This window comes from Bradyrhizobium sp. 1 (assembly GCF_023073315.1).
In the GTDB taxonomy this organism is placed as follows: Bacteria; Pseudomonadota; Alphaproteobacteria; order Rhizobiales; family Xanthobacteraceae; genus Bradyrhizobium.
In genome coordinates this window covers 1-115,343 of record NZ_JADPJH010000039.1, presented here as the reverse complement: position 1 = coordinate 115,343, position 115,343 = coordinate 1, and the positions used below count along the sequence as shown (strand labels likewise).

At 63.5% G+C, this 115,343-nt stretch carries 100 protein-coding genes, 2 tRNA genes and 2 pseudogenes; 54 read left to right on the top strand and 50 right to left on the bottom strand.

The window, feature by feature from the left end; genetic code table 11:
- Positions 1–20: 20 nt before the first annotated feature.
- A complete protein-coding gene (locus IVB29_RS37615; protein ID WP_247508478.1) occupies positions 21–2,267 on the bottom strand; it encodes a TOMM precursor leader peptide-binding protein in 2,247 nt (748 codons plus the stop codon).
- A gap of 894 nt (positions 2,268–3,161) precedes the next feature.
- On the opposite strand from IVB29_RS37615, the gene IVB29_RS37610 reads away from it, so the two are divergent.
- From IVB29_RS37610 to IVB29_RS37570, 9 genes are all read left to right on the top strand, one after another.
- Positions 3,162–4,031: a VOC family protein gene (locus IVB29_RS37610; protein ID WP_247508477.1), complete on the top strand. Its 870-nt coding sequence runs from the start codon at positions 3,162–3,164 to the stop codon at positions 4,029–4,031.
- Between the two features lie 199 nt (positions 4,032–4,230).
- Positions 4,231–6,081, top strand: a complete 1,851-nt coding sequence (ilvD, locus tag IVB29_RS37605) for a dihydroxy-acid dehydratase (protein WP_247508476.1) — start codon at positions 4,231–4,233, stop codon at positions 6,079–6,081.
- A 220-nt stretch (positions 6,082–6,301) separates the two neighbouring features.
- Positions 6,302–6,625: a hypothetical protein gene (locus IVB29_RS37600; RefSeq protein WP_247508475.1), complete on the top strand. Its 324-nt coding sequence runs from the start codon at positions 6,302–6,304 to the stop codon at positions 6,623–6,625.
- 278 nt (positions 6,626–6,903) lie between these two features.
- Positions 6,904–6,993 (top strand) — tRNA-Ser (locus tag IVB29_RS37595).
- Positions 6,994–7,154: 161 nt separating this feature from the next.
- Entirely contained in the window at positions 7,155–7,895 is a 741-nt protein-coding gene (locus IVB29_RS37590; protein WP_247508474.1) for a DUF4102 domain-containing protein, read from the top strand.
- Positions 7,896–8,232: 337 nt separating this feature from the next.
- The gene (locus IVB29_RS37585) at positions 8,233–9,927 is read left to right on the top strand and encodes an outer membrane beta-barrel protein (RefSeq protein WP_247508473.1); all 1,695 of its coding nucleotides are present in this window, start codon (positions 8,233–8,235) and stop codon (positions 9,925–9,927) included.
- A 73-nt stretch (positions 9,928–10,000) separates the two neighbouring features.
- On the top strand, positions 10,001–10,921 hold the full coding sequence (locus IVB29_RS37580) for a hypothetical protein (RefSeq protein WP_247508472.1): 921 nt from the start codon (positions 10,001–10,003) through the stop codon (positions 10,919–10,921).
- Positions 10,922–10,945: 24 nt separating this feature from the next.
- Positions 10,946–12,319 (top strand): hypothetical protein, encoded by a 1,374-nt coding sequence (locus IVB29_RS37575; protein ID WP_247508471.1) that lies wholly within the window; start codon positions 10,946–10,948, stop codon positions 12,317–12,319.
- A 309-nt stretch (positions 12,320–12,628) separates the two neighbouring features.
- Positions 12,629–13,042, top strand: a complete 414-nt coding sequence (locus IVB29_RS37570; RefSeq protein ID WP_247508470.1) for a hypothetical protein — start codon at positions 12,629–12,631, stop codon at positions 13,040–13,042.
- 392 nt (positions 13,043–13,434) lie between these two features.
- Here IVB29_RS37570 and IVB29_RS37565 read toward each other — a convergent pair whose 3' ends face one another.
- Positions 13,435–15,330, bottom strand: a complete 1,896-nt coding sequence (locus tag IVB29_RS37565) for an acyltransferase family protein (protein WP_247508469.1) — start codon at positions 15,328–15,330, stop codon at positions 13,435–13,437.
- A gap of 74 nt (positions 15,331–15,404) precedes the next feature.
- Positions 15,405–15,584: pseudogene (locus tag IVB29_RS37560) on the bottom strand (DUF2786 domain-containing protein); the annotation flags it as partial.
- A gap of 295 nt (positions 15,585–15,879) precedes the next feature.
- Between IVB29_RS37560 and IVB29_RS37555 the strand changes: the two are divergent.
- On the top strand, positions 15,880–16,077 hold the full coding sequence (locus IVB29_RS37555; RefSeq protein WP_247508468.1) for a hypothetical protein: 198 nt from the start codon (positions 15,880–15,882) through the stop codon (positions 16,075–16,077).
- A 119-nt stretch (positions 16,078–16,196) separates the two neighbouring features.
- Here IVB29_RS37555 and IVB29_RS37550 read toward each other — a convergent pair whose 3' ends face one another.
- Entirely contained in the window at positions 16,197–17,711 is a 1,515-nt protein-coding gene (locus IVB29_RS37550; protein WP_247508467.1) for an alpha/beta hydrolase, read from the bottom strand.
- A gap of 232 nt (positions 17,712–17,943) precedes the next feature.
- Positions 17,944–19,242 carry an alpha/beta hydrolase gene (locus tag IVB29_RS37545; protein WP_247508466.1) on the bottom strand — a complete coding sequence of 433 codons (1,299 nt, stop codon included), beginning with the start codon at positions 19,240–19,242 and terminating at the stop codon, positions 17,944–17,946.
- Between the two features lie 80 nt (positions 19,243–19,322).
- On the opposite strand from IVB29_RS37545, the gene IVB29_RS37540 reads away from it, so the two are divergent.
- From IVB29_RS37540 to IVB29_RS37505, 8 genes are all read left to right on the top strand, one after another.
- On the top strand, positions 19,323–19,904 hold the full coding sequence (locus IVB29_RS37540; protein ID WP_247508465.1) for a TetR/AcrR family transcriptional regulator: 582 nt from the start codon (positions 19,323–19,325) through the stop codon (positions 19,902–19,904).
- A 440-nt stretch (positions 19,905–20,344) separates the two neighbouring features.
- Complete coding sequence (locus IVB29_RS37535) at positions 20,345–22,447, top strand: tyrosinase family protein (protein WP_247508464.1); 2,103 nt, start codon at positions 20,345–20,347, stop codon at positions 22,445–22,447.
- A 34-nt stretch (positions 22,448–22,481) separates the two neighbouring features.
- Positions 22,482–24,746, top strand: a complete 2,265-nt coding sequence (locus IVB29_RS37530) for a LodA/GoxA family CTQ-dependent oxidase (RefSeq protein WP_247508463.1) — start codon at positions 22,482–22,484, stop codon at positions 24,744–24,746.
- A complete protein-coding gene (locus tag IVB29_RS37525; RefSeq protein WP_247508462.1) occupies positions 24,743–25,159 on the top strand; it encodes a hypothetical protein in 417 nt (138 codons plus the stop codon). Before IVB29_RS37530 ends, IVB29_RS37525 begins: the two co-directional genes overlap by 4 nt.
- Position 25,160: 1 nt before the next feature.
- A complete protein-coding gene (locus IVB29_RS37520) occupies positions 25,161–26,276 on the top strand; it encodes a tryptophan 7-halogenase (protein WP_247508461.1) in 1,116 nt (371 codons plus the stop codon).
- A 10-nt stretch (positions 26,277–26,286) separates the two neighbouring features.
- On the top strand, positions 26,287–28,488 hold the full coding sequence (locus tag IVB29_RS37515) for a multicopper oxidase domain-containing protein (protein ID WP_247508460.1): 2,202 nt from the start codon (positions 26,287–26,289) through the stop codon (positions 28,486–28,488).
- Between the two features lie 29 nt (positions 28,489–28,517).
- The gene (locus IVB29_RS37510; RefSeq protein ID WP_247508459.1) at positions 28,518–29,159 is read left to right on the top strand and encodes a DJ-1/PfpI family protein; all 642 of its coding nucleotides are present in this window, start codon (positions 28,518–28,520) and stop codon (positions 29,157–29,159) included.
- Between the two features lie 84 nt (positions 29,160–29,243).
- The gene (locus IVB29_RS37505) at positions 29,244–29,435 is read left to right on the top strand and encodes a hypothetical protein (protein ID WP_247508458.1); all 192 of its coding nucleotides are present in this window, start codon (positions 29,244–29,246) and stop codon (positions 29,433–29,435) included.
- Positions 29,436–29,485: 50 nt separating this feature from the next.
- On the opposite strand, the gene IVB29_RS37500 is transcribed toward IVB29_RS37505, so the two are convergent.
- Positions 29,486–29,710 carry a hypothetical protein gene (locus IVB29_RS37500; RefSeq protein WP_247508457.1) on the bottom strand — a complete coding sequence of 75 codons (225 nt, stop codon included), beginning with the start codon at positions 29,708–29,710 and terminating at the stop codon, positions 29,486–29,488.
- 256 nt (positions 29,711–29,966) lie between these two features.
- Between IVB29_RS37500 and IVB29_RS37495 the strand changes: the two genes are divergently transcribed.
- A complete protein-coding gene (locus IVB29_RS37495) occupies positions 29,967–30,287 on the top strand; it encodes a DUF1476 domain-containing protein (RefSeq protein WP_247508456.1) in 321 nt (106 codons plus the stop codon).
- A gap of 19 nt (positions 30,288–30,306) precedes the next feature.
- Here IVB29_RS37495 and IVB29_RS37490 read toward each other — a convergent pair.
- Positions 30,307–30,884: pseudogene (locus IVB29_RS37490) on the bottom strand (TIGR00645 family protein).
- A gap of 214 nt (positions 30,885–31,098) precedes the next feature.
- Between IVB29_RS37490 and IVB29_RS37485 the strand changes: the two are divergent.
- The gene (locus IVB29_RS37485; RefSeq protein WP_247508612.1) at positions 31,099–31,329 is read left to right on the top strand and encodes a hypothetical protein; all 231 of its coding nucleotides are present in this window, start codon (positions 31,099–31,101) and stop codon (positions 31,327–31,329) included.
- 33 nt (positions 31,330–31,362) lie between these two features.
- Here IVB29_RS37485 and IVB29_RS38475 read toward each other — a convergent pair whose 3' ends face one another.
- Positions 31,363–31,491 (bottom strand): hypothetical protein, encoded by a 129-nt coding sequence (locus tag IVB29_RS38475; RefSeq protein ID WP_256466943.1) that lies wholly within the window; start codon positions 31,489–31,491, stop codon positions 31,363–31,365.
- Between the two features lie 803 nt (positions 31,492–32,294).
- On the opposite strand from IVB29_RS38475, the gene IVB29_RS37480 reads away from it, so the two are divergent.
- Complete coding sequence (locus IVB29_RS37480) at positions 32,295–33,233, top strand: septal ring lytic transglycosylase RlpA family protein (RefSeq protein ID WP_247508455.1); 939 nt, start codon at positions 32,295–32,297, stop codon at positions 33,231–33,233.
- A gap of 65 nt (positions 33,234–33,298) precedes the next feature.
- Here the strand turns inward: IVB29_RS37480 and IVB29_RS37475 are convergent, their stop codons facing one another.
- On the bottom strand, positions 33,299–37,684 hold the full coding sequence (locus IVB29_RS37475; protein ID WP_247508454.1) for an IPT/TIG domain-containing protein: 4,386 nt from the start codon (positions 37,682–37,684) through the stop codon (positions 33,299–33,301).
- Between the two features lie 658 nt (positions 37,685–38,342).
- Here IVB29_RS37475 and IVB29_RS37470 point away from each other — a divergent pair.
- From IVB29_RS37470 to IVB29_RS37455, 4 genes are all read left to right on the top strand, one after another.
- The gene (locus tag IVB29_RS37470) at positions 38,343–38,888 is read left to right on the top strand and encodes a tail fiber protein (RefSeq protein WP_247508611.1); all 546 of its coding nucleotides are present in this window, start codon (positions 38,343–38,345) and stop codon (positions 38,886–38,888) included.
- A gap of 114 nt (positions 38,889–39,002) precedes the next feature.
- Positions 39,003–39,530, top strand: a complete 528-nt coding sequence (locus IVB29_RS37465) for a tail fiber protein (protein ID WP_247508453.1) — start codon at positions 39,003–39,005, stop codon at positions 39,528–39,530.
- A 41-nt stretch (positions 39,531–39,571) separates the two neighbouring features.
- Complete coding sequence (locus tag IVB29_RS37460) at positions 39,572–40,114, top strand: tail fiber protein (protein WP_247508452.1); 543 nt, start codon at positions 39,572–39,574, stop codon at positions 40,112–40,114.
- Between the two features lie 10 nt (positions 40,115–40,124).
- Entirely contained in the window at positions 40,125–40,652 is a 528-nt protein-coding gene (locus tag IVB29_RS37455) for a GNAT family N-acetyltransferase (protein ID WP_247508451.1), read from the top strand.
- Here IVB29_RS37455 and IVB29_RS37450 read toward each other — a convergent pair.
- Positions 40,649–41,605, bottom strand: a complete 957-nt coding sequence (locus IVB29_RS37450) for an alpha/beta hydrolase (protein ID WP_247508450.1) — start codon at positions 41,603–41,605, stop codon at positions 40,649–40,651. The two genes, IVB29_RS37455 and IVB29_RS37450, sit on opposite strands and share 4 nt — an antisense overlap.
- Before the next feature lie 152 nt (positions 41,606–41,757).
- Between IVB29_RS37450 and IVB29_RS37445 the strand changes: the two genes are divergently transcribed.
- The 9 genes from IVB29_RS37445 to IVB29_RS37405 all read left to right on the top strand — a co-directional run bounded on the left by IVB29_RS37445 (position 41,758) and on the right by IVB29_RS37405 (position 51,475).
- Complete coding sequence (locus tag IVB29_RS37445; RefSeq protein WP_247508449.1) at positions 41,758–43,020, top strand: D-alanyl-D-alanine carboxypeptidase family protein; 1,263 nt, start codon at positions 41,758–41,760, stop codon at positions 43,018–43,020.
- Positions 43,021–43,022: 2 nt separating this feature from the next.
- Positions 43,023–43,709, top strand: coding sequence for a dTMP kinase (tmk, locus tag IVB29_RS37440; RefSeq protein ID WP_247508448.1), 687 nt, complete (start codon positions 43,023–43,025; stop codon positions 43,707–43,709).
- Positions 43,706–44,752: a DNA polymerase III subunit delta' gene (locus tag IVB29_RS37435; protein ID WP_247508447.1), complete on the top strand. Its 1,047-nt coding sequence runs from the start codon at positions 43,706–43,708 to the stop codon at positions 44,750–44,752. Before tmk ends, IVB29_RS37435 begins: the two co-directional genes overlap by 4 nt.
- A 44-nt stretch (positions 44,753–44,796) precedes the next feature.
- The gene (metG, locus tag IVB29_RS37430; RefSeq protein ID WP_247508446.1) at positions 44,797–46,791 is read left to right on the top strand and encodes a methionine--tRNA ligase; all 1,995 of its coding nucleotides are present in this window, start codon (positions 44,797–44,799) and stop codon (positions 46,789–46,791) included.
- 12 nt (positions 46,792–46,803) lie between these two features.
- Positions 46,804–47,580 carry a TatD family hydrolase gene (locus IVB29_RS37425; protein WP_247508445.1) on the top strand — a complete coding sequence of 259 codons (777 nt, stop codon included), beginning with the start codon at positions 46,804–46,806 and terminating at the stop codon, positions 47,578–47,580.
- Between the two features lie 13 nt (positions 47,581–47,593).
- The gene (locus tag IVB29_RS37420) at positions 47,594–48,391 is read left to right on the top strand and encodes an MBL fold metallo-hydrolase (RefSeq protein ID WP_247508444.1); all 798 of its coding nucleotides are present in this window, start codon (positions 47,594–47,596) and stop codon (positions 48,389–48,391) included.
- Between the two features lie 150 nt (positions 48,392–48,541).
- Positions 48,542–49,141 carry a TRAP transporter small permease gene (locus IVB29_RS37415; protein WP_247508610.1) on the top strand — a complete coding sequence of 200 codons (600 nt, stop codon included), beginning with the start codon at positions 48,542–48,544 and terminating at the stop codon, positions 49,139–49,141.
- A 2-nt stretch (positions 49,142–49,143) separates the two neighbouring features.
- On the top strand, positions 49,144–50,457 hold the full coding sequence (locus IVB29_RS37410) for a TRAP transporter large permease subunit (protein ID WP_247508443.1): 1,314 nt from the start codon (positions 49,144–49,146) through the stop codon (positions 50,455–50,457).
- A 40-nt stretch (positions 50,458–50,497) separates the two neighbouring features.
- Positions 50,498–51,475: a TRAP transporter substrate-binding protein gene (locus IVB29_RS37405; RefSeq protein WP_247508442.1), complete on the top strand. Its 978-nt coding sequence runs from the start codon at positions 50,498–50,500 to the stop codon at positions 51,473–51,475.
- An 81-nt stretch (positions 51,476–51,556) separates the two neighbouring features.
- Here the strand turns inward: IVB29_RS37405 and IVB29_RS37400 are convergent, their stop codons facing one another.
- From IVB29_RS37400 to IVB29_RS37385, 4 genes are all read right to left on the bottom strand, one after another.
- Complete coding sequence (locus tag IVB29_RS37400) at positions 51,557–52,930, bottom strand: autotransporter outer membrane beta-barrel domain-containing protein (RefSeq protein ID WP_247508441.1); 1,374 nt, start codon at positions 52,928–52,930, stop codon at positions 51,557–51,559.
- A gap of 236 nt (positions 52,931–53,166) precedes the next feature.
- Positions 53,167–54,816, bottom strand: a complete 1,650-nt coding sequence (locus IVB29_RS37395; protein ID WP_247508440.1) for an acyl-CoA synthetase — start codon at positions 54,814–54,816, stop codon at positions 53,167–53,169.
- A 21-nt stretch (positions 54,817–54,837) separates the two neighbouring features.
- A complete protein-coding gene (locus tag IVB29_RS37390; RefSeq protein WP_247508439.1) occupies positions 54,838–56,727 on the bottom strand; it encodes a TRAP transporter large permease subunit in 1,890 nt (629 codons plus the stop codon).
- Between the two features lie 15 nt (positions 56,728–56,742).
- Positions 56,743–57,774, bottom strand: a complete 1,032-nt coding sequence (locus tag IVB29_RS37385) for a TRAP transporter substrate-binding protein (protein ID WP_247508438.1) — start codon at positions 57,772–57,774, stop codon at positions 56,743–56,745.
- Positions 57,775–58,178: 404 nt separating this feature from the next.
- Here IVB29_RS37385 and IVB29_RS37380 point away from each other — a divergent pair, with 404 nt between their 5' ends.
- Complete coding sequence (locus tag IVB29_RS37380; protein ID WP_247508609.1) at positions 58,179–59,375, top strand: Xaa-Pro peptidase family protein; 1,197 nt, start codon at positions 58,179–58,181, stop codon at positions 59,373–59,375.
- Here the strand turns inward: IVB29_RS37380 and IVB29_RS37375 are convergent.
- The 7 genes from IVB29_RS37375 to IVB29_RS37345 form a co-directional block, all read right to left on the bottom strand.
- Positions 59,372–61,102, bottom strand: a complete 1,731-nt coding sequence (locus IVB29_RS37375) for an FAD-dependent oxidoreductase (protein WP_247508437.1) — start codon at positions 61,100–61,102, stop codon at positions 59,372–59,374. The two genes, IVB29_RS37380 and IVB29_RS37375, sit on opposite strands and share 4 nt — an antisense overlap.
- Positions 61,103–61,121: 19 nt before the next feature.
- Entirely contained in the window at positions 61,122–61,940 is an 819-nt protein-coding gene (locus IVB29_RS37370) for a TIM barrel protein (protein ID WP_247508436.1), read from the bottom strand.
- Positions 61,940–62,596 (bottom strand): hypothetical protein, encoded by a 657-nt coding sequence (locus IVB29_RS37365; protein ID WP_247508435.1) that lies wholly within the window; start codon positions 62,594–62,596, stop codon positions 61,940–61,942. Before IVB29_RS37365 ends, IVB29_RS37370 begins: the two co-directional genes overlap by 1 nt.
- Before the next feature lie 17 nt (positions 62,597–62,613).
- The gene (locus tag IVB29_RS37360) at positions 62,614–63,096 is read right to left on the bottom strand and encodes a type II 3-dehydroquinate dehydratase (protein WP_247508434.1); all 483 of its coding nucleotides are present in this window, start codon (positions 63,094–63,096) and stop codon (positions 62,614–62,616) included.
- Between the two features lie 32 nt (positions 63,097–63,128).
- Positions 63,129–64,409: a TRAP transporter large permease subunit gene (locus IVB29_RS37355; protein WP_247508433.1), complete on the bottom strand. Its 1,281-nt coding sequence runs from the start codon at positions 64,407–64,409 to the stop codon at positions 63,129–63,131.
- A 55-nt stretch (positions 64,410–64,464) separates the two neighbouring features.
- Positions 64,465–64,974, bottom strand: a complete 510-nt coding sequence (locus tag IVB29_RS37350; protein ID WP_247508432.1) for a TRAP transporter small permease — start codon at positions 64,972–64,974, stop codon at positions 64,465–64,467.
- Positions 64,975–65,049: 75 nt separating this feature from the next.
- Positions 65,050–66,069 (bottom strand): TRAP transporter substrate-binding protein, encoded by a 1,020-nt coding sequence (locus tag IVB29_RS37345; protein WP_247508431.1) that lies wholly within the window; start codon positions 66,067–66,069, stop codon positions 65,050–65,052.
- 227 nt (positions 66,070–66,296) lie between these two features.
- On the opposite strand from IVB29_RS37345, the gene IVB29_RS37340 reads away from it, so the two are divergent.
- On the top strand, positions 66,297–66,956 hold the full coding sequence (locus IVB29_RS37340) for an FCD domain-containing protein (protein WP_247508430.1): 660 nt from the start codon (positions 66,297–66,299) through the stop codon (positions 66,954–66,956).
- A gap of 246 nt (positions 66,957–67,202) precedes the next feature.
- The gene (locus tag IVB29_RS37335) at positions 67,203–68,105 is read left to right on the top strand and encodes an SMP-30/gluconolactonase/LRE family protein (RefSeq protein WP_247508429.1); all 903 of its coding nucleotides are present in this window, start codon (positions 67,203–67,205) and stop codon (positions 68,103–68,105) included.
- 13 nt (positions 68,106–68,118) lie between these two features.
- Here IVB29_RS37335 and IVB29_RS37330 read toward each other — a convergent pair whose 3' ends face one another.
- The 3 genes from IVB29_RS37330 to IVB29_RS37320 all read right to left on the bottom strand — a co-directional run bounded on the left by IVB29_RS37330 (position 68,119) and on the right by IVB29_RS37320 (position 72,249).
- The gene (locus IVB29_RS37330) at positions 68,119–68,934 is read right to left on the bottom strand and encodes a hypothetical protein (protein ID WP_247508428.1); all 816 of its coding nucleotides are present in this window, start codon (positions 68,932–68,934) and stop codon (positions 68,119–68,121) included.
- A 111-nt stretch (positions 68,935–69,045) separates the two neighbouring features.
- Complete coding sequence (locus IVB29_RS37325) at positions 69,046–71,037, bottom strand: primary-amine oxidase (RefSeq protein ID WP_247508427.1); 1,992 nt, start codon at positions 71,035–71,037, stop codon at positions 69,046–69,048.
- A gap of 21 nt (positions 71,038–71,058) precedes the next feature.
- Positions 71,059–72,249 (bottom strand): serine hydrolase, encoded by a 1,191-nt coding sequence (locus IVB29_RS37320; protein WP_247508426.1) that lies wholly within the window; start codon positions 72,247–72,249, stop codon positions 71,059–71,061.
- Between the two features lie 185 nt (positions 72,250–72,434).
- Here IVB29_RS37320 and IVB29_RS37315 point away from each other — a divergent pair, with 185 nt between their 5' ends.
- Positions 72,435–73,424: a helix-turn-helix domain-containing protein gene (locus IVB29_RS37315; RefSeq protein ID WP_247508425.1), complete on the top strand. Its 990-nt coding sequence runs from the start codon at positions 72,435–72,437 to the stop codon at positions 73,422–73,424.
- Positions 73,425–73,430: 6 nt separating this feature from the next.
- On the opposite strand, the gene IVB29_RS37310 is transcribed toward IVB29_RS37315, so the two are convergent.
- The 5 genes from IVB29_RS37310 to IVB29_RS37290 all read right to left on the bottom strand — a co-directional run bounded on the left by IVB29_RS37310 (position 73,431) and on the right by IVB29_RS37290 (position 78,663).
- Positions 73,431–74,096, bottom strand: a complete 666-nt coding sequence (locus IVB29_RS37310) for a methionine ABC transporter permease (RefSeq protein ID WP_247508424.1) — start codon at positions 74,094–74,096, stop codon at positions 73,431–73,433.
- Entirely contained in the window at positions 74,086–75,237 is a 1,152-nt protein-coding gene (locus IVB29_RS37305) for a methionine ABC transporter ATP-binding protein (RefSeq protein ID WP_247508423.1), read from the bottom strand. Before IVB29_RS37305 ends, IVB29_RS37310 begins: the two co-directional genes overlap by 11 nt.
- A 239-nt stretch (positions 75,238–75,476) precedes the next feature.
- A complete protein-coding gene (locus IVB29_RS37300; RefSeq protein WP_247508422.1) occupies positions 75,477–76,952 on the bottom strand; it encodes a DASS family sodium-coupled anion symporter in 1,476 nt (491 codons plus the stop codon).
- A 114-nt stretch (positions 76,953–77,066) separates the two neighbouring features.
- The gene (locus tag IVB29_RS37295) at positions 77,067–77,873 is read right to left on the bottom strand and encodes an enoyl-CoA hydratase/isomerase family protein (RefSeq protein WP_247508421.1); all 807 of its coding nucleotides are present in this window, start codon (positions 77,871–77,873) and stop codon (positions 77,067–77,069) included.
- Positions 77,874–77,904: 31 nt separating this feature from the next.
- On the bottom strand, positions 77,905–78,663 hold the full coding sequence (locus IVB29_RS37290) for a hypothetical protein (RefSeq protein ID WP_247508420.1): 759 nt from the start codon (positions 78,661–78,663) through the stop codon (positions 77,905–77,907).
- Positions 78,664–78,725: 62 nt separating this feature from the next.
- Here IVB29_RS37290 and nthA point away from each other — a divergent pair, with 62 nt between their 5' ends.
- The 3 genes from nthA to IVB29_RS37275 are packed head-to-tail and all read left to right on the top strand — an operon-like array spanning position 78,726 to position 80,385.
- Positions 78,726–79,352, top strand: coding sequence for a nitrile hydratase subunit alpha (gene nthA / locus IVB29_RS37285; RefSeq protein WP_247508419.1), 627 nt, complete (start codon positions 78,726–78,728; stop codon positions 79,350–79,352).
- Complete coding sequence (gene nthB, locus IVB29_RS37280; RefSeq protein ID WP_247508418.1) at positions 79,349–80,008, top strand: nitrile hydratase subunit beta; 660 nt, start codon at positions 79,349–79,351, stop codon at positions 80,006–80,008. The genes nthA and nthB overlap by 4 nt, the downstream gene beginning before the upstream one ends.
- Positions 80,008–80,385 carry a nitrile hydratase accessory protein gene (locus IVB29_RS37275; protein ID WP_247508417.1) on the top strand — a complete coding sequence of 126 codons (378 nt, stop codon included), beginning with the start codon at positions 80,008–80,010 and terminating at the stop codon, positions 80,383–80,385. The genes nthB and IVB29_RS37275 overlap by 1 nt, the downstream gene beginning before the upstream one ends.
- Before the next feature lie 204 nt (positions 80,386–80,589).
- Here IVB29_RS37275 and queC read toward each other — a convergent pair whose 3' ends face one another.
- A complete protein-coding gene (gene queC / locus IVB29_RS37270; protein WP_247508416.1) occupies positions 80,590–81,303 on the bottom strand; it encodes a 7-cyano-7-deazaguanine synthase QueC in 714 nt (237 codons plus the stop codon).
- A 126-nt stretch (positions 81,304–81,429) separates the two neighbouring features.
- Here queC and mazG point away from each other — a divergent pair, with 126 nt between their 5' ends.
- Positions 81,430–82,248, top strand: coding sequence for a nucleoside triphosphate pyrophosphohydrolase (gene mazG / locus IVB29_RS37265; RefSeq protein WP_247508415.1), 819 nt, complete (start codon positions 81,430–81,432; stop codon positions 82,246–82,248).
- A 15-nt stretch (positions 82,249–82,263) separates the two neighbouring features.
- Complete coding sequence (locus IVB29_RS37260) at positions 82,264–82,722, top strand: GNAT family N-acetyltransferase (RefSeq protein ID WP_247508414.1); 459 nt, start codon at positions 82,264–82,266, stop codon at positions 82,720–82,722.
- 24 nt (positions 82,723–82,746) lie between these two features.
- Here the strand turns inward: IVB29_RS37260 and hflX are convergent, their stop codons facing one another.
- The 4 genes from hflX to IVB29_RS37240 all read right to left on the bottom strand — a co-directional run bounded on the left by hflX (position 82,747) and on the right by IVB29_RS37240 (position 88,437).
- Positions 82,747–84,126: a GTPase HflX gene (gene hflX / locus IVB29_RS37255; protein ID WP_247508413.1), complete on the bottom strand. Its 1,380-nt coding sequence runs from the start codon at positions 84,124–84,126 to the stop codon at positions 82,747–82,749.
- Positions 84,127–84,137: 11 nt separating this feature from the next.
- Positions 84,138–84,386 (bottom strand): RNA chaperone Hfq, encoded by a 249-nt coding sequence (hfq, locus tag IVB29_RS37250; protein ID WP_007591126.1) that lies wholly within the window; start codon positions 84,384–84,386, stop codon positions 84,138–84,140.
- 248 nt (positions 84,387–84,634) lie between these two features.
- The gene (locus IVB29_RS37245; RefSeq protein WP_247508412.1) at positions 84,635–86,005 is read right to left on the bottom strand and encodes a sigma-54 dependent transcriptional regulator; all 1,371 of its coding nucleotides are present in this window, start codon (positions 86,003–86,005) and stop codon (positions 84,635–84,637) included.
- 17 nt (positions 86,006–86,022) lie between these two features.
- On the bottom strand, positions 86,023–88,437 hold the full coding sequence (locus IVB29_RS37240; protein WP_247508411.1) for a PAS domain-containing sensor histidine kinase: 2,415 nt from the start codon (positions 88,435–88,437) through the stop codon (positions 86,023–86,025).
- A 173-nt stretch (positions 88,438–88,610) separates the two neighbouring features.
- Here IVB29_RS37240 and IVB29_RS37235 point away from each other — a divergent pair, with 173 nt between their 5' ends.
- Positions 88,611–88,751 carry a hypothetical protein gene (locus IVB29_RS37235; RefSeq protein ID WP_247508410.1) on the top strand — a complete coding sequence of 47 codons (141 nt, stop codon included), beginning with the start codon at positions 88,611–88,613 and terminating at the stop codon, positions 88,749–88,751.
- A gap of 164 nt (positions 88,752–88,915) precedes the next feature.
- On the opposite strand, the gene ntrC is transcribed toward IVB29_RS37235, so the two are convergent.
- From ntrC to dusB, 3 genes are read right to left on the bottom strand one after another with little or no spacing between them, the layout of a single operon-like run.
- On the bottom strand, positions 88,916–90,358 hold the full coding sequence (gene ntrC / locus IVB29_RS37230) for a nitrogen regulation protein NR(I) (protein WP_247508409.1): 1,443 nt from the start codon (positions 90,356–90,358) through the stop codon (positions 88,916–88,918).
- A 9-nt stretch (positions 90,359–90,367) separates the two neighbouring features.
- Entirely contained in the window at positions 90,368–91,543 is a 1,176-nt protein-coding gene (locus tag IVB29_RS37225) for a nitrogen regulation protein NR(II) (RefSeq protein ID WP_247508408.1), read from the bottom strand.
- On the bottom strand, positions 91,540–92,541 hold the full coding sequence (gene dusB / locus IVB29_RS37220) for a tRNA dihydrouridine synthase DusB (RefSeq protein ID WP_247508608.1): 1,002 nt from the start codon (positions 92,539–92,541) through the stop codon (positions 91,540–91,542). The genes IVB29_RS37225 and dusB overlap by 4 nt, the downstream gene beginning before the upstream one ends.
- Here dusB and IVB29_RS37215 point away from each other — a divergent pair.
- From IVB29_RS37215 to IVB29_RS37205, 3 genes are all read left to right on the top strand, one after another.
- Entirely contained in the window at positions 92,513–92,761 is a 249-nt protein-coding gene (locus IVB29_RS37215; RefSeq protein WP_247508619.1) for a hypothetical protein, read from the top strand. The genes dusB and IVB29_RS37215 overlap by 29 nt on opposite strands.
- Positions 92,762–92,823: 62 nt before the next feature.
- Complete coding sequence (locus tag IVB29_RS37210; RefSeq protein ID WP_247508407.1) at positions 92,824–94,005, top strand: bifunctional 2-C-methyl-D-erythritol 4-phosphate cytidylyltransferase/2-C-methyl-D-erythritol 2,4-cyclodiphosphate synthase; 1,182 nt, start codon at positions 92,824–92,826, stop codon at positions 94,003–94,005.
- Between the two features lie 4 nt (positions 94,006–94,009).
- On the top strand, positions 94,010–94,618 hold the full coding sequence (locus IVB29_RS37205; protein ID WP_247508406.1) for a CinA family protein: 609 nt from the start codon (positions 94,010–94,012) through the stop codon (positions 94,616–94,618).
- Between the two features lie 33 nt (positions 94,619–94,651).
- Here IVB29_RS37205 and IVB29_RS37200 read toward each other — a convergent pair whose 3' ends face one another.
- Positions 94,652–94,831, bottom strand: a complete 180-nt coding sequence (locus IVB29_RS37200; RefSeq protein ID WP_247508405.1) for a hypothetical protein — start codon at positions 94,829–94,831, stop codon at positions 94,652–94,654.
- A gap of 978 nt (positions 94,832–95,809) precedes the next feature.
- Between IVB29_RS37200 and IVB29_RS37195 the strand changes: the two genes are divergently transcribed.
- From IVB29_RS37195 to IVB29_RS37170, 6 genes are read left to right on the top strand one after another with little or no spacing between them, the layout of a single operon-like run.
- Positions 95,810–96,517, top strand: coding sequence for a c-type cytochrome (locus IVB29_RS37195; protein WP_247508404.1), 708 nt, complete (start codon positions 95,810–95,812; stop codon positions 96,515–96,517).
- An 11-nt stretch (positions 96,518–96,528) separates the two neighbouring features.
- Positions 96,529–97,767 (top strand): cytochrome c, encoded by a 1,239-nt coding sequence (locus tag IVB29_RS37190; protein ID WP_247508607.1) that lies wholly within the window; start codon positions 96,529–96,531, stop codon positions 97,765–97,767.
- Between the two features lie 8 nt (positions 97,768–97,775).
- Positions 97,776–97,952: a hypothetical protein gene (locus tag IVB29_RS37185; protein ID WP_007610286.1), complete on the top strand. Its 177-nt coding sequence runs from the start codon at positions 97,776–97,778 to the stop codon at positions 97,950–97,952.
- On the top strand, positions 97,949–98,512 hold the full coding sequence (locus tag IVB29_RS37180) for a cytochrome C oxidase subunit II (RefSeq protein WP_247508403.1): 564 nt from the start codon (positions 97,949–97,951) through the stop codon (positions 98,510–98,512). Before IVB29_RS37185 ends, IVB29_RS37180 begins: the two co-directional genes overlap by 4 nt.
- A complete protein-coding gene (locus tag IVB29_RS37175; RefSeq protein ID WP_247508402.1) occupies positions 98,499–100,121 on the top strand; it encodes a b(o/a)3-type cytochrome-c oxidase subunit 1 in 1,623 nt (540 codons plus the stop codon). Before IVB29_RS37180 ends, IVB29_RS37175 begins: the two co-directional genes overlap by 14 nt.
- The gene (locus IVB29_RS37170; protein ID WP_247508401.1) at positions 100,121–100,936 is read left to right on the top strand and encodes a c-type cytochrome; all 816 of its coding nucleotides are present in this window, start codon (positions 100,121–100,123) and stop codon (positions 100,934–100,936) included. Before IVB29_RS37175 ends, IVB29_RS37170 begins: the two co-directional genes overlap by 1 nt.
- A 52-nt stretch (positions 100,937–100,988) precedes the next feature.
- Here IVB29_RS37170 and IVB29_RS37165 read toward each other — a convergent pair whose 3' ends face one another.
- Both IVB29_RS37165 and lipA read right to left on the bottom strand, forming a co-directional pair.
- Positions 100,989–101,459, bottom strand: coding sequence for an SRPBCC family protein (locus IVB29_RS37165; protein WP_247508400.1), 471 nt, complete (start codon positions 101,457–101,459; stop codon positions 100,989–100,991).
- A 6-nt stretch (positions 101,460–101,465) separates the two neighbouring features.
- Positions 101,466–102,422: a lipoyl synthase gene (gene lipA, locus IVB29_RS37160; protein ID WP_247508399.1), complete on the bottom strand. Its 957-nt coding sequence runs from the start codon at positions 102,420–102,422 to the stop codon at positions 101,466–101,468.
- Positions 102,423–102,552: 130 nt separating this feature from the next.
- Between lipA and IVB29_RS37155 the strand changes: the two genes are divergently transcribed.
- Positions 102,553–103,155, top strand: coding sequence for a DNA-3-methyladenine glycosylase (locus IVB29_RS37155; protein ID WP_247508398.1), 603 nt, complete (start codon positions 102,553–102,555; stop codon positions 103,153–103,155).
- A gap of 11 nt (positions 103,156–103,166) precedes the next feature.
- On the opposite strand, the gene IVB29_RS37150 is transcribed toward IVB29_RS37155, so the two are convergent.
- The 10 genes from IVB29_RS37150 to IVB29_RS37105 form a co-directional block, all read right to left on the bottom strand.
- On the bottom strand, positions 103,167–105,935 hold the full coding sequence (locus IVB29_RS37150) for a valine--tRNA ligase (RefSeq protein WP_247508397.1): 2,769 nt from the start codon (positions 105,933–105,935) through the stop codon (positions 103,167–103,169).
- A 128-nt stretch (positions 105,936–106,063) separates the two neighbouring features.
- A complete protein-coding gene (locus tag IVB29_RS37145; protein WP_247508396.1) occupies positions 106,064–106,843 on the bottom strand; it encodes a DUF2497 domain-containing protein in 780 nt (259 codons plus the stop codon).
- A 306-nt stretch (positions 106,844–107,149) separates the two neighbouring features.
- Positions 107,150–108,559 (bottom strand): TolC family outer membrane protein, encoded by a 1,410-nt coding sequence (locus tag IVB29_RS37140; RefSeq protein WP_247508606.1) that lies wholly within the window; start codon positions 108,557–108,559, stop codon positions 107,150–107,152.
- A 216-nt stretch (positions 108,560–108,775) separates the two neighbouring features.
- Positions 108,776–109,438 carry a protein-L-isoaspartate O-methyltransferase gene (locus tag IVB29_RS37135; protein WP_247508395.1) on the bottom strand — a complete coding sequence of 221 codons (663 nt, stop codon included), beginning with the start codon at positions 109,436–109,438 and terminating at the stop codon, positions 108,776–108,778.
- Positions 109,439–109,579: 141 nt separating this feature from the next.
- Positions 109,580–109,759: a hypothetical protein gene (locus IVB29_RS37130; RefSeq protein ID WP_247508394.1), complete on the bottom strand. Its 180-nt coding sequence runs from the start codon at positions 109,757–109,759 to the stop codon at positions 109,580–109,582.
- Between the two features lie 214 nt (positions 109,760–109,973).
- Positions 109,974–110,048, bottom strand: a tRNA-Asn gene (locus tag IVB29_RS37125).
- A 146-nt stretch (positions 110,049–110,194) separates the two neighbouring features.
- Positions 110,195–110,563: a hypothetical protein gene (locus tag IVB29_RS37120; protein WP_247508393.1), complete on the bottom strand. Its 369-nt coding sequence runs from the start codon at positions 110,561–110,563 to the stop codon at positions 110,195–110,197.
- Between the two features lie 213 nt (positions 110,564–110,776).
- Positions 110,777–112,471, bottom strand: coding sequence for a flotillin domain-containing protein (locus IVB29_RS37115; protein ID WP_247508392.1), 1,695 nt, complete (start codon positions 112,469–112,471; stop codon positions 110,777–110,779).
- A gap of 20 nt (positions 112,472–112,491) precedes the next feature.
- On the bottom strand, positions 112,492–113,154 hold the full coding sequence (locus tag IVB29_RS37110; protein ID WP_247508391.1) for an OB-fold-containig protein: 663 nt from the start codon (positions 113,152–113,154) through the stop codon (positions 112,492–112,494).
- Between the two features lie 10 nt (positions 113,155–113,164).
- Complete coding sequence (locus IVB29_RS37105) at positions 113,165–114,328, bottom strand: PspA/IM30 family protein (protein ID WP_247508390.1); 1,164 nt, start codon at positions 114,326–114,328, stop codon at positions 113,165–113,167.
- Positions 114,329–115,343 lie beyond the last annotated feature (1,015 nt).

The following is a 115,343-nucleotide window of genomic DNA, read 5'->3' as shown; positions in this document are numbered from 1 at the left end:
GCGCACGAAAGGGCAGCCCTTCAGGTGTGTGGAAGGAATGAAGTCAGATCGCTTTCCAGTCGCGGCCTGTCCAACAATCCGAGCTTCACCGGCACATCGAAAAGGCGTCCCGGTGCAAAGCGGCGATAAAAATGACGCAAGCCAGGAACGAGCACTCTGACGACCGGAACCTCGACGTCGGGACGTGTCTGGTCGAGGACGAGGAAATCGTAGCCCGCCCGGGCGGCGATCTCAACGCAGGCAATGACCTGGTCACGCGTATTGTCGTGAAGCTTGAGGCTCGGCGCTGGCGGGACGATCGGGCGATCGCTCGGTGTCAGGAACGGGTGGTCTTGCAGGCGCAGCGGTGTGACACCGTCGAGGGTTGGTTTCTCGCCGCTCGCACCGCTCATCATGCCGACGGACATGAATTGGGTCAGCTCGGTGAGGGAGCGCAGCAGGGCTATACGGCGGTCGAAATGCGCGCCGGAACCGAACTCGATATTCTCGTGTCCATTCTGCATCCAGTGCATGATCGCCACGTAAGTCGGAATGCCGAGTTCGGTGGTGACGTCGAGCACCCACAGCTTGCGCCCGGCTTCCGCAAATTGAGACTGGAGATCCCGGACATAGAAATCGTCAAACTGCTCGAGGTCGACCGCTGCGCGCTGCACCCGGTTGTACCACCAGATCGCGTACGCATCGCGCTCGATCAGTTCGAGGAAGCCCTGAACGATCGCTTCGTCGCGGGTGTTGCCGGCCGCGCAGCCGTTGGAATCCGTATGAAAGCCGCCATAGAAGAAGTAGAGGAGGCCGGTCGGCAGATATTTGAAGCGTTTGTCGCGCAACGACGAGACCGGCGACCACTCGGTCCTCACCGAGGGATCGAACGGCTCGGGAACTGGATGGGGGTCGTCCGGTTGCTGGAGAAACCTGTTCTTGAACTGCGTTTCGCTGAAGAGCTGGACATCGTTGGGAAGAAGCGCGTCGTCAGGCGCGAAATCGGCAAATCGACGCGTCCTCCTGATCTCATCGCCCTGGAAAATGCCCGAATAGCGCTCGATCGATTCCATCAGCGCGCTGGCTTCGCCCTGCTCGGCGGTCGAGCCCTTGCCAAAACTGCCGCCGCTCAATCCGGACCTGAGCTGGTCGATGCTTCGCGCCGGCGCGGAGAAATTGTGCTGGGCGAAGTAGTTGGTATTCATCGGCAGATCGACGTCGATTCGTTCGAGCCGGGTCACCACCCCTGTCAGTGGGCTCACATGCTTGCGGAAGCGCGACACCGTCGATCGCGACGTCACGGTGCGATATCCACCGCTGGTCATGACGAGCTTCTTGCCCTCGGCGATCTCGACCAGGGCCGGAGATCGGCGCGGGTTGTTCAGCTTCTTGCTGCCGCAGGTCGGACATTGCGGACGTCGCGTCACGTAGTGCTTGGCGATGGCGGCGCCGGTCAGGTCGAAGCTTGCGATGTGATCGCACAAATCGGTACGAAAATCCGAGGCAATTGCCTTGGCGATCTCGACGGCGGCAAAATGGATTCCAGTCTGGCCGACGCTTTCTGTGACGAGTGGCGATACGGCAACCGCACGCGCCGGTCCCCGGTCAAGAAACCCCCTGATCTCCCGGTTGCGGATCATGCGATCGAACAGGCAGGTCCAGCAGGCGCTCTCGCCCGGTTTGAACACGGGCCCGACCAGCGGAAACGGGCCGGATGGCTGTACCAGCAACCAGGGGGTCTTGCCGGCTACACGCTCGTGGTTCAGTTCGGCGAGCCGCCGGTCAAGATAATCGTTCACCAGCGTGATCGTGAGCTTCGGCGAGCGCTTGGCGATTTGAACGCCGAGCTTACTCAAGGCCGCGGTCAGCTCCCTGGCGCCTTTGACGTCAATCGACTCGACCTGAATGGCGCAACTGCGAAGATTTTGTTCCGCGACCTCCGGAGACAAGCCGAGGCTTGCCCAAAAGCCGCCGACGGCCTCGTCGAATGCTGGCGAGGTCCGCGCAACGACATATCGGCGATCGAGGAGCCGCTTGATCGCTTCCTCGATTTTGTCAGTGGGGAAGCGCTTCGAAAGCTGGCGAATGATGTCCGGCCTGGCGTTGCCATGTTTTCCGAGCGCGGTCGCCAAGGCGCAGTAGAGTTCGCCGTGCAGGAAGAACTTGCGGTCCTCGGAATAGAGGCAAACCGCATCGGGAGGCAGTACGTAGGCGGTGAAGTTCGGTGCAAATCGGAGGAGGTCTTTGCGGGTCTGCCGCGCAACGCGGGGCTTGCGATTGGCATTCATTGAGTCAGCACGCTGATCCTGTTGCCGTTACGTCAGATCGCCGGCGCAAGACGGATCGTCGTGCCCGCGCGCTGGTATTTTCCCGGAGAGTTGGGACGAATTCGCCCGTCGCCGGCAAGCCATCGATGCACGTGCCGTAGCGAAACCAATCAACTGGCCGGCCCCTTTCTCAGGGCCGGTCAATGATATATCGGCTGATGGACACGCCATTCGGAACGCTAGCACCAGCGGCAGCGGCCCCACGATGCGCAGCAACCCGCGCATGATACGGCGCATCCCACCACACCAACGCCACAGCCAACGGCACAACCGGCACATCGGCAACCGACGCCACATCGGCAGCTACGGCAACCCCGACAGCCTCTGCAGCCACGGCAACCGCCGCATCCGCGCCATGCCAGCTGCACGCGGCTCCCGGCGTTTTCCTTGTCGAAGAGATGGAAGGTGGCGAGGCTGACGTCAGCCATTTCCTCGTCATCGAGCGTGATGGCCTGCCCCGTTCCAAAGTGCTGCAATTGTTGTACGTCGGGTGTCGGCACGGCGGAGGCCGATGCGCCTCCCGCCAGCGAGAACGTCAGCCCTGCCGCTCCTAACGCCGGCACGGCGACCTTGGTTACTCGCTTCTTCCCTTTAGAAGTCTTCTTCGCCTGCCGCATGGTCGAACCTCCGAGCATTGCAAGAAGCGTCCCAGCCGCGGTAAGTCTACGCCGAGGAAATAATGCGAGCAACAATTACGCGCACAAAAGTGCGGCGCCGCACGTTCAGGATGTATTCATCTTCATGAACGATGCCGGCGGGGCCAGTTGACAAACGCATCAACGATCCGCGCTCTTGGTGCGCGTGCAGCTTGGTGCAGTGCCGCAATCGTATCCAGGTTTGAACGGAGAGATCGGCGTGGCGGATCAACTCGGACGTTTCGCTTGGTACGAACTGCTGACCACGGACGTCGCGGCGGCAGGCGCATTCTATCGCAAGGTCATCGGCTGGGGCGTGAAGGATGAATCGACACCGGAACTGCCCTACACGGTGCTTCGTAGCGGCGGCACCCCGCTGGGCGGGCTGATGGATATCCCGGAAGAGGGGCGAAGATTGGGGGCGACGCCGAGATGGATGGGATACGTCGCCGTCGACGACCTGGACGCCACCGCCGCGCAGGTCAGACGTCTTGGAGGCACGATCCTTGTACCACCGACCGACACCAATATCGGCCGCATAGCAGTCGTTGCCGATCCGCAGGAGGCGACGTTCGGGCTGATCAAAGAACCGACCTATGGCCGACGGAAATCCGTCCGGGTGGACGAGCCGGGCCGCGTAGGCTGGCATGAGTTGCTGGCCGCCGACCGGACCTTGATCTTCGATTTCTACCGAGACCTGTTCGGTTGGCAGAAGGCCGACGCTCAAAGCGAACCGGCGGCCTGGTATCAATTGTTTTCGGCGGGTGGGCAGACTGTCGGCGGCATGCTCACGAAACTTCCGAGCGTAGCGCAGCCGAGCTGGCTGCATTACTTCAATGTTGACGACATCGGTGCTGCCACGAAGCATGTGAATGCCGGCGGAGGCCGAATCCTGCAGGGGCCGATTGAATTGCCTGATGGCTGCTGGATCGCACGATGTGTCGACCCCCAAGGCGCCCTGTTTGCATTGCAGGGCGCCCGAGGTCAGACAAGCATTGAGCCATCCTCGGCCTCGGAAATCGGCTGGTCCGCCAAGTGGGGTGGCATTGCCTCCCAGGGGAGAATTATTCTGCCCAAGCCGAAGCGCTAGCAACAGCGTCTGTCCGGCTCGACCCGACCCTGCAAGAGCCCGCGCCGGGAGCAGGGGAGGCCTGCGATAGGCCGATCCGGGGCTATCAGGGGCAAGTTCCCGTTGCGCCTGATCACCCCGTGCGGTATCCGGCCACAAAGGCCTGAGGCGGCTTCCAATTTTCCCGCCCGGCCGACCAAACCCGAGGACGGAAACCGCCATGCCAGCCTATCGCTCCCGCACCACCACCCACGGCCGCAACATGGCGGGCGCCCGCGGCCTCTGGCGCGCGACGGGCATGAAGGACGGCGATTTCGGCAAGCCGATCATCGCGGTCGTCAACTCTTTCACTCAGTTCGTGCCCGGCCACGTCCACCTCAAGGACCTCGGTCAGCTCGTGGCCCGCGAGATCGAGCAGGCCGGCGGCGTCGCCAAGGAATTCAACACCATCGCGGTCGATGACGGCATCGCCATGGGCCATGACGGCATGCTCTACAGCCTGCCGTCGCGCGAACTGATCGCCGACAGCGTCGAGTACATGGTCAACGCGCACTGCGCCGACGGCATGGTCTGCATCTCCAATTGCGACAAGATCACGCCCGGCATGCTGATGGCCGCGCTGCGCCTCAACATCCCCGCCGTGTTCGTCTCGGGCGGACCGATGGAGGCCGGCAAGGTTACGCTGCAGGGCAAGACCAAGGCCGTCGACCTGATCGACGCCATGGTCGCCGCCGCCGACTCCAAGGTCAGCGACGAGGACGTCAAGGTGATCGAGCGCTCGGCGTGCCCGACCTGCGGCTCGTGCTCGGGCATGTTCACGGCCAATTCGATGAACTGCCTGACCGAGGCGCTCGGCCTGGCGCTGCCCGGCAACGGCACGGTGGTGGCAACCCATGCCGACCGCAAGCGCCTGTTCGTCGAGGCCGGCCACACCATCGTCGATATCGTGCGGCGCTACTACGAGCAGGACGATGCAAGCGTGCTACCGCGCAACGTCGCCAACTTCAAGGCGTTCGAGAACGCGATGACGCTCGACATCGCGATGGGCGGCTCGACCAACACCGTGCTGCATCTGCTTGCAGCTGCCCATGAAGGCGAGGTGAAGTTCACCATGCAGGACATCGACCGTCTGTCGCGCCGCGTGCCCGTGCTCTGCAAAGTCGCGCCGTCCGTCGCCGACGTCCATGTCGAGGACGTGCACCGTGCCGGCGGCATCATGGGCATTCTGGGCGAGCTCGACCGCGCCGGCCTGATCGACACCTCGGTCTCGACCGTGCATGCGCCGACCATGAACGATGCGCTGGAGCGCTGGGACATCAAGCGCTCCAAGAGCGAGTCGGTCCGCACCTTCTTCCGTGCCTCGCCCGGCGGCATCCCGACTCAGGTCGCGTTCAGCCAGGAGCGTCGCTACGACGAGCTCGATGCCGACCGCGAGAAGGGCGTCGTGCGCAATCTCGAGCACGCCTTCAGCAAGGACGGCGGCCTCGCCGTGCTCTACGGCAATCTTGCGCAGGACGGCTGCATCGTGAAGACCGCCGGCGTCGACGCCTCGATCCTGAAGTTCTCCGGCCCGGCGCGCGTGTTCGAAAGCCAGGACGCATCCGTCGAAGCCATCCTGGGCGGCAAGGTCGTGGCTGGCGAGATCGTGGTCATCATCTATGAAGGCCCGCGCGGCGGCCCCGGCATGCAGGAGATGCTGTATCCGACCAGCTATCTGAAATCGATGGGGCTCGGAAAGGCTTGCGCGCTCGTCACCGACGGACGCTTCTCGGGCGGCTCCTCAGGCTTGTCGATCGGCCATCTGTCTCCGGAAGCCGCCGAAGGCGGCAACATCGGTCTCGTCCGCACCGGCGACCGCATCGCGATCGACATTCCGAACCGCAGCATCAGCCTCGAAGTCTCCGACGAGGAGCTCGCCAAGCGCCGCGCGGCGGAGGAGGCCAAGGGCGATGCCGCCTGGCAGCCCGCTGCGCGCAAGCGCAACGTCTCGACCGCGCTGCAGGCTTACGCCGCGCTCACCACCAGTGCCGCACGCGGCGCGGTGCGCGAGGTGAAGCGTCGCACCAAGTAAGCGCTGCTTGCGTTCGCGCATCGTGCATGGTCAACAAGTTCTGAACGGCCGGCGAAAGCCGGCCGTTCGCATTAAGGATGCCTCAACGAACTTCAGCGGCTCAGAAATTTGCGGCGTATACTGCCAGCGACCTTCGCAAATCCATTTTGGGCAACTGGGGCGCCACATAATGTCTCGTACTCTCGCTGTTGTTTTCTCCACGGCCGTCGCTGCGATTTCGATGACGAGCGCTGCTTCCGCCGGCTGCTACAATTGCTACGCGCCGCCGCCGTGCCAGACCTGCTACCAGCAGCAATATGTGCAGCCGCAATACCGCACCGTCGACGAGACCGTGATGGTGTCGCCCGGCGCCACCGTCGCGCATCGCTCGCCGGCGCAGTACCGCACCGTGATGGTGCCGCAGACCGTGATGGTCGCACCGCCGAGCGTTCAGTACGAGCGCATCCCCCCGCAATACGCCACGCGCCAGCGCGTCGAGATGGTCCAGCCGGGCTATTCCTATTACGCCCCGGTGCAGACGGGCTGCGCGTCCTGCGGCTACTGAGCCAACGCAGCACAGAAGAAGTTCATGCGGCGCTCCTCACGGGGCGCCGTTTTTCTTTTGGGAGCAGCAAACGAGGCCCGGAAACGGAGGCGACTCCAAGCCGGGCCTCGCAACCGGCGACGCCCTGGGAGATGTCGCCAGTGTCCGGGATTGCTGAGGGGATAGGCTAAGGGAACAGCCTGACGCTCGCCTGACAGATCGGGTTCAGAGGAGGGTTCGCGCCAACTTCGCGTTGCCTTGCGCCGTCGACTGCGTTAAGCGACAGCAATTCTGAGCTTGGAAGGGTGGCCGAGTGGTTTAAGGCACCGGTCTTGAAAACCGGCGTACCCGAAAGGGTACCGTGGGTTCGAATCCCACCCCTTCCGCCAGTATATTGTTCTCCACTGTTCACAGTCGTTCGCACTCCACAGCAAAATCAGTGACTTGTGCCGGAAAGCTGTACTTCGCAGTTCGCCGGTGTTCTTCCTAATCAAGTCAATGACCGTAGATTTTGCCCGTGGGTTCGGAGGACGGTTTACCCGGAGGAACAATGGCTGGAAGACTCAAACCACTCGACATTGAGCGTCAAACCAAGCCTGGCAAGTACGCCGATGGTGATGGGCTCTACTGGATTGTCACCGGACCAACATCGAAAAGCTGGTCATACAGATATTGGAAAGATCGCAAAGAGCGTTGGCACGGCCTCGGCTCCTTGAAGGACGTGTCGCTTAAGGACGCACGGCTCGCGCGCGATGCGGCCCGCCTGCGCGTGAAAGGCGATCGTAGCACCGCGGGCGTGGACATCGTGCGCGAGAGGCGAAAAGCGCGGGAAGAGGCGAAAGCCGTCGAGGCGAAGTTTGCATTGCCGACGTTCGAGGAGTGCGCAGAAGCCTACATCCGGGCGAACTGGTCGAGTTGGAGCGAGAAGCATCGCGACCAGTGGCCGTCTTCTCTCAAGCGTTACGCCTACGATAGCATTGGTAAGCTGACCATCCCGGAGATCAAGCCGAGCCACATCCACGATTTGCTCGAACCGATCTGGGTGGAGAAGCGCGAGACTGCGAGCCGGGTCCGCGGCCGGATTGAAACGATTATCGCGAAGAACGTTGATATCGACGATCCGCACTTTCGTAATCCGGCCGAGCTTACGAGGCAGTTGCGTGAAAAGCTGCCAAAGCGTCCCAAGCGGGTTGTCCGCCATCATCCGGCATTGCCGTATACCGAGGCGCCAGCTTTCATGAAACTTCTTGCCGGCGCGTCCGGGACTGTTTTTACACGACCAAAACTCTAAGCGAACAGCCCAAATGGCTCCAGGTCCGTGGATTGCAAAATGGTATCCTAAGTCTCGGGCGCCAATGGGAGGGTATGGGAGTGGAGACATTCTAATCGTTGAAGTTCGGCTACCTGTTGCGTTTCTCCTACCAACTCCCGCGGTGGTCAACGCAGGCACGCGCCAGCCCAGTACAGCCGCCGTATCCTGTGGTAAAATCCGGACAGGCACGGCGCGAACCCGATGCCTAAGAACAGCAGGATCGGATAGGTAGGTTCAGACCCGCAGGTACGACGATCCAGTCTGTAGTAGAATCGGTCGCAGATGTCCTTGGGATAGCCCTCGTCGAGCCGCGACAGTGCGGCTGGTGTTATTTTGCAACATCTCGCCAAATCCCGTTTGTTGTCCAGAGATTATCATTGAGCAAGCCAAACGCTTAAGTCATAAAGTTGGTTTGATCTCACGCAGCCAATTGTGTGGGGAAAGAACAGGGTCGCTGGGCTTTGGCTACAATGGGGCGATCGTGAAAAAAACAAATCGTTCAGTCGCCGTTGCGGTCAGCACGCTCCTGGGTGTTGGCTCAGCCTGCGCCGGTGAATTGCCGTCCGGCGTGTACAACTGGACCGGCGTCTACGGCGGCGTCGCAGGGGGTTATGGCTGGGGCCATTCCGACCAGACCGATCCTGGCATCGTACCGCCGCCTGCGGTGGATACCGAGGGGGCCGGTGATGGCCACTTTTCGCTGAATGGCGGACTGCTTGGCGGCACCTTGGGATATAACAGGCAATTCGGTCCGTGGGTTCTCGGATTGGAGGGTGATTTGTCGTGGGCTAATATCAAAGGCCAATCCAACGTCTGTGGCCCCACGACCGTTGCGCCACATCCCTGCGGAACGAAGCTCGATGCCCTCGGTACGTTTCGCGGTCGAGTAGGATATGCAACAGGCGCGAACGGCAACTGGCTGCTCTATGCGACGGGCGGTCTCGCCATTGGCGACGTCGTCGGCTGGGATTCGCTTACGCCCGCGTACGGTAGCGACTGGCGCGCGGGCTGGACCGCCGGCGTCGGCATAGAAACGTCTTTCGCGCCGAATTGGACGGCAAAACTGGAATATCTGCACGTCGATCTCGGCAATGCGCAGCTGTTCAACATCGTTCCGGGCGTTCCGGAAAGTGTCGGCTTCAGCGCCAACATCCTTCGCGCGGGCATCAACTACAAGCTCGGCGGCCCGGCTGCGCCGCAGCAATTTTATACCAAGGCGCCGTATACGAAGGCGCCCCCGATCGCCGGCAATGGTTGGTCGGGTTGGTATGCGGGTCTCAACGCGGGCTATCTTGATGGCTCCAACAAGGTGAACAGTGACGCGTCGGTCACCTCGAACAGTACAACCCCGGTCACTGCCCCCGCGATGGCTAGCGGGGCGACAAGCCAGCTTTCGACCGGCCAGGGTGGATTTATCGGCGGCGCCCAGGCGGGCTACAATCACATGATTTCACCGATGGTCCTTGCGGGTTTCGAGGCGGATATTCAGGGTTCGTCGTTGCGGGGCAATGCAAGCGCTTCGAGTCAAGTACTGACCGATACTGTATCCGGCCCCAACACCGGATCCTGGCTGACCAACATCGCAGCTTCACGCAGCCTCGACTACATCGGCACGATTCGCGGCCGCCTGGGTGCAACCGTAACACCCAGCCTTTTGCTGTATGTGACGGGCGGTTTGGCTTACGGCGGCGCGAAATCAAGCACCACGATCAACCAGACCACCGCCATTAGCGGCGTGCCGGCGAACGCGACATTGGGATCGTTTTCCGCCCCTCGCGCGGGCTACACGGTCGGCGGCGGCGCAGAGTGGATGTTTCTGTCCAACTGGAGCGCCAAGGCCGAATACCTGTACTACGATCTAGGATCGGCCAACTATGGGACGGGTGGCTTTGCCGTCGATGAAGGGCCGACCTCATTGCCCGGGTTTGGTATCGCTGCCATCGCAACTTCCACGCGCGTGCACTTCAACGGCAACATCGTGCGGGTTGGCGTCAACTATCACTTCAATTGACGATTGAGCTTCGCCGCTTGCAGCGATCGGCCCGGCGGCGCGCTGGGCTTTCGTTTTAGGCCGGGATCCTGAGATGTGGGCCATCACGTCTTATTTCAATCCTGCGGGTTTCAAATCCCGCGCGCCGAATTATCGCATTTTTCGCGAGAATCTCGCAATCCCGCTCGTTACCGTCGAGCTTTCGTTCGATGGCCGGTTTGAACTGTCCAAAAAAGATGCCGACGTTCTAATTCAACTCTCCCGTGGAGCAGTCTTGTGGCAAAAGGAGAGACTGCTCAATATCGCGCTCAAGTCGGTGCCTGCCGATGTGGACGACATTGCCTGGATCGATGGCGATGTGGTTTTCGAACGGTCGGATTGGGTTGCAGAGGCAAAGAAGCAACTGCGCGAGTACAACGTTGTTCAGCTTCTCTCGGATCAGGTCGATCTCGAACCGGATAGCCATCAGGCGAATTTCGACTACTTCGATAAGCCTGCGTCCGGACATGGTGTCGTCAGCATGGTGCACGCGGGAAAATTCAACCAGGCCAAGGTTACGCCTCCATCGGCCCAAAACCGCCGATCGTTCGTGTGGGGGCTGGCGTGGGCAGGGCGGCGCCATATTCTCGAAGAGCATGGCCTCTATGATGCGATGATCGTGGGCGGCGCGACTCGTGCGGTCGTGAGCGCGATGTATGGTGATTTCGACAAAGTAATCGAAGGATGTCTTTTCACCCCCGCATGCGAACGGCATTATCTGAATTGGGCGCTTCCGTTTCATCAGGCCGTCGGCGGGCGTATCGGCTTTATCCCCGGCCGCCTGTATCACCTCTGGCACGGCGACATTGAAAATCGTAATTATGCCGGCCGCTATCGGGGGCTTGCCGATCGCAATTTTGATCCCGATGCCGATCTCGTGGTCGGAGCCAACGGTGCTTGGCAATGGGCAAGATCGAGACCCGATCTGGAGAGCTTCCTGAAAAACCATTTCATTAGCAGGGCCGAGGACGGTTAGTGGATCACCAATGACGGAATCTCCATGTTTGACCTAACGGGCAGGCCGCTCAACGCGAAGGCCTACGACGATCGTCCGTTCACTTTTATGGATCAGGCTGCGCAGAACGACCTTGCCAATATCAATGCAATTGATCTCATCGAGAATGGCGATCGGGCGGCGCGGGAGAACTGGCAGAACCGCCGGCTGACCTATTTGCTCAAGCATGCACAGGCGCGCTCTGCGTTCTGGCGCAACAGATTGCCGTCCCGCGCGCTCAATCACGGCATGATTAAATATGTGCCGGTGCAAAGCCGACAAGACATAGCTGCTCAGGTGAACCTCGAGGGTTCGTTGATAGCCGGCCCCGGCCATGCCCAGGTGTCGAGTTACGCCTCGACAGGATCGACGGGAGTGCCGGTCAAGGTCTATCTCTGTCCGGAAAACGGCTACTACACGTCCATTCGAAGCTTGGCTCAATACTTCATCAACAATTTAAGTCTGGCGGAAGACCGGGTTCAGATCATCCCAGCTGTCAGCTTGGCCAAGCTGAAGAACAAGTCGCTCGCTGTCGAGGTGACTGAATCATGGGCCGGTCCGTTGAGCAAGGTTTTCCGCAATGGCTCGGCCAGGAAGATCATTCATCAGTACAATGATGATGCCCTGATCGAAGAATTGACCAAAGGCCGGTTCGGCTACCTGGTGTGCGCAAATCGGTTCCTTGATATCCTGATCGAGAAGGGTGGCGTTGACCTCCTCGAAAGGCTCGGCATCAAAGTGTGGCTGCACCTCAACGATTATCGCGATCCGAAAATTGTCGAGGCAATGACGGCTATCGGTATCCGCTCGCTGTCAAATTATTCGGCTGGAGAAATCGGGCCGATCGCGTTCGAATGCGCGAAATACCAGGGCAATTTTCACGTCGCGCACACCAACGTCGTGGTGGAGACTGATCATCAGGTGACCGCATCCTTCAATGGAGCGACATTGGGGCGATTGCTGATTACACATCTGCATTCCTACGCGACGCCGATTATTCGCTATGACATCGGTGATTTCGGTCAGCTGCATCAGCAATGCCCGTGCGGTCACGATGGACCGACGATTTCCAACGTGTTTGGCAGAGGGAAGCATTTTCTTCGGTACCCAAGCGGCAAACTGATGCCGTTTTACATTTCGACCCGCACATTGCTGGAAACGCTTCCGTTCAAGGAAGTGCGCTTCAGGCAAGACACAATCGATACAATTTCCGTCGAAGTCGGCGGGCGCGAACATATCACGCAGGATGAAGTAGAAAATCTCAGGCGGCTGATTATTGCCGCGACCGACGCGTCGTTCAATATCGACATCAGGGCTGTCAAGGACATCGATTGGTCGGGCAATCCTAAACGCCTGTTCTTCACGAGCACTGTTGCGTAGCGTGGGCCTTTGAGTGAATTACCCGATTGATGGCTCACTTACCATCGCGTCCAGCCGCAATATCGCGCATACGTTCCGAAGCTCGCTTAACTTCGGCAAGATGTCTGGGCTTGCTACGGCGGCAAGCTACACATATGGATGTGATAAAAAATTCGCAGCGATGTGGCAGGACAGGGTACTCGAATAAAATACGTCCGGCTAGGTCGGAATTCGCATGAAGCCAGAGTCGGACTGGCAGCAAGAGAGCTACGCTCCACAAGGGAGACGCAGAAGACCAAGAGCATCCTGCTACTGAAGGTATAAAGGGCTATGGCTGAACCTACCTTTATTGACTGGTTGAACAGTTTGCAGGGTGGTGCCGCGACCTTCATTGGTGCAGCAACAGGCTCAGTCATCGGATTTGGTGCGCTCGTAGCGGGCGCTCTGTTCAATGCGAAGCTAAATCGGGACAGGGACGATCGGCTAAGGAAGGTGGAAAGACGATCGGTTGCGGCCGCCCTTCGCGCTGAGCTTGAGAGTGTCCGGAACACACTCATGAGCAATGCCGAGAGGCTTCGGAATGAGCCGCCGAAAAATGCTGAAAGCTTTTTCGTGCCGGACCTCTCTCATTCGGTACGGATGTTCCCCGATCTGTCCGATAAGTTGGGCCTGCTGGAAGATCCCTCAATCATCATGGAAATCATTCAGACTGCGGCTACGTGTTCGCAGGCTGCTGCTTCTTAAAAGAGCGGACTTCGTTTAACTGGCCTTATATTTGCCCGTCATTGAGGGGACGCAGCTACGGTCTTACGATACTGCAATGTGGCCGTAGGGAGGACCGTAGAATGCTCCCAGCACGTCCGAGAAAAGTGAAGCCATATCAACGAAGTTGACCGGACACCCCTTCCGCCAGTCTAGTGTTCTCCTCTGTTCACAGTCGTTCGACTCCACAGCGAAATCAGCTACTTGCATCGAAGATCTGTACACCATCGGCAAGCTCACGATCCCGGAGATCAAGCCGAGCCACATCCACGATCTGCTTAGTTGACCAGGCAGCTGCGCAAGAAGCTGCCAAAGCGACCCAAACGGGTCGTCCGTCATCATCCCGCTCTGCCGTACGGAAGCTGAGGCAGCGCTTAGAGCTTACCAAGCAACAGGTCTTTCGCGTAGAGGACAGAACCTGCTTCGGTCAGGTGTGAATAATCAAAGTAGATAGGAACCGCATCCTTCGTTAGCAACAGACACTGCTTGTCGAGGCAGAATGCGCGATACGGAGAAACATAGGTCAGCCCCGCGACGTCCCGGAATGCCGCGGCAAGCATTCCGTCCATCATCTCCATGCTTTCAATTTTCACATCCGGTTCAGATGCTAAGACCGGCTCGTTGGATTGCAGCCGCGCTGCAGCAATATTTGGCGCTCGCGTGTTAAACGCAGGGCTCTCGCCGACAATCTCAACCTTGATGCCACTCTGCAAGAGACGCTCGACAGTCAACTTCAACTTGGCAAGCGTGGCTTCGTTCATTCGCCATGCCGCGGACAAAATAACAGTTCGAGGTTTCAGTTGGAGCAATAGCGGCAGAATCCGATCGTTTACTTCTTTGCATCTCGGCCGCTCAACTACGTCAAGATTTAAAATCGGAGGGCATCCTGAGCCTGCCAACATTCCGACGCTGACGCCTCTTTTCTCGAGTTCCGATCGTAAACCAAAATAGAGATGAGCGGCATGGCTATCGCCCCACAATATCACGGCATCTCCAGCGGCGGATGGAATGCATTTGCTGAGCATGAAATCGTCAAACCGCTGCTCGGGATCGAGGAAACATTCTCTCGCAAGGAAGCGCGTTCGGGGATTGTAGAAATTGTACTTGAGAATGGAGGCTATTTTCGGATCTGCCGACGCAGGCAGCTTGAATTTGAGCAACGTCCATCCCGGAAGCAGACCGATTGCGAGCATCGCTGCGACCGCGATCGGAAGAGCACGCCGATGAGTAATTCGTCCGTACCGTAGCGGGGTTTCAATATACTTGAAGCTCGAATGGGCAAGTGCAAACGCAGCGACCGCCGCCGATGCAACGAACTGCCAAGTGTAGAGGTTTGGCAAAAGTAGCTTGCCAAACACGATGATCGGCCAGTGCACCAGATACAGCGAGTAGGAGATTTTGCCGACGTAAACCAGCGGCCGCCACTGCAATAGCCGAGCAACGAAAGGAGATTGGGATTGACCCGACCAAAGGATCAGAGCCGCCCCTATGCACGGTAGCAAAGCGGCAATTCCTGGAAAAGCTGTTTGCTTGTTGTAGAACAACATCGATATCATCAGGCAGACTGCGCCGGCAGAGCCTGCTAGTTGGCTTGTTAGCTGCCCTTTCGGGCGAGGAACGATCGGGTGGGCAAGGAGCGAGCCGACCAGGATCTCAAATGCGCGGCTGATTGGGAGATAGAACGCAGCCTCGGGATGCGCGGATACCAGTGCTTGTGATATCAAAAGCGACGCCGCGCCAACCATGACGAGCGCTGTGAATACTCCCCTCGACGAATACCGCGCCAAGATCAGAATAAAGGGAGGGAATAGTAGATAGAATTGTTCTTCGACGCCGAGAGACCAAAGATGAAGCAATGGAATGGTCTCTGCTGCAGGCGAGAAGTACCCGCTCGCCTCAAAGAAATAGATATTGCCCACAAAAAGGATGGACGCGATAGCGGACTTTGAGAAGTCCGCCTTTTCGAAGTCATAGAGCAGCAGGTTGGCCAAAAGCCAGCTCGCTGCGATGACTGTCAGTAGAGCCGGCAAGATGCGTCGTGCTCGCCGCTCGTAAAACCGCAAAAGGGAGAAGCTACCTTCGCTGACCTCGGTGTAGACGATGCGGCCGATCAAAAAGCCAGAGATGACGAAAAATACGTCGACCCCAGTGAATCCGCCCTGAATACCGATGTTGAGATGGAAAGCCATCACAGCCAGCACGGAAATGGCCCTGAGGCCGTCGATGTCGGCCCGGAATTTCAGTCTTCCCTCCACGATGTGATGCGCCAATCCTAGTATGGCGCGTAATGCTCCAGGGGCCGATTGGCAAGCGGGAACTGAGCAATTTCGCATCCGAGAAATCCGTCGGAGAGCGACAAATCGTGGCGATCCAGCAGCTCTGCGACCTTGGCAGGGGCAGACAGCGCCTCATCCTCGGTGCAGCCATTGGCGATGGTTCTTGGCCGCAACGCCTGAATGCGGAGCTTCAGCTTGTCTAGCGCGGCCGGATTGGACGTCTGATTGTCCTCAACACCTCGGTCGATGCGGAATTCGACAAGCTCGACCTCAAGCTCCGGACCCAGCGCAGCACCGGCCGGATGGTGTCGATGACGGCCTATGAAGCCGGCGGCGCCGCCGGCGCGTCGCTTGCCATCAACCCCGGCCTTGGCGAGGCGCAGTCGTGACGCTTCCCAAAGCGAGCTGAACGCATCGGGGGGCGCGGCTTCGGTCTAAGCTGAGAGCGTGGCGAGATCATTCCCGACGATTGAAGCGATAGGACAGAGGCCCGCCGGTTCACAAGATCGGCGGGCTCGCTATGCGGGGCTGGAATGCCTCGCCTTGACCACAATTCCGCGCGTAGATTTCGCCAAATCTGGTGATGGCAGGGCAGCTTCGGTGACGGCTCGGTCCCACAGGACGGCAGAACAAGAGTATGAGGAGCAGGTTCGCATCCTCGTTCGCATCGTGTCTGTTTCTACCCTCGGGCTGATGGCTTTTGCAGCGGGCCTGCTGATTGGGACCTTCTTCTTTTCGTGATCCGGGAAAAATCGCCGTTCACGCTGGCGGGCCTCTCGTGCTCGAAAGGATTAGCTCTTGTTCTTTTGTCCTTAGGTGGATTTTGGCGAAGCCCATCGTCCCAGCTGAACGGCCCGGCCTCACTGGTACTTCCAATACGTCGAAGCCAGCGGTGGCTCCGGGAATTTCCGCACCTGGGACAGGCGCGGCAGCTTCATGCCGTTGATGAGGAGCAGCTTGATATCGTCCATGACGGCGCGGTTGGTCGCGAACACCGTATGATTCAATCCGAAGATCTCGTCACCGATCGCGGTCACGTCGATCGTGTCCAGGTTGGGGAGGAGAACGGGTCCGTTGGCGAAGACCATCCCGGCTCTCGGGAAATCGTTCAGCTCGGCCGACGCGAGCAGGGCCCTGTCGGCGGACGACGCGTACAGCGTTGCTCCGTCAACGATCTTCTTCGCCAGGGGAAACTGGATCATGAACTTGTCGCGGGCGACATCGGGCGCGGCCATGACCAGCTGCTGCACCCTGACCGGATTGGACCGCTGCGCCAATTGATCCAGCGCGGGGAGCACGACGCGGTTTCCCATGCTGTGGACGATGATGTCGATGTGCTCGATCCCGCTGTCGTGCAGCGTGGTCAGGAGTTCGGCAAACTCGGCTTGCGCGATGTCTGCGCTGTCCTGGTCGTAATTGTAGTCGCGCACCTTTCCCTTCGAGCTCCAGGAGAACAGCACCGACACGCCCTGGTATTGCAGGTCCCAGACGATCTGCGCGTTTCGGTAGAGCGCGTCCTCAAACCCCGTATTGAAGCCGTGCACGAAGATGAGGGCGCGGTTCTGCGATTGATCGGCTTGCCTTTTGACCAGCTCCTTCCAGTCGTCGTACGATGTCGCCGCGAGCCGCTTGATGGAGAAGTGCTTGGTTTCATCCGTGGCCGATTTGTAGTCGATCCCCAGGAAGTGCCACTCGGACGGAAGCTCGATCTGGCCCGGCTCATGGTCTTCCGGAATGCGGATGCCGGCAACGCCATAGCTCAAGATGCCTGATCGCGGCGCGTCGGTGTCGAGCGTCGAGACGTTGTTCGTGATCTTGATGTTGCGATCCGTCGCAAAGAAGAACTCGACCAGCCGGGCATCCTGATTGCAAGAACTCGGAGACAACTCACAGGACTGCACCACCGTTCGGTTCGGACGGCCGCTCGAATATTGGCGGTGATAGCGACCACCGCCTTTCTTCGCAGGCGCAGCCTGCGCCCTTGCGCCATAGACATCTGCGCTCGTCATCTCAGCGGACAGGATCCTGCTGCCATCCTGGATACTGAAGTTCCAGGACGAGACACCGTCGGCATGTCGCACTTCCGCTTCGACGATGGTTTGTTTCGAAAGACGCCGTTCGTCTCCAATCTCGACCTCCGTCACTTGTCCCAATCGCGAAAGGATCGCGTATTTGGGCTGAGCGTCGGGCCGGTAGCCCTGCGCCGTCGACGACTTCACTTTCGCGAGGTCCGACGTTCGGACGCCCTCGACGAAATTGGAGATGCTCTGCTGCAGCGCAGCCTGGTCTGCACTCGTGGCGGCAAGGAGCGCGTCTGACTGGAGGGTGAACAGGAGCAGCAAGGAGAGGGAGGCGATGAAATGCGAAAGTTTCATGAAGTGACCTCTGTCTCGCTAGCGTGGTCCAGCTGTTCTCATCCGGCAGGGAACGCGTCCTTGAACGGCGGGCGTATGAAATAGATCACGCTACCTGACAAAAATATTCGCTGCGTGCTCCGGCTAACGCCGGACCAGCACCACCAAACCCAAGCGCTTCACTGAAACCTGACGCGACGGTGATCTGGACGCCGGGCAATATTTTCAACAGCGACGATCAGCATTCCCCGACCTAACGGCTGGTGTGATCCGCCCCACCGGTCTCCTTGATGAAGGCGAGCAGGAGCGCGCCGAGCCGAACCGGCTGCTCCTGTTGGATCCAGTGACCGGCGCCGTCGATCAGCTCGATGCCACCCATCCTCGTCGTCGCCTTCGTCCTCATCAGATCGAGCGCGCCCGGCGCGGCATAGGTGCCCCAATCGCTCGTCCCGCCGATGAAGAGTGACGGGACGTCGATCGTCCTTCCCGAAAACAGGCGCAACTCGGCGTTCAGGTCAGGATCGGAAAAGACGCGATAAGCCTGCAGGGCGCCTTGAAACCCGGTGCGGCCATACTCCTCCGTGTACACGCCAAGTTCCGGCTCGGTGAGCCATTTGCAAGCGAGGACCTCGGCGGCGGAAGGTTGGAATGGAGCGACGGTCTCGGACATCGTCTTGCCGAGATCCATGACGTAGTAGGTGGGCATCTGTGCAAGTTCGATGGCGGTTGGCGCCTTCAACGGATGCGGTTTATTTCCCGGCCAGTCGGCGCTCTTGACGTGGAAAAATGCGCGAAGGAACGCGTGTAAACCTTGGGGCGGGTGCCACATGTCTTCGTTCGCCCGCCGTGTGCTCAGATATTGCTGATAATGCTCTCTGGGCGGATCGAGCGCCGCCAGCGCGGCCGCCAACTTCTGGTTTCCGGTGTTCGGTTGAACCGGCGATGCCTCGCTTTCCGCGGTGTTGAACGGAAGCGCCGGCGGACCGGGGAACGGCGCGCTCATCAGCACCACCGAGGGAAAGACGTCAGGTCGGGCGAGCGCACAATAGGCCGCCACGGGCGAGCCGAAGTCGTGCCCGACCAGCATCGCCGTACGTCGATAGCCCAATGCCGAAACCAATCCGAGGGCGTCGCGCGTCATATTCAAGAGACCGAAGGGCGCTAGCGGGGCGTCATAGCCGTTCACCCAACCGGTGGTGCGGCCAAAACCCCGTTGGTCGGGCGCCACGACATGGTACCCGGCGTCAGCCAGAATTGGGATCAGGTGTCGCCAGCCGTAAGCCAAATCCGGAAAGCCGTGCAGAAGCAGCGCGAGCGGCCGGCCGGGGCTTTCGTAACCGGCCTCGAGAACATGGACATCGAGACCGTTGACCCCATGGATCATGCGCGAGCGGACCCCCTTGGGAAGTGTTCCCCCGCCATATGTTGCTGTGGTCAAATCAGTTCCTCCCATGGGGTTTGCGCGGGCCGGTCGAAATGAAGCCGCCACCGGGCTGGCCGCGCCCATCGCGAAGATGGCTCGTCGGGAAACCAATGGCTGGTAGAGGGGCATTGCCGCATTCCTTCTATGGCGATCACCATACTATGTCGATCGCCATAGAACCGTCAAGCGAAACGTGTTAGGATCGCGGCATGCCACGTAAGACTGACGCCCGCGCTCGCGCGATTGCCACGGCCGAACGGCTGTTTCGGATCCAGGGCTACACCGCGACTGGATTGACCCAGATCATCAAAGAAAGCGGTGCGCCCAAGGGATCGTTCTACTTTCACTTTCCACGCGGCAAGACACAGCTCGCAGAAGAAGCGATCGATCATTACGTTGCGAGCAGAATTGCCGTGTTGCGTGATATCTCGGCGAATACGACGGGTGATGCTCTGAAGTTTGTTCATCAGATTTTCGGCTCATTCGCGGCCGAAATGGTCGCCTCCGATTTTCAGTATGGATGTCTCATGCAAAATCTGGCGAATGAGCTGCCCGCGCTCGACGCTGAGTTGACCAAACGGGTCGCGCGCGGATTTGTTGATTCGACCGAGATTGTTGCCGAGCATTTCAGGGGGTGCGGTTTCGCTCCCGCGCGCGCATCCTCGACCGCAGCCGCATTGGTAGCCGCCGTCGAAGGCGCGCGAACCATCGCCCGCCTGGAACGCACGCCGGCCATATTCGAGGCGCTGGCGGATGTTAGCGCCGAGAGGTGGGCTGCCTCCGAGGCGTGATCCGCGTCGTCGATGAATTTCGGAATAATGGCATTATGCCCCTGTTTTGCCCGACGAGTCAAGCCGGCCTTGCGGCACGCGCAAGCTGTTGATCCGAAACGCATCGGCTACTGTGCATGGGGTTGTTTTCGATAATTTTAGCGGGGCGCGTGTCCAGCCGTCACCGAGACGGTGATAGGCCTGCATCGCGCCGATCCTCGTCGGGCGGAGCGCAACCGGTCGGCCCAAAGCATGTGCACAAGGCATGAAAATCCGATCACTGTGTGAAGAGGAGACCGGGACACCTTCGGCGGATTTCGGTTGTATGATTTAGATCACGCTACCTGACAAAAATATTAGCCGCCCGCGCGGGCACGAAGGTGCGTGTTTAGATGACATCACCCAAAAGTTGTGCTTAGTCTCGCCCCGCCTTCTACGTCTCGCTCGCCCCGGGGGCTCGAATGGACACCGAAGCACTGACCGTCGCTTATGCGCGCGTGAAGGCGATCCTCGATGCAGCCGCTGGCGACAGCACCGCAGACTATGGCGGTGCGGGGCGGTTCTGGGACAACGGCGCGTTGGCGCTGGAGACGGCCGAGATCTTCGGCATCAAGATGGTCGCGCCTGTGCCGGAAGGGCACGCCTGCTGTTTGCCACCTCATGCGCGCAGTGACGCATCCGGATTGATCAAAGGATTGCGCGGCGAAGCGCCGTTCGATGGCGGCCGCTTCCCGGCGCTGCCATGGGGCGGCAACGCGGTTGCGCCCACCGACATCGACCGCATCGCCGACTGGATCGATGCCGGCTGCCCCGACGATGCGACCAGCGTTGCGGTGGAGCTTTCGCCCGGCAAGCCGGCGAAGACCGCGACCGTGAAGCTCAGCGAGATCGCCGAATTTGCGGAGGCCGCGGACGGCTATTCGCCGGCCGCCGGCATCGGCGAGCCCAGGCGGCGCATGAACATCGACTGCATGAGCGAGCCGCAGCTCGAGCGCCTGCGCCGCGGCTTTCGCCAGCTCTATGCGCTCAATCGCTGGCCGGAGGATCGGCGCAGCTACAACAACCAGGCGCTGGTCCATCAAAACCATTGTCAGCACGGCTGGGAGCGCTTCCTGCCCTGGCACCGCGCCTATCTCTACGAGTTCGAGCAGAACCTCCAGGATTTCGAGCCCGGGTTGATGCTGCCGTACTGGGACTTCACTATGCCGGAATACCGGCCGGAGGATCCCGCGAACGGCTGCATCATCCCGACCTCGATGAAGGCCTATCTCACGGAGGAGGCGGCCGAGACGCTGGTGGCAGCACTCGATCCCGCGCCGACGCCGGCACAGAAGAAGGCGATCCTGGCGCTTGCGTATGAGCGCGTGTACTTCACCACGCAGCACGCCTTCTTCTGCTACGTGATCACCAAGGTCGGCTATTCGGCCGTCACGCCCGATCCCAAAAACACCAACCGCCAGCGCTTCATCGACGCGCTGCTGATCTCGAACTCGCTGTGGTATCCGCTGCGCTATCCGGCCGAATACCCCAACGGCCAGACCATCAACGAGGCGATCAATTATCACTACCCCTCGGCCGACGACATCGCCCAGATCCTGAGCCTCAACAATTTCCGCGATTTCGGCGGCGGCAGCATCTACGACGCGGCGTTCGGCTTCCTCGACCAGAATCCACACAACACCATGCACATCTGGACCGGTGGCCAGAATCCGGATGCCGGGCAGGCGGCCTATGCCTGCGCTCCCACCGCAACGGCGTCGGCGTCGCATCCGGACGCGGAGACCACGCATCTGCGTGCGCTCGCGACACGCCGCAACGATGCCGCGCAGGTCGGCGGCCGCCGCTTCCATGCCCGCTCGGATCTCTATTCGCAGCCGGGCCTCGGCGACATGTTCAGCAATCTGACCGCGTCCTACGATCCCGTGTTCTGGCCGATCCACGTCAACATCGATCGCATCTGGTGGGAGTGGCAGAAGCTCAATCCGAACGCGGTGCCGGCCGATCTGGATTCCGTGCTGTCGCCGTGGAACTACACCATTCGCGACACGCTCGATATCGCGCCGTTCGGCTACGAATATGTCCGCAGCTCGCATTTCATGCCGGTCGGGCTCGAGGCGCCGGTCAGCCGCTTCGTGTCGCAGCCGATCACCGTGCCGCTGGGGGCGCGCAGTTTCAAACGCGCGGAAATCCGCCTGCATCAGGTGCCGCAACTGATGCGCTCCTGCTTCGTGCGCGCCTTCCTGAACGAGCCCGGCGCTGACGCCTCGACGCCGATCAGGGGCAACCCGCACTACGCCGGCTACATCTCGATCTTCGGACACGGCGCCTGCTACGGCGGCCCCGGTCATTGCGATATTCCGCCGCCGCAGCCGCGGCGCTTCGATCAGCGCGGGCGCAACCACAACACGCCGCGCAACCACCGGATCGATGTCACGGCCGCCGCCAAGCAGGCGCTCAAGAAGAAGGGGCCCTTGCAGATCACGCTGGTGGTGATCGGCGGTGACTACCAGGAGGAGAGAGAGCTCCTGAAGCTGGAAGGCGTGTCGATCAATTTCCTGGATTGAGCAATTTCCTGGACTGAGAAGGTGGCGGGGAAGCATGGCGACTTATCGTATCCATCCGGGCATCGGCATCGCGCGCCTGGGCAACAGCGACAGCGAATTCTACCTTGCGCCGGAGACGCCCGCGGCACTGCCGCTCGCCTGCGACAGCTTCGGCAATCCCTTGCACGGCGCGGACGGCGTCACGCCGGTTCCGATCAAGACGTTCAAGGACGCGCAGGGCCGCGTGAAACGGCAGGCCGCGCGCTTCCAGATCTTCGTCTATGACGACGAGTCCCCCGAAGGCCGGCCGCTGGCGCTCGGCGATGCCGTGGAGGGCGGCGGCAATAACGGTGTTCTGGTCGACATCCAGTGGCGCGTCTATGTCGCCAACAAGAAAGCCTCCTGGTATCCGTTCACGGAGCTCAAGGGCGAGCATGGCTATGCCGACGGCAGTGCGCGGCGCAATGCCGACGTCACCGGCCAGGACCGCGACCTCCTCATCATCGATCCCGGTCCGCGCAGCGTGAATGCGACCACCAACCGGCGCGCGCATTTCGACCGCTCGGGCGGCCCGGGTGGCTATGCCACCACGTTTCCGCCCCAAGGCCTCCAGCCGTTCGACATCGACACGCTCGGCGAGATGATGACGGACAACAAGGGCCGGCTCGTCGTGCTCGGCGGTCACGGCAATTCGGGCATGGATGTCAGCGGCAGCTTCGGTCCGAAGATCGAGGACTACGCCAACACCGACGGCTGGTACGACGACATCTCCGACGGCCCGGTAATGGCGCGGCTGATCATGTATTCGAAGCAGGTCAGCCAGACCCGCTATATCGACGTCGAATTTCCGGCATGGGTGGTGGTCGGCTATCCGCGCTTCGCGCCGCAGATCCTCGATATGATCACGATGGACGAGGTGCTGTACGATCTCTATGTGCGCCAGTTCGCCACCGATACCGGCATCTACGGGATTCTCGGCACCTACGACGATCCGCAGCAGATCCCGTTTCGCGACGAGGCGGCACTGCGTCACTGGCAGGCTGGACGGCTGGCGTGGAATCGCAACTACCGGCCCTGGTTCTATCGCGACATCTGGCCGATCCTGTTCCGGCCGGATGAGTTTCGGTATCTGAACGACATCCTTCAGCAATCGAACTATCCGCACGACCAGGCGCAGCGCGGCACGTTCGATCCCAACAAGCTCTCGCAGACACCGAAGCGCGGAACGCGCCCGACCGAGACGGAGACGCCGTCGGAAGCGCCGCTGCGCGACGCGAGCCAGAGCGAAGCGGTCATGGCGGTCGCGGCGGTCGCCGGTCCAACGCACCATGCCAAGGCCGACGATCCCTACGGACCGATGCGCCGTTTCCTGTTCGACCTGTTGCGGCGGGCAGGCGAGGCGAACTCTTTCCAGGTTCAGGACCGTGCGTCCTCGCGCGTCCATTCGCTGCCGCTGATGCCGCTGCTCTGCGGCGACAATCCGCTGACCAACGAGACGCCGTCGAAATTTCTTCATCTCACTGAGTACCAGCTCTTCATCCTCGGCCAATGGGCGCGGGGCTGGTTCATCAACGAGAAGGAGGAGGGCTGGCCGCCCAAGAATTATTCGCCGTTCGAGCCTTATCCGAAGGCGCCGCCGAAGACCGGCCGCGAGCTCGACCGCGGCGTGCTCAGCAATGTGCTGGGCGGCGCATTCTGTCCGGGCGGCGAGCTCGGCTGGGTGATGCGCAACCCTTCGATCTACTGGGCGCCGTATCGCGTCAACGCCGATCGCAGTGTCTCGGATTTTCTTCAGAGCGCCGCTCAGGCCAATCAGTCTGGAGGCAGCGTGATCGCCGACCCGACCTTCAATGTCGAGTCGCCGCTCGCCCAGGACAACGATTTCGGGACCGGCCTGCAGCCGGGCGACCTCACCAAGTACATGGGCCTGCCCTGGCAGTCCGATTTCAACGAGTGCACCACGCAGCCGATCAACATCACCTACGCCGACTGGAATAACCTTTATCCTGATAGCGACAATGATGAGCGGTTGAGCCGCGACGAGAGGACCTGGACCACGCTGTGGTGGCCCGCGCATCGGCCGTTGCAGTCGTTCGAAATCGCGTCCGTCGTCAATGGCCAGCCGAGCTACGTCTGGACCACCTGGAGCCGCGGCATTCCGCAGATCCCGGTCGGTGATCTCAAGATGGTCACCGAGTGGTCCAGGCTCGGCTTCATCGTGCGCAATCCCTACCAGCCCGGCGCCAAGTCGGCTGACGATCTCACCTACAAGTACATCAGCGTCGAGCGAACCGCCGATCCCAAAAGCGAGGCATCATGAGCGACAATCCATTCGTCGGACATTGGACCTATCGCAGCCTGCTCAATGATTCCGACGTCAACACGGACTTCAACAATCTCGAATTCGGCCGCGGCACGATCGAGATCGTCGCGGCGCCGATGCAGCTTCTGGCCGGGACGATCGGCGGCCCGGGCTGGTCGCTCGCGCTGAAGGGATCGCGCGCCTACGGCTCGCCGATGCAGGTGCGCTTCCAGGGCACCGGCCTCGTCAGCGGCGAGGAGTGGATCTACGACTATTGGGGCTCGCTGGTGCCGGCCTGGCCCAATGGCGTCGACCAGCGTCCGGCCATCGTCGGCTCGGTGATCCGCACCATCCCGCACAGCGGCGGCTCGCCGGGCACCGTGGCGCCGGCCGGCGTGGTGGCGTCCTTCTACGCCGTTCGGGCCGACTGACTTGGCCGCGTTCGACATCATCATTGCAGGCGCAGGTCCAGCCGGCGCTGCCGCTTCACGCGCGCTGGCGATGTGCGCGCCGGAGCTTCGGGTAGCCGTGATCGCGCCGGACGAGCGGCGCGGGCGGGGACGAGGTGAGGTCTTGTCGCCGCTGGTGCAACCGGTGCTGCGCCAGCTCGGTCTGTGGCCCGCCTTTCTGGCGCAGGACTTTGCGCCGTCGCATCGGACGCTCACCTCGTGGGACGAAGCTGGCTTGGCCTCGAGCGAATTGCTGCTTGAGGCGCGCGGGCCGTCATGGCGCGTCGATCGCGCTGCGTTCGACGGCTGGATCGCGACGGAGGCCTGTAGAGGGGCCGAGCGCGTCGATGGAAAGGTCTCGCGTCTTGAGCGCGCGGCGGACGGCTGGTCGGTCGCCTGCGAGGACGGTGCGAGCCATTCGGCGCGACTGATCATCGATGCCACGGGCCGCGCCCGCGCGTTCGCCGATCGCCGGGGTTTTCGGGCGAAAGTTCAGGACCGCCTGATCGCGGCCTATGCGGAGGCTGTGACATCAGGACCGGTTGCGCCGGAACTGCTCGTCGAAGCCTTTGAGGACGGCTGGTGGTACACGCTGGCGCTGGGCGAGGGCAGGCGCGCCTTTGCCTGCATGACGGATTCCGATCTTGCCCGCGGCCTCAGATTGAGCACGCCCGATGGCTGGCGCGCGGCGTTGGCGAAGACGCAATTCGTCTCGGCGGTGGCGAGCAGGGGCGTTCAATTCGAGCAACCTCGCCTGATCCCTGCGGGCGGCCGAACCGCTGCAACAGCGACAGGCTTCCGTTTCCTCTGCGCCGGCGATGCCGCGAGCGCATTCGATCCGATCTCGGGCCACGGCGTCGTCAAGGCGATGCGCTCGGGCGTGTTTGCCGCCTATGCCGCCAGCGATTGCCTTGCGCGCGGAGATGCTGCCGCCCTCGGCCGCTACGATTCATGGGTCGCGCGTGAAGCGGCGGTCTACGCGACGACGCTGGGCGAGCATTACGGCAGCGTTTCGCGCTGGCCCGATCGGCCGTTCTGGCAGCGCCGGCGGGCCGAAATGTCGTCGAGAAATTCCTTGAGCAGTCTCTCCGAAAAATAGGGCGGACACCATGATGAAGAGCTTTGCGCGAACTGGTCTTGTCATCGCCGCGCTCGGACCGTGCCTTCCGGCGTTTGCGGCACCGGCTCCCCGTGCGTTCGAGCCACCGCCGACACTGCCCGGGCAGGGCGATGTGGTGCGATTGGAGGCCGCCGTTGCGCCGGTCGTCGGCGGCTGCCGGCCGCAAGGGTCGATCTCGCGCAGCGGCTCGATCGTCTCGGTGGTGCTGAACTTCGTGCGCGGGCATTTCTTCATCAATAACCCCGATCCCACCGACCCACAGCCGGGTGGCCTCGACCCGGTCGAGCTGCGCTCCTATGGCGGCTGCAAGTCGGGCCCTGCGATCTTCGTCAAACCGGGCGACACGCTGCGCGTCGACCTGATCAATCAGCTTGCGAAGGACGATCCGAGCTGCCTGCCCAATCCGCCATCGGGGCTCGGCCTGCCGGACCTGGTCGGCTGCTTCAACACGACCAATCTGCACACCCATGGCCTTCACGTGTCGCCCGCCGGCAATAGCGACAACGTGCTGCTCAACATCGCGCCGCAGACCAAGTTTCCCTACGAGATCAACATCCCGAACGATCATCCGGCGGGAACGTTCTGGTATCACGCGCACCGCCACGGCTCGACGGCCGTGCAGGTGGCGAGCGGCGCATCGGGCGTGCTGGTTGTCAAGGGCGAGCGTCCCTACACGCCGCCAACGCCGCAAAACCCGAAGCCGATCGCCGATATCGACACGGTGCTGCATGACGACAACGGGACGCCGCTGAAGGAGCAGCTGTTCCTGTTTCAGCAGATTGCCTATGCCTGCTTCCAGAACCAGCCAAACCAGCCGGGTGGCCCGTGGCAGCAGATCTACACCACGCAGGGGCTCTACAACGCCAACAGCCCAGCAAACATCGCCAACGCGCCGTGGACGTGTCCGCTCGCAGCATCAGGCAATCCGGTCAGCCCCGGCGTCGTCGAGAATTTCGGCCTGCAACTGGACTCCGCGACGATCTGGGACACCAATGGCCGCTTCACCAGCGTCAATGGCATCGTGCAGCCGACGCTCACGCTGCCGGCCGGCGAGATTCAACGCTGGCGCTTCGTCCATTCCGGCATCCACGACACCATCAACATTCAGCTCGTGCGCGCGACGCCCACGACGAACCTGATTGCGAACTCGGCGCTGAGCGGCAACCGCCTGCAACAGAAGGCCGATCTTCTGGCCGCCTGCAACGCATCGCCCGGCACGCTGATCCCGCAATTCGAGATCGCGAATGATGGTCTGACGCGAACCAAGCTGCGGACGATCCACGCCTCGCAAGTCGGCGGCGTGCTCGAATCGAACTACATGCAGCCCGGCTATCGCAGCGACGTCCTCGTCGTCTTCCCCTCGGATGGCGACTACTGCCTGCTCAACCAGGCGGCGCCCCCGGCCGAGCGTGTGTCCAACGGCAATGGCGGCGGGCAGGGACCCTCGACGCCGCAATTGCTGGCTTACATCCATGTGCGCGGCGGCCAGCCGGTGACCGGCGACCTGGAGGCCTATGTCGGCAAGGCACTGTACGATGCCAATCCGACGCTGCCGGACCCCGTCCGCACCGGACTGCGTGACGGCGATCTGCGGCCGTGGGCACCCTTCGAAAACCTCGCACCGCCCGCGGCCGGCAGCCAGCAACAGCAGGCTGCCTTCGCCATCAACTTCCCGGCCTTCACGGTCAACAACAAATCGTACGACCCTGACGTCGTGAACTTCACCCGCGAGGTCAACACGACGGACGACTGGCTGCTCAGCGCGCAAGGCGAGCCGCACATCTTCCATATCCACGTCAATCCGTTCCAGGTGATCGACGTCGTCACCACCAACGCCAACGGTCAGCAGATCTCGATCTACAATGCCGACGGCACCTGCAAGCCGGATATCGTGAATGCCGACAAGCAGCAATTGGCGAACCAGTATTGCGGCATGTGGCACACATTCCGCGACACGATCATCGTCGAGAACAACTATCAGATCCGCGTTCGGACGCGATACGACCGCTACATCGGCGAATACGTCCTGCACTGCCACATCCTCGACCATGAGGACGCGGGCATGATGGCCAACATCGCGATCGTCCCCGATCTCAACGCGCCCGGCGGCGGCCTGGGGATGGCGGGCATGCGCCACACCAGGCAGCCGACGGCCACACCGGCATCGATGCCGGCCGGTCACAAACATTGAGTGCGGCGAGAGCGGGAAAAGTGCACGCGATGAAGATCGGAATCCCCGTCTACGACGGCGTCGATATGCTCGACGTCGCCGGCCCTTTCGAAATGTTCGACTGGGCGAATTTCGACGTCGAGATCGTCGCCGCCAAGCCGGGGATGAAGCGATTTCGCGGCCGGGGATTTCCGTTCGAGGTCAAGAAGTCATTCGCGGAATGCGCGCAGTATGATGCGGTCTGGGTCCCCGGCGGCGACCCGGCCGCGCTCACCGAGATCATCAACGACCCGCACCAGACCTACTTCCATTTTCTGACCAGGCAGGCCGCCGGTGCGAAATACATGTGCTCGGTCTGCGAGGGCGCGATGCTGCTCGCGGGCTCGGGCCTTCTCGACGGGCATTTCGCGACGACGCACTGGGCCTTCCTCGAATGCTTGCCATTGCACTTTCCGAAGGTGAAGGTCGCCGACGGTCACCCGCGTTTCGTGCTGGATCGCAATCGCCTGACCGGAGCCGGAATCTCGGCCGGGCTGGATGAGGCGCTGATGCTGATCACGCTGCTCGGCGGCACGGAGCTGGCCCGTGACGTTCAGCAAAACACCCAGTACTATCCGGACCCGCCTGTTCGCAGTGCGATTCCGCCGACGCCGAAATGTCCGCTCGTTGGGATCAAGTCGCCAGCTAACTAGCTGATAATTCGTTGCTTTCTCCGGCCGCGCAATCCGTCCGGTTCAGTTTGCGGAACCCTTTCGCTGCGTCCGCGTTGTCTCGGCATGACCGAAGACATTTCCTACCGACGCAAACCCCTGACCCCCGAACAGCGCCAGGCTCGCGACGCGTCACGCCGGATCGAGGCCGATAAGGCCATGCGTGACCATGAAGCGGCGCAGAAGGCGTTTTACGCCAACAAGGAGCGGCTGAGAGCCGAACGAATCGCGCGCGAGGCCGCAGAGGTAAAGGACTGACCGACCTCGGTCGGCGCACCAAACTCTCGTGATACGACCGTCCGGTCGGACTAGTGCCGGTTGGACGCCCGTGTCGTGCTCAAGGCAAGCTTGAGCGCCTGCACGGCGCCTGCCAGGGCGCCGCGGGGCGATTGTGCCTCGATCGCTTCGGCTGCGATGCGGCAATCTTGGGCGACCTTGAGCAATCCGCTTCGGGCGAGGTCCATCGTGGACAAGGCGGCCTGCTCCAGGCAGAGGCGTTCAAGCCGTCGAAACTCGCGCAGTTCTCTGTTCATGCGTCAGCTCTCGATATCCCCTCGTCATGCGGCGCTGAGTCTGCTTAACGAATGGTAAACATCTTGACCTAGCGCAGCTCGCTGGCGCGAAGCTGACGGCGGCGGTGAACGCACCGGGCCTGCCGCGCGCGGCAGGCTTGACGGCGTTTGCCTTCCGGGACGAAGATTCAAATGATCCTCAACTGACGTGAATGACGGAGACGTTCGCTCCCGGCAAGTCCGATTCCCCATCAGCGAAAACGCAATGGAGCTGACCATGACCACGTTCGACAAGCGCGAGCAGGGCTTTGAGGCCAAATTCGCCCACGACGAGGAGCTCATGTTCAAGGCCACGGCCCGGACCAACAAGCTGCTCGGGCTCTGGGCCGCCGCACAGCTCGGCCTCAGCGGCGATGCCGCGGCGAGCTATGCAACGGCGCTGGTGACGGACAATCTGGAGAGCCGGACGATCGATGACATCGTGGGCAAGGTCTCGGGCGATCTCGCTAACAGGGGTGTGTCGCGCGAGCAAGTTGCGCAGAAGCTTCAGGAGTGTCTGCACCAGGCGCTCGCGCAGCTCGAAGCAAACAAACAATAAGAAGGCCGGCCGTCGCGGCTCACTCGGCGTGCTTGCGCATGCCAGATTCGCTGAGCTTGTCGACGTAGGCAATGCCGAGCGCCGAGACGATGAAGGTGATGTGGATCAGCACCTGCCACATCACGCCAGTCTCGGTGAAGCCGGCGCGGTTCGAGCCGAGATTGCCGGCCTCGATGAAGGTGCGCAGCAGCGCGATCGAGGAGATGCCGATGATGGCCATGGCGAGCTTGATCTTCAGCACGCTCGCATTGACGTGGCCGAGCCATTCCGGCTCGTCCGGATGCCCCTGAAGGTCGAGCGCGAGACGAAGGTCTCGTAGCCGCCGACGATGACCATCACGAGCAGGTTGGAGATCATCACGACGTCGATCAGCGCGAGCACGCTCATCATGATCTGTTGTTCGGTGAGGTCGATGGCGTGCCAGGAGAGGTGCCAGAGCTCCTTGAGGAACAGCACAATGTAAACGCACTGCGCCACGATCAATCCGAGATAGAGCGGCAGTTGCAGCCAGCGCGAGCCGAAGATGATCATCGGCAGCAGCCCCAGGCGCGGCAAGGGCGGGGTGGCTTCGATGCTGGCTTCAGGCTCAACCGACATTCAGACAGGATCCTCGCGGCGAGATGATCTGGCTTTGATGTAGCCCGACAAGATGGCTGGCGGAAGACGCGCGGTGCAATTGCGGCCTTCCAGGGATCGGGCCGTTTCGTGCTAGCGTGGGACGCGGCCGTCGCGCGGACGGCATGGACCTAGGAAACGGGACGTGAGCAACGGCTTTGGCAACGGGCAGGTCAGGATCGCGCTCGCGGCGGCGATGCTGCTTGGCGCCGGCGAGGTGTCGGCGACGCCGCTGACGCCGTTTCGCTACGAGGCGCAGGCTCAGCGTCATTGTCCACGCGACCAGGTGGTCTGGCTCGATTTCAGGAAGGGCGTCTACTACAGCAGGGGGCAGAGGCGATATGGCCAGGGCTTTGACGGCAGCTTTGTCTGTCTGAGCGAGGCCCGCGACAGTCACTATCGCCGCTCATTGATGGGCCTGCGTTGAGCGGGGTTTGATTCGACGTTCGGGACGCGCAGTCTACGGCTGGCCTGGCAGCTTCATCGGCACGTGCGCGGAGGTGCTGATGACGCGCGGACTTCCGTCGGGATAGGTGCGGTCGCCGCGGATCAGGGATTCCAGAACGAGAAAGAATTTCTCAGCAAGCATTTGCGTCACCCTCGTTGGTGATGGCCTCTTGAAATTTAGTCGAGGCGTCGAATGCAGAAATTCAATCAACTAAGCGGGAGCAGGGCAATCCAAAACGGATCGCATGCTGCATCGCGGTGTAGTTGTGGTTAGAAATAAGGAAAGTGATGGTGGTGCTCAGCCGAAGGCCAATGCCACGAGGCTCGAGCAGAGAAGCACCAAGCCACCGGCGGTCAATGCCAGGAAGCTGTCGGATACGAGGTCATGGTTGCGCATGGGACACCTGCCGCTCTTGTCTTCGATGCTCGCTCGGATCGATTAAAATTATCCGAACGTGCGGTCTTGAAAGAGGTGATGCTTGCCGCCCGCGCGAGTGCCTTCAGGCCCTCGTACGGTAACCTTCGAACGCATGGGCCAGGAAGATCCCCGCGCTTACCAGACCCATCAGTGCCGAAACCGTCTCGATCATCGTTAAATTCCAAAGTCTGCCCTTGCATCCGAGAAAGCGCGTGCGGCCTTGCACAGTCAAAAGAATTCCAGTGAACGGGCTGACAAAGGGGGTGGAGTGAGGATTTGGCGCAACAGAATGTCCGGGAGTGGCACAGAGCAGGTGCTCGCGCTCCGTAGATCAACGGGGGAAGCGAACGCGCCGTTTACCATCTCCACGGGATCGCCACAGGCTCCCCATTTCCGCCGTGTTCCGGTTGCGTTATCCTTACTGCTCCGACGCGGTGGTGGGCCGCCTCGGATTGAAGGACCGGACAGCGCTTCCCCGTAATCTAAGCGGGTTGGGTACGCCTCCGGCGAGATGGTATTTGGGGCGAATGGGGATCCGACGGTCAGATTCGGTTTTGCGGGCCGCGCGTGGTGTTGCGGCGGTCGCAACCTGCCTCGCGCTCGCCAATTGCGCATCCTCCAGCAAGTTTGCGAGCCGCGTCGATCCGAAATACGGCGTCTCCTCGAGCCCCCGGGTCGTGGCCCTTGGCGATCCGGTTCCGAAGGGCGGCGGCACCTACCGCATCGGCAAGCCCTATGTGGTGGGCGGCAAGACTTACGTGCCGGAGGAGGACGTCAATTACCGCGCCGAGGGCATGGCGTCTTGGTACGGCGATGATTTCCACGGCCGCCTGACCGCCAATGGCGAAGTGTTCGACATGGGCTCGCTGACGGCGGCGCATCCGACCCTGCCGATGCCGTCCTACGCGCGGGTCACCAACATCTCGAACGGCAAGTCGCTGGTCGTCCGCGTCAATGACCGCGGGCCCTACCACGGCAACCGGCTCATCGACGTCTCGAACAAGGCCGCCGAACTCCTTGAATTCAAAGGCAATGGCGTCGCCAAGGTCCGTGTCGAATATGTCGGCCGGGCGCCGCTCGAAGGCTCCGACGACCGCCAGCTGATGGCCACCTTGCGGACCGGGATTCCGGCGCCGTCGCCCTCGATGGTGCGGGTTGCCTCGGCGAGGCCCTTCGTTCCCGAGCTGCCGTCGTCGAATCGCAGTGCCATCCGTGGCGAGGTTCCGGTGCCGGATGGGCGGCCCTATAATCTCGGCAACACCTCCGCCGACATGGCCTCGCTCAATGCGACCTCGGAGATGTCGGCCTCGAGCCGCAGCCGGGGCCGGGCGCTCCAGAACGCGCGCGCAGTGTCTTATGACGAGGATGGCCGCTACGCGAGCCAGGGCGCGCCGTCCGCCGCCTATGTCTCTGACAGTGGCGCCGCCGAAGCCCGCGGCATCCTGAGCGGCCGCGGCCTCTACTAATCACGAATAAGCTGCAAGTCCGGCCGGCGGCGCAGTGTCGCTGCCTTCGTAATTGGCTTCGAGCGTCAGAACGGGATGCGTGCGCGTCCCGTGAACGTCCAGATTTGCGTGTTGCCGCCAATGCCACCGAGCTCGGCGCCGAAGCCGACCGTAGAGCCGCCTGCGAGCCTCGCACCGACGCCGCCTGTGACGCGCGCCGACCAGCCCTGGAGCAGCGGTGTTGAGGCCAGCGGGATGCCGCCTGCGGCGACGATCGCGGCTGCGTCGTCCTGTGTGAAGTAGTAGTCGGCATACACGCCGGCATAGGGCATCAGCAGCACGCCATCGAGCCACGGCACGGGATAGGAGACCCTGTTGCCGGCAGACGCGCGGCCGCTCGAGAAGGTCCGGGCCGCCTGCTGGGTGCCGAGCGAGTCGACATAGGCGTTTTCCCGCTCCCACAGCGCGTACACCTTGGCCGACGGCTCGATATTGAAATTGGCCCAGCTGTAGCTGCCGGTGAAGCCGGTCGCGAACATCCAGCGATTGCCGTTGAAGTTGCCCTGGGCGGTGCCGGCGGTGCCGTCATAGCCGATGCCGGAATAGGTCACCGCCGCGTCGTAGCGTAGCGTCGGGATGATTTTCCAGCCGAGATAGGCGCCGACGGTCCAGCCATCGCCCTTCAGCTTTCCGTTGATGTCGGTTTGGGTGTAGCTGAAATTCTCGTAGCCGCCGACGACGCCGACCAGCAAATCGGGCCTCGCCCGGTAGGTCAGGCCCGAGAGCACGTTGATCTGCTGGCCATAGAGCGTGGCCTGGGTTGCGCCTTGGCCGATGCTGCCGGACGAGCCCCAGCGGTCGAGGCCGGTGCCGCGCACGTCGACCCAGAACAGCCAATCCTTCTGCTCCTTGAAGCGCGCCGGCGGGGCCTTGGTCGGAGACGCCCGATCGATCGCAGCGAATGCATCGTCGATCCGCGAGGCGCCACGCCCGCCGCGGCCGGTCCTGCCGGAGCCTCCGTCGCCGGTATAGGCATTTGAGCCCAGCGAAGCGGGACCTTGACCTTGGGACGTGGACTGAGGCTTGTCATCCTCATCGCCGTCGGGCGCGGCAGCGAAGTTGACGCGCATGCCCCCCGCGCCCGGCGTGATGTATTGCCCCCCGCCGCTGAAGCCTTCGGAGATCGCGGTGTCGATCGCGCCGGAGATCGCCTGTCCCGAGCTCTGCGCCACGATCTTAGTGACGTTGAGCTGAAGGGCGCGCAGCTTGGCGCTGTCGGCGGGAATGTCGACCGACTGGTTGAGGGCTGGCGAGGTCGAGTCGTTGAAGGCCGGACTGCCGGTGTACTTCGCGGTGATCGTGTGATTGCCGACGGCGAGCGCGGTCGTGGCAAACGTGGCGACGCCGGTCGAGAGCGCAGACGTGCCGATCGGCGTGCTGCCGTCATTGAAAGTCACCGAGCCCGTCGGCATTCCGCCCGAGCTGAACACCGTGGCCGTGAAGGTGACGGCCTCGCCGTAGCTGCTCGGGTTCTTCGACGAGGTGAGCGCCGTGGTGGTCGTCACGGACAGATAAGTGAATTTGTCCGCGGCCGAGGCGGGCGAGGTCCCGCCGACCGTCGTCACCGTCACGTCGACCGTGCCGGCGCCCGCCGGTGAGGTCGCCGTGATCGATGTTGCCGAGTTCACCGAGAAGCTGGTCGCATTGTTGGCGCCGAATTTCACCGCGGTGGCGCCGGTGAAGCCGGAGCCGGTGATAGCTACGGACGTGGCACCAACCGCGGGCCCGGTGGTCGGAGAAATCGAGGTGACGGTTGGTGCTGGCGTGTACAAGAATTGGTCCGACGCCGAGGTGGCAGAGGTTCCACCAGGTGTCGTCACGGTCACATCGACCGTGCCGGCGCCAGCCGGCGAGGCCGCGGTGATCGATGTGGCCGAATTGACCGTGAAGCTGGTGGCATTGATGGTGCCGAACTTCACCGCGGTCGCACCCGTCAGCGCGGTGCCGGTGATGGTGACCGACGAGCCGCCCGTCGCAGGGCCCGCGTTTGGCGCAACCGAGGTCACTGTCGGCGTGGCAGCGTAGGTGAACTGGTCCGCAGCGGAGGTGACCGTCGTTCCGCCGGGTGTCGTGACCTTGATGTCGACGGTGCCCGTTCCGGGAGGGGACGTTGCGGTGATCGTCGTCGCCGAGTTGACCGTGAAACCTGTCGCGCTGACCGCGCCGAACTTCACGGCCGTTGCGCCGGCGAAATTGGTGCCGGTGACCGTCACCGATGTGCCGCCGGCGAGCACGCCGCCCGTCGGCGAAATCGACGTCACCGTCGGCGTGCCGAAATAGGTGAACTGGTCGGCTCCCGATGTCGCGGACGTCCCGCCAGGCGTGGTGACCCTGACGTCCACGACGCCGGTCCCGGCCGGCGAGGTCGCCGTGATCGAGGTTGCGGAATTGAAAGTGAAGCCGGCCGCGGCCGTCCCGCCGAATGATACGGCCGTGACGCCGGTGAAATTCGTGCCTGTGATCGTCACCACCGTGCCACCTGTCTGCGGGCCGGCGGTGGGGGAGATCGAGGTGATGTTCGGGGTGGGGATATAGGTGAACTGGTCGGCCGCCGATGTTGCAGACGTGCCGCCGGTTGTCGTCACCCTGATGTCGACGGTGCCGGTTCCTGCCGGGGATGTTGCGGTGATCTGTGTCGCCGAAGTGACGGTGAAGCCGGTCGCCGCCGTTGCGCCGAACGTCACGGCCGTGGCGCCTGATAAATTTGTGCCGGTGATGGTGACGGTGGTGCCGCCGCCACCTGGGCCCGATGTCGGCGAGATCGAGGTGACGGTCGGCGCCGGGACATAGGTGAACTGGTCCGCCGCCGATGTGGCCGACGTTCCGCCTACCGTCGCCACCGTGATATCGACCATGCCTGTGCCTGCGGGCGACGTCGCGGTGATCTGGGTGGCCGAATTGACAGTGAATCCGGTCGCTGCCGTTGCGCCGAAGGTGACCGCGGTCGCGCCGGAGAGGTTCGTGCCGGTGATGATCACGGTGGTGCCGCCGGTCTGCGGGCCTGCTGTCGGCGAGATCGACGTCACGGTCGGCGGGGCCACATAGGTGAACTGGTCCGCCGCCGAGGTCGCGGACGTGCCGCCAGGCGTGGTGACCCTGACGTCCACAACGCCGGCCCCGGCTGGCGAGGTCGCCGTGATCGATGTCGCTGAATTGAATGTGAAGCCGGCCGCGGCGGTCGCACCAAACGTCACGGCGGTGACGCCGGTGAAATTGGTACCGGTGATCGTAATCGTGGTGCCGCCGGCCGTGGGCCCCGCGATCGGTGAGATCGAGGTGACGGTGGGGGCGGCGAGATAGGTGAACTGATCCGCCGCCGATGTTGCCGAGGTGCCGCCTGCGGTCGTGACCCTGAGGTCCACGGTGCCGGTGCCGGCCGGCGAGGTCGCCGTGATCTGGGTGGCGGAATTGACGGTGAACCCCGTCGCCGCCGTTGCCCCGAACGTCACGGCCGTCGCGCCTGTGAAGTTCGTGCCGGTGATGGTCACTGTGGTGCCGCCACCGCCCGGGCCCGTGGTCGGCGAGATCGACGTGACAGTCGGCGCGGCGACATAGGTAAACTGGTCGGCGGCCGAAGTTGCCGAGGTTCCGCCCGCGGTCGTCACCGTGACGTCGACCGTCCCGGTGCCGGCGGGGGAGGTGGCCGTGATCTGAGTGTTCGAATTGACCGTGTAGCTCGCGGCATTGGTGGCGCCGAATTTCACGCCGGCAGCGCCAGTGGTCGTGCTGAAATTCGTGCCGGTGATGATCACCGATGTGCCGCCACCGGTTGGACCTGATGTCGGTGTAATCGAGGTCACCGTTGGCGCAGCGACATAGGTGTACTGGTCTGCCGCCGAGGTCGGCGAGGTCGAGCCGTTCGTGACCGTGATATCGACGGTGCCGGCGGATCCTGCCGGTGCGGTCGCGGTGATCTGGGTGTTGGAATTGACCGTGTAGCTGGTCGCATTGGTCGCGCCGAACTTGACGCCGCCGGCGCCAGTCGTCCCGGTAAAATTAGTGCCTGTGATGACCACCGAAGTGCCGCCGGCCAGCGGCCCGGACGTCGGCGAAATCGCCGTCACGGTAGGGCTGGGCAGATTGATAGTGAACACGTAGGAGGCGTTCGCGATCGTGCTGCCGGGGCAGCTTGCGGTGAAATCGCTGCAGCCGGGCGCGTAATAGAGCGTGATCTGCTCCTGTCCGTTACCTGTCGCGCTGTTCAGCGTAATGTCGATCCCGGCCTGGCCGGCATTCGCGCTGACACCAGCTCCGTTCGGGTTTGCCGGATGAAACGTATAGGTCGCCTTCGCCGTCGTCGGATTGTAGTCAGCGGCAGTGAGCTGTTGGTTGCCCGCGTTGGTGCCGCTGGAATTGGCGATCGGTGCATTGAAAAATGTGTCCGTGCCCTGGACGGAAAAAAGGCCCCACACGACGGCGTCATCGGCAGGGGCGGAGGCCGTGCCGACAGTCAAGCACAGGCGGTAGGTCTGCCCGACCGACGTGAAGTTGACCGTTACGCCGGATGTCGAATTCGTTGTTTGATCGCAAGCAGCGTTCGCCGCGGCCATCGCGCCGAGCATCAAGACGGCCGCGATGCAGATGCTTTGCGCTGCGCCCCAAAGAGCGCGCAGTATCCGCTGAGGCATAGCTCCGCAATCGCGCACCCGGACCGCCAATTCCCTGATTATGTCTGGCACGGCCACCGCAATTGCGTGACTCACCGGCCCCCCTTGGCGGCAGCTCTCGGAAGAGCGTTCGCCCTGAAATCCCTGATTGTGTAATTATTCGTCTATATTCTTACGTGCATTTGGACGGGGCGCGTCACACAAGGCAAGAGCCTTGCTGCCGAAAGCCCCTTGGAAGACTACTTTCCCGCGAACCGTTGCATTGCGGCAACAAGGGCGTGCTTTAGTAATAAGTGCCGGTGCGGGGCCATGTGCATTTATGGTTGCGCTGGTGCTTGACTGTGAATGAGACCTGTTGAACAATCTCGGCGAGTGGATCGTACAAAGTTCATTTTTTGATTTAGTTGCTCCGTCGTTCATCGCATCACGACGCGACGGGTCGCTCAATTATTGGGGAGGGGTCATGCCGTACCAGCCAGTTCTCGGCCAGATCATGCCTTTTGCAGGCGCAGCGATTCCCAGAGGCTGGGCGCTGTGTAACGGCGCGCTGCTGGGGATCCAGCAAAATTCCGCGCTGTTCTCGTTGCTCGGTACATACTATGGCGGCAACGGAACGACGACGTTTGCGCTTCCTGATCTGCGCGGTCGCGCGATCCTTGGCTCGAGTGGCGGCGGCGGTTCATACCCGGTTGGCATGGTCAGCGGAACGAATTCGGTCACTCTGAATGTGCAGCAGCTCCCATCCCACAATCATGTGATTCAAGTGTCCGCGACCACCGGGGCCGGACGTGGCAACATCCCTCCCACCAACAATGTCTTCGGAACGAACGCCCTGCCGCCGGTCAGTCCAACGATGATTTTCGCAGTGCCTGGCGGCGGCGACACGCCTTTGGCGATCGGTACCAACCTGGTGAATGAGGGCCGTGGTCAGGCGCACAACAACCTGCAGCCCTATCTCGTGATCAGCTATCTGATTGCGACGCAGGGGACATATCCGTCGCGAAACTGACCGCTGCGCAACGGGACTTGCGCGAACGACATTCCCCGCAGCAACGCTTCGAACTTCCACGCATGCACCCTTCAATTTGAAGCGGTAGAGCGCAAAGGCAAAGGATCACAGGCGATGTCAGATCCGTTTATCGGCGAGATTCGACTGTTCGGCTTTCCACGTATTCCCAACGGTTGGTTGGCCTGCGCAGGACAATCGCTGCCGATCTCACAGTACGACACGCTTTATACCGTGGTCGGCACGACCTATGGCGGCGACGGTGCCAGCACCTTCAACCTTCCCGATCTTCGCGGCCGCGTCGCGATCGGACAGGGACAGGGTCCAAGCTTCCCGAACTATGCGTTGGGGCAGGCCGCGGGTGAGGAGCAGCACACGTTGGTCGAGGCCGAAATGCCGGCCCACAGTCATGCGCTGACGTCCTCCACCGCAACGGGGACGGCTTTAACACCCGGGCAGACTCTCCATCTTGCCACGGCGTCATCAGGTGAACTCTATGCGCCGACTGCGAACGCCGGGACTTACGCTGTCATGGCCCCCTGCGTCGTGACGGCGGGCAACAGCGTCGGACACGACAACATGATGCCGACCGTCGTTGCCAATTACTGCATCTGCTACGAAGGCATCTTCCCTTCATCCGGCTAGGCTGCGCGCGCGTCCGTATTCAGTCACGAGGAAAACACACCATGTCAGACCCGTACCTCGGAGAAATCCAAGCCTTCCCGTTTTCTTGGGCGGTCGGCGGCTTCAACAATGTTTGGTTGCCGTGCGGCGGCCAGCTTCTCGCCCTTCAGGCCTACACGTCTCTGTTTTCACTGATCGGCACCTATTACGGCGGCAACGGTACGACCAATTTCGCCTTGCCCAACCTAAACGGGTCGATCGCGATCAGCCAGGGCCAAGGTCCAGGACTGCAGAACCGCGTCATCGGCGAGGTCGTCGGCAGTCCTCAGGTGAACTTGGTGAGCGACAACATGGCGAAGCACACGCACGTTCTGCAACTCGGCAACAAGAGCGCGCAAGGCGCTACCGCAGGTCCCGGAGCGGCGGGGAGCACGGTGGCGATCGATCCTGGCTTTAACGGCTTCACGGCGCCGCCCGGCACCCTGACCTTGGCGCCCAACGCCGTCGCGATGACCGGGCAGAACCAGCCACACGACAACACGCAACCTACCCAGGCGATCGTCTGGTGCATCGCCTGTGCGGGAATTTATCCGGCGTTCTCCTGAACCAGCTTGAGTGCGCGACGGCATGATTGACGGCGTGGCGCTAGACATCGTCCTGGACGATCCTGCGCTGCGGCTTCGGGCCGCGGGCCCGATCGACGCACCGTTCATCCGGCATCTCTTCGAGGGGACGCGGACCGGACAATTCGCCGCCATGGGCCTGTCCGGGCCGATCCTCGACCAGGTGATCGCGCAGCAGTTCAGCAGCCAGACGGCCGGATATGCCGCGCAATTTCCCGACGCGCTATCGCTGATCGTGACACGAAACGGCACCGCGATCGGCCGGCTGCTGCTTCATTGCGCAAGCGAGCGCTGGCACATCGTCGACATCGCGCTGCTGCCGGCTGATTGCGGTCGCGGCGCCGGGACGAAGATTATCGACGCTCTCGCAGCCAGCGCGCGGCAGCAGGGTATCGCAGCGCTGACGCTCACGGTACTTGCGAGCAATGTGGCCGCGCGCCGGTTTTACCTGCGGCACGGATTCGTCGAGACTGGGCGGGCGGGTGATGCGCACATTGCCATGAGAAGGGACCCGGCCTAGCGCACGGCCGCCTCGCGCAGGAATTTGAGCAACGCGGCGTTGACTTCGTCGGGCCGCTCCTGCTGCACCCAATGGCCGGCGCCCTCGATGATCAGCTTGCGCTTGAGATTGGGCAGCACGCGCTCGAGTTCGTTGACGCGCTTGGCGCCGATCAGGCCGGTGATGACGGCGTCTTTCGAACCGGCAATGAAGAGGGAGGGCTGGTGGATCCGCGCATCCTGCCAGGGCGCCGTCAGCTCCCAATTGCGGTCGAGGTTGCGATACCAGTTCAGCCCGCCGCGGAAGCCCGACTTGCGGAAGGTCTCGGTGAAGGTGGCGAGATCGGCCTCGCTCAGCCAGCCCGGCAGCGGCTCCTCCGGGTTGCCGTGGCCGAGAAAGCCCTTGCCCTCCTGCACGAACATTGCGGCGCTGGGATCGGCGAGCCCGCGGCCGCCGAGCACGATGCGCATGGTGCGGGCGACGTCATGCTCGAACTCGGCTTCGGCGACGCCAGGGGTCTGGAAATACTGCCAGTAGAAATTGGTCACGCCGCCCTGGCGCAGCAGCTCGAGCGGCTTGCCGCGGCCGCGGAACGGCGGCGGTACGCTCAGGCCCGCGACCGCCGTGAAGATGTCGGGCCGGAACAGGGCCGCATGCCATGCGACCGGCGCGCCCCAATCGTGGCCGACCACCATTGCCTTGGTCTCGCCGAGCGCCTGCACGAGGCCGACGATGTCACCCACCGTGTCGAAGATCGAATAGGCGTTCACCTCAGACGGCGCCGCGCTCTGGCCATAGCCGCGCATGTCGGGGGCGACGACGCGGAAGCCTGCGTCGGCGAGTGCCACGATCTGGTGGCGCCAGGAATAGGACAGTTCGGGCCAGCCATGGCACAGCACCACCAGTGGACCCTGGCCGGCTTCGCGGATGAACAGGTCGATCCCGTTGGCCTTGATCACGCGGGTGGACGACATCGCTTTTCCGCCTTTTTTCAGAGGTTTGGTCGAGAAATATCAGGTGCCACGATAGAGGCGTGGCGAGAATCGTGCAATCTCGGGTTCCGGCTGCCAGCCTCTGTTGTTCGCGCCGGTTCCTGCTGTTAGAACGCCGCTCTCAGGGCTTGGCCATGGCATTTCGTCTTTTTCCGCTCCATCGCACCCGGCTCACCGCCGGCGCACTGGCGCGCGGGCTGATCGCGGCAATCCTGGTGGCGGGCATCGGCTGGGGCGGGGCGCTCTACGCCGCCAACCAGAGCGTCCAGGGCGCCAAGAAGGCGGAAGAGTCCGGTTTTGACGGCGACGCGCCGACCGCCATTTTGATCGAGGCGTCCAGCGGCAGCGTGCTGTTCGAGAAGAACGCCGATGAGCTACGCGCGCCCTCCAGCATGATGAAGCTGATGACGGCCGAAGTCGTCTTCAACGCCATCAAGAAGGGCGACATCAAGCTGACCGACGAATACCGGATCAGCGAGAACGCCTGGCGCAAGGGCGGAGCGCCGTCGGGCACCTCGACCATGTTCGCGGCCATCAACAGCAAGGTCTCGGTCGACGATCTCCTGCACGGCGCCATCATTCCGAGCGGCAACGACGCCTGCATCGCGCTGGCTGAAGCCATGGCCGGCAACGAGCGGATTTTCGCCGCCGACTTCATGACCAAGCGCGCCCGCGAGCTCGGCATGCCGAAGTCCACCTTCGGCAATTCCAACGGCCTGCCCGACCCCGGCAACAAGATGACCGTGCGCGAGCTCGGCATCCTCGCCCGGCACATCATCTTGGACTTCCCCGAATTCTACAAACTGTTCGGCGAGAAGGAATTCACCTGGAACAAGATCCGCCAGCCGAACCGCAATCCGTTGCTGAATTCAATGGAAGGCGCTGACGGCCTGAAGACCGGGTTCACCAAGGAAGGCGGCTACGGCATGGTGGGCTCTGCCGTGCAGAACGGCACGCGGCTGATCGTCGTCATCAATGGGCTCGAAGACCCCGAGGACCGCGCCACCGAAGCCAAGAAGATGCTGGAATGGGGCTTTCGCAATTTCGAGACCCGCACGTTGATCGCGGCCGACCAGCCGGTCGGCTACGCCAAAGTGTTCGGCGGCGAGAGCCGCTCGGTGAAGCTCGTCGCGAAAGATCCCGTGAAGGTGATGGTGCACAAGAACGGCAGCGACAAGTTGATTGCGCGCGTGGTCTATAGCGGCCCGGTGCGCGCCCCGGTCGAGGCTGGCCAGAAGGTCGGCGTGGTCAAGGTCTGGCGCAGCGGCAACATCGCGGTGGAGACACCGGTCTATGCGGCCGATGCGATCGGCACCGGCTCGACAGTACGGCGCGCGATCGACGGCGCCAGCGAGCTCGTGATCGGCATGTTCCGCGCGGGCGCCGAGAAGCTCTGATCATGAGTGAAAGTGCGGGACAGCGGCGGTCCGGACGCGGACGTTTCATCACCTTTGAAGGCGGTGAGGGGACGGGTAAGTCGACCCAGATCAAGAAGCTCGCCGACCGCCTGAAAGCGGCGAGGATGCGCACGCTCGTCACGCGCGAGCCCGGCGGCTCGCCGGGTGCCGAGATCATGCGCTATCTGGTTCTGTCGGGCATGGGCAAGCTGCTCGGGCCTGAGGCCGAGACGCTGCTGTTTGCCGCCGCGCGCGACGACCATGTCCGCACCGTGATCCAGCCCGCGCTCAATCGAGGCGCCTGGGTGCTGTGCGATCGTTTTACCGACTCGACGCACGCCTATCAGGGTAGCCTCGGCAGCGTCCCAATCGGTCTCATCAATGCGATGCAGCGGGTCACGATCGGCGATTTGAAGCCGGATCTCACCATCATCCTGGACCTGCCGGTCGAGATCGGCCTGCAGCGCGCCGCCGTGCGGCGCGGCAGCGCCACGCCGGACAGGTTCGAGGGCGAAAAGCTCGGCTTCCACGAGGGCCTGCGCGAGGCTTATCGCAAGATCGCGGCGGACGAGCCTTCGCGTTGCGTGCTGATCGACGCCAATTCCGATCCTGACACGGTCGCGGGGCGCGTCTGGACGGCGCTGCGCGAGCGTCTGCTTCCGACGCCAGCCTCGGTGCTGTCGGTATGAGCCCGCGTCAGGCCGAGCGCGAGAGCGCGATTCCGCATCCGCGCGAGACGTCAAGACTGTTCGGCCATCGCGAGGCCGAGATGGCGCTGCTGACGGCCTATCGCAGCGGCCGCATCCCGCATGCCTGGCTGATCGGCGGCCCGCAGGGCATCGGCAAGGCGACGCTGGCCTATCGCATGGCGCGCTTCGTGCTTGCGCACGGCCAGCCACTGGCACCTGCCGTGCAGAGCGCCGAAGATCTCGCGATCAATCCTGATGACGCCGTGGCGCGGCAGGTCGCGGCTGGCTCGCATGGCGGTCTTTTGACGCTGGAGCGCACCGCCAACGACCGCGGCGTGATGCGCACCGTGATCACCGTGGACGAGACGCGCGAGACGATCGGCTTCTTCGGCTCGACCGCGGCGGCCGAAGGCTGGCGTGTCTGTATCGTTGATACCGTCGACGAGCTCAATCCGAACGCGGCCAACGCGCTGCTGAAAATCCTGGAGGAGCCGCCGCAGCAATCGCTGTTCCTGCTGGTGAGCCACGCGCCGGCCCGCGTGCTCGCCACAATTCAGTCACGTTGCCGCAAGCTGCGCCTGCGGCCGCTCGGAACGGACGAGGTGATCAGCGCCGCGGCTTCGGCGGCTGACGTGGCTCCGACGGACCTCGCCCTGCGCGAAGCGGCGGAGGCCTCCGAGGGCAGCGTCGCGCGGGCCCTGACGCTGCTCGGCGGGGACGCGTTGAAACTCCAGCAGCGCACGGCGTCGCTGCTTGCGCGACTGCCACAAGTCGATCCGCGCGAGTTGCACACGCTCGGCGAATCGCTGGGGACCAGCGACCGCGTCGCGCTCGCGGCCTTCATCGACGGCATCGATCGCTGGATTGCGGAACGCCTGCATGCGGACGAGGCCAACGCCAACCAGAACCTGCCGCGCCTTGCGCGCCTAGCTGAGGTATGGGAAAAGATCGTCCGCGCCGCGCGCGACACCGAAACCTACAATCTGGAGCGAAAGCCCTTGGTTTTCTCGGTGTTCGGCTGGCTGGCGGACGCAACGCGCTAGGCGCATTTGTTTCCAAATTTGAGAATCCGGTAAAGGAATTCGTCGTGGCAACGCGAGCTAAGAAAACCGCTAAGGGCAAGAAGACGGCTGCGAAGAAGGCCGTCAAGAAAGCCGCGAAAAAGGCTGTGAAGGCGCGCGCGTCCAAGTCCGCCAAGAAGGTCAAGAAATCCAAGAAGGCTGCCGCCAAGAAGGGCGTGAAGAAGGGCGCTGCGAAGACGTCGAAGAAGGTCGGCAAAAGGGCTGCGAAGAAGCAGGTCGTCGCCAAGAAGCCCCCGAAGAAAACAGCCGCCGCAAAGCCAGCCAAGACTCCGGCGAAGAAGGCGACTCCGGCGACGAAGGTGGCTCCGGTGAAGAAGGTAGCCAAGAAGGCCGCAGCGCCTGCTGTGATTGCCGCGCCGACTCCTGTCGTCACGCCGCCTAAGGTCGTGAAGCCGAAGGTGTCAAAACCCAAAGCGCCGCCTGCGCCGAAGGCCGTTGCGCCCGTTGCTGCCCCTGCGCGCGACAACGCTTTCTACATCACGACCGCGATCGCCTATCCCAACGGCAGCCCGCATATCGGTCACGCCTATGAGGCGATTGCGACCGACGTGCTGGCGCGCTTTGCGCGGCTCGACGGCAAGGACGTGTTCTTTCTGACCGGCACCGACGAGCACGGTTTGAAGATGGTCCAGACCGCACAGAATGAGGGCCTGACACCCGCCGCGCTCGCGACCCGCAATGCCGCTCGCTTCAAGGAGATGGACGAGCGTTTGAACGTGTCGTTCGACCGCTTCATCCGTACCACCGAGGAGCAGCACCATCGCTCGACCCAGGAAATCTGGCGGCGCATGGAAGCGAACGGCGACATCTATGCCGACGTCTATTCCGGCTGGTACTCGGTCCGGGACGAGGCCTATTACGCCGAGGACGAGACGCGCCTGAACGACGATGGTGTGCGCCTCGGCCCACAGGGCACGCCGGTGAGCTGGGTCGACGAGAAGAGCTATTTCTTCCGCCTGTCGTCCTATCAGGACAAGCTGCTCAAGCTCTACGAGGACAAACCGGATTTCATCGGTCCGGACTCGCGCCGCAACGAGGTGGTGAGCTTCGTCAAGGGCGGCCTGCGCGATCTCTCGATCTCGCGCACCACCTTCGACTGGGGCGTGAAAGTGCCCGGCGACGAAGAGCACGTGATGTATGTCTGGGTCGACGCGCTCACCAACTACATCACCGGCGTCGGCTTCCCGGACGAAAGCGACGACAACTGGCGCCACTGGCCAGCGGACGTGCACATCATCGGCAAGGACATCATCCGCTTCCACGCGGTGTACTGGCCCGCGTTCCTGCTGTCGGCCGGAATCCCGCTACCGAAGCGGGTTTATGCCCACGGCTTCCTGTTCAGCAGGGGCGAGAAGATGTCGAAGTCGGTCGGCAACGTCGTCGATCCCTTCAACCTCGCCGACCAGTACGGCGTCGACCAGATGCGCTATTTCTTCCTGCGCGAGGTGCCGTTCGGCCAGGACGGCAACTACAATCACGAGGCCATCGTCGCGCGCATCAATGCCGATCTCGCCAACGATCTCGGCAATCTCGCGCAACGCTCGCTGTCGATGGTCGCCAAACAGCTCGGCGGCGTGCTGCCGGAGCCGGGCGAGTTCAGCGACAACGACAAGGCGATTTTGGCGATGGCCGACGGCATGCTCGCAGCGAGCCGCGAGGCGATGGCGACGCAGCAGATCCATCATTGGCTCAACGCCGTGTGGGCCGTGGTTGCGGAGGCCAACCGCTATTTCGCGGGCGAGGCGCCGTGGGCGCTGGCCAAGACCGATCCTGCAAGGCAGAAGACGGTGCTCTACGTCACCGCCGAGGTCGTGCGCCAGATCGCGATCCTGGCCCAGCCGGCGATGCCGACCGCATCTGGCTTGCTGCTCGACAGCCTCGGTGTGCCCGCGGGCGAGCGCAATTTCGCGATGCTCGGCGGAGACAAGCGCATTGCGCCGGGCTCGACGCTGCCGGCGCCGACGCCGGCGTTCCCGCGCTATATCGAGCCGGCGGCATAAGGCGTTCGGGCGATGCTGGTCGACAGTCACTGCCATCTGGATTTTCCAGACTTTGCGGAAGATCTCCACGGGATCGTGTCGCGCGCGCGTGCGGCCGGCCTCAAGCGCATGGTCACGATCTCGACGCGGGTGCGAAAGCTCGATCAGCTTCTCGCCATCGCCGAGCGCTTCGATGACGTCTATTGCTCGGTCGGCACCCATCCGCACAATGCGGATGAGGAGGACGGCATCTCGCCGGACGAGCTGATCGCGCTGACGCAGCATCCGAAGGTCGTCGCACTCGGCGAAGCCGGGCTCGACTATTTCTATGACGACGGCTCGCCCGAGGCGCAGGCGAGGGGCTTTCGTGCCCACATCGCCGCCGCTCGGGCCACCGGCCTGCCGCTGGTGATCCATACTCGTGAGGCCGACGAGGATTGCGCCCGCATCCTGGAGGAGGAGGCGGCCAAGGGATCCTTTAGTGCCGTGCTGCATTGTTACACCGGCGGGCGCGAACTGGCGCTGAAGGCGGTATCGCTCGGGCTCTATATCGGCTTCACGGGCATTCTGACCTTCAAGAAGTCGGAGGCCCTGCGCGCGCTCGCGGCCGAACTGCCGTCTGACCGTATTCTGGTTGAAACAGATTCGCCCTATCTTGCACCCGGCAAGTTTCGGGGCAAACGCAACGAGCCGGCCTATGTGGTCGAGGTCGCCAAGGTGCTTGCCGAAACCCGCGGCGGGTCCCTTGAAGAGATTTCTCGCCAGACCACCGACAATTTCTTCCGCCTGTTCTCCAAGGTGAAAGCTTGAGACTGGACGCCGCATGACGCTGACGCTGACGATCCTGGGCTGCGGCTCCTCTGCCGGCGTGCCTCGCCCGGCACTCGGCTGGGGCGCCTGCGACCCCAACAATCCGAAAAATCGCCGCCGCCGCTGCTCGATGATGGTTGAACAGACGACGAGCCACGGCACCACGCGTATCGTGATCGACACCTCGCCCGATCTGCGCGAGCAGCTCATCGATACCAATGTCGATCATATCGATGCGGTGTTCCTGACGCATGAGCATGCCGACCAGACCCACGGCATGGACGATCTGCGCTCGGTCGTGCTCCATATGCGCAAGCGCATTCCGGTTTATTTCAATCAGTCGACCGCGAAAGACATCATGGCGCGGTTCTCCTATTGCTTCATCTCCCCGGAAGGCAGCGACTATCCGCCGATCTTGAGCCGTCATTCGATCGAGGCCGGAGGGACGCAGATCATCGGCGGCAAGGGGGGCGACGTCTCGATGACGGCCTTCCTGGTCCAGCACGGCCAGATTCCCGCGCTGGGCTATCGCATCGGCAATGCCGCCTACACGCCCGATCTCAACGACATCCCCCCCGAGAGTTTTGGCGCGCTGGAAAACCTCGATCTCTGGATCGTCGACGGCTTGCGCTACCAGAGCCACTCCAGCCATTTCAGCATCAGCGACGCGCTGTCCTGGATCGAGCGCTTCAAGCCGAAGCGTGCGGTGATCACCAACATGACGGCTGATGTCGACTACGAGGTCATCCGGCAGTCGCTGCCATCAGGCGTGATACCGGCCTATGATGGTTTGCAACTCGATACGCACTGAGCGTATCCAGCGGAAATTTCGTCGCAGACCGGCATGCTCCTTGCTTTCGCGAACCCCATCGTGTTGGTCTAACGTCTCAAAGACAGGCGTTGAATGGAGGCGATAATCAACCGAGGCTATCGCCGGGCTTGATTGAGCCGCAAGATGAGGATGGGGGCCGCGTTGGCAGGGGACGGCAACGACGGAAAGGCTGTAGGGGTGGTCCGACGCGTTCTGGATCTGCTCTATCTCGGTGCGGGCTACGCCGCCGGCGTCTTCCTGTTCGCGATCTTCGCCATCATGATGGTCATGTCGATCGGGCGGCAGTTTGCGCTCAACATCCCGGCTGGGGATGATTTTGCATCGTGGTGCATGGCGGCGATGGCGTTTCTGGGCCTCGCCCATACCTTCAAGCGCGGCGAGATGATCCGGGTTGGCCTGCTGCTGGAGCGCTTGCACGGGCGGAGCAAGCAGATCGCGGAGATCGTGGCGCTCGGCATTGCGGCGGCCTTTGTTCTCTACTTCACCCGGCATGCGGTGCAGATGACTTACGACTCCTGGCGCTTCAACGACGTGGCGCAGGGCGTGGTCGCGCTGCCGCTCTGGATTCCCCAACTCGGCTTTGCCGGCGGTCTCGTGATCCTGTCGATCGCGCTGATCGATGAAATGGTCAATGTCATCGGCGGCAACCGCCCGAGCTACGAGAGGGGCTCGCCGGACGAGACGCCGGATGAATTCATCGAACGTATCTCGCAGGGCGGCGGCGGTTGACCATGGCCAATCTCGGCATGATCGAGCTGTCGTTCATCCTCCTCGGGGTCATGATCCTGCTGCTAGGAAGCGGTATCTGGATCGCAGTTTCGCTCGGACTCGTCGGTTTCGTGGCGATGGCGTTGACCACGAGCCTGCCGCTCGGCTCGGTGCTTGCGACCACCACCTGGAGCGCGAGCGCGTCATGGACGCTCGCGGCATTGCCGCTGTTCATCTGGATGGGCGAGATCCTGTTTCGAACGAAACTGTCGGAAGAGATGTTCCGCGGACTCTCGCCCTGGGTCCAGTGGCTGCCGGGGCGCCTGACCCATGTCAACGTGATCGGCTGCGGTATCTTTGCGGCGGTGTCGGGGTCCTCGGCCGCGACCTGTGCGACCATTGGCAAGATCGCACTGCCCGAACTCGACAAGCGCGGCTATGACAAGGGCCTCAGCCTCGGCTCGCTGGCGGGCTCCGGCACGCTCGGCCTGCTGATTCCGCCGTCCATCCCGATGGTCGTCTATGCGGTGACGGCGAACGTGTCCGTGCTTCAGGTGTTCCTCGGCGGCTTCCTGCCGGGCGTGCTCGTGATGGTGCTCTATTCCGGCTACATCATCATCTGGTCGCTGCTCAATCCAAAGAAGGTCCCACCGCGCGACCCGCCGATGCCGTTTCGGAAGAAGCTGCAGGAGTCCGCCAAGCTCGCCCCCTGCCTGCTTCTCATCCTGGCCGTCTTCCTCTCGCTCGTGCTGGGCTTTGCGACTGCGACCGAATGTGCCGCGTGGGGCGTCAGCGGCGCACTGCTGCTGGCGTGGTGGAGCCGCACGCTCACGCGCAAGAATTTCTTCGAGAGCATCATGAGCGCGACGCGCCTGACCTGCATGATCATGCTGATCTTGGCAGGCGCTGCCTACACGACGGCAGCGATGGCCTATACGGGCATTCCGGCTGCGCTCGCCACCTGGGTCCAGGGCCAGCAGCTCACGCCGGGCATGCTCGCGCTCTATCTGAGCATCATGTACATCATTCTGGGATGCCTGATCGACGGCATCTCGATGATCGTGTTGACCGCGGTCATCGTGCTGCCGATGGTCAAGCAGGCCGGGCTCGATCTGGTCTGGTTCGGCGTCTATCTCATCATCCACGTCGAGATGGCGCAGATCACGCCGCCGGTCGGCTTCAACCTGTTCGTGCTCCAGAACATGAGCGGCCGCGACACCATCACCGTGGCGCGGGCGGCATTCCCGTTCTTCGTTCTGCTGCTAGCCGCCGTATTCATCATCACCGAATATCCGCAGATCGTGTTGTTTCTGCCCAAGCTCGCCTTTCCTGATTGATCGCACCAGGCTTTCGAAATTGACCGTGAGGAGAAGTACAATGACGTCTCATTTGCTGCGCGCAGGCCTGATCGCAGGCGCCGTCTTGGCCGCTACGCCTGCTTTTGCCCAGACCAAATGGAATTTGCCGGCGGCATACCCGTCGGACAATCCCCATTCGGAGAATCTGGTCGCCTTCGCCAAGGACGTCGAAGCCGCCACGTCCGGAAAGCTCCTGATCACCGTTCATCCGAACGCTTCGCTGTTCAAGGCGCCCGACATCAAGCGCGCGGTCGTGACCGGGCAGGCGCAAATGGGCGAACTGCTGCTGTCGATCCATGAAAACGAGGATCCCGTCTTCGGGATCGACGTCGTGCCATTTCTCGCGACCAGCTTCGCAGATTCCATGAAGCTGTATCAGGCCTCGAAACCAGCGATTGCGAAGAAACTCGATGCGCAGGGCATCAAGCTGCTCTTTGCCGTGCCGTGGGCGCCGCAGGGCGTGTATGTCAACAAGCCGCTCGCGACGATCGAGGACATGAAGGGCCTGAAATGGCGTGCCTACAACGTCGGAACAGCTCGTATCGGCGAACTGGTCGGCGCCCAGTCGGTGACGATCCAGGCCGCCGAACTGCCGCAGGCGCTCGCCACCGGCGTGGTGAATTCCTTCATGTCGTCGGGCGGCACGGGCTATGATTCCAAGGCCTGGGAGTCACTGAAATATTTCTATGATGTACAGGCGTGGATCCCGAAGGACTACACCTTCGTCAACAAGGCTGCGTTCGAGGCGCTCGACAAGCCCACGCAGGATGCCATCCTCAAGGCTGCTGCCACTGCGGAAGCACGCGGCTGGAAGGCCTGGGAAGAGAAGGCGAATTGGTATCTCGCCCAGCTCAAGGCCAAGGGCATGGCGGTCGAGCCGCCGAGCCCGGCGTTGAAGGCCGGCTTCCAGAAGATCGGCGAGCAGCTCACCGCCGACTGGCTCAAGAAAACGGGCGCTGACGGCCAGGCGTTGATCGACGCCTACAAGAAGATGTGAGGACGCGGAGGACTTTCGTCCGCTGCGTGCGAGCGGGCGGAGGCCTCTTGCGCGCTCGCCTCCATCAACAGGATGGCGGGATCACCAGGCGTAGCGCAGCGCGGCCTTACCGGTATAGGAGCGCACCAGGCTCGAGACTTCGCTGTCGAAATTCATTGCTGCGGACCAGCCGTTCAGGTCGCGCAGCTCGAACGCAACGCCCGTCAGTGCCGCGTTTGGCGCCAGTGCCGTGCCGCCGACGATAAAGCCCTGACCGGGCAGGGACTGGAACGCGGCCGGAATCGACTGCCCCGTGCTGAAATCATGCGACCAGGCCAGCCGTCCGCGCACGTTCATCACGCTTCCAAGCAGCGCAAAGGAAGTACTCGTGCGCAGGCCGAGCTCGCCGCGGGTATCGGTGAAACTGTCGCTGCCGGGCGTGGCCGCTGACGCATCGGCGGCGTAGGCCGGTTGCGCTGCATTCGAGGGGAGGCGGAAGGCGGTGATCTGCGCCGCTGCGTAGGGGGTGATGCCGAGCCAGGGCACGGCAAAACGATAGCCGCCTTCGAGCCGGCCGGAATAGGCGTTGGCGTTGACGGCGGCGTTGAGCTGACCGGTGCCGGCCCGTGACACCTGATAATCGCCGGTGATGGCCTGCCAGCCGTAAGCGAGGGCGGAGGCGATATAGGCCGATCCAATTGAATGCCGGGCGAAGGCGCCCGCCTGAAACAGGTCGGAGCGGCCGCTGGAAAAATTGTTGGCAAAGCCGGTGCCGCCGCCGGCGAGCGCAAAGCCCATCTGCGTCCGCGGCGAGGGCGAATAGTCGGCGCCGACGACGGTCCCAAAGCTCCGGTTGGCCGAGCCGCTGCCGTCGGTCGATAGCTGCGAGCTGCCGAAGCCGGCGGCCCAGACGCTCCACTGCGCCGCCGCGAGTGACGGTCTGCCGTAGGTCGCCGCATAGGCTTCGCGTCCGATGCCGCCATGCGTGCGGTCGCTGCCGATATCGGCATAAGCCGCGAGCTCTGCATCGAACTCGGCAGGGCCAATGCCGCGGCCGTCGATGGCGGGATCAAGCAGGGCTTGCGTGAACTGAGTCATCGCCAGAAACGTGGCCTGCGCCGTCTCGGTGTGCGTAGCGCCATCGGAGCCTCCGCCAAAGGCCTGCCGCATGCCGAACCGCGCCGCGCCGGCAAGGCCGGGCGGCTCGGCGTTCCAGCCATAGTTCGGCTGCATGCCGCTTGCGCCACCATTACCGTTGCCGAACGGGAGGCCGCCAAAACCGGGGGCTTGAGGGCCGCCGAACATGGCGCCACCGATGCCGCCAAAATTGTTGCCATTTCTCGGGGCGCTCGGACCAGGCGGGCCAAAATTCTCAGTGGCTCCGAACGCGCCGAACTCGCGCGTGACCTGCGCCTCCGCTGCGTTGGGCAGCAGCAGTCCGGCCGTCAATATCAGCAGCGCCAGACGCGCACGCACGTCTGCGCTCAAGACACAAACCGCATGAAGCGCCCCAACCGCGCCGGACTCCGGCCGCGCAGTCCGCGCGGCGAATCAATTGGAATCAGCGAATCCGACGATGCGGAATCGTAAGTGTGTCTCTAACGTTTTCCAATCTTTTCTTGTCGTGTCCCGATGTCGTCGAACATGCGCGATCGATTTCGGGCAGTGCGCGAATGCAGCCTTGTTTCCAAATGTTTCTGAACGCGGTGAGCTCAGGCCGTAATCGCCTTCGCTGATCCCACCTCGTCGCGCAGCAGGAATTTCTGGATCTTGCCAGTCGACGTCTTCGGGATCGGTCCGAACATGATCGCTTTCGGCGTCTTGAAGCCGCTCATATGCGAACGGCAGAAGGCGATGATCTCGGCTTCGGTTGCGCTGGCGCCGTCCTTCAGCTCGACGAAGGCGCAGGGCACCTCGCCCCATTTCGGATCGGGCTTGGCGACCACGGCGGCGAACAGCACGGCCGGGTGCTTGTAGAGGATGTCCTCGACCTCGACGGATGAGATGTTCTCGCCGCCGGAGATGATGATGTCCTTGGAACGGTCCTTGATGATGATGTAGCCGTGCTCGTCGAGCACGCCGAGGTCGCCGGTGTGAAACCAGCCGCCCTCGAAGGCTTCCTTCGTCGCCTTCTCGTTCTTCAGGTATCCCTTCATCACGATATTGCCGCGGAACATGACCTCGCCGATGGTCTCGCCATCGCGCGGCACCTGTTGCATGGTCCGCGGATCGATGACGGTGACGCCTTCCTCGAGCGGGTAGGGCACGCCCTGCCGCCGCTTCATGCTGGCGCGCTCGGCGGCGGGCAGATCGTCCCAGCCGGGCTGCTCGGCGCAGACGGAGGCGGGGCCGTAGACCTCGGTGAGGCCGTAGACATGCGTCAGCTTGATGCCGATGTTTTCTGCGCCTTCGAGCACGGCGACAGGCGGCGCCGCGCCCGCGATCAGGCCGACGACGCGGCGTGCGGCATTTCCCTTCGGCGCATCGGGCGCGTTGATCAGCGTGTTGTAGACGATCGGCGCGCCGCACATGTGGGTGACGCCGTGCTGCTTGATCAGCTCGAAGATTTTTGTCGGCTCGACCTTGCGCAGGCAGACATTGATGCCGGCGGCGGCCGCGATGGTCCAGGGGAAGCACCAGCCGTTGCAATGGAACATCGGCAGCGTCCAGAGATAGACCGGATGCTGGCCGAGTTGGCCTGCAAGGATGTTGCTGACGGCGTTGAGATACGCACCGCGATGATGCGTGACGACGCCCTTGGGATTGCCCGTCGTGCCCGAAGTGTAGCTCAGCGCGATCGCGTCCCATTCGTCGTTTGGCGGGATCGCAGTGAAATCAGGATCGCCTTGCGCCAGCGCCGCCTCATATTCGATCTCGCCGATGCGCTTGCCGCCGTTGAAGGCGGCATCGTCGACGTCGATCACGAACGGCTTGGGTCCGGTCATCTGCGCCAGCGCCTCGGTGATCACGCCGGAAAATTCGGGATCGACCAGGATGATCTTGGCGCCGCCATGGTCGAGCTGGAATGCGATCGAGGGCGCATCGAGGCGGATGTTGAGCGCGTTGAGCACGGCGCCGCTCATCGGCACCGCAAAATGCACCTCGTTCATCGCGGGGATGTTCGGCAGCATCGCCGCCACGGTGTCGCCGACGCCGATGCCCTTGCCGGCGAGATACGACGCAAAGCGCTTGCAGCGCTCATGCGTCTGAGCCCACGTGAAGCTGCGGCCTTCATAGACCGTGCTGACATGATCGGGATAGACCGCGGCGCTGCGCGCGAGGAAGCTCAGCGGGGTCAGCGGCACGTAATTGGCTTGCGTCTTGTCGAGGCCGATATTGTACGGGTTCTGCCGCTCACTCATCGACATCCTCCTTAAACCGCGTCAAAGAAATCCGATCGAGATCCAGGGGAAGACCGCGACGACGATCAATCCCACCAGCAACGCCAGCAGATAGCCCCAGATCGGCCTGATGCCTTCGGCCGGGTCGACGCGTCCGATGGCGCAGGCCGCATAATAGCCGACGCCGAACGGCGGGGCGAATAGCCCGATACCCATGGCCAGAATGATCACCATCGCATAGTGCACCTCGTGCACGCCGACGGCGCGGGCGATCGGAAACAACAGCGGCCCGAACAGTACGATCGCCGGGATGCCCTCCAGCACGCTGCCGAGGACGGTGAAGGCCAGGATGGAGACGGCGATGAAGGTCGCGGCTCCCCCCGGCAACCCCGTCATGGCCGCCGCCAGCGAGCGCGAGAAGCCGGATTGCGTCAGGCCCCACGCCATGCCGGTCGCCGTGCCGATGATCAGCAGGATCGCGCCCGACAGCGCGGCGGTCTCGACCAGCATCGGGAACAGCCGCCGCCAGTCGAAGCGGCGGTAGACCAGCAGGCCGACCAGGGCGCCATAGACGATGCCGATGGTGGAGACTTCGGTGGCGGTGGCGATGCCCTCGACCACGGCGTAGCGGATCACGAAGGGCAGCGCGAGCGCGGGCAGGGCGACGATGAAGCTCTTGCCGATCTCGCTCGTATTGGCGCGGCGCACATGGCTCATGTCCTCATGGCGGTAGCGCCACCACACCAGCATGCACAGCGTGACCGCGAGCACGACGCCGGGCAGCAGGCCTCCGGTGAACAGCGCCGCGATCGAGACGCCGGTGACCGAGCCGATCGTGATCAGCACGAGGCTCGGCGGGATGGTTTCGGTCTGCGCACCGGTTGCCGCAAGCAGCGCGACGAGATCGCCGGGCTTGGCGCCGCGCTGCTTCATCTCCGGGAACAGCACGGGGGCAACCGCGGCCATGTCGGCGGCCTTGGCGCCTGATATGCCTGAGACCAGGTACATGGCGCCGACCAGCACGTAATGCAGGCCGCCGCGGACATGCCCGAGCAGGCTCGCCAGGAACGCCACCATGGCGCGTGCCATGCCGGTCATCTCGATCAAGAGCCCCAGGAACACGAACAGGGGCACCGAGAGCAGGATCAGATGGCTCATGCCCTCGTCCATCCGACCGACCAGCACCATGACAGGCGTGCGCGTGGTCAGCGCGAGATAGCCGTAGATCGCAAGGCCAAAGCCGAACGCAATGGGAACGCCGGCAAAGACGCAGAAGCCCGCGACACCGACGAAGAAGATGACGAGGTTGATATTGCCGAGCGGCCGCAGATAAGGCTGCCCTAGCCAGAACAGGCCGACGATGATGGCAACTGTTATCGCGGCCGTCAGCACCATGCGGATATCGGCGGCGCGCAGCAGCCGTAGCAATGCGAACACCGCCATCAGGCAGATGCCGGCCGGCAGCGCCGCGGCGCGCCACATGTTGGAGATCTGGAGCGCCGGCGTGGTGATGAAGCTTTCCTCGTAGGCGTATTCGGCAGACGGCCAGACGATCAGCGTCAGAAACGCCAGCGCCGCGCAGGTCGCGACCATGTCGAGCCAGGCCCGCATCGCCGGCCTGGCGCTGGCGACAATCGCGGTCATGCGCATGTGCTCGGAGCGGCGGAATGCGACCGCCGCGCCAAGCATCGCCAGCCATAGGAACAGGATCGAGGCGAGTTCGTCCGACCAGATCAGCGGCCTGTGCACGCCGTAGCGCGCGACCACGCCGGCAAACAGGATCACGATCTCGGCGACCACCAGGATCGCCGCCGGGATCTCGACGGCGAGGCCGAGGATGCGCTCCAGCGAGGCCAGCAGTGAGGATCGGCGAGGGGGCTGAACAGCCACCTCGCCCACCAATTCGGTCACCTGAACCTCGACATGAGCCATGACGGCCCCAACGCGTTACGACAGCTTGCCGACGGCCTTCTCCAGGAGGTCCCAGGCCTGATCGCCATATTTGCCTTTCCACTCGGCATAGAAGCCGGCGGTGCGCAGCTTGTCGCGGAACGGCGCGACTGTGGGCTGGTTGAAGGTCAGGCCCTTGCCAGCGAGCTCCTGCTGGAGATTGGCGTTGAGCTTGGCGGTATCCTCACGCTCCTTGATCGCGGCGGCGTTGATGTTCTTGGCGACGATGGTGCGCACGTCCTCCGGCAAAGCGCTCCAGGCCTTGCGGTTGGCCAGGAACCAGAAGCCGTCCCACATGTGGTTGGTCAGCGAGCAGAACTTCTGGACCTCGTAGAGCTTGGCGGTCGAGATGATCGCCAGCGGGTTCTCCTGGCCCTCGACGATCCTGGTCTGGAGCGCGGAATAGACCTCGGCGAAATTGATCGAGGCGGGCGCTGCGTCGAACGCCTTGAACATCGAGGTCCACAGCGGTGACACCGGCACGCGGATCTTGAAACCCTTGAAATCATCAGGACCGGTGATCGGCCTGGACGAGGACGTGGTCTGGCGGAAGCCGTTGTCCCAAATCTTGTCCATGACCTCGAGCCCGGCCTTCTTGATCTCGCCGCGGACATGGGCGCCGAGATCGCCGTCCATGGCCTTCCAGACCGTGGGGTAGTCCGGGAACGCGAAGCCGATGCCGTTGATGGACGCCGCCGGCACCAGGGTCGACAGGATCAGGCCCGACAGCGTGAAGAACTCGACGCCGCCGGAACGGATCTGGCTCAGCATGTCGGTATCGGAACCGAGCTGGTTGTTCGGGAAGATCTGGAGGTCGAACTTGCCGTTGGTCTCGCTCTTGATCGCCGCCGCCATCTCCCGGGCGCGCACGTTCAGCGGATGGGTGTCCGGCAGGTTGTTGGCGTATTTGTAGGTGAACTCGGCGCTCTGGGCGCGAGCCACATGGGGCGCGCCAATGCCGCCCAGGACCGCGGTCGCGGCGGAGGCCTTGAGAAGCGTGCGTCGGGAAAAGCGCGTTGAAATGACCATGGGGTCTGCTTCCTCGGAAGGTTTGTTTTTTATTGTGAGACGCAAACCTATAGGACGGAAGGTCGGAAGGTCATCTGCGATCTCGCGAGGCTCGCTTATTGCAGCCGGACAACGTCACGGCAATATCGGCTTTCGCCACATGCGCCGGATTCAAAATGTGAAAAACAACCCCATGCAGATCGCAGGAATTCCGCCTAAATATCTGATCTAATTAGATAAAAATATATTCCATAATATACCTTATGCGAATTACGGATGTGGGCGTGCAGGTCAGGCCGGACATATCCGCGGCTACCCAGAACCCCGCTCCCGGCTCACAATCCGTCTCCAGGAAGCGCCAGCTCCAGGAAGCGCCAGACAACGGACGCGGCCACGCGAGCCGCGCCGCCATTGGGAGGTCCATGATGCAGCAGAACGCCACCCGCACGAACGACTCGCGCGCCATTCCATTCGACACCGCCAAGCTCGACCGTCTCATGGAGGCAGCTCACCTCGATGTGCTGGTCGTGACCTCCAAGCACAATGTGCAGTACCTGCTGGGCGCCGAGCGCGCGATCTTCTTCGACTACATGGACGCGATGGGCGTCAGCCGCTATCTGCCGGTCCTGGTCTATCCCAAGGGCGCACCGGACAAGGCGGTCTATATCGGCCATCGCCTGGAGACCCATCAGCGCGCCGTGACGCCACCGTGGGTGCCGCAGATGCGGACCGAGTCGAGCGGCTCGGTCGATGCGATCACGCGGGCCATAGGCCTGATCCGGGACGCCGGCGTGCCCTTAAAGCGGGTCGGGGTCGAGATGGCGTTCCTGCCGATGGATGCAGGAAGGGCGCTCGCCGACGCCCTGCCCGGCGCCGAGCTCAAGGACGCGCTCCTGGTGCTGGAGCGGCTGCGGGCGGTCAAGTCGGCCGATGAGCTGGCCAAGCTCAAGACAGCGTCGGAGCTGGTCATCGCATCGATGCTGGAGGTGATCGCCGCGCACGGCCCGGGCACCACCAAGCAGCAATTGAGCGACGCATTGCGCGTCGCCGAAGCCAATCGCGGCCTGACCTTCGAATATTGCCTGCTCGCCTGCGGCAGCAGCCACAACCGGGCGCCGTCATCGCAGCGTTGGGAGCAAGGCGACGTGCTGTCGCTGGACTCCGGCGGCAATTATCACGGCTATATCGGCGATCTCGCGCGCATGGCCGTGCTGGGCGAGCCCGACGGCGAGCTGAAGGATTACCTCGCCGAGATCGAGGCGGTGCAGCGCGCCGCCTTTGCCGCGGTCCGGCCGGGCGCCATGGGCGGCGACATCTACGTCGCGGCCGAGCGGCAGCTGGCCCAGATCACCCAGCGCGACTGCACGGACTTTCTGGCCCACGGCATGGGCCTCGTCAGCCACGAGGTCCCTCACCTGACCGCCACGGGTCCGGTCCCCTACGACGACACCGACGCTCGCCTGCCGCTCGAACCCGGCATGGTGATCTCGATCGAGACGACGATGAAGCATCCGAAGCGCGGGTTCATCAAGCTCGAGGATACGGTGGTGGTGACGGCGACGGGGTATGAGATCTTTGGCGAGGGCGGCCGTGGGTGGAATAGTGGTGGCGGCGCGCTTTAACCTGGCGGCAGATCGGGAAACCTGCGTAACGCTCCCGCAGCGTCTATCGCGGCGCACCAGCCGAAGACCATGGCTGGGCCGATCATTGTGCCGGGTCCCGGGTACGTGCCGCGGAAGATCGAGGATGAGTCGGTGCCGGCCGCGTACAGGCCGGCCAGAATCTTTCCATCGTGAGACAACACACGGGCGCACGAATCCGTGCGCAGGCCGGCGCTGCTGGCGAGGTCTGACGGCCATACGGCGACGGCATAATACGGTCCCGAGCCGATCCGCCGCAGACAAGGATTTGGTTTTGTCTGCGGATCGCCATTGAAGCGATTTAGCGGGCTTGAACCACGGCCAAAATCTTCGTCGATCCCGGTTTCGGCATAGCGATTGTATCGTTCCACCGTTTCGGCAAGCTGTTCACCGCCGACACCGATTTTGTGCGCCAGATCCTCGATCGTTTCACCCTGTATCAAATAGTTCGCTTGCAAGAACTCGCTCAGGTCTTTCGTCCCGGGATGGACCAGCCCAATGCCAAAATCCCTGATGAAGGCACGGTCGCAGATCAGGAAGGCCGGCGTCACTGACGAGGCAGACGCGTTCGAACGCAGCATCGCCGCGACGAAGTCGTGATAGGAATCTGCTTCATTCACGAAGCGGCGGCCCGATGTGTTGACGGCGAGCAGTCCCGGCTTGGCACGATCGAGCATGATATGGGGGAATACCGAGACATGGCCGTCCGTTTGCGGCATGACCGAGCTCGGCATCCACAAGGCCGGGCTGTCGAGGTCACGCTCGATGACGGCGTTGACGCGCTCGCCGGCCAAAATGCCGTCTCCGGTGTTGGATGAAGGCGTGAGCGAAAAGCGGCGCGCGGCGTGTGGAAACAGCCGTTCGCGCAACTCACGGCTCCAACCAATGCCGCCTGTCGCGAGCACCACGCCCTTGCGGGCACGTATCCTCACCTCTCCGCCTGGAGACGTGAGCACGGCACCGACGATGTGGCCGCCTTCGCAGATGATCTCGCGAAGGGCCGTCTCAAATCGCAGATCGACGCCGGCGCGACGGGTGCTGTCGAGCAATCGTGCGACCAGCGCATTGCCCATGATCAGGCGCGTTCCGCGCTTGTGGCCGATACGATCCAGCGCATGGCGGGTCAGAAGGCCGACCGCATGCCGAAAATTGGTCCAGTTGCGGAAGGGCGCCAGCAGCGCAGGAATATCCGCCTTCCCGACCATCATGCCGCCGAGAACCATGAATTCACGGCGCGGCGGCCTGACCCGCGCAAAATCGTCGCCGAGCTTGCGGCCGTCGAACGGAACGGCTCCGAGTGCGCGGCCGCCGATCGCGGCGCCCGGAAGGTCTTTGTAGTCGGGGTGTATTGGCGGCGCCACGAAACGGACGCTGGTTTTCTGCTCGAGATAGTCGAGAACGACCGGGCCGACCTTGAGAAACATCTCCACGCGCGGATCGCCCGCATGCGCGCCGAGCATCGCGGCAAGATAGGTGCGCGCGGCCTCGATTGTATGAGGCGCTCCGGCAGGCCGCCCTTGCCTATTGCCCGGGATCCAGACGGTGCCGGCGGAGGTTGCGGTGGTGCCGCCCACCATGTCCGACTTTTCGCACAGGATGACGTGGAGCCCTTCGAGTGCGGCGACCAGCGCGGCCGTCATGCCGGCCGCGCCTGCGCCCACGACCAGGAGATCGGTCTCGACGTCCCAGGCGCGATCGGCTTGCGGCATCCCGAGCCACCCTTCTCTGTTAGGAAGCAGCGCGCGCCTTCTCGATCACGGCCCTGCCCGCCGCGAGTGCCCGGCGCGCCCGCGTTTCAGCATCGACGGTTTTCGCCAGCTGAACGGAGGGAACCTCGATGCTGATGGTCAGGCTATCGGGCATCACCTTGGTCAGGCCGACGAGATCGATGCCGCCCTCGCCCGGAAACATCCGCTCCTCGCGCGCGGCATGGATGAGCTGCTCCGTCGTCGCCGGGCGTTCGGCCGGACCGTCGCAGAGCTGCCAATAGTGAAGCCGGTCGGCCGGGATGGTGCGGAGATCTGCAAGCGAGCTTTGCGATCGATCGAAATGCAGCGCATCGACCAGAATGCCGGCCGCGGGATGGTCGACCTCGCCGACGATCCGCATCGCGGTTTTCAGGTCCGGAACGTTGGTCCAGGGCATGAATTCGAGATCCGACGTCAGGCCGTGCTGGGCTGCGGCTTCGCAAAACTGCCGGTAGCGGTCGGAGAACCGTGCCAGATCCGGATCGTAAGCCGCGACGAGAATGTGCCTGGCGCCGAGGCGTGCACCGGTCTCGAAGAATGGCGTGAACGAAGCGACGTCCGTCTCCGGTCGGAACGCAACGACCTCGAGATCGGCGACCGCCACGCCGGTTGCCTGCAACCGCCGCAGCGTCTCGCGTAGAAGCGCCGCATCGTCCATCAGGCGATATGCAACGCCGCCAGGCGTTGCCGGCAGCAATCTCAGCCCGATCTTCTCATAGCCGCAGCGCGCCGCCAGTTCGATCATCGCGGGCGGCGCGAGATCGAGCACGGTCAGTGCGGCGAGCGAGAAAACTGCCATCAGCCAAAATCCGCGATGCGGGCCTCGAGCGCAAACATGCCCTGATAGACTTCCGGCTCGCTCGCCCGGCCAAGGATGTCGGGCGCAATCGCGCGCGCCTGCTGCAAGGCGGCCTGCAACGAGGCGACGTCGAGCGCCTCGATCAACAAAAGTCCGGCGAAAAACCCCTCGTCCTTCCGCATGCCCTTTTCGGCGGTCGGCACCGATGTCCGCGCCTCATCGGTCGCGCCGATCTGCACGGCGGCAACGCCGTCGCACGCGACGAGCGCCTCAGCCAGTTTTTGGGCGTCCGCGGGCAATGTCTCGATCCGCAGCGCCATGATCGTGGCCCCCTCGCCCCGGCCCGTCCGCGCGACCATGACGCCCCCGCCCCGCATGAAATTGCCGAGTTTCGGCATGATGCGCTGCGACCACGGCGTCGGCGCGTTGAGGCGCGCCATGTAGGCCGCGCCATCGAGGACTTCGGGTGTATCAAGCTCGTACAGGATGAAGAAGCGGTGGATGTCGTCCCTTGCCGCGCGGAAGACGCGCACCGCGAGGAACCCTCTGGTCGTGACGCGCTCGGTGGTGTGCTCGCGCGTCAGCCAGTGTCGGTAATCGGTCAGATCCTGCGCCTCGACGTCGCTCCAGATCGCGAGAAATCCCGCTCCGCGCATCACGTTTCTCCCCTGGCTTAATTTTTGAGCCCGTGCAGGGCCGGCGGGATCGTGTCAGGCAGTTGTCCGAGCTTCTGGACGGCCGCCAGCATTGCAGCGAGATAGCCGTAAGGACCCAGACCGCAAATCACCGAGGTGCAGGCACTCGACGTGATCGAGTGGCGGTGAAGCTCGTCACGCGCGTGAATATTCGAGATATGCAGCTCGATCTTCACGCCCTCAAAGATCTTCAGCGCGTCGATCAGCGCGATCGAGGTGAAGGAGTAACCCGCCGGATTGATGATGATCGCATCCGAATTGCCATGGGCGGACTGGATCAGGCCGACAAGCTCGCCTTCCATGTTGGACTGGTGGAACGAGATCGAGATTCCGAGCTGGTCTGCCAGGGCCTGGCAGCTCGCCTCGATCTCCTTCAGCGTGGTCCGGCCGTAGATGTGCGGCTCCCGGATGCCGAGGAAATTGAGATTGGGTCCATTGAGGATCATGATTTTCGCGGCCATTTTCGCGATTCCTTCTGTTGTTGTGGACTCGACTAGCCGCCGAACCACTTGGCCGGGACCGTCACCAGCCCCGGGAATAATACCATCGCGAACAGCACGATCAGTTGCGCGATCATGAACGGCCAGACGCCCTTGATGATGTCCTCCATGCTGATCCTGGAGACGCCGCAGACGACATTCAGCACGATGCCAACGGGTGGCGTGATTAGTCCGATGGCATTGTTGATGATGAAGAGCACACCGAAATAGACGGGGTCGATGCCGGCCGCCTTGATGATCGGCATCAGGATCGGCGTGAGAATGAGGATCGTCGGCGTCATGTCGAGCGCCGTCCCCACGATGACGACCACGACCATGATCGCGAGCATCAGCAGCGTGTTGTTGCCCATGAAGGGCTTCAGCAGGGTCACGACCTGTGCGGATATCTCGGACACGGTGATGAGCCAGGACGATACCAGCGCCGCTGCGACCAGGAACATGACGATGCTCGTCGTCACGGCAGAGGAGACGAAGATGGCGTAGAGCTGCGACAGTTTCAGTTCACGGTAGATGCAGGTCGCCACGAACAGGGAGTAGACGGCGACGACCACCGCGGCTTCCGTCGGCGTGAAGATGCCGAAACGCAGGCCGACCACGATGATGACCGGCAGCATCAGCGCCCAGAAGCCGTCGACGACGGCCTTGATGATCTCTGCCCCCGAGGCCCGTGGCGGCGGCGTCAGGTTCTCTTTCCGCACCACCCACGCCCAGGCCAGACAGAGCCCTGCGCCGAGCAGGATCCCGGGCACGATGCCGGCCAGAAACAGTTTCGAGATCGAGACGCCGGCGGCGACGCCGAAGATGACGAAGCCGATGCTGGGCGGGATGACGGGAGCAATGATGCCGCCCGCCGCCACGAGGCCCGCCGCATAGGACTTCTTGTGGCCAGCCGCCACCATCATCGGCACCAGCAGGGCCGCGAGCGCCGCTGCATCGGCCGCCGCCGACCCGGATAGCGACGCGAGGATGCAGGATGCGAGGATCGTGACGTAGCCCAGCCCGCCGCGGAAATGCCCGACCGCGACGAGAGCGACATTGACGATGCGCTTGGCCAGACCGCCCTTGTTCATGACCTCGCCCGCGAGCATGAAGAAGGGAATGGCCATCAGCGGAAAGCTGTCCGCGCCATTGATGATGTTCTGCGCCACGATCTGGGCATCGAACATGTCGATCGTGCTCATCAGCGCCACGCCGCAGACGATCAGCGCAAAGGCGATCGGCATGCCCAGCGCCATGGCGCCCAGCAGCGAGAAGGTGAAGACCGCAATCGTCATGGAATGATCCGGGTGACGCGAAGGCAATGAACAGGCACAATGGCGAAGGACGGCATCACTGCTCCTCCGATTCCCGGACGGCCACCATGTCCTCCTCGCTCGCCTGCCCGCTGATCACGCGGTACAAGTCGTAGAGAAGGATGATCGCGGTCGACACGCCGAAGATCACGCCGACCGCGTAGAAGATGCCCATCGAAAGACCGGTGGCCGGCGCGCGGTCATCCAAATTGATGATGGTCTGGCGCCAGCTGCCTGAGAGCAGCAGCCAGTCGGCAAACAGCATCAGGCAGTAGCTGATGACGAAGCAGATGCGCTTGCCTGAGGCGGGAAGCATCCGGACCAGGCTGTCGACGCCGAGATGAGCGTGCTCGCGCATCGCGACGATGGCCCCGAGGAAGGTCAGCCAGACCAGCAGCCAGCGCGACAGCTCCTCGGAGATCGTGATGCCGGAGTTGAAGCCGTAGCGCAGCACGACGTTGCCGAACACCAGCACCACCATGACCGCAAGACACGCGGCAATGACGGCCTTCAGGAACGTGCAATAGAGGTCGAGAGCTCGCGCCATGCGTGACGTCCGGGCAAATGAGAGATGTGAGCCGGCCATTGGCCGGCTCCGTCGCTTAGCCGACGAAGACGTCGGCTACTTCACGTCCTTGCGGATGCGCTCGACCTCGTCGTTGAAAAGCTTCACCGTCTCCGCGCGAAGATTGGCTGACATCTTGTCCACGACCGGTTGCACCGCCTTCCGCATGCGCTCGGTCTCCTCGGGGGCGATCGCATTGTACTGCATGCCTTTGGCCTGCAATTCCGCCAAAGCCTTTTCGGTCTGAAGACGGGTCTGGTCCTTCTGATAGCCGCGGCTCTCCGCATAAGCCTCGCGCATCAGCTTCTGCTCGGTCGGCGACAGCTTGTCCCAGAACACCTTGCTCACCAGAATGATGTTCAGGGTGAAGGTGTGGTTGGTGGCGGAAACGTATTTCTGCACTTCGTAGAATTTGTTGGAGAGAATGACCGTGTAGGGATTTTCCTGGCCGTCCACGGTGCGGGTCTCCAGCGCCGAATACAGCTCGCCGAAGGCCATCGGGACCGGATTGGCCTTAAAGGCACTGAAGCTTTCGAGGTAGACCGGGTTCGGAATCACGCGAAGCTTGAGGCCGCTGAAATCCTCGAGCTTGGTGATCGGACGGGTGCTGTTGGTGACGTTGCGGAAGCCCAAGCCCCAATAGCCGAGACCGATCAGCCCCTTCGACGGCAGCGTATCAATCATCGCCGCGCCGTACTTGCCGGTCGCGAGCGCGTCGGCCTGCTCGGTCGTGTTGAACAGGAACGGGAAGTCGATCAGGCCGAATTCGGGAACGACGGTTGCGAGCGATGTCGTCGAGGCCGACAGCATCTCCTGTGTGCCGCCGCGCAACGCGGATTGCTGCTGCAATTCGTTGCCGAGCTGCGAGGCCGCGAACTCGCGGACCTTCATCTTGCCCCCGCTCTTCGCCAGCAGGATCTCGGCAAACTTCTGCACGCCAAAGCTGACGGGGTGATCGGTGTTGTTCAGGTGCCCCCACCTGATCGTCCGCTCCTGGATGTCATCGGCGGCGGATGCGCCGACAGTCAGCGCCACGCAGATCGCCGTCGCAGACAGCGCCCGTACCAACAAGCTCATCGTGTCCTCCCTGTTCCCTAGGGCACGAACGGCGGCTTAAGCGCTTGTTTTCCGCACCCTCAGCTTATTTACACATCATACATATATTTCGATGTCAAAGGACAATATAGATTTCATATGATATTTCCGTAGACGTCTGGTGATGACGCTCTGCTATATTGCTGGCGACATTGATGGTTCGGTCGCCGCCAGAGCGCGCGCGATCCGGACAAGCGGGATCAGAAGGCATGACGGTACTCGAGGAACGGCCTCTGTCGGCGGGCGACAGCGGCTATCAGCGCATCCGGTCCGACATCATTTTCGGTGTGCTCACGCCATCCGGGCGTCTCAAGCTCGATGCCATGAAGGAGGATTACGGCGTCAGCATCTCGACGCTGCGCGAGATCCTCAATCGGCTGACCTCCGAGGGTTTTGTGGTCGCCGAAGGCCAGCGTGGATTCGAGGTGGCGCCGATCTCGATCCAGAATTTGCGCGAGCTCGCCGATCTGCGCATCCTGCTCGAGCATCATGCGATGGCCGAGTCGTTTCGCGCCGGCGACGTCGAATGGGAGGGCCGCGTGGTCTCCGCGCATCACAAGCTGGCGGCGACCGAGCGCACCGTCCTGAAAGAAGGCGACGATCCCGAGCTGCGCAAGCGCTATGACGGCGAATTCCACCAGGCGCTGATCTCTGCTTGCGGGTCGCGCGAGCTGATGCAAACCCACGCGGTGGTGTTCGACAAATACTTCCGCTATGCGCTGCGCTATCGCGGCACCGAGACGATCAACCAGCACAAGGCGTTGCTGGAGTGCGCCCTGAAGCGGGACATCAAGGGCGCCCGTGTCGTCCTCACCGACCACATCAATGGCTGCGTCGCGCATGCCCTTTCCTCCTGGAAGGACAGCTGACCGCCCTCTCCCGCCGAAAAAATCAAGTCGTCGACGAAGAAGAACGATAGATGGACTCCAAAATTCCATTCTCCACGGCAAGGCTCGACGGCTTGCTCGATGCTTCAGGCATCGACGTCCTGATCGTCGGACCACGCTGCCCCACAAGCGACGTGGCTTTATCAAGCTCGAAGATGCGATCGCCGTGACCTCGACCGGTTATCAGGCCTTTGGCGAAGACGCGCGCAGTTGGAGCCGGATTCCGGCATGACCGCCAATTCGATCCCCGCACATAGGGTCGAGACCGCCGTCGCCAGCGCGGACATTCTTGGCGAAACGCCCTTGTGGTGCGACCGCTCCCGCAAGCTGTGGTGGATCGACATCGACGGCAGGTTTCATCAATCCTTCGATCCCGCGACGGGCGCCCATCAAATCGCCTCCCATGATGGCCAATTCCTCGGCAGCCAAGCCCTGACGGCGGACGGCTCGCATCTGCTCGCGCAGGACCTGCGCCTCTCCCGTCGCGTTTCCGACAAGGCTCCTCCCGCCGAATTCTGCGAGGTCGAAAGCGGCATCGACAACCGCCTCAACGACGGCCGCGTGGACGCGCGCGGTCGGTTGTGGATCGGCACCATGGACAATCAGCTGCATCGTCCGCACGGGGCGCTGTATCGCGTGACCGGCGACGGCGAAGTGACGCGCTTGTTCGGCGACGTCATCGTCACCAACGGCATTGCGTTCTCGCCTGACAATCGAACGCTGTATTTCACGGACACGCGGCGACACTGCACCTGGATGTTCGACTTCGATCTCGACGACGGCACGATCCGGAACAGACGCGTGTTCGCGGATTACAGCGCCTCCGGGGAAAGGCCTGACGGCGCGTGCGTGGATGTTGCCGGCGGGCTATGGACGGCGTTCTTCTCGGGCGGCCGCCTGGTGCGCTATCGGCCGAACGGGACGATCGATACCGTCGTTGCGGTGCCCGTGACCAATCCGACCTGCCTATGCTTCGGAGGAAGCGACCTCAAGACGCTGTTCGTGACGACGGCCAGGAAGTTTCTGGGTCCCCACCAACTCAGTATCGAGCCTCAGGCCGGTCATCTGCTGGCCATTCACGGCGTCGCACAGGGGCTGCCGGAACACCGTTTCCTGTTCAATTCGCGCTGACAGGCCGCTCGATCTAGCGTAGCGGCAGCAGCTCCAACTGGCTCTGTGCCTTCTTGACGACCCCCGCGAACCAGCTCTGGCTTGGCGCTTCCTTGGCGAAGCATTTTGTGTAGGCGTCCATCGCCTGATCTTCTTTGGCCATGGAATCCTGCGGGGTCTTCCTCGCCATCATCTGCGTGAAGACTTTTTCGCAGGCCGGTATCTCGGCTGTCTTCACGGCGTCGCTGCTGGCGAGGAAGAAGACCTTGTCGCCCTGGATTGCGACGACGTCGATTTCGTGCGGCGGTCCTTTCAAATCGCCATTGCCCCGCACACCGAGCACGGCGACCGCGGCGCTCGCCGATGCGGGCCTGGTGACCGGCAGCTCGGCATATTTGGCGAAGGCCGAGTCCTGGATCGCTTGATAGTAGAAGCGGTCTGATTTGAAGGCCGCGCCGGTCTCCTGTGGCATGCCGTCTTCGCGGTGCTCGCGCAGCCAGTGCTTCAACAGCCCCGTGGTGGTCACCACGGCTTGCATCTTGTCGCCTTCGGAGGCGAAGCCGAGACCGTCGAGATGGCCGAAGCCGGAATCGCCCTTGAACAGCGTGTCGGCGTTCGACTTGCCCTCCGCCGGCAGTCCCTTGATGGTGACAGGTCCCACCAGGCCGCGCAGCACGCCCGTCAGCTCATTCAGCGCGGCATCGTGCTGCCTGGAGGTTTCGTCGCTTTCCTTGGCTTTGGAGAATTTTGCGATGTAGCGATCGCGCAGGTCGAGATAGTGCTGCTCGGGCGTGGCCGCGTGGGCGGGCGTCGCGAACACGAGCAGGCAGAGCAAGGCAAGCGATCTCATTCAATGTCCGAAAGGCTGGAGCGATCTCCAGTCTTTGTGCCGGTGCCGGGCGGGAAGGTTCACCCGCGACGGTTGCCTGATGATCGAATTTCTCTACTACCCGCCGACAGCCTAGCTCTTACAGCACGAGCTTCCGCCGCCGGCCCTCTTCTCGCCAGAAAGCACGCTGCGACTGTTACGATCCGGCGGAATGTCGCCGGCCGCATTGGCCGAAAAGAAGCCGGTCGGCTTCAGCATGAAGCCGGCATATTCGACCGGCATGATCGGAAAGTCCTCGGGCTTGCAGATATGGGTGTGGCCGAAGGAGTGCCACACCACGATGTCTGCCTTCTCGATGTTGCGGTTCTGGGCTGCGTAGCGCGGCAGGCCGTCGCCGCCGGCATGGACGTTGGGATAATCGCCGCTGGCATATTTCTCGTCCGCATCGAACGCCGTGACCCAGACATGCTTGGTGGCGAAGCCGCCGCGCTTGCGCACGTAGCTGCCCTCCTGCGCCAGCATCAGCGGGCTTGGATTGACCACGAGCTTGTAGGCCGGCGCATTGCCGACCGAGTTGGTCTCGTTGGGATTGCTGATCTTCCAGAACCGGCCGGTCTCGCCATTGGCGATCGCCGCCGCATCACGCTCGCGCGACAGCACCCGCGTGGTGGTGTCGAAGGCGTTGCCGTGCGGATTGTCGTGGCCCCAGGGCCGCGGTACGAAATCATGTTCGGTGACGGTGTTGCCGCCGCCGTCGAGATCCATGTGCAGACGCACGTTGAAGAAGTGCTGGTGCGTCGGTCCGCCCAGATTGTCGTCGACCATGCCGCCCCATTTGTACGTTTCGCCTGATGGCACGGCGGCGGTCTGGATGATGCCGGTGAGTTTTGTCTCGAGCTGGATCGTGCCGTCCTGGTAGAGGTACCAGTAGAATCCATAGTCGTAATTGCCGACTGTCGCGAAGAACGAGATCACGAGGCGGCGCGAGCGTCGGACCTCAAACAGGCCGTTGCGGAACTCATAGTGCTTCCAGGCAATTCCGTAGTCTTCCTCATGCATGCAGATCGCGTTCTGCATGACGAAGGGCTCACCCTTGTTGTCGGCGGCCGGCACGTCGAAATAGTGGATGTTGCCGAGGCAGTCGCAACCGAGCTCCAGCGCATTGGCAAGCATGCCGAGTCCGTATTCGCCCGCGTCGAACGCCGACTTCCAGAAATGGTTCGCGGTTGGATCGGCGTAAGGCACCACCATCTCGGTAACGCTGGCGCGATGGATCAGCGACCGCTTTCGTTTGCCATCCTGATAGCTCAGCTGATGCAGCACCAGCCCTTCACGCGGCGTGAAGCCGACGCGAAAACTCCATTTCTGCCAGTCGACCTTCCAGCCATCGACCTTGAAGCTGGCGCCCTCGGGCTGTTCGATATGCAGCGGCTTGATGTCGGTGCGCGGGTTGGTGACTTCATGGGCGCCGTAGTTCCGCTTCTTGCGCGGGATCGGCACGATCGGATCGGCGTCGGTGAGGTCGATGACCTTGCCGCCAATGAGGTCGACCACCGCGATCACGCCCTCGATCGGATGGGCATAGCCGTTGTCCTGGAGATGCTTGCGGAAGAAGCTGACGGCGCGCACGATGCGGGCGCCGCGTTCGTACTCGAAATCGAAGAAGCCCGAGGAAAACGGGTCGACCTGAACCAGCTCGATGTCCTTGTCGGTGAGCCCGCGCCGAACCATCGCCGCGCGCCAGCCGGGATCGGCCTTCACCACGGCCTCGCATTTGAAGAACTCTTCCAGCATCACCGGCGGCTGCCCGTAGGGCGCCTCGCGGTTCGGAATGACTTTTCGCGCGACGATCTCATTGCGGGCGAGATCGACGATGTGCTCGATCGCCTCGCCGGTCGTCACGTCGAGCGTCAGCGCGAAGGCGCGGCGCCCTGCTCCGCCCGCAGCCAGCTCCTGCTTGGTCGGCTCTTCCAGCCGCACCGTCGGGAAGCGGCAATTTTCGGGCGACGTCGCCGCCGCGCGCACCAAGGTACAGGCTGCCGAGATCTCCTCGGCGGTCAGCGGATCGAGCGGATGCGGCGCGGCGGTCTGCGCTTGCGATTTGGCTTTGACGGTATCGAGCATGATGATGTCCAGAGGTCGGTGCTAGGCGAGATGCGTGGTGATGGCGCGGAAGGCCGCGAACCAGCGTTGGTCGATCGGCACGTCCATCGCCTTCGGCTGCGTCGCGAGCTTGACGATGACGGTGTCCGACTCCAGGTCGACATAGAGGTGCTGGCCGTGAATGCCGATCGCCGTGAGCGCGTTGCGCGCCGGGTCGATCGTGAACCATTTGCTGCGGTAGCGCGCGCCCGGGAAGAACTCGGCGAGGTCGCCGTCGGCCCACGCCCTGGGATCGCCGTTCTCGCGGATGTCGTCGATCCACCAACCCGGCACCACCTGCCGTCCCTCGACCACGCCGCGGCAACGGATCATCTCGCCGAAGCGGAGCAGATCGCGCGCAGTGAATGAGAGGCCGCCGGCGATGCGGCCCATGCCGTGGCTGTCGAGCGTCAGCGAGCCGTCGTCCTCGGCGCCCATCGGCTGCCAGAGATATTCGGAGAGGATGCGATGGTAAGGCATGCCGCAGGCGCGCTCATAGACCCAGCCGAGCACCTCGGTGTTGGGCGAGACGTAGTGGAAGACCTTACCGTGCGGCTTGCCTGTGCCGCGCAGCGTCGTGAGATAGGCACGCTGGTGGCCAGGCTCGACGCCCGGCGGCGGCACGTCCCAGCCTGACGAGAACCGGTAGCGCGCGACGTCGCCGGCGGGATCCTCGTAATCCTCCTCGAACTTGATCGCGACCGCCATGTCGAGCAGGTTGCGGACGGCGCAAGTGCCGTAGACGGACGTCTCCAGCTCCGGCACGTAGCGCACCACCCTCGCCTCCGGGTCGAGCAGCCCGCGCGCGGCCAAGATGCCGCCCAGCGTACCGGCGACAGCTTTGCTGATCGAGCAGATCAGATGCGGCGTGGTTACGCTCATGCCGTCGCCGTACCATTCGTGGACCAGCGTGCCCCTGTGCATCACGAGGAGCGTATCGGCAAAGGTCTCGCGCAGCGCGGCGTCGATCGTGGTCGGCTTGCCGTCTGGCGCGGTGAAGCCGAGCTTTGCCAGCTCACGCGGTGCGCTGAGTATCGGCGTCGGATGCGCCGAGCGGCGAACCTCGGCGGTCGGCATCACCTCGCGGGTGTGGGTAAAGCCCCAGCGGATCGCGGGAAAGCTGCGCCAGTTGGCGCGCGTTACCTGAGCCTCGGGCGCGGGCGGGCTGCCACGCATGATATCGCTCGTTCGCATCTCGATCCCTCCGCGAAGCGCCATCCCGATCCCGGTGTCGGGAGCCGCTGGGGAGGAAGACTGCACGGAAGGCCGCGTCAGGCGTTATCGAGATCCGGCAATATTTTGCTGGACAGAGGCCACGGCCGTGCCAGTCTGGCGTGGTTCTTGCTCCCTGTCCGGCTTACAGATTCAGACGTCTAGTCATGGCCTTAAGCGCAACTCTTCCGATTCGAGACTCGGCCGCCGCCCTGCTTCAGGCGAGCAGTACCGATGTTGATGAGCACTGCGCCGCGCTCGGCCGCTGGCGGCTGAGCTACGACCAGATCAGCGCCGGCGCGTTCAGCGGTAGTTTCACCCAGCTCTCTTTGCCCCGGCTCGAAGTGTTCCGTGAGATCACCAGCCAGCAGGTGCGCCAATACGGTCAGCTCGGCTCTGACAGCTTTGCCATTGGCCTGCCCTGGCACGGCGACGGCGAGGTCAGTTGCAATGGCGCCAGCATCGCTGGCACCCAGGTGATCGCCTGCATCGATGCCGAGGTCGACATGTGCACGCCGAAGGCATTCGAACTGCGTGGTGTCGTTGCCAGCGCGGCGCTGATCGAGGAGCTCGCCGCCCGCCTCGACATCGCGCTGCCGCGCGCCGTCTGGCACCAGTTGCGCGTGATGGAGATGGCGGAGGCGCCGGTCGCGCGGCTGCGCGCGCATCTTGCCGCGATCCAGGAAACGATCGCGGATGCTCCTGACCAGTTCGACGATCCGACCTCACGGCAGGCGCTGGAAGATGCCCTGCTCATCGAGATCATGGACATGCTGCCGACTGCGCGTCCCAGCCATCCCGGCCGCAGCGCAACGGCGCGCAAGCGCACCGTCGATCGTGCCCGCGAGTTGATGCACGGCAGCGACGAGCGCGCGCTGTCGTTGCTGGAGGTCTGCAAGGCCGTCGGCGCCAGCCCGCGCAAGCTCGGCTATTGCTTCCAGGAGGTCTTGGGCACGAGCCCGATGCACTATTGGCGCGCGATGCGCCTGAACCGGGTGCGGCGCGAGTTGAAGCGCGCAACCGATGCGCAGACGTCAATCTACGACGTCGCCGTGCAGCACGGCTTCTGGCACTTCAGCCAGTTCTCGCTCGACTACAAGCGCCACTTCTCCGAAAAGCCCTCGGACACACTGCGGCGCGCCAGGCTTGCGGCCTGACGCCTGTCAGCGATGCCGCAGCCGGCGGTTGACCCGGCGTGCCAGATAATCGCCGGCGCTCTGCACCAGCTGGACCAGCGCGATCAGCACGACCACGACGGCGAGCATCATCTCCGGCATGAAGCGCTGGTAGCCGTAGCGGATGCCGAGGTCGCCGAGACCGCCGCCGCCGACGGCGCCGACCATGGCGGAGTAGCCGAGCAGGCTGACCACCGCGAGCGTGAGCGCCAGCAGCAGGCCCGGCAGCGCCTCGGGGATCAGCACCTTGAGCACGATCTGGATCGGGGAGGCTCCGAACGAGGACGCGGTCTCGATCAGGCCGCCATCGACCTCGCGGATCGCAGCTTCGACCAGGCGCGCGATGAACGGTGCCGATGCGATCGTCAGCGGCACGATCGCCGCCGTCGAGCCGATCGAGGTGCCGGCGACGAGCCGGGTGAACGGGATGATGGCGACGACCAGGATGATGAAGGGCGTCGAGCGGGTCGCATTGACGACCATGCCGAGCACGCGATTGATGGCGGGAGCCGCGAACAGCTCGCCCTTCCGGCTGGTCGCGAGAAAGACGCCGAGCGGCAGGCCGAAGACGGTGCCCAGCAGCGCGGCTATGCCGACCATATACAGGGTCTCGAAGGTCGCCTGGACGATGAGGTTGATGAGTTCAGGCGACATAGCCGAGACGCTCCGCCGGGAATTGATATTGAGAGAGCCAGGCGAGCGTCCGCGTCACCGCGTCTTCGCCGCCAGAAATGCCGAGAGGAATACCGAGCGTCAGCGAGCCCACATGCTGGCCGCCGATCTCGTCGATGCGAGCCGACAGCAGCGATACGTCGAGGCCGAGCTCGCGCGCGAGCCGCGCCACCAGCGTGTCGCCGGCCCCTGCCCCGCGCACCTGAACGCGGATCACGGCCTGTCCACCGGCAGAAGGCTCCGCCACGATCCGGCTCGCCAGCGAGACCGGCAGGCTGTCGCCGGTCGCTTCGGCCAGGAAGGACTGCGTGATCGGATGTTTGGGATGGGTGAAGATGTCGGCGACATGGCCGCTCTCGACGACATGGCCGGCGTCGAGCACGACAACTTCCCTGGCGAGCTGACGCACCACGGACATTTCGTGGGTGATCAGCACGATGGTCACGCCCAGCTCGCGGTTGATGTTCGCGAGCAGATCGAGGATCGCACGCGTGGTCTGCGGATCGAGCGCGGAGGTCGCCTCGTCCGACAACAGCACGCTCGGCCGCGTCGTTAGCGCGCGGGCGATGCCGACGCGCTGCTTCTGGCCGCCGGAGAGTTCCGACGGATAGCGGTCGTGCTTGTCGGCGATGCCGACCAGCGCGAGCAGTTCGGTCACACGCACGCGAATGTCAGCCCTGGCCCAGCCGGCGATCTCGAGCGGCAGCGCGATGTTGTCGGCGGCGGTGCGCGACGACAGCAGGTTGAAGTGCTGGAAGATCATGCCGATCGAGCGCTGCGCCAGCCGCAACTCGCGGCCTGCGAGCGCGGAGATGTCGCGGCCGTCGACAATCACACGGCCCGTGGTCGGCTTCTCCAGCCCGTTGATCAAGCGAACCAGGCTCGACTTGCCGGCGCCGGAGCGGCCGATCACGCCGGTGATGGAGCCGCGCGGAATGGCGAAGTCGATGTTCTCGAGCGCGTTGACACCGGGCTTGCCCCGATAGGCCGGATAGGTCTTCGAAATGGCTTCGAAGCGGACCATGGCGTCCGGTTCACCAGCGGCAGGTGAAATCGCTTCGGGCGGCGCGATCGGCTGTCCGATGGCAAGCGATTGGTGGGCGTTCATTGAGATGGCCTTCATGCACAATAGTTCTCTCGGCCGCCCCAAAAGGCAAACGAGAGCCGGGTCGCATCAGCGGTTGGAGGCGAAGCAGCAACAAATCGCCTCTGGGGAGAATGCGCTGCACCGCAGCACATACCATCGCCTTTCCAGGTCTTTGTTGCAATTTCAGATATTTGGCAGGGGTTAGACGAAGTTTTCCCAATCCCTCGCGAGAGAAGAATATTCCTTCGCCGGGGGGTATCCGCCTCCGGCGAGGCTCACCGGGCCATCTGCAACCAGGGCAGCACGATCAGCAGAAGGCCCGCGAAATAGACCAGCCCGAACAGCAGCCCAAAGCCCCAGAACTGGCCCTTCCCGATATAGCCGCTGCCGAAATACATCGGCGCGGGTCCCGTTGCGTAAGGCGAGATCACGCCCATCAGGCCGAGCGAATACATGCAGAGCATGGCGAGCGTCGTGACCGGCAGATCGGGAATGCCCGAGCCGACCGCGAGCACCACCGGCAGCACGGCCGCCGCATGCGAGGTGATGCTCGAGAAGAAATAGTGGATCCAGAAGAACAGCGCGACCAGCAGGATCATCGCGGTCGACGGCGACAGCCCCGCGAGCGGCTTTGCGAATTCGTTTGCGAACCATTTGATGAAGCCGATCTCGTTCAGTCCCGAGGCCAGCGTCAGCAGCGAGGTGAAGTAGAAGAACACCTCCCAGGCGCTCTTCTCGCTGACGATGTCGGCGAACTCGATCACGCCGGTCACCAGCATCAAGGAGATCACGATGAAGACGACGGTGGTGGCATTGACGAAATTGGAGCCGAGCACGGGCACGTGGATGTCCGGGCTCGAGCCCGCGATCCACAGGAACATCGCGAGGATGATCAGGGCCAGCATGATCCACTCGTTGCGTGACATCGGGCCCATCTCCGCGAGCTCTCTTGCCGCCCATTCGGAGATCTCGGGGCTGCGCTTCACTTCGGGTCGGCAGATCGCGTAGCTGAGCAACGGAACGAGGATCATCAGCAGCAGGCCGAGCGGCGCGAAGCCGACGAACCACTGACCCCAGCTCACATCGACGCCGACGGTTTTCTTGGCGATCGCCAGCGCCGCCGCATTGGGCGCGAGCGCGGTGAAGAACAGCGAGCTGGTGATGGCGGTCGCGGCGAACGCGGTCCACATCACATAGGTGCCGATCTTGCCTGCGGTCGGTCCCGGCTCGGAGCCGTAGATGCGCGGAATGTTGGAGATGATGGGATAGACGATGCCGCCGCTGCGCGCGGTATTGGAGGGCGTTGCCGGCGCGAGCAGGAAGTCCGACATCGCGACCGCATAACCGAGGCCGAGCGTGTTGCCGCCCAAGCGCCGCACCAGCACCAGCGCGATGCGCCGGCCGAGCTGGCTCTTGCGATAGCCGATCGAGAACACGAAGGCGCCGACGATCAGCCACACCGTACTCTCGGCAAAGCCCGCCAACATCCAGCGCAGCGATTTGCTGGGATCCGGGTCGATATAGCCGCCGACGCCGGCGACCGTCAGGCCGATCAGGCCGACCGCGCCGACCGGCATCGATTCCAGGATGAGCCCGGTGATGACGGCCGCGAATACGGCAAAATAGTGCCACTGATTGACGTTGAGACCTGTGGGCACCGGCCACAGATAGATCGCCAGCCACACCACGAGCGGCGCGATCAGCTTCCAGCGAAACCCTTGTCCCTCAGGCGCCTGCGAACCAGCGGCCATGGGCCCTCCCCCTCGATTGTCGTCACATCGTACCGCCCGTTGGCCGGGCCGCTTTTGTCCCTGCGCGGCGTATACGGACTGTCCGCGGCCTGATCAATGGCCCGACGTCGAGATCTACCGACCTTTGAAGCGAGGTTTGCGGCGGCCCAGGAACGCCTCGACGCCCTCCTTGTGGTCCTCGCTGAGGCTTGCCAGCGCGAACTGGTCGACGTCCATGTGGCTGGCGAGATCGTCCAGCGCATGCGCCAGCCGGTTGACGGTGAGTTTCGTCATGGCGACGGACAGCGGCGGCTGCGCTGCCACCTTGCGCGCGAGCTCCATCGCGGCATCGAACGCATGGCCGGGATCGACCACCTGCTCCACCAGGCCCCATTCATAGGCCTCATCCGCGCTGATGCGCTCATCAGCCAAAATCACCGCCTGCTTGGTGCGGGCCGGCCCCATCAGATGCAGCATGCGCGGGATGCTCTGCCAGCTCATGTTCATGCCGAGCCCGATCTCGGGCACACGCAGATGCGCATCGCGGCCCATCACCCGGAAGTCGAGCGCGACGGCCAGCGCCACGCCGCCGCCGACGCAAAAGCCCTCGATGGCGGCGATCGTGATCTGCTCCATCTCCTGCCAGGCGTGAGTCAGGCGCGGCCCGAGCTTGAGATGCCGCCGCAGCGTGCCGAGGTCCATGTCCTTGCGCGCGCGGCCCTCGGGGTCCTTCAGGTCGAAGCCGGCGCTGAATGCGGCGGCACTGCCGGTCAGCACCACGACGGAGGTCGCGGAATCATCCTCGAAGCTGCGCGCCACGGCGGTCAGCTGGCGGAGCGCCTCCGGCGACAGCGCGTTAATGCCGTCGCCGCGGTCGAACCGCACCACCGCGATCCGTCCCTCCGGCCCGAGGCCCTTCTCGATCTTGACATAGTCGGTCAACGCAATCTCCCAGTTCTTGTTGGTCTTGCCGCTAGAGATGACCGGTGCGGTGATGTTCGGGCTGCGCCTCGGGGACGGGAAATCGGTACGTGGTACCGATAGTGATCCAGTTGGCGTTCTCGCCGGTGATGTTGCGGCCGTAGATCACGTCGACGGAGAAGATCTCGTTCGGCCGGTAGCGGACGCCGGTCTGGAAACGCGGCTGCAAAACGCTGGCGATCTCGGAGGCGCCGGCCTGCCCGTAGGCCTCGATCGTCCATTGCAAGGTGTCGGTGAACTTCCAGTCGAAGCCGAGGCCGTAGGTCAAATAGTGACGGTCGACCGCGCGATCCCAGAGCCAGCCGCCGTTGACGTTGATGCGCATGGTCTCGGACAGGCGGAAGGTCACGGGGATCACGGCAAAGGCGGACAGCGCCTCCCCGGTGGCCGCATCGAATGAGCCACCGCCATAGGCCGCCAATCCCCACCGGCCGATCCCGGTCGGGATGAAATTCGTCTTGGCTTTCGGAGCAATCGTCGTGCTCCAGTCACCATCGCTGCGAGAGCGGATGGTCTGCAAGCTCAGCTCGATCGGCTTGAAGGGATCGACCACGCAGGAGGGATTGGCGACCGCGGAGAAATCGGTGTTGGTTGCCGCCGACATCCAGCTTTCCACCTTGCAGGAGCCGACCTCGGAGATATCGGCGGAATCCACCGCATAGGCGCCATTCGCGGCGTGCGCATCCTGCGCTGCGAGTACGACAAGTGCCGCGAATGCGGCGGTTATTCCGGTTTGTTTGGCCCAGCCCATGGCGCGACGTTAGCAGAGTCTTCGCCTCGACAAGGCCCGGATTCTGGGACTATCTTCGAGGCATGAGTGAACATCATCACGACCACGATCACGACCATTCCGAGCTGTCCGAGACTGAGCTGCGCGTGCGCGCGCTCGAGACGATTTTGACAGAAAAAGGCTATGTCGAGCCGGCCGCGCTCGATGCCATCATCCAGGCCTATGAGACCAGGATCGGCCCGCACAATGGCGCCCGCGTCGTCGCCAAGGCCTGGACCGATCCGGCGTTCAAGCAGGCGCTGCTGGAGGATGGCTCCAAGGCGATCGGCACGCTCGGCCATGTCAGCCGTGTCGGCGACCATCTCGTCGTGCTCGAGAACACGCCTGTGCGCCACAACATGGTCGTGTGCACGCTGTGCTCCTGCTACCCTTGGGAGATGCTGGGGCTGCCGCCGGTCTGGTACAAGGCCGCGCCCTATCGCTCGCGCGCGGTGAAGGATCCGCGCGGCGTGCTCGCCGATTTCGACGTCACGCTGCCCAAGGACATGGAAATCCGGGTCTGGGATTCCACTGCCGAGACACGCTTCCTGGTGCTGCCGATGCGGCCTGAGGGCACGGAAGGCTGGAGTGAGGAGCAGCTTGCCGAACTCGTCACGCGCGATTCCATGATCGGGACCGGCTTTGCCAAGACGCCGGGAGCGCCGTCGTGAACGGCGTGCACGACATGGGCGGCATGGACGGGTTCGGCAAGGTCGAGGCCGAGCCCAACGAGCCGGTGTTCCATGCGGAATGGGAATCCCGCGTGCTGGCGATGGTGCGCGCGATGGGTGCGGCCGGCGCCTTCAACATCGACACCTCGCGCTTTTATCGCGAAACGATCCCACCGCACGTTTATCTCTCGAGCTCCTACTACAAGAAATGGTTTCTCGGGCTCGAGGAGATGCTGATCGAGAAGGGATACCTCACGAGAGATGAGGTCGCCGCCGGTCACGCGATGCAGCCGGCCAAGGCGCTCAAGCACGGCAAGCTGGCGCTCGCGGATGTCGAGCGCACCATGGTGCGCGGCAAGTTCGCCCGCCCTGCTCCCGCGCTGGCCAAGTTCAACATCGGCGACCGCGTACGCGCGAAAAACATTCATCCGGCGACGCACACCCGCCTGCCGCGCTATGTGCGCGGCCATGTCGGCGTGATCGAGCTGAACCATGGCTGCCACGTGTTTCCGGACTCGGCGGCGATGGAGCTCGGCGAGAATCCGCAATGGCTCTACACAGTCGTGTTCGAAGGTAGCGATCTCTGGGGCGCGGATGGCGATCCGACCTCGAAGGTGTCGATCGACGCCTTCGAGCCCTATCTGGACCCGGCGTGATGAGCAGCAATGCTGCTGCCGCCGCGACGGCCGCCATCCCGAGCATTCCGCGCGATGACGAAGGCCCGGTGTTCCGCGCACCCTGGGAGGCGCACGCCTTCGCCATGGCGCTGACGCTGCACGACCGCGGCGTGTTCACCTGGCCCGAATGGGCCGCAGCCCTGGCCTCCGAGATCAAGCGCGCGCAGGCCGCAGGCGATCCTGACACCGGCGAGACCTACTATTTGCACTGGCTCGCCACTCTGGAAGGCCTCGTCGCGCGCAAGGGCGTCGCGTCAATGGAGACGCTGCACCGCTACCGCGACGCCTGGGACCACGCAGCGGACCGCACGCCGCACGGCAAGCCGATCGAGCTGATGCCGGATGATTTTCGGTAGGTCTTGCCGCAAGCTCGTCATTGCGAAGTGATGGAGTTCCTGCGGATCGCTTCCGTGTCCCGGACAAGCTGCAACGCGTCAGCGTTGCGGCGCAGAGCCGGGACCCAGAGGCCACGAACTGCTGTTCGGCATGGGCCCCGGCTCTGCAGCGCACCGCTGAAGCAGCGCTGCGCTGCGTCCGGGGCACGAGAGGGGTGCGACGCGCTACCTCCCCGCTACATACTCCCGCCACCCCTTCGCGCGCAGGCTGCACGCCGGGCACTCGCCGCAGCCATAGCCCCAATCGTGCTGCGCGCCGCGGTCGCCGAGATAGCAAGTGTGGGAGTGCTCGCGGATGAGGTCGACCAGTCCCTCGCCGCCGAGATCGTGCGCGAGCTGCCACGTCGCCGCCTTGTCGATCCACATCAGCGGCGTGTGCAGCTCGAATTGTCTCGCCATGCCGAGCGAGAGCGCGGCCTGCATGGCGCGGATGGTGTCGTCGCGGCAGTCGGGATAGCCGGAATAATCGGTCTCGCACATGCCGCCGACGATGTGGGTGATGCCGCGCCGGTAGGCCAGCGCGGCGGCAAAGGTCAAAAACACCAGGTTGCGGCCGGGCACGAACGTGTTCGGCAGGCCGTCGGCACCCATCGCGATCGCGACATCGCGCGTCAGCGCCGTCTCGGATACGGCGGCAAGCGTCGGGATCGACAGCGTATGGTTCTCGCCGAGCCTTGCAGCCCAGTCCTCACGCAGGCCCTTGATGCCGTCGACCAGCCGATCGCGGCAGGTAAGCTCGATCGCATGGCGCTGGCCGTAATCGAACCCCAGCGTCTCCACGCGCGCAAAGCGGCTCAGCGCCCAGGCAAGGCAGGTGGTGGAATCCTGGCCGCCGGAAAACAGCACCAGCGCGGTTTGTGATGAAAATGCGTCGCTCATGGGCCGCGCTTTAGCACTGTGGAACGTATCAGCCAATCGGTGGAAATCGGCCTGTTCCGCCGCGCCCCGCTGGGAACGGCGGCCCGCTTTTGGCATAAGGTTTTGGACCCAGGAGACTGCCCCGCAATGACCCCTTCCCGCGACATTTCCCGCCTGATCGAGATCATGGCGGCGCTGCGCACGCCGGTGACCGGCTGCCCCTGGGACCTCGAGCAGAATTTTGCGACGATCGCGCCCTACACGATCGAGGAAGCCCATGAGGTGGTCGACGCCATCGACCGCGGCGATCTCGATGATCTCCGCGAGGAGCTCGGCGATCTCTTGCTCCAGGTCGTGTTCCACGCCCAGATGGCGTCAGAGCAGAACGCGTTCGCCTTCGGCGACGTGGTCGAGGCCATCACCCGCAAGATGATCCGCAGGCATCCCCACGTCTTCGCCGACAAGAACGGCAATCTCGCCTCGCACCACGTCAAGGAAGTCTGGGACCGCATCAAGGCCGAAGAGAAGGCCGAGCGCGCCGCGCGCCGGCCGCCAGAGGAAACGCCGTCGCACAAATCATTGCTCGCGGGCGTGAAGGCGGGCCAGCCGGCACTGACGCGCGCGATGGAGCTGCAGCGCAAGGCCTCCACCGTCGGCTTCGACTGGAACGACCCGCGCGCAGTGCTGGCAAAAATCCGCGAGGAAGCCGACGAGATCGAGGCGGCGCTCGATCGCAACGACAAGCAGGAGATTGCGGAGGAGACCGGCGACCTGATGTTCGCGCTCGTCAACCTCGCCCGCCATGTCGACGCCGATCCAGAAGCCGCGCTGCGCGCGACCAACGCGAAGTTCGAGCGGCGTTTTGCCTATATCGAGCGCTCCTTGGAGGCGCAGGGCCGCACGCTCGAGCAGGCTTCGCTTGCGGAGATGGATGCGCTGTGGAACGCGGCCAAGACGGCTTCCTGATGATGAGGGCATAACGTGGACATCAGGCAAGACGATCCGACGGCGCCATATGTCGCCGACCTGTTGGCACATCACCTGGCAGAGCTAGCCAGCGTGATGGGCGAGCACGCGCAGGCGCTGGATGCGAGCGGTCTTTCGGCTGCGGCCGTGACTTTCTGGACCGTCTGGAAGAGCGATGCGCTGGTTGGATTCGGTGCTCTCAAGCAACTCGACGACACGCATGGGGAGGTGAAGTCGATGCGCGCCGCGCCTGCCGCGCGCGGGACCGGAGCTGGCCGCGCTATCCTGCACCACATCATCGCCGAAGCGCGCAAGCGAGGGTATGTGCGACTTAGCCTGGAGACGGGTACCGCGCCGCTGCACGCACCCGCCGTCTCGCTCTACCACAGCGCCGGCTTCGTACCCTGTGAGCCGTTCGCCGACTATCGAGCGAGCCCGCACAACCAGTTCATGAGCCTCGATCTGTCCAATTGAACTCTCGCAACTGACGGATGGAGATCAAGCCACGCGCGGTACCGCGTCGAACCGGTTCACAACGATGTCCCGCTTGGTCTCGTCCACGCGCACGGTCATGTCGAAGCGGCCGTCATGCAGCTCCTTGGCCAGCACCTCGGCATTGCGGTGCAGCCAGCTGATGCCGGCGCCATCGGCGGCGTCGATCGAGAGATCGAGCGTGGTGCGTTTGGCGGCGAGGCGCTCCTCGATTGCGGCGAGCAGTGCGTCGATCCCCTCGCCCGACACGGCCGAGACCAGCATCGCCGGATGATCTTCGGGCCTGCGCGCAGCAATGTTCAAAAGCTCTTCGCGCTGCTCGGCATCGTAACGGTCGATCTTGTTCCAGACCTCGATGATGCGGCCGGAGTCATCAGGGTTGATGCCGAGCTGGCGCAGCACGGCGTCGACGTCGCCTTGCTGTGCTTCGGCGTCCTCATGCGAGATGTCGCGCACATGCAGGATGACGTCGGCTTCCAGCACCTCCTCCAGCGTGGCGCGGAAGGCGGCGACGAGTTGCGTCGGCAAATTCGAGATGAAGCCGACGGTGTCCGACAGCATCGCCTTGCCGCCGTGCGGCAAAGTGAGCGCGCGCAGTGTCGGATCGAGCGTGGCGAACAGCATGTCGGCGGCTTGCACGTCGGCGCGGGTCAGGCGGTTGAACAGCGTCGACTTGCCGGCATTGGTGTAGCCGACCAGCGCGACGACGCGATACGGCACGCGCTGGCGACCGGCGCGATGCAGTCGGCGCGTCGCCTGCACCTTCTTGATCTCGCCCTCGAGCTTGGAGATGCGTTCCTGGATCAGGCGGCGGTCGGCTTCGATCTGGGTCTCGCCGGGACCGCCCATGAATCCGAAGCCGCCGCGCTGGCGCTCCAGATGGGTCCATGAGCGCACCAGGCGTGAGCGCTGATAATTGAGATGGGCGAGCTCGACCTGGAGCGAGCCTTCCTTGGTGTTGGCGCGGCGGCCGAAGATTTCGAGAATCAAGCCGGTGCGGTCGAGTACCTTGGCTTGCAATTCCTTCTCGAGATTGCGCTGCTGGATCGGCGCCAGCGCGCAATCCATCACGACGAGCTCGACGTCGAGGCTCTTGGCCAGCGCGGCGATCTCCTCGACCTTGCCCTTGCCGATATAAGTTGCCGGCCTGATCTGGCTGATCGGCGTGATGATGGCATCGGCAACGACGAGATCGATCGCGCGCGCGAGGCCGGCGGCTTCGTCGAGCCGGGCCTCGGCATCGCGCTGGACGTGGTTTTCCGATTGCGCGTCGGCACCGCCTGCGCGCACACGCAAGTAGGGGCCGATGACAAGCACCCGCCCCGTCTGCTTAGCCCCTGCCGATCGCGGACGGTCGGCCTCCCCGTCGAAATTCCGGGGTTCCAATCAGATCACTCTCAAGCCGGCTGATCCTCGCCACCTTCGAACAACTGGATCGGAGCGCCCGGCATGATGGTCGAGATCGCGTGCTTGTAGACGAGCTGCGAGTGACCGTCGCGCCGAAGCAGCAAACAGAAATTGTCGAACCAGGTCACGATGCCCTGGAGCTTCACTCCGTTGACCAGAAAGATCGTCAGTGGCGTTTTGGTTTTGCGAACGTGGTTGAGGAAGGTGTCCTGTAGGTTTTGTGCGCGGTCTGCCGCCATTGTTTTTTTCTCGCTTTGAGTTTCTTTTTATTGCGCCGGTCGCGCCCCGCTTTTGAAAATGCGGGGTCTCTTCCGGTTGCCGTTCCTCATGAGATCCCCCTCGAAGGAACAGCGGTTCGATTAGAGGGCAGGACGGCTTATTAGGCAAGCCGCTTCACGCGGCAGGCCGAGCCCAATTGCCCCCGAAAAACTACGGAAATCGATGAATTTCCTGGCTTATCCGCCATGGGCGGCTGCAGCGTCGCGGGTTAGCCGACGCCGAGCGCCTTCAACTTCCGGTGCAGCGCCGAGCGTTCCATGCCAACAAACTCGGCCGTACGAGAAATATTTCCTGAAAAACGGCTGATCTGTGCAATCAAATAGTCGCGCTCGAACACTTCGCGCGCCTCACGCAACGGCAGGCCCATGATGTGCTCGCCATTGTTGCTGGTGGGCATCGCCGGCACCATCGAGCCGACATCCTGCGGCAGCATGTCGGCGGTGATGATCACCTCCGGTCCACCCGCGGCCAGAATCATGACTCTCTCAACGTTGTTGCGGAGCTGGCGCACATTGCCCGGCCAGACATGCGATTGCAGCACGGCCATCGCGTCCTGCCCGATCTGCCGCTTGGGCAGGCCGCTGCCGGCCGAGATCTGCTCCATGAAATAGTCGATCAATTCCGGGATGTCCTCGCGCCGTTCCGAGAGCGCGGGCACGCGGATCGGCACCACCGAGAGCCGATGATAGAGGTCCTCGCGGAAATGGCCGGCCGCGATCTCCTCTTCGAGATTGCGCGCGGTCGAGGAGATGATGCGGACGTCAACCTGCACCTTCGAGGTGCCGCCGACGCGCTGGAACGACTGCTCGACCAGCACGCGCAAGATCTTGTTCTGGGTCTCGCGCGGCATGTCCGCGATCTCGTCGATGAACAGCGTGCCGCCATGGGCCTCTTCCAGTGCGCCAGGCTTGCGCGCGTGCTCGCCGTTGGATTGCTCGATGCCGAACATCTCGTGTTCCATGCGCTCGGGCGTGATGGCGGCAGCGTTGATGACGACGAAGGGACCGTCGGAGCGGCCCGAGGCCGTGTGCAGCGTGCGCGCGGTCAGCTCCTTGCCGGCGCCGGCGGGGCCGACGATCAGGATGCGGCTGTTGGCTTTCGCCGCCCGGTCGATGGTCTGGCGCAGCTGGTTCATGCTGGGCGAACGGCCGACGAGCGAGCTTGCGCCCGGCGCGAGCTGCTTCAGCTCCTTGACCTCGCGCTTGAGCCGCGAGTTTTCCAGCGCCCTGGTCGCGACCAGGATCAGCCGGTCGGCCTTGAACGGCTTCTCGATGAAGTCATAGGCGCCGCGCTTGATCGCGGCGACCGCGGTCTCGATGTTGCCGTGGCCGGAGATCATCACGACCGGCAGATCGGGATTGTCCTTCTTGACCTGCTCGAGCAGCTGCAAGCCGTCGAGCTTGGAGCCCTGCAGCCAGATGTCGAGGAACACCAGATGCGGCCTGCGGTTGGCGATTTCGGTCAGCGCGGAGTCACTATCGCGCGCGGTCCGCGTGACAAAACCCTCGTCTTCGAGAATGCCCGCGACGAGATCCCGAATATCGGCCTCATCATCGACAATCAGAATTTCACTTGCCATGGGTCGCGCCTGTCTTGTCAGCTGCCTGTTGAGGCTTCGATTTTCGTTGAATCATTGGTCTTTTCAGCCGGCTCTTTGGTTTCAGCCGCCAGCTCTTTTGTTTCCTGCGCCGCGTCCTTGACCGGGGCGCTGGCCTGTGCTGCGGCCGCTTCGTTCGCCGTCTCGGTCGCGGCTTCCTTCATCACCGGTGTGGGCTCGGCTCCCTCGGACTTCGCGGGAGCGCCGGTGACCGCAAAGCGCATCCGCATCCAGGCGCCGCGCTGGCCCTCCCGGAAGTCGGAAGCGTCCTTCAGCTCGATGCGCCCGCCATGGTCTTCCAGCACGCGGCCGACGATCGCCAGGCCAAGCCCGGTGCCCTTGGCGCGCGTGGTCACATAGGGCTCCAGCAGTCGCGAGCGCGCGACCTTGGGCAGGCCGATGCCGTTGTCGACGACGTCGATCAGCACGTCCTCGCCCTCGCGTGACACCACGACGTCGATCCGGCCTTTACCGAGCTCCTCAGGCGGGACCTGCTCGATCGCCTCGGTGGCGTTCTTGACGATGTTGGTCACCGCCTGCGAGATCAGCCGCCGGTCGAACTGGGCGCGCAGCGGATCTTCCTTGAACTCCGTCTCGAGATCGATCTCGGGATGGGCGACCTTCATCAGGAACACCGCCTGCCGCACGGCGTCAATGACGTCCTCGCCCTCCATCACCGGCTTGGGCATCCGCGCGAAACGCGAGAACTCATCGACCATCCGGCGGATATCGTCGACCTGGCGCACGATGGTGTCGGTGCACTGCTCAAAAATCTGCTTGTCCTTGGCCTCGGTGATGGCCTTGCCGAATTTGCGGCGGATGCGCTCGGCGGAGAGCTGGATCGGCGTCAGCGGGTTCTTGATCTCGTGGGCGATACGGCGCGCCACGTCACCCCAGGCGGAGGTGCGCTGCGCCGACACCAGCTCGGTGATGTCGTCGAGCGTGATGATGTAGCTGTCGTGCGGCTGGTTCTTCTCGGCGCTGACGCGGACCGACAGATTGCGCTCGTCTCCGTCGCGCGTGATCGCGATCTGGCCCTGCACCAGGCGCTGGGTCCCTTCCCGCGCCGTCTTCATCATCTCATCGAGTTCGGGCAGCACGTCGGAGAGCGGATGGCCGAGCGTCTCCGCCTCGGAGTGTCCGATCAGCTTCTCGGCGGAGCGGTTGAGGATGCCGACACTGCCCGAGGTGTCGACCCCGATGATGCCGGCGCTGGCCGAGGACAGCACCGCTTCGATGAAGCGGCGGCGGCTGTCGATGAGATCGCTGGCATTGACGAGTTCGTCGCGCTGGCTGCGCAATTCCTGCGTCATCTTGTTGAAGGTCTCGCCGAGCTGGGCGAGGTCGCCCTCCGACTGATGCACCGGCACCTTCACATTGAGGTCGCCGGTCGAGACCGTATGCGCCGCGTTCATCAGCCGCCGGATCGGCGACACCAGCGAGTTGGCGAAGTTCAGTCCAATCAGCACGGACGCCATCAGGATGGTCAGCGCGATCACCGCGAACATCAGCGCGAAGGCGACCTGGATGCCGAGCCGGCGCGACTCGATCTGGGCGTATTCGGCGACGCTGACCTCGGTCTGCTTGAGCTGATTGACGACATTCGGATCGAGAGGACGTGCGACATAGAGGAAGGTGTCGTTGAAGGCGCGCAGGCGGATCACGGCGGCAACGAAGTTCGCATCCGGCAGCACTGCGATCTCAGGCTCGGATTCGTTGACGTTGCTGAGGAAGTCCGGTGCCGGCGGCGAATAGGCCAGCCGCATGCCGGTGTCGGCGGATTCCAGGATGTTGGTGTTTTTGTCGATGATCATCGCGCCCGGCAGATTGCGCGAGCCGGCGCTACTGGTCAGCAGTTCGCGGAATGAGCGGCGATCCTGGTCGTAGAGCGGGCGGGCATGGGCGATGTCATTGGCCATGCCCAAAATGTCGCCGCGGATCAGCTGCGCATGATCCTGCATATAGGCGCGCGCGATCGTCAGCGAATTCTGGATCACTTCCTTGGTCGGCCCGGAGAACAGCCGATCGAGGCCGCGCTCGATGGTGACGTTGGCGACGACGGCGACCAGCACCGCCGGCAGCACGGCCACGATCGAGAACAGGCTGACGATCTGGACGTGGAGGCGCGCCGCCGCCCTGCCCCGCCGCCGCGCAACGATCATCTGCCAGAGCTCGCGGATGATGATCCCGACCAGCAGCAGGATCGTGGCCGCATTCATCAGGTAGAACGAGCGGACAATCTCCGGCGTCGGCTCGATCGTCGTGAGGCCGGTCAGGACGACAAAGGTCAGGAAGGCCGAGCCCAGCGCCAGGACCACGGCAAACGGCGCCAGCCAGCGCCGCACCGACCAACGCCGGGGCTCATCTGCTGGGGCCGTGTCGAAGTGTGCGGCGGAGGTGTCTGCGCTGATCATTCCGGCAATGGGTGCTGAAAACGGGTCCGCGATGGGCGGATACTGATGTATTCGTACCACATTGTTGCCGAATTGCGACAATTCCGCGGCGCCCTCGCTGCGGCGGACGGGCGCATCCACAGGGCATGCGAGATCAGCGGGAACGGAATCCGGCCATTCCGGCTTGATCCGGCATGGACAGGTTCTTTCTCGCGATCATGGTTTCAGCCGTTCTGGTGCTGATCGTGGCCTCTGACCTGCTGGTCAATGGCCCCGGCATCCAGGCACCGGCTGATGTCGCCATGCTGCCGATATCAGCGCGTGTGGTCAGGTAGGTGCGACGCCGCGCCCTGCGGCCCGATGACCGATTTGAATGTTCCGCCGGAACATTTCGATTCTATCAGGACTTTTGCTCTCCGCGTCAGCCATCAAGGCCAGCGCGATCCGGACAGGCTCAGCTCCGCTTTGGTAGGGGGAGCTGAGCCACCGGTCGGGAGGACTAACCCCCGCTCCGATAGACCTGAATATCGAGATCCCGGATCTTCTTCCGCAGTGTGTTGCGGTTGAGGCCGAGCAGATCGGCTGCGCGGATCTGGTTGCCGCGGGTGGCGGCGAGCGCGGCCGTGAGCAGCGGCACCTCGATCTCCTTGAGGATGCGGTGATAGAGACCGGGCGGCGGCACGCCGTTCGGAAAGCCCTGGAAGTGCGAGGACAGATAGGCCTCGACCGCGCCACCGAGATTGTCGACGCCCTGCTGGACCGCAGCGCCCGGACTGACCGAGGGCGGTGCCAGTTCGCCGTCGATGACGGAGGCCGTGATCACGTCCTGCGGATAGAGCGCGGCGAGGCGGCGGGCGAGGTTTTCCAACTCGCGCACGTTGCCGGGCCAGCGGTGCTGCTTCAGCCGCTCCAGCGCCAGCGAGTCGAGCTTCTTCGGCGGAAGGCCATCCTTCTCGGCCAGCGCGAAGAAGTGACGGATGAGATCCGGCAAATCCTCGATGCGCTCGCGCAAAGGCGGCAGCCGCAGCGGCACGACGTTGAGGCGGAAGAACAGATCTTCGCGGAACAGCCCCTGCTGGATCAGCACGCGCAGATCCTTGTTGGAGGCCGCGACGATGCGCACATCGGTCTTGATCGGGGTGCGGCCGCCGACGGTGGTGTATTCGCCTTGCTGCAAAACGCGCAGCAATCGTGTCTGCGCCTCCATCGGCATGTCGCCGATTTCGTCGAGGAACAACGTGCCGCCCTCGGCCTGCTCGAACCGGCCGGAGGCGCGGGTGTTGGCACCGGTGAAGGCGCCACGCTCATGGCCGAACAACTCTGATTCAATCAGGTCGCGCGGGATCGCTGCCATGTTGACCGCGACGAACGGACCGTTGCGACGCTTGCCGTAATCATGCAGCGCGCGCGCCACCAGTTCCTTGCCGGTACCGGACTCGCCCGTGATCATCACGGTGAGATCGGTCTGCATCAGACGCGCCAGCACGCGGTAGATTTCCTGCATCGCCGGCGAGCGGCCGACCAGCGGGATCGATTCCAGCTCCGATTCGTCGTCCGGCGTCGAGACCCGCTCCTTCGGCTCGGCGAGCGCGCGGCCGACGATGGCGATCAGCTCCTTCAGATCGAAGGGCTTTGGCAGATATTCGTAAGCCCCGCGCTCGGAGGCGCGGATCGCCGTCATGAAGGTGTTTTGCGCGCTCATGACGATGACCGGCAAATTCGGCCGCATCTTCTTGATCCGCGGCAAAAGGTCGAAGGCGTTTTCGTCCGGCATCACCACGTCGGTGATGACGAGATCGCCCTCCCCTTGGCTGACCCAGCGCCACAGCGTTGCGGCATTGCCGGTGAGCCTGACTTCGTATCCCGCCCGGGACAGAGCCTGATTGAGAACCGTGCGGATGGCGGTGTCGTCATCAGCAACAAGAATGCTACCTGCGGGCATTGTTGATCCTCATTTTGCCCCCTGAGATGCAGACGACGACTTCCCGGCAGAGCCGTCGCGACTGCTGTGATCGGCATGTTTCACCGATGTGGAATACATCGGCATCAGCACGCGAAAGGTGGTCTTGCGCGGCTGAGATTCGCATTCGATGATGCCCCCGTGATCGCCAACGATCTTTGCGACCAGCGCCAGGCCGAGACCGCTGCCGGTCTGCTTGGTGGTGACGAAGGGATCGAACAGATTGGACAGAAGATCGTCGGGCACGCCTGGTCCGTTGTCCCTCACGCAGAATTCGAGCGGCAGGGATACCCGGGATTTTTGACCGGGGACTGACAGGCGCACGCCGGGGCGGAACGCGGTGGTGAGCTGGATCTCGCCGTCGGCGACGTCGATCAGGGCTTCGGCGGCGTTCTTCACGAGATTGAGGAACACCTGGATCAGCTGGTCCTGGTTCGCCAGCACCGGCGGCAGCGAGGGATCGTAGTCCTCGACGAAGCGGATGTTGCGGGCAAAGCCGGATTGGGCCAGCCGCTTCACGTGATCGAGCACCGAATGGATGTTGACGGGGCCGCGCACCACGGGTCGCTCGTCGCCGAACACCTCCATGCGGTCGACCAGCGTCACGATGCGGTCGGCCTCGTCGCAGATCAGCCGCGTCAGCATGCGGTCCTCGGACGAGGCCTGCTGCTCCAGCAACTGCGCTGCGCCGCGAATCCCGGAGAGCGGGTTCTTGATCTCGTGTGCGAGCATGGCTGCTAGCGCAATCACCGAGCGCGCAGCGCTGCGATGGGTAAGCTGGCGGTCCATCTTGTCGGCGATGGAGCGCTCCTGGAGCATCACCACGATATGGCCGGGCCGCTCGGTCAGCGGGGCGACATGCAGATCGACCTGGCGGTCGCCGCCCATCCGCGGCGTGCCGAGATCGACCTTGTATTCGTTGACCGGCGAGTTCGACGATCGCACCTGGTCGATCAGCGCCAGCAAGGGGCTGCCGAACGGCACCAGCTCCTTCAGCGACTGCCGCTTCAGGAACTGCGTCGAGATATCGAAGAAGGCTTCAGTTGCGATGTTGGCGCCGATGATCTTGCCGTCCGGCCCGATCAGGAGCACGGGATTGGGCAAGGCGTCCAGGATCGCGTCGCTGTCGGTCGGAATCGGCCGACGATGTTCAGCAGCTGAGCTCATGCAGCAGCGCTCCATGCAAAGTCGTCGAAGGCATCTTGCAGTGAATGGTGAACGAGACGCGGATCTTCGGAGGTCAGAATGGTCTGGCGCCAGGCCTTCAGCTTCTCGGCCGGCGCACGGCTTGCGTCGGCGGCGACGTCGAGCGCCCAACCCAGATGCTTGCGCGCATGAATGAGACCGACACGAAGCCCATAGAGTGCGCAGACGCCCTCATACAGCGTGCGGACGTAATGCAGCTGGGTCTCCAGCGATGGGGTGGCTTCCGCCGCCCCGCCCATAAGGCGACGGCCGATCTGGCCGGGCAGCCAGGGCTGGCCCTGCGCACCGCGGCCGATCATCACGGCATCGGCGCCGGAGGCCTCTAACGCGGCAAGGGCTTTCTCATAGGATGTGATGTCGCCATTGACGATCAGCGGGATAGAGATCGCCTCGCGCACGGCGCGGATCGCATCCCAGTCGGCTTCGCCCTTGTAGAACTGGCAGCGCGTTCGGCCATGAACGGTGACGAGCTTGATGCCTGCAGCTTCCGCGCGCCGCGCCAGCTCCGGCGCATTGCGGCTGAGGTCGTCCCAGCCGAGCCGCATCTTCAGCGTCACCGGAACCTTCACCGCCGCGATCGTCGCATCGATCAGGCTGACGGCATGGTCGAGGTCGCGCATCAAGGCGGAGCCGGACTGGCCGCCAGTGACGTGACGGGCCGGACAGCCCATGTTGATATCGATGATGTCGGCGCCATCAGCCTCGGCGATCCGCGCGCCTTCGGCCATCCAGTGCGCCTCGCAGCCGGCGAGCTGAACCACATGCGGCCCTACGCCCGTCGCTTCGCAGCGCAACCGGGACATCTTGCGGCCGTTGGCGAGTTCATCGCTGGCGGTCATCTCGGACACGACCAGACCCGCGCCGAGCTCGGCGACCAGCCGCCGGACGGGCGAGTCAGTCACTCCCGACATCGGTGCCAGGAAGACCGGGATGGTGACCTCAATGTCGCCTATTTTCAAGGGCTTGGAGCCTGATCTTGCCGGGCCGGTCACAGTGGTCTCGTCAAATGGGCAGCGCCTCATCGCGACTGCCATGACCTATCTTGCGCACAATTCTTGTGCAGTCAAGCGTCATGCCTACACTTTAACCAGTTCTGCAAATCTTTCAAGTGCAGTGCAGCAAAATGCTGAAACCCACAATCCGGGGAAACCCCCTTTTTTTGCGGGCCTGCCGTGCTAGAGGCATGCGGCAATCACCCCACTCCCCGACTCTCTTCATCACCAACTGAGTATTTGAGTCCTATGGCGAAATCACAGCGCACCGCAGTCGTTCTCGTCGCGGCCGGACGCGGCCTGCGCGCGGGCGCCGGTGGTCCCAAGCAATATCGGGAGATCGGCGGCGTGCCCGTGATCTATCGCGCCATGGAAGCCTTCAGCCGCCACGCCGATGTGTTCGCCGTGCAGCCGGTGGTGAACCCCGACGACAGCGCCATGTTCACGGCAGCGGTCGCAGGATTGAAGCATGAGGCGCCGACCAGCGGCGGCGCGACGCGACAGGCATCAGTTCTCGCCGGTCTCGAAGCGCTCGCAAAACACAAGCCTGATATCGTCCTGATCCACGACGCGGCGCGTCCCTTTGTCTCGGAAGGCGTGATCTCGCGCGCGATCGATGCGGCGAGCCGCACCGGCGCTGCGATCCCGGCCGTGCCTGTTACCGACACCATCAAGATCACCGGCGAGAGCGGCAATGTCGAGGACACGCCGGACCGCTCGCGCCTGCGAATTGCGCAGACGCCGCAATCCTTTCGTTTCGAAATCATCCTCGAGGCGCATCGTCGCGCGGCAAAGGACGGGCGCAGCGATTTCACCGACGATGCCGCGATTGCCGAATGGGCGGGATTGACGGTTGCAACCTTTGAAGGCGATGTTGCCAATATGAAGCTCACCACCCCCGAGGATTTCGTGCGCGAGGAAGCGCGCCTGGCCAGCCTGCTCGGCGACATCAGGACGGGCACGGGTTACGACGTGCATGCCTTCGGCGAGGGTGACCATCTCATGATCTGCGGCGTCCGCGTGCCGCACACCAAGGGTTTTCTGGCACATTCCGACGGCGATGTCGGCCTGCATGCACTGGTCGACGCCATCCTCGGTGCGCTCGCCGACGGCGACATCGGCTCGCACTTTCCGCCGAGCGACGCGAAGTGGAAGGGCGCCTCCTCCGACCAGTTCCTGAAATATGCCATCGAGCGCGTCACCCAGCGTGGCGGCCGCGTGGCCAATCTCGAAGTCACCATGATCTGCGAGCGGCCGAAGATCGGACCGCTGCGCGACACCATGCGCGCACGCATCGCCGAGATCTCCGGCGTCGACATCTCCCGCGTCGCGGTGAAGGCGACCACCAGCGAGCGGCTCGGCTTCACCGGCCGCGAGGAAGGCATCGCGGCCACCGCGAGCGCCACCATCCGCTTGCCTTGGGACGTATAAGGCCATGGCCGGCAGCGACGCACGCGCCCTCTCCCGCTCGCTGCTCGACCTGTGCCGGATGCGCAAGCTGACGATCGCGACCGCGGAGTCCTGCACCGGCGGCCTTGTCGCCGGCGCGCTGACCGACATTCCCGGCTCCTCTGACGTCATCGACCGCGGCTTCGTCACCTATTCCAACGACGCCAAGCGCGCGATGCTGGGCGTCGAGGCCAGCACGCTCACGAATTTCGGCGCCGTCAGCAAGGAAACCGCAACCGCAATGGCGGTCGGCGCGCTGGAGCGCGCCGGTGTCGATCTCGCCGTCGCCATCACCGGCATTGCCGGGCCCGGTGGCGCCACGCCGGGCAAGCCGGTCGGCCTCGTGCATTTTGCCGTTGCCGCCCGCGACGGCCGCATCGTTCACCGCGAGCATCGCTTTGGTGCGATCGGCCGCACCGCCGTGCGCCAGCGCTCGGTGGTCGAGGCGCTGCGCATGCTGATGGATCTCGCCCGCGGCCCGCAAGTGTCGGCCAAGCCAAATCGCGCCGCCGCAACCCGCCTGCGCCCTCGCGTGACGCGCTCGCCGCGCCGGCATGTGGCGAAGCGCAGGCCGCCGCGCTCGCCGCGGGGCTGAAAAGTCGCCAATCCACGACGACTCGCTCCCCGTTTATTGTGCCGGGCGCTCGATCCGATGAACGACGGGGAGTTTTTGCTCGATCGCCTTCGCAAGGACCGTTCCCGTAGTTCGACCAAGCTCCTTCGCGATCATCGTGATCGGTTTGGTGCCCGCCAGTCTCCTGAGCCGGGTGAGATCTTCCTCACTCCACGATTGCTTCCAGCGTGCCATGTCCCTGGTCCCGCCACAAAAGCCCCCGCTCCCGAATCGTATTCTAGTTGAATATGTTTGAAACATAGCCGCTCCAGGTGTGCCGCCTGCGGCAAGGGGCGTTCCGTCAGTCTTGCGTGTTTTGGCACAAACTGCACTTGTCGCTCGGCGGCTGCGGAGTTCTAATGACCGGTCGTGTGCTGGGGTTTGCCGCGTCCCTGGCAACCACAATCCCTTGCGTTGCCTGTCGGGCAAAACACACAAACAACGGGTCAATCCGACAAGGCCAAAATATTCCACTTTACCGAATTTCTGATTTACAGTAGATAGTTTGCCACCTCACCCCAGTCAGAGGGGCGTATCGCGATCGTCACGAACGCGGGGTGAGCCGTGGTGGACGCCGACCGCGTCGGCGCGACGGCATCGCAGGGCGGGCAACCGTGAGCGATGGCGGCGCGCACACGACCGGTGCGGTTGGCGTACGGCAAAACCGTGTCGTCCTGACGCCCGGGGTCTGTGCGTCAAGTCTTGCAGTGATGTGGCGGCCCGACCGGGTGCGCGCATCGGTCATCTGCAAGGCGACGGGGGCAATAGTGCATCGCTCCCCGGGGAGAGCTCGGCATAAGCCGTAAAACCATTGCGCAGGGAAGGCCGGATGTTTGGCTTCACCTGTATGCCGCTGTGCAGCCTCTTGTAGCGCAACCTTCGCACAGTGGACCGTGGGTGCCAGCCGGCACCCGGCCTTCCCTGCGCCCTCTGACAAAGAGGGCGACACGACCAAGCAAGGCTCGGGCGAGACACGTCGCGAGACCGCAGCGTCATGTCTGCTTATCAAAAAGCACGCAAATCTTGTCGAATCCGATCAGGATCGCAAATGTGCAGGCGCGACCAAACGTCATCGCACCTGTCCTGCCTTGCGCAGGAAAATATCGGCGCAATAATGCCGCTCTACGTTGTGATCTGGAATCAACCGGACCTACCCTGTGGAGGGCGACGAAAGTGTTCGCTCGCGCCGCGGCCTTGGCCGCTATGCTGACTGCCTTGGCCGCCTTTGATGGCGCGGCCGCACAAATGGCCAACCAGCCGCCCGATACGATGGCGGCGCGGGTGGAGGCGTGCACGCCCTGTCACGGCAACAAGGGCGAAGGCACCAGCGATGTCTATTTCCCGCGCCTTGCTGGCAAGCCCGCCGGCTACCTCTACAACCAGCTCCTCGCCTTCCGCAGCGGCCGGCGCAAATATCCGCCGATGAACTATCTGCTGGAGTTTTTGCCCGATCCCTATCTGGAAGCGATGGCGGAGTATTTTGCCAGCGAGCACCCGCCTCTGCCGCAGCCTGCGCCAAGCGAGGTGAGCAAGGACGTGCTGGCCCAGGGCGAGCTGCTCGCGACCAGCGGCGATGCCGGTCGTAACATACCGGCGTGTGTGAGCTGCCACGGCCCGGGCCTCACGGGCATGCAGCCTGGCATCCCCGGCTTGCTCGGCCTGCGTGCCGCCTATGTCAGCGCCCAGCTTGGCGCCTGGCGCTATGGCACCCGCACCGCGAAATCGCCCGACTGCATGCAGCTCGTCGCCGGCCATCTGACCGAGGCCGACGTCACCGCGGTCGCAGCCTGGCTCGCGACGCGGCCTGCCCCCGCCGATCCGGCCCCCGTACCGAAGGGCACCTACGCGCTGCCGTTCGGCTGCGGCAGCCAGCCCAACTGACGAGGCGCATGATGGGCTCGAGACTGTCAATCACGCTGCTCGCGCTCGCCGCGCTCACCACGGCAGCACAAGCACAGGACAAGACCAGCGATGTCATCGCGCGCGGCGAATATCTCGCCCGTGCCGGCGATTGCACCGCCTGCCACACCGCGGCCGAGGGCCGCCTGTTTGCCGGCGGGCGCCCAATGCCGACCCCGTTCGGAACGATCTACACCTCCAACATCACGCCCGATCCGGAGACCGGCATCGGCAAGTGGAGCGCGGATGATTTCTACAGGACCATGCACAACGGCCGTTTCCCGGACGGCGGGCTGATCTATCCGGCGATGCCGTTTGCGTCCTACACGAAGGTCACGCGCGTCGACAGCGATGCGATCTTCGCTTATCTGCGCTCGATTGCGCCTGTGAACCAGAAGAACAAGCCGCACGAGCTGCGCTTCCCCTACGACAACCGCCAGCTCATCCTCGGCTGGCGCACGCTGTTCTTCAGCGAGGGCGAGTTCAAGCCCGATCCGACCAAATCGGCCGAATGGAATCGCGGCGCCTATCTGGTCGAAGGCCTCGGCCATTGCGGCATGTGCCATTCGCCGATCAACGCGCTCGGCGGCACCTCGCAGTCGGACGCCTTCAAGGGCGGTCTGATCCCGATGCAGAACTGGTACGCGCCCTCGCTCACCTCAAACCGCGAGGCCGGTCTCGGCGATTGGAGCATCAAGGACATCTCCGATTTGCTCCAGACCGGCGTCTCCGCGCGCGGCGTGGTCTACGGCCCCATGGCCGAGGTCGTGCACAACAGCCTGCAATATCTCAGCGACGCCGACACCAGGGCGATGGCGGTGTACCTCAAGGGCATCGCGGAAGCCTCCTCGCCGCCGCCGGCCAGCTCGGCGTTGCCTAACACCGAGAGCAGCCTGTTGATCAGCCTCGGCAAGACCGTCTACGACAAGAACTGTGCGAGCTGTCACGGCACGCAGGGCGAAGGCAAGCCGCCGCACTGGCCGCCGCTCGCCAACAACCAGTCGATCGAGATGCAGTCGGCGGTCAATCCGATCCGCATGGTGCTCAATGGCGGCTATCCGCCCGGCACCAAGGGCAATCCGATGCCCTACGGCATGCCGCCGTTCGCCGGCCTCCTTTCGGACAACGAGGTCGCCGCCGTCGTCTCCTACATCCGCACCGCCTGGGGCAATCGCGGCACGCCGGTCTCGGCGCGCGAGGCCAACGAGCTGCGCTCCGCACCGCTGAACTGAGAACCGTCATGTTCAATTCCGATCCGCCGACCAGCCCAGCCGCCGCCGACCAGGCCGTCGAGGAGGTTGTGGCACAGGGACCGTCAGGCGCGATCGTGGTCGCCGGCATCGCCACCGCCTGCGTGGTCGCGATGTGGTTCGCGTTCTATCTGTTCGTCTTCCTGCCGCGCGGATCGCTGCAATGAGCTCGGAGGAGGCCCATCGCAGCGTCGAGGTCGCGGCCCGCGTCGAGCGGCGCTGGGCTGCCATTGCCGTGATCATTGTCGTGGGGATGGCGCTGCTGGCGGCGTTCGCCGGCATTCATCGCGCGACCATGCCGCAGCCGCGCGTCGAGACCACCGATCCCTCGCGGATTCATCTCTCCGGCGAGTTCGTCGAGAGCAATCTCGGCAGCGTGCTGGAGGCCAATGGCAATGTCACCGTGCGCGCGATCGGCCAGCAATATTCCTTTACGCCGGCCTGCATCGTGGTGCCCGCGGACACGCCGATCACCTTGCGCGCCACCAGCGCCGACGTGGTGCACGGGATCCTGATCCAGGGCACCAACGTCAACACCATGCTGGTGCCGGGCTACATCTCCGAGCAGCTGATGCGCTTCACGAAGACGGGCGACTATCTGATGCCCTGCCAGGAGTTTTGCTCGTTCGGGCATGAGGGCATGTGGGGCAAGGTCAAGGTGATCGACAAGACCGACTTCGCTGATCGTGCGAAGGGCGGCGGGAGGCTGAGCTGTGTTGGTCAATAGGAAGCTCATCCTCGCCCATTTCTGGCTGGCCTTCGCCGTGTTCGGCGTCGCGCTGACGCTCGGCGCCTGGCAGATGTTCATCCGCAGCCCGATCGGCACGTGGCTGTCCAATCCCGAGCTCTATTACCGCTCGCTGACCGCGCACGGCACGGTGATGGGTTACGTCTTCCCAACCCTTGTCGCGATGGGCTTTGGCTATGCCATCAGCGAGTCCGCGCTGGAGCAGCGCCTCGTCGGCGTGCGCTGGGCCTGGGCCGGCTTCTGGCTGATCGTGATCGGCAGCATCATGGCGGTGATCCCGATCGCGCTCGGTCGCGCCTCGGTGCTCTACACGTTCTATCCGCCGCTGATCGGCAACGTGTTCTACTATCTCGGCGTCGTGCTGGTCGTGGTCGGCTCCTGGATCTGGGTTGCGCTGATGTCGGTCAATCTGCGCGTCTGGCGAAAGGCCCATCCGGGCGCGCCCGTGCCGCTGGCGATGTACGCCAATGTCGCGGGCTCTTATCTGTGGGCGTGGACCGCGGTCGGCGCCGCGCTCGAATTGCTGCTCCAGATCATTCCCGTCGCGGCAGGATTGAAGAACACCATCGATGCCGGCTTGGCGCGCGTGTTCTTCTCCTGGACGCTGCACGCCATCGTCTATTTCTGGCTGATGCCGACCTACATCGCCTATTACACCATCGTGCCGCGTGCGATCGGCGGCCTGGTCTATTCCGACAGCATGGCGCGGATCTCCTTCATCCTGTTCCTGGTGGTGGCGATGCCGATCGGCATGCATCACACTTTCGCCGACCCACAGGTCGGCGCCGGCTTCAAGTTCATCCATTCGGCCTTCACGGCGCTGGTCGCGCTGCCGACGCTGCTGACCGTGTTCACGATCTGCGCCTCGGTCGAGATCGCGGCGCGTCTGCGCGGCGGCCGCGGCCTGTTCGGGTGGATCAGGGCGCTGCCCTGGGACAATCCGATGATGCTGGCGCTGGCGTTCTCGTTCGTGATGCTCGGCTTCGGCGGCGCAGGCGGCCTCATCAACATGAGCTATCAGCTCGACGCGTCGATCCACAACACGCAGTGGATCACCGGCCATTTCCACCTGATTTTCGGTGGCGCCATCGTGATCATGTACTTCGCGATTGCTTATGATCTGTGGCCGCACCTGACCGGTCGCGAACTGATCGATGTCCGCCTGATCCGGACCCAGCTCTGGCTGTGGTTCATCGGCATGATCGTCACCACGTTCCCGTGGCACTGGGTCGGCATTTTGGGCATGCCGCGGCGCATGGCCTATTTCGATTTCGGCGATCCCGCGATCGCGCCGCAGGCGCTCTCGGTCACCTTCTCCGCCATTGGCGGCTTCATCCTGCTGACCTCGGGCATCATGTTCATCGTCATCCTGGCCCGTGGCATGCGTGCACCTCGGGTTGATGCCGGCCCCTACCGCTTTGCGATCGCCGTGCATCAGTCGAAGACCGTGCCGGTGGCGCTCAACACGCACGCGCTGTGGGTGGCGTTGATGATCGTCCTCACGATCACCAATTACGGCTATCCGATCCTGAATCTGGCGCTGGGCGCGGGCACGTCGGTGCCGGCCGTCTATGTGGGAGCGCAGTGATGAGCACGCGCGACCTCTTCACGTTCAGCAATCGGCATTTCACGATCGGCGTGGGCGTCATCGCCGGCATCCTCGTCGTGACGGGGATTGCCGGCTTCATCGTGCTGCCCTTCGCGCAGCCCTGGGTTCAATTCGCCAACGTCTGGGACGCGATTTGCAGCGCTGCCGGGGTGCCGCAACGCGCGACAAGCGTCACGGCGCCCGAACAGGCAAAACGCCTGTCGGAGGTCGTGCTGACCTCGCGCACGCTGTCGCGTCCGAGCCAGGAGGCGATCGGCCGCGGCGCCACGCTGGCGCAGCGCTGCGCGATCTGCCACGGCCCGACCGGCATCAGCCGCGCGGACTCACCGAACCTCGCCGGGCAATATGCCGCCGTGATCTACAAGGAGTTGCACGATTTCCGCTCCGGCGCGCGCACCAATGCGGTGATGTCGCCGTTCGCCGTCAATCTGACGGATCAGGAGATCGCGGATCTCTCCAACTATTACGCTTATCTGCCGCGGCTGCCGGCCTATCATCCGACGCCGCAATTGCCAAAGCCCAACATCGTCATCTACGGCGCGCCGATGCGTGGGATCGCGCCCTGCGGCGCCTGCCATGGCAGCCTCGACAACAAGACCGGCAGCCCGTGGCTGGAGGGACAGTCCGAGGCCTACATGAAGGCCCAGCTCCAGGCGTTTGCCTCAAGCGAGCGCCGCAACGATATCAGCCAGCAGATGCGCAACATCGCGCGCGCAATGACGCCGCAGGAGATCGAGGCGGCCGCGGCGTATTACGCTTCGCAGCCGCCGGATGTGGTGAAGGCGGTGGATTAAAGACGGCTCGTGCCCCGGACGCAGCGCGTCCGGGACACGAGAGTAACGACCCCTACGACGACGCCAGCTTCGGCCGGCCGTAGATCGCATCGGCGCGCTTTTCAAACGCAATTGAGAACCGCGCAAACGCGGCATCGAACATCGAGCCCATCAGCATCGCCAGCATGCGGCTCTTGAACTCATAGGCGAGGAAGAAGCCGACGTCGCAGACGTCGTCTCCCTTGGACTCGAACGTCCAGCGGTTTTCGAGGTTGCTGAACGGACCTTGCAGATATTCGACCAGGATATTCAGATTGGCGCGATCGAGCGTCACGCGGCTGGTGAAGGATTCCTTGACCAGCTTGAACGACACCGTCATGTCGGCAACCAGCACCTCGGTGCCGTCGGGCTTCGCCATGCGCTGGCGGATCTTCAGCGCGCTGCACAGCGGCACGAATTCCGGATAGCGCTCGACGTCGGCGACCAGATCAAACATCCTGGGTGCGCTGTGATGGACACGGCGCTTGCTCGAAAATTTTGGCATCGTGGTTCAGCGGGCAGTCGCGGCCCGGGCGGCCTTCAGTCTCGCAAAGTCTTCGCCGGCATGATGCGACGAGCGGGTGAGCGGGCTCGCCGACACCATCAGGAAGCCCTTGGTGTAAGCGACCTTTTCATACGAGGCGAACTCGTCCGGCGGCACGTAACGCATGACGGCGTGGTGCTTGCGGGTCGGCTGGAGATACTGGCCGATGGTGAGGAAGTCGACGTCGCCCGAGCGCAGATCGTCCATCACCTGCTGCACCTCGTGGCGCTCCTCGCCGAGGCCGACCATGATGCCGGACTTGGTGAAGATGGTGGGGTCGAGCTCCTTGACCCGTTGCAGCAGCCGGATCGAGTGGAAATAGCGCGCGCCGGGCCGCACCGTGAGATAGCGCGACGGCACGGTTTCGAGATTGTGGTTGAAGACGTCGGGCCTCGCAGCAACGACGATTTCGAGCGCACCATCCTTGCGCAGGAAGTCCGGCGTCAGGATCTCGATCGTGGTCGTGGGGCACGCGGCCCGGATCGCGCGGATGGTCTGGGCAAAGTGCTCGGCGCCGCCATCGGCGAGATCGTCGCGGTCGACGGAGGTGATGACGACGTGCGCCAGCCCGAGCTTGGCCACGGCCTCGGCGACATTCTCAGGCTCGGCCACATCCAGCGCATTGGGCATGCCGGTCTTGACGTTGCAGAAGGCGCAGGCCCGGGTGCAGGTGTCACCCATGATCATGAAGGTCGCGTGCTTCTTGTCCCAGCACTCGCCGATATTCGGGCAGCCCGCCTCCTCGCACACCGTGTGCAGGCCGTTGGCGCGCACGATGTTGCGGGTCTCGGCATAGCCGCGGGTGTTGGGTGCGCGCACGCGGATCCAGTCCGGCTTCGGCGGCGAAGCGGAGTCAGGGCGGTTCACCTTTTCCGGGTGACGCGGGCGCAACGGGTTCGAGATAGTGTCGACAATAACGACCATGGGCTGTCCGGTCTGTTCAGGTCCTACCTAATCGGTCTGCTGGCCTGCTGCAACCCGGCTCGCGCCGCTTCAGGGAACATGGCAGATATGGGCATTATCCTGCTCTGTTCTCAGGCGATTCTCACCTCGAATGGCTCCAGTCTCGAAAGCCTCCACGCCGCGGCTCGGCAAAGCCCTGAAGCGCGCCTTCTTCAACCGCGACGTCAGGGAGGTCGCGCCCGATTTGATCGGCGCGACCATGCTGGTCGATGGCGTCGGCGGCATCATCGTCGAGGTCGAGGCCTATCATCATACCGAGCCGGCCGCCCATTCCTACAACGGCCCGACGCCGCGGAACCAGATCATGTTCGGCCCGCCCGGCTTTGCCTATGTCTACCGCTCCTACGGCATCCACTGGTGCGTGAACTTCGTCTGCGAGGAGGAAGGCTCGGCCGCCGCCGTGCTGATCCGCGCGCTGGAGCCGACGCATGGCCTCGCCGCGATGCGCCGCCGACGCCACGCGGTCGATGTGCATGCGCTGTGCTCGGGCCCGGGCAAGCTGACCGAAGCCCTTGGCATCACCATCGCGCACAACACTCTGCCGCTGGATCGGCCGCCGATCGCGCTGCATGCGCGGACGGAGGATGTGGAGGTGGTGGCCGGCATCCGGATCGGCATCACCAAGGCCGTCGAGCTGCCCTGGCGCTATGGCGTCAGGGGCTCGAAATTCCTCAGCAAGCCGTTTCCGAAATAGGCCCAAGAGGCCTAGGTGGCCTGCTTCAATCGCTCCAGCGCCTCGAGCAGCTTGGCCCTGCGGGCCAGCGCCGCCTCGCGCTTTTCGCGCTCCTCCTCGACCACTTCCTCGGCCGCGTTGGCAACGAACTTCTCGTTGGCCAGCTTGGACTCGGCGCGCTTGATGTCGGCGTCGGCCTTGCCGATCTCCTTGTCGAGACGCGCGCGCTCGGCAGCGACGTCGACCAACCCCTTCAGGTTCAAGCCGATGGTCTCATTTCGAACGACGAGTTGTATCGCACCAGACGGGTACTCGTGCGTCCGGGTAATGTCGGATACTCGCGCCATCCGTTTCAGAAACTCGGACCAGCGTTGCGCCCTCTCCCATATCTGATCGGATGTCCGAGCCAGAACCAATGGAATTGGAACTGTCACACTCATTTCCGCTCGAACAGACCGAATAGCAGAGATCACCTCAATTACCCATCCGATCTCGTTCTCAGCTTGCGGACTGAACGCGCCCGGTCCAGAGGGCCACTCAGTGAGGGCAAGAACGTTGTCGCGTTTTGCCGTCACCTCCCAGAGCTCCTCGGTGATGAAGGGCATGAATGGGTGAAGCAACTTCAAAATCTGATCCCGCGCCCAGGCGATCATTGCGCGGGTTTCGCTCTTAGCCGGTCCGTCCTCGCCGAGCAGCACGGGTTTTGCGAGCTCCACGTACCAATCGCAGTAAACGTTCCAGACGAACCTATAGATGGCGTTTGCCGCATCGTTGAAGCGATAAGCCTTGATGGCGTCCGCTATATCGAGTTGGGCACTCGACACTTCATGTGCGATCCACTTATTTATTGTCTCATTTGCCCCGTCCGGATTGAACCCATCCGGCACGGCGCAATGGTTCATCTCCGCGAAACGGCAAGCATTCCACAGCTTGGTCGCGAAATTGCGGTAGCCCTCGACGCGGCTGGTGGCGAGCTTGATGTCGCGGCCCTGCGCTGCCATCGCTGCCAGCGTGAAGCGCAGCGCGTCCGCACCATATTCGTCGATCAGGTTGAGCGGGTCGATGACGTTGCCCTTCGACTTCGACATCTTGGCGCCCTTCTCGTCGCGGACGAGGGCGTGGATGTAGACCGTCGAGAACGGCACCTCCTTCATAAAGTGCAGGCCCATCATCATCATCCGGGCGACCCAGAAGAAGATGATGTCGAAACCGGTCACCAGCACATTGGTCGGATAGTAGCGCTTCACCTCCGGCGCATCTTCGGGCCAGCCGAGCGTCGAGAAAGGCCACAGCGCCGAGGAGAACCAGGTGTCGAGCACGTCTTCGTCGCGCGTGATGAAGCCTTCGCGCTTGTTGCGGTCGAGCGCCATCTCGCGGCCCTGCTCGACCGTGATGACCTCCTGCTCGACGTAATAGCCGAGCGCGTGGCTGACAGCCTCTTCCTCCGTCTCGGCGACGAACACCTTGCCGTCAGGTCCGTACCAGGCCGGGATTTGATGGCCCCACCAGAGCTGGCGCGAGATGCACCAGGGCTGGATGTTCTCCATCCACTCGAAATAGGTCTTTTCCCAGTTCTTCGGCACAAACGTCGTTTCGCCCGAACGCACCGCCGCCATCGCGGGCTTCGCCAGCGTCTTGGCGTCGACGTACCACTGATCGGTGAGATAAGGCTCGATCACCGTGCCCGAACGGTCGCCATGCGGCACCATGTTGGTGTGCGGCTCGATCCGCTCGACGAAGCCGAAAGACTCCAGCCGCTCGACGATGCGCTTGCGCGCGGCGAAGCGGTCGACGCCGTGAAACTCTTCGGCGAATTGCGAAGCGCCTTCCGGCAGGCCCCGCAGATAATCCTCATTGTCGATGAGATCGAGGCAACCTTCCTTGTCGAGCACGCTGATGCGGCGCAGGCCGTGGCGATTGCCGACCTCGAAGTCGTTGAAGTCGTGCGCCGGCGTCACCTTGACCGCGCCCGAGCCCTTTTCCGGGTCGGAATAGTCGTCGGCGACGATCTTAACCTTGCGGCCGACCAGCGGCAGGATGATGTTCTTGCCGACAAGCTTCTGGTAGCGCTCGTCCTCGGGATGCACGGCAACGCCGGTATCGCCGAGCATGGTCTCGGGGCGCGTGGTGGCGACCACGATAAAGGTCGAGGGATCCTCGGGGTTGAATGTTTGACCCTCGATCGGATAGCGCAGATACCAGAGGTGCCCCTTCATCTCGGTCTGCTGCACTTCGAGATCGGAGATCGCGGTCAAGAGCTTGGTGTCCCAGTTCACCAGCCGCTTGTCCTTGTAGATCAGGCCGTCGCGGTGCAGCTCGACGAACACCTTGATGACGGCCTTGGACAGGCCCTCGTCCATGGTGAAGCGTTCGCGCGACCAGTCGCAGGAGGCGCCGAGCCGCTTGAGCTGGTTGATGATGGTGTCGCCGCTCTCGGCTTTCCACTGCCAGACCCGCTCCAGAAACTTCTCGCGGCCCATCTCGCGGCGGCCAGGCTGCTGGCGCTCCATCAGCTGCCGCTCGACCACCATCTGGGTGGCGATGCCGGCATGGTCGGTCCCGGGCTGCCACAGCACGTCGCGGCCGCGCATGCGCTCGAACCGGCACAGGATGTCCTGGAGCGTGTTGTTGAGGGCGTGGCCCATGTGCAGCGAGCCCGTCACGTTCGGCGGCGGGATCACGATGGTGAAGGGCACAGCGTCGCGGCGGTCGGGACGGCCGGCCTTGAAAGCAAGGCTGTCCTCCCACACGATGGACATGCGGGCTTCGATATCGGCGGGCTGGTAATTTTTCTCGATCATGGGGCTGGTAGAAAGCCGCGCGCGGGGCTCAAGTCAACGGAAAGCTCAGCGGCAAAAGGGCTTTTCGGCCCGACCGGCAGGCCGAGCATGGCACAGGAGCAGGGCTTTATCGGGGCCGGTCGGCCACCCTACCTGCCGCCGCGCGAGACTCGCTCGATTTCGGCCTTCACGATGCGTTCAACCAGGCCCGGCAAATTGTCGTCGAGCCAGGATTTCAGCATCGGGCGCAGCATCTCCTTGACCAGATCCTCCAGCGTCCGCGCGTTGCTGCTGAGCACCGTATGGGCCAGGGAGTTGAAGGCCGATTCGACCGCGGAGACCGTCGATTGCGCCAGGATCGGCTGTTGCGGCGGCATCGGCGGAGCATCGAAATCGACAGGCGCGTATGACGGCGGCGGCGTGGGGCGCGGCGGCGGCGATTCGGCGAATTCGAGATCGTCGCGAGGCTCGACCTTGCGGAAGCTCGGCGGCGGCGGGGCCGGTGTCGGCTCCGGGTCCACGGCCATCTCGTCGGTCAATTCGAGCACGTCGGGTTCCGGCTCCGGCTCGGGTTCCGGAGCGCGGACCTCAGGCGCCGACGTGGCTGTGTCGAGCCCTGCCAGCAGGGCGTCGATATCGTCCTGGTTGTTGGATGCATCCGCCGCGGGTGCGGGTGGCGGCGGCGCCGGAGCGGGCTTTGCTGCCGGCGGTGGCGCGGGCTTCTCGGCGGCAGGCTTGGCGGCGGAAGCAACCTTCGAAGGCGGAATGTCGTTCATCGCCTGCGGTTTTGGCGCAGCCGCGGCGGGCGTTGGCGCGGGCTTGGCGGCTTCGGCCGGCGGCGGCTTGGCCTCATCGTCGGCAATGATGCGCCGGATCGAGGCCAGAATCTCCTCCATCGAGGGTTCTGTGACCTTTGCAGGCTGCGTCATCTCCGACTCCACATCATCAACGCCCTCGCATGCGTTGTTTTACACCAAGCACGACAGGATTGGCCGGTTCCGCAACGGACGCCCCGACATTTTCGTCGCGGCGGCCCGACTTGTCCCCAGTTCACGGCTCAACGTGCGGCGGTGCGCCCCTGCCCTCGGCACTCAAGCTTTACGCACACGGCATCGGATGCGGGGCGAATCGACCCGCATCTTCTAGGCAAGGCTATGTCAGGGATTTTGATGAATGCAAGCAAAGCGCTGGTCGGCCTCGGCTGTTTGCGAGGCCGACCGGATCACTACGGGACTTTAGCGTCCGTCAGGTATCCGCACGCCGGCCCAGCTGTCGCGGACCTGCTGGTAGTGCACGCTGGGATCGTAGACCGTAGTGTTAAGGCCAAGCACCGTCGGTGCGAGACGGCCAACGGCGTTGAGCACCGAATAGGACGCCACCACGCGATCATGCTGGGCCGTGACGAGCGCAACGCGCGCGTTCACCAGCGCCTGCTGCGCATTGAGCACGTCGAGCGTGGTGCGCTGGCCGGCCTTGGCTTCTTCGCGCACGCCGTTCAGCGCGATTTCGGAGGCCGTGACCTGCGCCTGCGCGGACTTCACCTGCGCCTTGCCGGCTTCCAGCTGCCCCCAGGCCTGCACGACATTGGCGCGGGTCTGATCGCGGGTGGTTTCGAGATTCAGGCGCTGCTGCGCCAGATTCTCTTTCGATTGACGGATCAGCGCATATTCCGCACCGCCCTGATAGATCGGCACGGAGGCTGTCGCGATGGCGGACGCAGTCGTCGTACGGAAGACCGTCAGGGTCTGCTGGTACGACTGGGTGATGCCGGCCTGGAGCGTAACCGTCGGCAGCAGTGCGCCCTCGTTGATCTTGACCTGGAGATAGTTGACGTCGATGCCGAACATCGAAGCCGTGACGTTGGGGTTCTCCACCAGGCTCAGATTGACCGCGGAGGCGATCGTCCCGGGCAGGAAGCGATCGACCGGCGAGCCTGGAGCGAGGTTCGACGGCTCGTTGCCGATGATCCGGCGGAAGTTCGCGCGCGTCGTCGTGAGATTCGATTCGGCGGTCAGGGCCTGGGTCCTGCCGGCAGCCAGCTGCGCTTCGGATTGCGCCACGTCGGTGCGCGTGACTTCGCCGACATTGAAGCGATCGCGCGTTTGCTTGAGCGTCTGTTCGAGCACGCGCACGTTACTGCGCTGAACTTCGAGCGTTGCCGCGTCACGCAAATAGTCCATGTAGCTCGTGGCAGCCTGCAGCAAGACCGTCTGCTCAAGCACGCGCAACGCCTCGCGGGATCCCGAGACCTGGCTCTCCGCCACGCGCGTCCTGTTGGCGGTCTGATTGCCGTTGTAGAGCGTCTGGTTGATGGTCAGGCTGGCGCTGTTGGGCTGAAGGGGCTCGGGTGAACCCGGACCGCCGTTGCTGTGGATCGTCGTGCCCTTCTGCTGCTGTTGGATATCCTGATATTGAGACCCGGAGCTGAGGCTGAGCCCGACCTTGGGCCGGTAGCCCGACAGCGCCTGCGGCACGTTCTCGTCGGTCGAGCGCACCTGGGCGCGCTGCGCGTTGAGCTGCGGATTGTTCTGATAGGCGCGCACCAGCGCCGCCTCGATCGTATCCGCCAAGGCAGGCGTCGGCCCTGCAAGCGCCAGCAACAGGACCGAAACAGCAGCTCCGGTGAAGAGCTTCACCCCATGCATCCCTGAAATTCCGTTCATTCTAACGCCCGGCTCGTGCCCGCGAGCTGGGTTACCGTCGACCAGTGGAGTCGTTGCCCCGCCGCAACATAGGACGCGGACGAGCGCGACGGAACTACCTCAAGGTAGTTCCCAGTGGAAACTCTTCACGTGCAGCATCCCGGCCACACTTCTGATTCAGAACGGGATTTTAACAGGCCAAAGTCGCCAATCGGGCCGTCAGAAGACGAAGGCGGCGGCCCGTTCCAGCCCGGGAAGGACCGGGGCTGCGGCATCGAACAGCGCCCGATGGCCGAATTCGCCGTGGGTATGGGTCACGATCATGGCCCGCGGTGGCTTGGATTCGGCAGACACCCCGACCAGACGCCCGCCCTCTTTGAGCTGCCCGAGCAGCCCCTCCGGCGTCACCTCGGCGGCGCCATTGAGGATGATCACGTCATAGGGAGCGGCAGACAAATCACCCTCGGCGCAGGCTGCGGCCTTGCAAGTGACGTTGGTGAGCCCAAGGCTCGCACAAGCGTCCTTGGCCTTTGCGGCCAGCACCGAATCGCACTCCGTCGCGGTGACCTGGCGCGCAAGCTTTGCCGCCAGCGCGGCGAGATAGCCCGTGGCGCAGCCGACCACCAGCACGTTGTCGCCCTCGCCGATCTCGGCGGCCTGGAGCAGCTTGCCGGTCAGCTGCGGTTTGATCAGGAAGCGCTTGGCGCCGCTCTCGCTCACATCGAGATCGAGGTCGAGATAGGCCAGGGCCTGTCGGCTCGCGGGCACGAAGGCCTCGCGCGGAACCGCGAGCATGGCGTCGAGAACATTGCGATCGGTGACGTCACTGGTGCGCACCTGGCCATCGACCATTTTGAGGCGCGCGGTCGAGAAACCGGACATTTGCGGACCCTGAAACGCGGACGATGCCGCTGAGATTGAGTTGGCGGCATCTTTGGAACATGCCCGGCGAAAACGCAACATGGCCGTTGGCCTTTGCCGGCCAGCGAATCCGCAACTCGCCGCATCAGGGAGCGGGATGGATTATTCGATCGTCACCGCAAGGCGGCCGATCAGGGCGGCGACCTCATCCAGCCTCGCCGAATCGGGTGTCTCGACCGCACGCTTGAGGCAGGCGAGGCATTGATCGTCGCTGAGCTCGGGAATGTCGGCCGGCAGAATCGAGGGAGCCAGTTGGACACGGTCGATCTGGGTGTCGGGCATGGGAATCAGCTCCGTAATGATCCGGCGTTGGTGAAGCTCGATTTGAATTGAGTCGATTTGGTGCCGTCCGCGCGGTGGCGAAGCCGCCGGCGTACACATCTGCTTGAACGCGATTCTGCGGTAGATTGCGTGGGCAACCGTTAAGAGCCTGCTCGAACGGCATCGCGCGCCACATCAGGACGCGATCTCAAACTATTGAATTATAAGCGGAATTTGGCTCCCCGGGCAGGATTCGAACCTGCGACCATCCGATTAACAGTCGGATGCTCTACCGCTGAGCTACCGAGGAAAAGGCGAACCGATCGTTCGCGCGCGGCTGCGTATAACAAAGCCGGTTGCGCTTGCAAAGGACGAATTCGCCATCGTCCGCAACGCATCGAGGAAGGGCCTTCCTGAAGGTCTTGGCGGCCCCTCCTCCGGTCATGAGCGTCGCAACTATTCGGCGGTGAAAGACGTGGTCTTGGTGCCGGGGTCGTAGCGCAACCGAAGCGCGGTCATCTTGCAGAGGTTGACGTTCTTCCAGAGCACGGTCTCGTCATAGTTCTGCCAATCGACGCGGATGTTCCAGACGCAGCCCTCATCGTCCTCGTCGAACTCGACATAGGTGCTGGCCTGATTCTGCAAAACCTTGTCGAGCTCGTTGTCCCATTCGTCCATGCCGTCGTTGGGCGCGTTGAAGCCCAGGAATTTGATGGCATAGCCGGTCTCGTTGACGACGGTGACGTTGCGGGCGTCAGCCGCGAATGACGGCGTGGCGGCAATCGCAAGTCCAATCGCGAGCAGTCCAGACAGAAAATACTTCATTTGAAAATCTCCCGATCGAAACAGGCTCCGGCGCCTGACGTCGATCGGCGCAGGCGCCGCGGCAACAAATGGCGCTGCCTTGAAGAATTCGTCCGGCGCCGGATCGAGAGGTTCAACACGCCATCGATCCGCACGCCGGCTTGTTGCGCGACGCGAGACGCGCAACAAGCCAGTTCATATCGATCCGAATTCTCCGCAGCAATGAACCGGCATTCATAGATCGGCGGTGTTTGGTTTCTCCGGCGCGGGCGCGGGCACCGCGGCACCATTGCTCTTCCCCGTCGCGGCATTGACCAACGTCTTCACGGGATCGTCGCCGGGCGCAAAACCGCTCTGGCGCAGGATCTCGTCGATCATCGGACGCAGCGCGTGCACCTTGAGGAGCTCGCCGGCCAGGCCTTCGCCGAAGCCGACATTGCCACCGCCTGCGCCATTGCCGCCGAACGCGCCGCCCGTGTGGAGGATGCGGACGTCCTTGAGGTTGGCGATCGGTCTGACCATCTCGGCCAGCGCCGAGGGCATGATCTCGATCCGCTTCTTGGCGATCTCGAAATCGATGACGTTGGCGCCGAGCTTGTTCTGCGCCTCGTTCTTGAGCGTGATGATTGCGGCTTCGGCCTCGCCGATGTTCCTGACACCGACCGCCTTGATCTTGTTCGATTCGGCTTCGGCTGTTGCCAGCGTCTTGACGGCCTCGGCACGATCGAGCGAGGCCTTCTTCTCGGCTTCGGCCGCGACGATCAGTTCGGTCGACTTCCGCTCGGCCTCGGTCCGCGCGGCGAGCACCTGGGTGAGACGGGCACGATCGGCGACCTCGACGGCGCGCGCGGTCACGACCTTTTCCTCCGCGGAGACGGCCAAGGCTTCCGCCGTCTTGGCTTCGGCAACGGCTTCGGATGTCGTCTTGCTCTTGGCTGCGATCTGGATCTCGTTCTCCTGCGTCGCGATCTGGATCTCGCGCTGGGCGTCGGTCTTGCGCTTGTTGATGGCGAGATCCGACTCGATCACTGCGGTCTCCTTGACCTGCTTGGCGCCCGCCTCCTTCTCGGCAACGGCGCGGTCGGTATCGATGCGGGCGTTCTCCTCGGTCAGGCGCGCGGTTTGCGTGGCGGTTGCGACCTCGGCGCGGGTGCTCGCGGTCTTGTTGGCGATGTCGCGCTCCTGCGACAGCTCGGCCTCCTTCTTGGTGCGCTCGATGGTCAGGGTCTGCTGCCGCGCCTCGAGATCCTTCTGCGCGATTGCCACCTCGTTGTCGCGCACGATGGCGTTGCGGTCGCGCCGGCGGGTTTCGGTGACGGTCTTGAGCTGAGTGAGACCCTCGGCGTCGAAGAAGTTCTCCGGGTTGAAGAATTTGACGTCGGTCTGATCGAGTTTGGTCAGCGACACCGATTCAAGTTCGAGCCCGTTCGATTTCACATCGGACTCGACCGTGGCCTGCACGTGCTTGACGAAGTCGGAGCGTTTCTCCTGAAGCTCGAGGATGCTCATGGTCGCCGCCACCGAGCGCAGGCCGTCGACGAATTTCGCCTCGACCTGGTTGCGCAGGGCTTCCGCATCGTTGGTCAGCGCGCCGAGCGTCTGGCTTGCCAGCGCAATGCTCTCATCGTCGGGGCGGACGCGCACGTAGAACTCCGCGACGATGTCGACGCGCAGGCGATCCCTGGTGATCAGGGATTCCCGCTCCTTGCGCTCGACGGTGAGCCGCAGCGTCTTCAGATTGACGCTGGCATAGGAGTGGAAGATCGGCAGGATCATGGCGCCGCCGTCGAGCACGACCTTCTTGCCGCCAAGGCCGGTACGCACGAAGGCCTCGTCGCGCGTGGCGCGCTTGTAGAGAATGGTGAAGACGATGCCCAAAACGACGATCAGCGCGACGCCGATCATGGCCGGGACTGCGATGTCGAACATGACTTTCTCCGATAAATGACTTAACTGCTGCTTAGAGGTGGTTTCGACGGTTTGAGTTCATCCTCGGCCTTCACCGCGACGAAACGGGTGCCGGCGCGATCGACCAGCAGCACCATTGTTCCCTGCGGCAGGGGCGATGACGACGGCGCGGCGACCGCCCAGACGAAGTGGCGGTTGCCATGGATGTCAGCGACGCTGACGCGGCCGGGCGGCCCCTGGTCGAGGGGACCGATGACGACCTCGCCGACGCGACCGACGAGATCGCCGAGGCCGACGACGTAGCTTTCATCCTTGGGGATGATCCGCGCGATGGCGCCACTGGCGGAGCGAACGAGCGGGACCGACACAGCGACAGCCCCGATCGAGGCGATGCTTGCCGGCAAGGGGCCGGCGACCATCCGCGCGACGTCCTGGATCAGGAAGCCGGTGATCGAAAACGCGCCGAGCACCAGCAACAGGAAGATCAGCAGCGGGACGCCGCCGACATTGATCCAGGAAATGGCGTTGATCACCCCATTGTCGCTGGGGTGACTGAAATCGATGCTGGTGCCGAGCATCTCGCTCAGCGAGGCCCCGATCAGCATCGAGACCACTTCGATCGAGCCGACGATGAGGATCATGGCCGCCGCGATCGCGAACGGCCTGACCTCCGGCGACATCACGTGTTCGAGCAAAGCGCTCATGATGCATGACTCAGGGGCGCGACTTCAACCGCGCCAGCCTCGCTGCAATCTCCTTGTCGCGATGCAACGTGCTGAGCTCGTCGATGTCGCTCGAATACGAAATGCCCTGCGGCACGCCGGTGGCGCGCGCCACCGCCCTGCCCGCACGCAGCGCCTTCGCCGCTGCCGAGGTGCCGCCGGGCTTCCGCGGTGACGTCGAGGCCTGGTGGCTTGCGGCCGCCTCGCTCTTTGCGAGATCGGTGCGGCGCTGCTCGGCATCCTGCAGCGCCGACAGCACCGCGCGCAGCGAAGTGACGCATTGCTCGATCTTCTCGTTGTTCTCGTCGATGGCGCGGGAGAGCACCTCGAACTGCGCCTCGAGATCCATCTGCCGCGCGATGCCGGCGCGGGCGAGATCGTCGCGGCTATCAGCGATCGCCCCCTCGATCTTGGGCGCGAGATCGGTCATCTCGCGTTCGATCTCGGTGCGGCGCGCGTTAAGGCGGTATTCTTCGGCCCGCGCCAATGCGAGCGCCTCGCGCGCCTCGACCTCGGCACGCTCGATCTCGCGGATGGCCTGTCCGACCACCCCGAGCTTGTTCTTGCCTTCCGCCTGCTCGATCGCGTCGTAGGCGATCCCTGCGATCAGGCGCCCGACCCGCGACAGGAAGTTCTCGGGAGCGGCAGCGATGGTATCCATAGCGTTCTCCTCCTCTGGCAGACTATTCGGCGTGACGCCGTAGTGAACTTCGAAACCGTCGTCGGTGCGGATGAGGTGCGCGGGCACGCTCTGCCCCCAGCCCTCGGCATAGCCGGCGTAGTCGAAGGGCACGCTGAAGCGCCCTTGCACGGTGGAAATCGAAATGGTGGCGGGGCCCTTGATCTTGGCGAGCTTGTCGTCGAGCGGCAGGCGCCGCCCCTGGGCTGCGCGATAGTCGGCACGGTCGCGCAGGCCCAGCGTCACCAGCCGCGACGGCAGTGCGGTTTCTTTCCGGATCGGCTCATAAGCATGGGCATGCAGCAGGACGACGTTGGAGCCCACATTGTGGCTCCGCGCGACTTCGTCGAGGATCTCCATCATGCGGTCATAAGCCCTGAACGTTGCCTCCATGGCGGCCTTGGCGGCCGGGTCAGGGGCAAGCCTGTAACGCAGCGCGGACGGCGCGTTTCGGGGCGACTGGCTCATGGAAAGCACTAAAGCACCATTTTGGTGCTTTAGAAAGAGGAGCTACGATCACGTTCCACTGATCCTTGTGCACTCTCTGGATTGGTCGCGGCGGCTCAGGCCGGCGTTCAAGGCGAGTGATCACCTCTAGATCACCGCCGATCAAGACTTCTTGCACGTGCGAGTTGTAATTTGAGACGAAGTGGACGGAGCATTCGGCAAGACCGCTTTCTGTTCGCTCCGCTCTCGTGTCCCGGACGCGCTGCAACGTGAAACGTTGCTGCGCGGAGCCGGGACCCATGCCGCAACGATTGCTCAGAGAGATGGGCCCCGGCTCTGCAGCGCACCGTCGAAGTGACGCTGCGCTGCGTCCGGGGCACGAGACCGGGATTTGACGCGCCACTCTCTCCACCAGTCCACATCTCAACACGCAGACACACCTTGGCATCCTCGCGGCTTATCTCGCCCGAGCTTTGCTTTGTCTCATCACCCTCCTTTGTCAGAGGGCGCAGGGAAGACCGGGTGCCGGCTGGCACCCGCGGTCCACTGTGCGGAGTTTGCGCTACAAGAGGCTTGCACAGCGGCATACAGGTGAAGCCAAACAACCGGCCTTCCCTGCGCAGTGGTTTGACGGCTTATGCCGAGCTCTCCCCGGGGAGCGATGCACTATTGCCCCCGTCGCCTTGCGGATGACTGATGCGCGCACCCGGTCGGGCCGCCACATCACCGCAAGACTTGGCGCACAGACCCCGGGCGCCAGGACGACACGGTTTTGCCGTACGCAGATCACACCGGTCGTGTGCGCGAGGCCTTTCACTCACGGTTGCCCGCCCTGCGAAGCCCTTCGCGCCGATGTGACTAGCGTCCACCGCAGCTCATCCCACGTTTCGTGACGATCGCGATACGCCCCTCTGACCGGGATGAGGTGCGAGATGAATAGGCCAAAGTCGAATTTCGGTAAAGTAGAATATTTTAGAGGGCGTGGATTGACCCGCCGGATGGGTGTTTTGCCCGACGAGGCTGGGCAAGAATGTTGGATTTCGGG

Coding starts and splice junctions, on each gene's coding strand:
- IVB29_RS37435 (WP_247508447.1), top strand. CDS start 43,706: ATGAGCCCGCGTCAGGCCGAGCGCGAGAGCGCGATTCCGCATCCGCGC.
- IVB29_RS37290 (WP_247508420.1), bottom strand. CDS start 78,663: ATGGGCTGGGCCAAACAAACCGGAATAACCGCCGCATTCGCGGCACTT.
- IVB29_RS37115 (WP_247508392.1), bottom strand. CDS start 112,471: ATGTTCGACATCGCAGTCCCGGCCATGATCGGCGTCGCGCTGATCGTC.
- IVB29_RS37405 (WP_247508442.1), top strand. CDS start 50,498: ATGACGTCTCATTTGCTGCGCGCAGGCCTGATCGCAGGCGCCGTCTTG.
- IVB29_RS37185 (WP_007610286.1), top strand. CDS start 97,776: ATGTTCAATTCCGATCCGCCGACCAGCCCAGCCGCCGCCGACCAGGCC.
- IVB29_RS37225 (WP_247508408.1), bottom strand. CDS start 91,543: ATGAGCTCAGCTGCTGAACATCGTCGGCCGATTCCGACCGACAGCGAC.
- IVB29_RS37240 (WP_247508411.1), bottom strand. CDS start 88,437: ATGATCAGCGCAGACACCTCCGCCGCACACTTCGACACGGCCCCAGCA.
- IVB29_RS37110 (WP_247508391.1), bottom strand. CDS start 113,154: ATGAGCGCTTTGCTCGAACACGTGATGTCGCCGGAGGTCAGGCCGTTC.
- IVB29_RS37505 (WP_247508458.1), top strand. CDS start 29,244: ATGACCGAAGACATTTCCTACCGACGCAAACCCCTGACCCCCGAACAG.
- IVB29_RS37310 (WP_247508424.1), bottom strand. CDS start 74,096: ATGTCGCCTGAACTCATCAACCTCATCGTCCAGGCGACCTTCGAGACC.
- IVB29_RS37515 (WP_247508460.1), top strand. CDS start 26,287: ATGATGAAGAGCTTTGCGCGAACTGGTCTTGTCATCGCCGCGCTCGGA.
- IVB29_RS37545 (WP_247508466.1), bottom strand. CDS start 19,242: ATGCCCCTCTACCAGCCATTGGTTTCCCGACGAGCCATCTTCGCGATG.
- IVB29_RS37165 (WP_247508400.1), bottom strand. CDS start 101,459: ATGCCAAAATTTTCGAGCAAGCGCCGTGTCCATCACAGCGCACCCAGG.
- IVB29_RS37390 (WP_247508439.1), bottom strand. CDS start 56,727: ATGGCTCATGTCGAGGTTCAGGTGACCGAATTGGTGGGCGAGGTGGCT.
- IVB29_RS37360 (WP_247508434.1), bottom strand. CDS start 63,096: ATGGCCGCGAAAATCATGATCCTCAATGGACCCAATCTCAATTTCCTC.
- IVB29_RS37470 (WP_247508611.1), top strand. CDS start 38,343: ATGCCGTACCAGCCAGTTCTCGGCCAGATCATGCCTTTTGCAGGCGCA.
- IVB29_RS37335 (WP_247508429.1), top strand. CDS start 67,203: ATGACCGCCAATTCGATCCCCGCACATAGGGTCGAGACCGCCGTCGCC.
- mazG (WP_247508415.1), top strand. CDS start 81,430: ATGACCCCTTCCCGCGACATTTCCCGCCTGATCGAGATCATGGCGGCG.
- IVB29_RS37180 (WP_247508403.1), top strand. CDS start 97,949: ATGAGCTCGGAGGAGGCCCATCGCAGCGTCGAGGTCGCGGCCCGCGTC.
- IVB29_RS37540 (WP_247508465.1), top strand. CDS start 19,323: ATGCCACGTAAGACTGACGCCCGCGCTCGCGCGATTGCCACGGCCGAA.
- IVB29_RS37465 (WP_247508453.1), top strand. CDS start 39,003: ATGTCAGATCCGTTTATCGGCGAGATTCGACTGTTCGGCTTTCCACGT.
- IVB29_RS37385 (WP_247508438.1), bottom strand. CDS start 57,774: ATGGTCATTTCAACGCGCTTTTCCCGACGCACGCTTCTCAAGGCCTCC.
- IVB29_RS37345 (WP_247508431.1), bottom strand. CDS start 66,069: ATGAGCTTGTTGGTACGGGCGCTGTCTGCGACGGCGATCTGCGTGGCG.
- IVB29_RS37450 (WP_247508450.1), bottom strand. CDS start 41,605: ATGTCGTCCACCCGCGTGATCAAGGCCAACGGGATCGACCTGTTCATC.
- IVB29_RS37535 (WP_247508464.1), top strand. CDS start 20,345: ATGGACACCGAAGCACTGACCGTCGCTTATGCGCGCGTGAAGGCGATC.
- IVB29_RS37170 (WP_247508401.1), top strand. CDS start 100,121: ATGAGCACGCGCGACCTCTTCACGTTCAGCAATCGGCATTTCACGATC.
- lipA (WP_247508399.1), bottom strand. CDS start 102,422: ATGGTCGTTATTGTCGACACTATCTCGAACCCGTTGCGCCCGCGTCAC.
- IVB29_RS37500 (WP_247508457.1), bottom strand. CDS start 29,710: ATGAACAGAGAACTGCGCGAGTTTCGACGGCTTGAACGCCTCTGCCTG.
- queC (WP_247508416.1), bottom strand. CDS start 81,303: ATGAGCGACGCATTTTCATCACAAACCGCGCTGGTGCTGTTTTCCGGC.
- IVB29_RS37590 (WP_247508474.1), top strand. CDS start 7,155: ATGGCTGGAAGACTCAAACCACTCGACATTGAGCGTCAAACCAAGCCT.
- IVB29_RS37425 (WP_247508445.1), top strand. CDS start 46,804: ATGCTGGTCGACAGTCACTGCCATCTGGATTTTCCAGACTTTGCGGAA.
- IVB29_RS37145 (WP_247508396.1), bottom strand. CDS start 106,843: ATGACGCAGCCTGCAAAGGTCACAGAACCCTCGATGGAGGAGATTCTG.
- tmk (WP_247508448.1), top strand. CDS start 43,023: ATGAGTGAAAGTGCGGGACAGCGGCGGTCCGGACGCGGACGTTTCATC.
- IVB29_RS37355 (WP_247508433.1), bottom strand. CDS start 64,409: ATGACGATTGCGGTCTTCACCTTCTCGCTGCTGGGCGCCATGGCGCTG.
- IVB29_RS37320 (WP_247508426.1), bottom strand. CDS start 72,249: ATGCGAACGAGCGATATCATGCGTGGCAGCCCGCCCGCGCCCGAGGCT.
- IVB29_RS37210 (WP_247508407.1), top strand. CDS start 92,824: ATGGCGAAATCACAGCGCACCGCAGTCGTTCTCGTCGCGGCCGGACGC.
- IVB29_RS37410 (WP_247508443.1), top strand. CDS start 49,144: ATGGCCAATCTCGGCATGATCGAGCTGTCGTTCATCCTCCTCGGGGTC.
- IVB29_RS37275 (WP_247508417.1), top strand. CDS start 80,008: ATGAGCAGCAATGCTGCTGCCGCCGCGACGGCCGCCATCCCGAGCATT.
- IVB29_RS37485 (WP_247508612.1), top strand. CDS start 31,099: ATGCTGCTTGGCGCCGGCGAGGTGTCGGCGACGCCGCTGACGCCGTTT.
- IVB29_RS37615 (WP_247508478.1), bottom strand. CDS start 2,267: ATGAATGCCAATCGCAAGCCCCGCGTTGCGCGGCAGACCCGCAAAGAC.
- IVB29_RS37575 (WP_247508471.1), top strand. CDS start 10,946: ATGTTTGACCTAACGGGCAGGCCGCTCAACGCGAAGGCCTACGACGAT.
- IVB29_RS37420 (WP_247508444.1), top strand. CDS start 47,594: ATGACGCTGACGCTGACGATCCTGGGCTGCGGCTCCTCTGCCGGCGTG.
- IVB29_RS37245 (WP_247508412.1), bottom strand. CDS start 86,005: ATGGCAAGTGAAATTCTGATTGTCGATGATGAGGCCGATATTCGGGAT.
- IVB29_RS37510 (WP_247508459.1), top strand. CDS start 28,518: ATGAAGATCGGAATCCCCGTCTACGACGGCGTCGATATGCTCGACGTC.
- IVB29_RS37305 (WP_247508423.1), bottom strand. CDS start 75,237: ATGAAGGCCATCTCAATGAACGCCCACCAATCGCTTGCCATCGGACAG.
- IVB29_RS37445 (WP_247508449.1), top strand. CDS start 41,758: ATGGCATTTCGTCTTTTTCCGCTCCATCGCACCCGGCTCACCGCCGGC.
- IVB29_RS38475 (WP_256466943.1), bottom strand. CDS start 31,491: ATGCTTGCTGAGAAATTCTTTCTCGTTCTGGAATCCCTGATCCGCGGC.
- IVB29_RS37600 (WP_247508475.1), top strand. CDS start 6,302: ATGACGAGCGCTGCTTCCGCCGGCTGCTACAATTGCTACGCGCCGCCG.
- IVB29_RS37325 (WP_247508427.1), bottom strand. CDS start 71,037: ATGCTCGATACCGTCAAAGCCAAATCGCAAGCGCAGACCGCCGCGCCG.
- IVB29_RS37530 (WP_247508463.1), top strand. CDS start 22,482: ATGGCGACTTATCGTATCCATCCGGGCATCGGCATCGCGCGCCTGGGC.
- IVB29_RS37580 (WP_247508472.1), top strand. CDS start 10,001: ATGTGGGCCATCACGTCTTATTTCAATCCTGCGGGTTTCAAATCCCGC.
- IVB29_RS37495 (WP_247508456.1), top strand. CDS start 29,967: ATGACCACGTTCGACAAGCGCGAGCAGGGCTTTGAGGCCAAATTCGCC.
- IVB29_RS37395 (WP_247508440.1), bottom strand. CDS start 54,816: ATGAGTGAGCGGCAGAACCCGTACAATATCGGCCTCGACAAGACGCAA.
- IVB29_RS37340 (WP_247508430.1), top strand. CDS start 66,297: ATGACGGTACTCGAGGAACGGCCTCTGTCGGCGGGCGACAGCGGCTAT.
- IVB29_RS37480 (WP_247508455.1), top strand. CDS start 32,295: ATGGGGATCCGACGGTCAGATTCGGTTTTGCGGGCCGCGCGTGGTGTT.
- ilvD (WP_247508476.1), top strand. CDS start 4,231: ATGCCAGCCTATCGCTCCCGCACCACCACCCACGGCCGCAACATGGCG.
- IVB29_RS37190 (WP_247508607.1), top strand. CDS start 96,529: ATGGGCTCGAGACTGTCAATCACGCTGCTCGCGCTCGCCGCGCTCACC.
- IVB29_RS37415 (WP_247508610.1), top strand. CDS start 48,542: ATGGGGGCCGCGTTGGCAGGGGACGGCAACGACGGAAAGGCTGTAGGG.
- IVB29_RS37365 (WP_247508435.1), bottom strand. CDS start 62,596: ATGCGCGGAGCGGGATTTCTCGCGATCTGGAGCGACGTCGAGGCGCAG.
- IVB29_RS37300 (WP_247508422.1), bottom strand. CDS start 76,952: ATGGCCGCTGGTTCGCAGGCGCCTGAGGGACAAGGGTTTCGCTGGAAG.
- IVB29_RS37130 (WP_247508394.1), bottom strand. CDS start 109,759: ATGCCCGACACCCAGATCGACCGTGTCCAACTGGCTCCCTCGATTCTG.
- IVB29_RS37140 (WP_247508606.1), bottom strand. CDS start 108,559: ATGCATGGGGTGAAGCTCTTCACCGGAGCTGCTGTTTCGGTCCTGTTG.
- nthA (WP_247508419.1), top strand. CDS start 78,726: ATGAGTGAACATCATCACGACCACGATCACGACCATTCCGAGCTGTCC.
- IVB29_RS37380 (WP_247508609.1), top strand. CDS start 58,179: ATGCAGCAGAACGCCACCCGCACGAACGACTCGCGCGCCATTCCATTC.
- IVB29_RS37200 (WP_247508405.1), bottom strand. CDS start 94,831: ATGGCACGCTGGAAGCAATCGTGGAGTGAGGAAGATCTCACCCGGCTC.
- IVB29_RS37150 (WP_247508397.1), bottom strand. CDS start 105,935: ATGATCGAGAAAAATTACCAGCCCGCCGATATCGAAGCCCGCATGTCC.
- IVB29_RS37215 (WP_247508619.1), top strand. CDS start 92,513: ATGGTGACCTCAATGTCGCCTATTTTCAAGGGCTTGGAGCCTGATCTT.
- IVB29_RS37205 (WP_247508406.1), top strand. CDS start 94,010: ATGGCCGGCAGCGACGCACGCGCCCTCTCCCGCTCGCTGCTCGACCTG.
- ntrC (WP_247508409.1), bottom strand. CDS start 90,358: ATGCCCGCAGGTAGCATTCTTGTTGCTGATGACGACACCGCCATCCGC.
- IVB29_RS37525 (WP_247508462.1), top strand. CDS start 24,743: ATGAGCGACAATCCATTCGTCGGACATTGGACCTATCGCAGCCTGCTC.
- IVB29_RS37135 (WP_247508395.1), bottom strand. CDS start 109,438: ATGTCCGGTTTCTCGACCGCGCGCCTCAAAATGGTCGATGGCCAGGTG.
- IVB29_RS37155 (WP_247508398.1), top strand. CDS start 102,553: ATGGCTCCAGTCTCGAAAGCCTCCACGCCGCGGCTCGGCAAAGCCCTG.
- IVB29_RS37235 (WP_247508410.1), top strand. CDS start 88,611: ATGGACAGGTTCTTTCTCGCGATCATGGTTTCAGCCGTTCTGGTGCTG.
- IVB29_RS37550 (WP_247508467.1), bottom strand. CDS start 17,711: ATGAAACTTTCGCATTTCATCGCCTCCCTCTCCTTGCTGCTCCTGTTC.
- IVB29_RS37460 (WP_247508452.1), top strand. CDS start 39,572: ATGTCAGACCCGTACCTCGGAGAAATCCAAGCCTTCCCGTTTTCTTGG.
- IVB29_RS37350 (WP_247508432.1), bottom strand. CDS start 64,974: ATGGCGCGAGCTCTCGACCTCTATTGCACGTTCCTGAAGGCCGTCATT.
- IVB29_RS37570 (WP_247508470.1), top strand. CDS start 12,629: ATGGCTGAACCTACCTTTATTGACTGGTTGAACAGTTTGCAGGGTGGT.
- hfq (WP_007591126.1), bottom strand. CDS start 84,386: ATGGCGGCAGACCGCGCACAAAACCTACAGGACACCTTCCTCAACCAC.
- IVB29_RS37330 (WP_247508428.1), bottom strand. CDS start 68,934: ATGAGATCGCTTGCCTTGCTCTGCCTGCTCGTGTTCGCGACGCCCGCC.
- IVB29_RS37370 (WP_247508436.1), bottom strand. CDS start 61,940: ATGGCAGTTTTCTCGCTCGCCGCACTGACCGTGCTCGATCTCGCGCCG.
- IVB29_RS37315 (WP_247508425.1), top strand. CDS start 72,435: ATGGCCTTAAGCGCAACTCTTCCGATTCGAGACTCGGCCGCCGCCCTG.
- IVB29_RS37375 (WP_247508437.1), bottom strand. CDS start 61,102: ATGCCGCAAGCCGATCGCGCCTGGGACGTCGAGACCGATCTCCTGGTC.
- IVB29_RS37120 (WP_247508393.1), bottom strand. CDS start 110,563: ATGAAGTATTTTCTGTCTGGACTGCTCGCGATTGGACTTGCGATTGCC.